The organism is Halococcus hamelinensis 100A6, from assembly GCF_000336675.1.
In the GTDB taxonomy this organism is placed as follows: Archaea; Halobacteriota; Halobacteria; order Halobacteriales; family Halococcaceae; genus Halococcus; species Halococcus hamelinensis.
Map to the genome: position 1 here is coordinate 1 of NZ_AOMB01000003.1, position 113,474 is coordinate 113,474.

Below are 113,474 nucleotides of genomic sequence, written 5' to 3' on the forward strand. Positions count from 1 at the left end.
CTCAGAGATGTGTATAAGAGACAGAGATAGACCAGCCCGATCAGGAGCATATACGCGGCAGCGGTCGCCATCGCGAGGTTGTTCGAGGCATTGATGATCTCATACCCCGCACCTGGCGCGCCGAACAATTCGGCGGCGACCACGATCATCCAGCATCGTCCGACGCTCGTCCGAAATCCGGTGAGTATCTGGGGCGCAGCACTCGGCAGCACGATTCCCCGGATCATCCCCAGATTACTGTTCACACCGAGACTCGCCGCGACTTCCCGGAGCGCCGTCGGCGCGCTCTCGACCCCGCTGTAGGCCGCATAGAAGTTGATCCAGAACGCCCCGATGGCGACGATGAACGCGGCCCCCGTGTGGCCGATACCGAACCAAATGATCGCGAACGCGATCCACGCCAGCGGCGGGATCGGGCGCAAAACACGCACGACGGGGCGCAGCACGTCGTCGAGCCGGCTGCTCCATCCGAGCGCGAGCCCGAATCCGATCCCGAGCACCGCCCCGACCGCGAGGCCGGGGACGTAATGCAGCAGGCTCTGGAGGAGTTTGACGAGCATCCGCGAGAACTCCACATCGGTGCCGACGACCGGGAGCGTGAACGACATCGTGGTGGTGAGCTGATCCACGAACGCACCGAGAACCGCGGGTGGGCTCGGGAGCAGATACGACGTGTCGAGGCTTAACGAACCCGCCCACCACACGGCGACGAACCCGACGAGACCGGCTATCCCACGGCCCACACGGCGGGGATCCCAGCCGGCGGCGTGGTCACGCTCGGTGGTTACCTGCTCGGTTTCGTTGTCGAGACCGATACTCATCGTGTGGTTGTCGACCCCTCCGCCACCGATTCGTAGATGCTCGTATCGAACAGCCGTGACGGCGAGACGACCGAATCGGTGTTTCCGACCTCGGAGACGAATTCGGCCATCGTCGCCGCTTGGTCGGTCACCTCGTTCGGATCCGAGAGGAAGTCCGAAGCCTGCGAATCGATAGCACGACGAGCGAGGTCGCTACTCACGCCCGACCCGATGACCGCCGCCGCGTCGTCGGCCGCCGCCTGCGGCTGGTTCCGAGCGAACTCCGTGGCTCTGATATGCTGGGTTACGAGTGACCGAGCGGTCCCGCTGGAAACGCGGTCGCTGACGAACATCACGGTGACCGGATGACCGGGGAAGATGTCGCCCGACCACGCCGCCTCCTCGAACCCGGATTCGTTCGCGATCACCGTTGCGAACGGTTCCTGTATCATCGTCGCGTCGATGTCCCCGGACTGGATCGCTTGGGGGGCTCTCGCCGGTGGGATCTGTACCTTCTCGACGACCGACCCGAGGTCGCCGAGACCGAGGTCCTCCTGTATCCAGTAGCGAGTGATAACGTCGGGAACGCTCCCATCGGGTGGCACGCCGAAGCGTACCTGCCGACCGTTTTGCTCCCGAAAGGCGGCGAACGCGTCCGCACCGTCGTTCGCGTACGACGAAGCGAACGCTTCGGTCGCCATCACTCGAAACCCGTTCCGACTGTTCGGAACGAGGACGTTCGCGTTCACCCCTCGGTCGGTGAGGACCATCGTGGGCGAGATACCGAACATCGCGACGTCGACGTCGCCGCTCGCGAAGGCCTTCACGACGCTCGGGCCGTCGGAGAACTGCCTGACGTTTACGTCGTTCGGGAGTTCGTCGTAGTAGCCCTCCTCTTGCATGACGAAGTGTTGCATGTTCGGATAGATGGGGACGAACGCGATCGTGAGCGCACCCGCGCTGCTCGCTCCGTTGCCAGCCGTCCCATTGCTGCTTCTGCTGTTGTTACTGTCACCAGTTCCGCTATCGTTACTTCCGCTCTGTCCGCCACCGATGCAGCCAGCCAGTCCCAGCCCTGCGAGAAGGCCAGTGCTACCGGTAGTGAGGAGCTGTCGACGGGTTGGGCTACTGCGCATTCGATAGCAATTCTGTACCAAGTGTTAATAAGAATTGTGACTTGACAACCTATAGTTGATAAAATGGCCGATGACGAGGTGATTCGTCGAGAAGTACACTAGGCTAAGGGAGTCAGAGTTCATCCACGGGTGTCAGAGAGTGGTTGACCGCGATCGGGGCCTTCATCGAACGTACGGCTTCAATAAAGGTCGAAAGATCTTCGAGTTCACCCTCGAGGACGAATAGCTCTATACACTGCCGATTTCTGGTGTGATTGTGTACGTTCGCTACAACGAGGTCATCGTGTTCATGACGAAGGTCTATTAGTCGCTCTTCGACGTTCGTTCCCTCGTAGCTGAAGGTAACAGTGACGATTCCAACGAGCGCACGATCTTCGAGAGAGACCTCTTCTATCTGTTCGATGAAAGAGCGGATGGCCTCTCGAATCATGATGCTCCGTCCAGGGTAGCCATGTTCAGCCGCGAACCCGTCGAGTCGATCGATGAGCTCGTCGGACATCGAGAAGCTAACAGTGACCATGTAATAACTGAGTTTGCTTCGATATTAGTAGTTATTGTTTGTTCTGCCGATTTTGATAACCCTGTATTGATGGTTTGAACATCTTGCAACGAATCGACACTTGCATTTCTCGGTAATTTATCTTGTTTAACAGAAGCAAGAATAGTGGACCAAAGCCAGTATTTCTCGTGGGCGGACGCGTGATTTCACGATAGCCAATCTCGTTGCTCTGAGAGCGCGTAACGTTCCCATTATGTGTCTCTCCTTCCCTCTGCCGTTACTCTAAAAGATGGACTTGTAAGCAGATAGGTGGTTTGTAGGAATCCACCCTCCGAACCTCTGCTGCTTCCCAGCGGCCGAACTTCTATATCACAGCATGTGGTTTATGAGTGTCACTTCAGACGCTATAGAGCCCTAGGATGCAGAGATCGGCGGAATTAGGCTCATGTCGTGTTACTCGTGCTTAATCGAATAAGGACCAGTAAACTTACCCACCACCCCGCCCTCTGCCACAGCCAACACGATGCAGCAACTCAGAACCCGGGTTACGCAGCCTGAGAACCATACTGGGGCCAGTGAACGGAGAGGTGCATAGCATGGTTCGCATTGATGCGGTCACCGAGGACTTCCTGACTGACAAAGGGAAAGGACAGGGTGGGAAGAGCGGGAACTATCGGAGCGACGCTAACAGGGAGCTCGATCGCTTCGTCGAGTTCCTCGCTCAACACGAGGATGCCGTGACCACGTTTGAAGAATTAGAGTCAGGCCATCTCCGTGAGTACGCTCGACATCTCACCCGTCAGGGCTGGGCAACAGGCACAGTCCGGACCTACTATGCCTACGTCTCCGCCTTCTGTGGCTGGGCCGTTCGTGAAGGTCATCTCGCTGAGAACGTCGCTCAGCGGCGCAACGCTACCGAACCTATCCCTGACGACGGCGGGCACAAGAGCGGTGACCAGCAAGCCTGGTCCGCTGACGATCGCCAACAGCTCACCTCTTACGTCGACGAGCAAGCACACGAAGCTATCGACAACGTCAGTGAGGACCGAGAGGCCGCGATCAAGGCGTGTCGCGACCGGGCTCTCGTCTACCTCCTCTCGTACTCTGGGGTTCGGGGCGCGGAAATCCTCCGTGACAAGAGTGATGAGCGTCGTCAGGGACTTCGATGGGAGGACGTCAATCTCGCGGATCGCTACGTAACCCTATTCGCGAAGAAGCAACGGCTTGACGACCGGGGCCTCCCCGGACCGGTGATCTATCCGTTCGAGGCCTATCAGCGCGTTCTCGACGCTCCTAGTCCGAATTGGCCAGTCTTCCCCTCTTTCCACCGACCGACGCTCTCACAGCTGATTACGGAGACACTCACCGGCCGTGGCTATAGTGAGACGGAAATCGAGGAGACCAAAGAGGATCAGTCCCTCATCGAAACCTGTGTCGAGGTCGATGTCGCGCCACCATCGATTACGACCGACGCTGGACGGCATGTTCTCAAACGACTCTGTGAGCAGGCAGGTATCGAGCTCGACGATGACGACGAATATCTGATGCCACACGGTGCCCGCCGTGGGGCTGGTGAAGTTCTCGTCCGCACTTCAGGCCACGCGGCTGCAGCCCGAGCACTCGATAACTCTGAGGAAGTCGTTCGCGAACACTACTCACACATCGAAGCTGGAGATCTTGCCGACCAGATGACCGACGCCTTCGAAGAAGCCGATCAAATTTCGGACTCAGTGCAGAACGAGTGAATCTCCACCTGCTCGTAGTCCGGGTCTTTGAAGTAGTTCTGATGCTCGTGCATCTGCGTTATCACAACGAGCGCGTCGTCGGTGACCGCGAAGGCGATGATGATTGTCTCGACTTGATGGCCCGTTCCTTTCTTCGTCCTGAGGAGGTACTCGTTTGTCCCCTTTCGGTGGAGTAAGTGCAGTCCATGAGTGCTCATGTCGCCGACGATCTCCCTGAGACGCCACGGCTGGTACATCCGATAGCCTTTATATCGGGCTGTATCGGTCACTACCACCTTACGATCCGCCTGATTCGGTTCGAGTGTCATCGAATCCTACAGAAGCTTGGTAGGCCAGTCGATATTAGCCATCGCACACCACCTCACGAAGCTCGGCAAGTAGATCGGGGTGGTGCTCTTCGAGCAGCGCTACGTCCTTCGTGAGTTCTTCGTTCACGCGTCGCCGCGCCCGTGAGACGGCCTCGTACTTCCGCTTATCAGACTGCTCGCCAGCTATTTGCTCGCGTTCTGTCTCAGTTAAGAGCGCACGGGTTCGGGCCATACTGTACCGAGTATCTACAGCCATTGTAGGATTTGCTAAGACTGCCAGCGCCTAATGAATTGGTGTATTGCACAATGTTGTCGCAATTGCCAACCTGTAAGTGGTTGTAGCATATACTAACCACTACAGCCCGAGACCGTCTGAGAAACGACGGCCCCGCGCGCCAACGCGGGACCACGGGTTGCCTATCAACCCCATGCAACACCACGACCTCGTGGCTCTTGAAGACCGCGAACTGACGGACGCATCGTCTGTGACTTTATCAAGGGAGAGCGTCGCCTTGAAGGCAATATCGAGGCGGCTCGTGGCTGAACACCTGCGCACCTGCTCTCCGAAGGGTACATCACCCCGCGCCCGGAGTGACAACTAATGACTGCGGTCGACGTGCTTAGAGAGCACATTCCGGACTCCTGTCGCGACCTCCTCGAGCTCACGGACAACGAACTCAAATCGGAGATCCCCGCGCTCGCTCGTGACCAAGGACGAATGGGCGAGGTCGAGCAGGCCGTCCGATCGCTCCCCTCCCATCACGACCTCTATCAGGGAGACTCGCGCGACCTCTCGATGATCGACGACGAAAGCGTCCAGCTCATCGCGACCAGTCCACCGTACTTCAACCTCAAGGACTACGAAAACGGCGTCGCCGATGGCCAACTCGGCGATATCAATGACTACGAGCGTTTCAATCAGATGCTCGACGGCATCTGGGAACAGTGCTATGAGAAGCTCGTTCCTGGTGGTCGGTTGTGCGTCGTCGTCGGTGACGTCCTCCGCTCTCGGAGCGAGCACGGTCGTCACCGGGTCATCCCACTCCACGCCTCGATACAGGAGCACTGCACTGCCATCGGCTACGATAACCTCGCGCCGGTCATTTGGTATAAGATCGGCAACGCCTCGCTCGAGTCGGGCGGGAACGCCCGCTTCCTCGGGAAGCCCTACGAGCCCGGTGCCGTCATCAAGAACGATATCGAGTACATTCTCCTCTTTCGCAAACCCGGCGGCTATCGCTCGCCGTCGATCGAGGAGCGCATCCTGAGCACGATCGAGGCCGACGAGCATCAGAAGATGTTCCGCCAGCTCTGGGATGACATCACGGGCAAACGTCAGGGAGAGCACCCCGCGCCGTATCCTGCGGCGCTCGCTGAGCGTCTCATTCGAATGTTCTCTTTCGCCGGCGATACCGTGCTCGACCCGTTCGCCGGGACCGGCTCGACGGCTGTGGCGGCCTCGCGAGTCGGTCGGAATTCGGTCAGCGTCGAAATCGAACCGAAGTACATCGAGATCGCCGAGGAACGGATCCAGGGCGAGCGTGGCACACTCACGAACTACCAGAACCTTACTGTCGACGTCACCCGATAGGTCGACTATCGGTAGATGATGAGACGGAACACTCTGGTGCAGATCGGTTTACTGGCGGCTGGTGTTGTGTTGGTCGGGATAATTGTCGTGACCATCTGGTTAGGATGGACAGGTCGTATTGACAGTAGAACTGCTTCACTTGTTATCGGCGGTGTCAGCGCGTTCGCGAGCGCATCATTGGCGATTGCAACTTACACGACTGTTCTACAGAACCGCCGCACTGTAGAGGAGCTACAAAAGGATCGAGAGAAGCCCTTAGCTCAAGATGTTCTTCGACAATTGGTTGCGCCGTTTAAGCAGCAAATAGAAGACCACATAGACAGGATGGAGTCGGACTACCCTCCCTGGGTTCAGATCTGGAACACATATGGCGAGCAGCACGCAACCCGATTCTATCAAGAGTTGTCAACGGACAGGGCGAGCGACACAGCAGTCAGAAAGTTAAGACGGGACAATCCAGATCTCATGAAGCAAATTGACAAACACAACCAGTCGGTCCGCGATGTCGAAGAAACTATAGAAGCTCTTCTGAGCAGACTCGACGAGCGAGTGGAGGTTCTTCTAGGTGAACGAGTTGCCGACCACATGGATATAAACGACGAAGAAATTAGAGTTCTTTCGAAATGTGTTTTGCAAGGATACAGCCAAGACGCGTCGTCATTGTACGCTACTGAACTCTGGGAAGCATATAGCGGCGAACTACAGGAACTAAAGGATGAAGAAATCGTTGCGGAGTTATCAAATACCCGTTCAGATTACTATAGCGAGTGTCAGTCGATAAGAGACGCTCTTTTAGAGTACAAGATGGAGATACAACAGCAATACGGGATCTCAGAAAGCGATCTGTAGAGTATAGATTACCGTACACGGCTGACCTGTATCCACTCACTGGAGACACATCGTTTCGCACCTAGTTTTATACCGCAGACCTTGTGACACCGAAGGGATGGCGCACACGTACGGCGATGAGCGAATCGCCGAGTGGTTGCGAGAAAACGAGTACCACCCTCGATCCTCGAAACACGGCAGCGTCAGCTGTCTCGCACTCCTTGATGACCTCCTCTATGAGAGCGATCTGTTCCGGGAAGCCGCCGAGGCCGGCGAGATCGTTTACGAAGAGGATTACACAGTCGGCGAGGGAGAGCTCCGTTGGAACGTCGATTTAGTGCTCGGACCTCCAACTAACGAGGTCGAGACCCCTATCGAGGGCGACCGCCAGATCGCTGAGGCCAACCCCGAAGAGATCTGGCTCGCGATCGACGCGAAGTCGGTGATGACCGAACACCAGAAAGCTCGCCGGAATCGCCAGCGCGATATCAACGGCTTCGCGGATATCATGTACCACCACTATCCTGGAGCCGTCGCTGGTGGCGTCCTCCTCATCAATATCGCAGACCAGTTCAGAAGCCCACTTCGCGATGAGGGTGATATCACCGAGCACGACAATATCGAGCGCCTGGTCGAGGAGACCATCGAGATCTTCCGAACCATCGACCGCTCGGAGGGCGAGATCGACCCGAACGTCGACGCCGCCGCCACAGTCGTGGTCGACCATACGAACCTCGACGATGACCATGAGACTCAGCTCGTCGAGGATCCTCCGGCACCCGGCGAGAACTCTATCGTCAACTACCGAACGTTCCTCAGCATCATCGTCGAGACCTTCGAGGAGCGATTCCTGATCGGCGACCCACCTAATATGGCCACCCTTCGCGAGGCCGATACCCTTCGCAACGAGCTGAACGAGCAGGTCGTTGAGCTCCTCCACTACGTCCATGAGGTCGGCGTCACAATGGAACAAGGCGAGGTAAGTGAGGACTCAATTGAAGACCTCCGTGAGACATTAGGACAGCTCGAGGACCTCGTCGACGGAGTAGAACAGCGACACGCCGAATAGAGATGAGTTGCTTGGTTCTGATCTACTTGAAGTAGAGAGTTCCAAGTTATGAAATAGCTCGTATGAATGCAAGTAGTAATGTTCGCGAAGACGCATACAAGCAAGGTGTGTTCGTTAGATGAGTCGATCGTTATCACCTATTGCGGGATTCTTGTACCTGATGAAAGGAGCTATCCGGTGGCTCTTCTATGCCAACAAAGAAGAAGTAGACTCGAAATTCAGGGAACAGATCAACTGGGAAAAAGCGAAAGTGAGATCAATGTGGCTCCTACTTTCACTCATACCCATATCTTTTGCTTATGAAATAGTCTTTTGCGGATTGTTTGAATCATTTCCAGTATTCTTTGGAGCAATACATGAATCACTACTCCGCGACGGAGAATGCGCGCGGTTTCTGAACAAGGACTACTTAAGCGCAGCAACGACCTTTTCCTATTCTCTAAGTGCGTTTTTACTCGTTGCTGTCGCCGTAGTCTTTTCTGGCCAGCAGCGAGTGAAATCGAGTAATAAAGATGGGTCAGAAAGCGGCGGTGGTGGCGGGTCTAGTGATGATTCTGGTGGAGAAGACTATTCATTCTTTTTTGACCTTCCAAATCCGTTTTATGAGAGAGAAGCAGAAGATTCTGGGACTGAAAATGAAATAGAACAGATTCAGATCTTCAGAGTGTTCGGTCAGCTACAGGGCACTTCAGGAGGGTCAGACTCACCGAATGGTAACGGAGACGACGACGGTGGAGAAGATAACGGCGATGACGAGCGGCGAAACTTCAATAGGCGACTCCAGCGAGCACTGGCATATTCTATATCCGCCTCATTGCTTGGAGTTCTCATCACAACACTCCTTCCGCTTCCAGTGTTGTTTGTTCATGACCTCCCGCGGGTGGTATCGGGCCCAGTATCTCTCATAAGTAATGTCGGGTATGCGTTCCTAACGCACGTGTTCACATTCATCTTTCTTGGGATGGTGTGGACTTCGGTAGAGCTGATCGAACTCTTAGACACCAGCTCAGATACAGACAAATAGAGTATGTCGATGAATCTCAGTACGTCAGGTAGTAGGCCTCGACGATCTCGTCCTGGGCGGTCCGCACGTACCTCGACACGCGGTGGTCGCTCCAGGTTTCCTCGCCAACGATCTCCTCACTCTTTTCGAGGCCCCAGTACTCCTCCTGGAGACACTAGCAGTACTCCAATTTGATCTGCCTCATCGTCTTCGGCTGTAGGTTGCCGTGCATATTCCGAATTTGGTACCAGTTCACGACCTCGTCTTGGAACTCTTTCAGGATGGGGCGCATCTCGATGTAGCGCTTGAGTGAGAGCTCGCGCTCGCGGCAGAGCTCGGCGAGATACCCCGAAGCATACACCCACCACCACTGGTCATCCTTCGCCCGATGCAACTCACCGAACCCCACTAAGACACTGGCAGCCGCCCAGGTATCGGGACCGCTCAAGCCGAGTTCGTCCTGGAGGTTGCTGTGAGAGATCATCGGCTGCTCGCCGTCGTAGACGCGGGCGTACGCGGCGGAGATGTCTTCGAGGGTGGTGGCGTACTCCTCGGCGAAGTCACGAAGCTCGTCGAGTTCCTCGATGAACAGCGCCCGGCCCTCTTTCTGCTTGTGAACCCACATATGAAATTATCGACGTTACTAATACGCTCTCTTAGGAGAGAAAGACGATTTTATCAAGTACCAACTATCTATTTAAGGGGAATACTTTTTGGGGTCCCCCGATGTTGATGTATCAAATGGTTACTGATAATCCATCTACCGAAAAATTCTATGCACTCGATTTCTTGCCGTCTCCACTTGCTGACCAATTCGCTGCCGCTTACAAGGAACTTCTCGAGGACCACAATTCCCGTGAAATTCTTGTCCTGAAACGTATTCCATGCAATCTGGACGCACTTGCTGATCATATTCAGAATACTCTCGGACTTATGATTCGTCCCGACGTCCAATCACTACCGCAGCATGCTTCCCATGTCGTCGAACTCAATGATCCAGATATTGATCGGCTGGCTTACGAACAACGTATCGAACTGCTCGGCGACGTCATCGAATCTACGGATTGGGAAACGCTCATTGATGAGGCAACAACCCGGTTCGACAATGTACGGTGGCCCGACAACTACCAGCGAGCAGACGTCATCGAGTTCTTGCAGATCGCCAGCGAACAGGATAGTTTTGGTCGGGACGTTGGACAAGTTCTTCTCGAGGCCACCCGGCAAGGGGGGTTCAGCCCCCCGAACGACGATGCGGAACGACACATCCTGACCGCGGCACTTGCCTGTCTCAACGATCTGTTTCATGACCGGCTGGATAGCCACGGCTTAGTCGAACGGGCAAACATTGTCCCCCGCGCCACGGACGCCCTGCAGGACGACACCACCTACAGTCACGCGGCCTCTGAGTTCAAAGCAATCCTCGCCCTCGAATTCGAAGAATACACGGTAAACGATCGCCAGTACCTCGCCCAACTCGCCAACGATGCGGACCTGATCGCGATCGGTGAACGCAATGCCAGTATTCAACGGGTCAAGACCGAGCCAGGTGAACTGGACGACCTCCGTGATGGCTGTGTCATTGATTTTGATCTCGGTGACCCCGCAATACTCGACGAAGCTGGGGGAGCCTATCGCTCCGATACGGATCCGGGACAAATCGCCTCATATCTGGCAACCGGTACCGAACCCATGGACAGCGTCTCCGCCGTTCACCTCCACGAATCCACCTTTCGAGACCAGATCAGTGCTGTCGCCAACGAAGTCGAATATCTCCGACACGGCACCGACGCAGAATACGGCGACTTCGCCGTCGTCGTGAATGATCTTGGTGACCGGCTGTCAGAAGCCCGCCGCCATCTCCGGGCTGCCGGCCTACCAACCAAGACCGTGGGCGCACCCGCGCTCGCTGAAGACCCGGCTGTCACCGAGCTCTACGCCTTCGTACAGTTCCTTCTGAATCGCGATACGGAGGCTGAGTCCTGGCTGACCGCCCGGCTTGAGGGGTTCTCACCTGACTTCGCCGAAGCCTGTAACACAGGACCGATCGAGCACCGGCTCAACCGGTGGATCGTCAACACCGATCTGAAAGAGCGCATCGCTGCCGGTAAGAGCCATATCGAGATGCAGGAACAGTTCCAGAACATCGAGCGGGTGACCGATCTTGCTCGGTTCATCGACCAGACCACTCTGCTGGACAGCGACTTACCCACCTTCAAACATGTGCTGGAGCGGGCGATACGTTTTGACGCGGCATACACACATACGATCGAAACCTCCCCCCAAATGTATGGCGTGACGGTGACCGACATCCAGGGCATCAAACATGAGGCTTATAATACGGTATTCCTGTTAGGCGTGGTGGACGATGAGTATCCCGGCGGGGAGCGGTTGACACCGTTGTTCCCAAAACCATGGCTTATGGACATGCCGGACTACCCGGCGCTCACCGAGGTCGATGACGACACGGTCGACGCCACGTACGGAACCTTCACCGGGGAGCGGTCCACCAGTGCCTTCGACGCGTATTACCACCATCGGGAACGCCGCAAACTGGCGCTTGGTGCCCGGGCCGCGACGGACCACCTGTACTTCTGTACATATGATTCGCAGGATAATGGACTGGGCCGGGCGTACAATCCGTCGCGTTACCTCTACCGTTTGAAGGATCAGGATTGGAGTGTATTCAACGACCTGTCGATGGAAAGTGATGACCGGCCAATCCAGACACGGGAGAAAGTGGCCGAATACATCCTTGATCAGCCGTGGGGCGAGCTCGAGGGCATCGTGAACGCCGCGCATACCGGTCAAACAGCGGAGATCGAGGACACTGAGGAAGTGTTCGGAGTCATCCAGGGGCTACTGTCGGAAGACGACGTGGACCCCGTCTTCGCCGACGCAGTCGCCAGTCAATTTGCCATAGCCCGCGGAGAGGTGATGCACAGTGACTGACCCGTACATGGCGCAAGAGCTGACGACATTCCTCGTGTGTCCACGGAAGTACGAGTTCGAGCACGTTACCGAGTTGGCCGGAGAGACGCGGCGGAACCAAGATCTATTCCAGAAGCTGCTCCGGAAGTCGATTTGCACCGGGTATAGTGAAGCCCAGAGTAACGGTGGGGATCCTCGTGACGCGGCGATGGCGGCGCTTTACTCGACGTGGGGACTGTATGCCGGTGCGACAGACCATCATTCGTCGCAGCAGGAATCCACGGAGAAGACTCGGGCCGAGGCCGGGATAGAGGCCTACTTTGATGCGGTCGGGACCACGCATCTTGACCAAATTGAACAGGCGGCCACCGTCTGTGGTGCGCCGGTGGTCGGCCCCGATATCACGTTGACTGCGGAGATCCAGGGGCAGCAGGTCGGGGTGGATGTGGATTATATCATGGCCGATGATAGCCGGATCGTGGGTGTGCGGCTGACGGATCGGATGTGGATAAACAACGTCCCTAATGAATCCGATGATGAAATTGTCGAGGAGCATCTCGATCAGGGTGATTATGAGCCTGAAAAAGTGGGGTCGGTGATCGCTGCCCGGATTGCTGAAGAAGCACTTAGCCAGTACGGTAGTAACGGGAACGGAACAGGGCTAATGTATCTGAGTGTGATGGAGGACACGTTTGAGACAGACGGTAGGTGCGAGGCAGTAACCGACCGACGGCAGATGGGCCTGTTTCTTGCGGACAGACGTCAGACGGTGGATGATGCAATCGCGTGGATGGTCGGAAACATTGCCAACGAGAGGTACAGTCCTGAGGAAGTGTTTGACGAGCAAAATTTCTGGGACGGCGACTTTCAGCAAGTAGTTGAAAATACGTGCCGGTACTGTTCACATGCTGCGGGCTGTCAGGAAGCGATCCGTCGGGAGGTGAAGTTCGATGTCTAAATTGGGGTCATCAGACGGTCCGACACCGAAAGGTGGACAGAAAGATGTTCTTGACGCCGAGAACGGATGTGTCAGAGTCGACGCTGGTGCGGGTACCGGGAAAACCACAACGATGCGGTGGCGGATCGAACAGATGCTTACTGCGGCTGATGCCCCGTCGTCGGACCGGGTGCTAGTCCTAACATTCGCGAATGAAGCGGCGGGCTCAATCCAGGAAAGTATCACGGAAGCGGAGCAGCTGTCCATCGACCAAGCGTACAACGTCGATGTCTACACCTACCACTCGTTCTGCAACCGTCTTGTTTCCGAGTATGCCTACATTCTCGGGGCAGATCCTGACTTTGATGTGATCACTAAAGACCAGCGGTACCGCATCATCGAGTCACTGATCACTGAACACAACTATCAGTATGTCTCACAGCGGCAGAATGATTCCGAGGCCGTGGTCAAGCAAGCGCGGAACTACATCCGAGATATGCGGCAAGAAGCCATAACCCCGGGAATGATCAATAATTTTCTACCACCGAGATCTACAGTAGGTGAGCTCAAACAGCTTGTCGTAAATTTGGAACAATCAGCGGCCCAGGTGTTTGATCCGGATAGTCTCATTCCCGATGACTTTGAGGCTGGCGAGACACAGATTGCATCTAGTCTGGCGGAGTACCGGGAAGCACTCGCTCATTGGCAGCAAGCCGCGGAGCACCAATCGGGGGAAATATGGAGTACAGTTGAGTCATACCTTGATTTCCTGGAGCTGTGGACGGAAATGGTGGAAGCACTCGTCCATGAAGACTCGCCTATGGCGTACAATTTCCTTCCCCATGCGTTGTTCCAGAGCGGTATCAACAGCTACTGGTGGACAGATTTGAAACAGACGCCGTTCGGGCATCTCAAATCCTATATCACGGTGCTCGAAGAGATGCACCAGCTTCAGGAGATCTATCAGGATTATGTGGATGAACTCGAGTTCCGTGGAGCATTGGATTTTGATGGGCTCATCAACAGAGCAGACATGCTAATAAATGATTCGCAGGTAAGTGCTGAAATCCGCAGTCGTTGGGACTACGTCTACTGTGACGAATTTCAGGATACGGACGACGTCCAGATGGATGTCGTGACAGGTTTGTATCAGAATGATGGCACGCAGCTGCTTGCTATTGGTGATGTCGATCAGGCAATCTATGGCTGGCGTGGTGCAAATCCTGATGGATTAAACGAGTTGGGAGACCACTTTGAAGACGATAACCGGATTGATATGCAGCTGAACTTCCGGTCAGAACAAGAGATCCTGGAAGTGGCAAACCAGTGCGGCGGCTACGATTCGAAAGACTTGGTCTCTGACAACTGCGAGACCGAGACAGATGACGGTGAGGCCTATGTTACACGGGATGAAGACGACGAGGCCCGAGTAGCTCTTGTCAACGGGAATAAGACACAGCAGACGACCGCGCAAGAAGTTGCGACAACCATTTCGCAGCTACTAGAAAACGGATTCAACGATATTGAAGGTCGATCATTAGGTGATATTGCGGTAGTCGTGCGGAGAAACAGGCAGGCCCGAGACGTGGCAGCGAGCCTCCGGAACCGGCAGATCCCGTACCGGGTTGATGGGTCCAGTGAATCGGTGCTAAAATCGGGTGTTCAGACTATTCTCTCGTATTTCCGGACTCTTGTCGATCCGGATGCGGATATCCATCTTCGTCGGGTACTGATGCTGGTATACCGCGTAACTGACACGGACCTGAAAGCACTCGAGACCGCTCCGGCTGACTCGCTATACGACGCGGTAATGAACCATGACGATATCGGCAGCCTCTTCCTCGATGAGCCGGAGCGGGTGGACCGGGCACAAAACGATATCGACGAACTGCATGAGCTCAAGGACAGCCATTCACTGCCGTATTTCTACAGTGCGTTTCTCGACACAACGGCTGTTGAATGGTATTTGAAGGAAGACGATCGTGCGCAGATGGACCGGATCAAGAAGTTCATCGAAGCGTATGAGAGCGATAACGTGCTCCGCCGGTTCTCCGAGGGCTTCGTTGACAGCTTGGAACGATCGCTGAAAGGAAGCGATGACGTCGGAGTCGGAATCGGATCCCAGTCAGAGGACAAGGTCAATATTATGACGGTTCACCAGGCCAAGGGCCTCCAGTTTGACACGGTGCTGTTCCCCTATCTGGAGGATACTGAGTGGCTATCAATGAACTGTCCCTCGTGGGCATCGCCAGAGGATGCGGCGTGGAATGCCCACCGGTACAGCTCGATTATTCGGTCGCTGAAGGATGAGGAGTTCACTCATCCCTTGGCGGAGTCACTATACCAAGAGGAACAGGAGGAACACTGGCGTACGTTCCACGTTGGTGTAACGCGTGCCGAATCACTGCTTGTCCTCTTTAGCCAGCCACCAGAGGAATACGATGACTGGAAAAAATCGGTATCATACTTGCGGCGACAGTGTATCCGAGCGTCAGGCCCAACAAATTCACCGGAGCAACTCCTCATAGATGTGTTTCCGGATGTCGATACCCCATGGTCGCCCGAACAGCCAAAGATGCGACTGTGGAATACTGTGCAAGCTACCTTCGAGAAGGTACAGGAGCAGTATCCACACACGGTTATAGATCTGTCTGATGCGGTGTCGGAGGCTGCCGATGCAACGCCGGGTACGATCACTTACTACAACAAGTATGAGGATAAACTGAACATCGAGCAGGCGACCGATGAGATCCATGAGTTGGGGCGGGATATCTTCGAGGAGAACCTGACACCTCAAGACTCCGCTGAGACCGATATCTATCCCACGTCGCTGTCGTTCGAGGACGGCGCGAAGCTCCCGGTGCAGCACAGCCACACATCGCTGGAGACGTACTCAGACTGTCCGCGACGCCACCTACTAGACCACGTGCTCTACGGCTTCGATGATCCAATGCCGGCAGACGCGGCGATCGGCCGGTCAGATGAACCGAGCTGGCGGAAAGTCGGGGACGTGTTCCATGCTGTAGCGGAGGAAGCCTTCTACCAGAACCACACCGCTGAGAACGAATGGCTGGCTATCTGTGACCGGGTCGTACGAGCCCGGGATCTGGAATCGGTACGTTCCGAGGTCGAAGAGTGTATTCACCGACTGTTCGGGACAGATCTGTTGGCATGGGACCCTATTGCCGCCGAACTTCCGTTCGAAGTGACGGGTGTTCCAGGTGTTGACGGTCCGGTCGTCGGCTATATCGATTCAGTGCGACGGGTACCGGACAAAGGTCTCGCGGTTCTAGATTACAAGACGACGTTCGACAAGCGGGATATCGCGTCCTCATCACAGCTCTTACTGTATCTCCGGGCCTGTGAGGAGTTGTTTGATGAACCGGTGAACTGGGCCGGATACGTATATGTCGGTGAAGCTGGCGGTACCTCTGGCGAAATCGACTTGATCTCCCGCGATGAATTCGAGGGTGGCTGGGATGACGTTATAGATATGTTACAGAGTGCGGATTCACCGTCATGGAAAGCGAAGCCTGGGTCGCATTGTCAGCATTGTACACACCGGTCACTGGGCTGTGCGCCGGACGAATATGCATATGACAACGAGTTTGTGATCGACAGCGGAGGCTCAAAATCTCATTAAACGAGTTAGGTGAAAGGGCTGCTTGGTCGATTGATGCGCTTGGGTCAAGGAGTCAGCGAGTTCAACACCAGCACGTTGCTTGGGTCCTCCGCGAGGTCGGGACGCTGACTTCGTGGGAGGTCGTGAGCCAAGTCTAGCAACACGTCTTCTTGGATCCTGGTCAGTGTGCACTCATTCCCGTATCGGTCGAATACCTCCGTTCAGAAGGCATCGCTCACTGCGATTTCGGACGCCTCGTAGGGCCTGAGTCGACCGCTCTGGTCGAGTGATTCACCCGGTTGGCCACTGAGCGACGGTCCCCGTTCGGACCAAGCTTGCCAAACGTCCGGTGCTCCACTATCGTCGTTCTGTTGGGCTCGCTCGTGAAGCCACGCAACCGGGACAACGCTGGTGTTGAGGATCGACAGGTGAAACTAGTAGTTCGGGACCTGTGTCCCGCTCGCTGTATAGTATGACCGAACTTCGAGGTGGTTGGGAACGCAGAGGCCACAGAACTCAACCACGCCCGATTCGGGCTTGCGGAACACGAGGATGGGCGGAACCTCCTCACGCTGGCCGGCCGTAGCGCTCTCGAAGGCGGATTTGATTTTCCGATTCTGTATGAACTCGTCGTACGGGTTCGAAGCTTTTGCGTCTCCCCAGTAGCTAATATGGCCAGTGTTGATGGCAAGCGTATCCTCCAAGGGGTCGTCCTGTTGGGAGATCCCGCTGTCGTTCGAGACGAGGACGAGAGCCGCAGGCACGTCCGAACGGTCCGCAGTGAGGTAGCGAATCCCACGTGTTCTTGATACCACTGTCGAGTGGACCGCGAATCCACCGCAAGAACTGGTCTTCGGACCTGCGGTAGCTTCCAGTGTCGTGGTATCGATCACCAACCCGAAATTCGCGTCGCATGGTATCACGATAATGGCCCCTATCAGGGGATAGCTCTCTGGGTGACGCAGGTTGCTCTATGGATAAGACGGGCCTCAGTACATCAGATGAACTATCGCTGGCACACGACACATACGGGACAGAAATGAGAGTCACTGTCTTCTCCACCGGAGAACCGATCGCGAATACTGTAACTTCTCAACGCCACCGAACGACTATACCGCAACTACTGCACTAATAAAACGATGGCCGCCTCGCTCCCCGAACCAGTCGTGCTTGCAGCGGCGAAGGATGCGCTCTATCCTGAAATTGAGAACCGACCGCGTCGGTATGCCGTCGTCGACACACAGTTCACAGTAGATTTGTGGGGTAATTGGCCAGTCCCAGCATCGGTACGAGACCGCCTCATGCCGTTCAACGCTATCAGACTTTCCTCAGGCGAACCCGACCTGCTTGGCGTGGGGTTACCCCCTGATGGCGTACTCAATGCTCGTTCAGCGAGCGATCCAGTCGTGGCTGTCGAAGCGAAAGGCCACAATACCGCACCCGAAAAAGCGGATATCTCTCGAGGGATCGAACAGGCCCACTCCCATCTCCCGGAGGCTAACCTCGGCTATGTTGCTGCGCCGATGGAAAGCGTCACCCAAACAGCACGCTCACTAGCCCGCGAACTCAACATTGGCGTCCTCGGTGTTCGCACTGACGAGAGCGTGGGGATCGTCGAACCAGCCCGTGTAGCTGGAGCCGGTGAGTTCTCCACCGGTATCGAGGCGCTCCGATTCCAAGCGAGTACCCACCAGCTAACTGCAGGGAGTTTTCCGGTGAATCATCCGAAGAACTTCCTTGGGTATGCCCTCGCTCTCGCTGCCGGAGGCGACACCGCTGATATCTACGCCGAAAACGTCATTCGAGACGTGGCTAGCGGCCGACGCGGCGCGATTTTGTTGAATCTTGTCGACCCTCGAAGTGACGGCGAATACTTGACCCACCTCGGTGCGGAGGTAGTTCGGTTCGCTCATCAACAGTCTGGCAGTGTCTCAGCGGCGCTCACACGGTTCAGTGAATGGACTGGCAAGCGAACCCGCTTCACTGAACTGGCACCGCGCTGGGCGCAGCTTGCACGATCTATTGCAATGCAGTACGAACCAACTCAGCTCATCGTAGACGTACTCGAACAGACCCATGCAGGAAACTCACGAGCCGTAACGCTCTCAGAGCTCGTCACTCGCGCCTGTGAGCTGAACAAGCCGCTTGCTATCGAGGTGTTCATCACAACTGGCGAGCGCGAGAACGCACTCACCCCGGACGGTGACCTCGACGAAACGCAACTCGATAATCCAGCGATCTACAAGTCAGGTGCCTACTTCCAGTTCAAGGCCCAATTGTATCACGTCGGTCTTCTCACCAGTGGTGGAACGGACAACGGAGAGCAGGCACTGAGCAATGAGTGGCAATTGGAGCACGCTGTAAGCCTATGAGTGGGGGAATTGCAACAAAGTAAAATAGCCATTGTTGACGAGAGCCACACCATTGATTCCACGTCGTTTACTCGCCCACTGCCGAGACATTAGTGGTGCAGTCAGCCGCTATCTACGCCCGTGTCAGTACCCCCGAGCAGCACCCTCAACGTCAACTCAACGAGTGCCGTGAGCACATCGTTTCGAAGTTCCCAGAGATCACGAGTATCGAGACGTACACGGACATCATCTCAGGCGTCGCCAAACACGGTGGTGAACAGTACCGCGAACTCAACGAGGCTATCAAAAACGATGACTACGACCTCGTCGTGGTTCACGAGATCTCACGACTCTCGAGGCTCGGTGCTGGCGAAATTCATCGATTTATCCAACGTTGCATGGAACGAGGGACAGTCGTTGAGTCGCTCGACCTCGGCCTCTCGATTCACGTCGAGGACTCACCCATCCAGCGAACCATCTACACCATGATCGCCAGCATCATGGGCGACCTCGCGAAGATCGAGCACGAACAGGACCTTCTCCGTATCCAATCAGGGATCCGAGCCGCCCAGCAGGCTGGGAGGTGGACCGGCCGGCCACCGCGAGGCTTCGTGACCGACGAGAATGGTGTTCTCCACGTTGATATCGAGGAATTTCTCAAAACTCGCGAGGCGCTTCTCCGTCTCAAGCACGGTGAACGGAAATTGGTCGTCGCTGAAAGGTCGGGGATCCCACGGAGTACGCTCGTTGGACTGTTCAGAGACGAACAACGTCGCGCTATCTATCTCGATGGTGTAGCTACTGACGAGCGTCTCAATCGTGCTCTCGCCGAATTTCGGGCCTTCTCGGACTTGGCACCAAACGAATCAAAAAGGAGGTTCAACTGATGGTTCCCTCAATCACTTGCTCAAGAGCTCTGTTGGAGCAAATGCGACCGTGAGAAACGATTATACAAGTTTGGAGAGGTGATGTGAGTGTGAGCAACGAGTTTGTGTACCCCTCCGTCGATCTGATTCTCAGTCATGTTGGAAACCAGTCTACCAGGTTGCATATATGTAGGTCAATCAAACCCAATGCCGTTCCGACCAGTATCGCTGCCACCAGTAGGTAATATATGAACAGGTCATATGCAAGGGTGTACTCAAATGCAAATTCACCACGAGTCCATCCTAAAAAGTCAAAAAACCTCTGGAGTGGCGAACCCTCCACACCTCTTTCTAGTTGTAGGTCTTCCCGCTCCGATTCGTCAAAGAATTTGCTATAAAAATCCACCGAAGACATCCTATCATTAACGAGTCGATCTAATTGCTCATGAATTCCTCTGACCCGGCGCAAGACCACTAAACCATAGACAGAGACCAGCGACAGAAGGAATGTGAAAGCTGTAGTTGAATCAACGCTAGCTGGAAGTCTGTAGTATATTGTGGCTCCAAGCGCAATCACAAAGGCAATAGTTCTAAACATATCGCGTGACAACCCGTCAATTAGCTGCGATCGAAGATCAGAGAATCTGCTGTTGGTTTCGAATACACTGTCGATCAATTCCTGGCGAAACTCAAAGAAGTCATCTGTCGTTTGTTCGACATAGTATTGGTAGTTCGATTTGGTCGATCCATGAATCTCGCTTATATTTGCGACGACATCTGACAGATTTTGAGCGAACAGCGTAGCGACGTTTCTCACAATTGGCATGCGAGTCTCTGGCTCACTGCCTTCTATGTACGTCCATTCAAACAAGGAGCGGAAATTCTCAATATCAAGCTGCTCAATCCGGAACGTTTCATCTGAACCATCGGCATTACGAACAGCGACCTCCTCAGAAAAAACTTGGATACCACCTTCAATAAGCTGCTTTCCACTAATCTGTAATCCCCACATGGTCCCGTCCTGTTGTGCACTACTGGTAATCGATAGCATCGAAAATAGAACAGCATGACGCTTGAATAGGGTCTCAATCTGTTCGGCCTCTTCACCTGTGGATTGTGGGTCGAATTTGAAGAAAGATGGTGGAAGGTATACGTCTGAGATGTTTTCAATAAGTGATTGTCTCGCCACAGAATCCATGAGATTCTTCCAAGCAGCGCGGCGGCTTCTTGGCCACTCTGAGATTTGGTCTATTGAGCTCAATCCTGTAATGGCGAAATCTCCGTTATAGGCTATTGAATCGAAATCGTATATCACGAAGACAAGACGATCTTCTTCGCTAAGATACTCTCTTTTGAAATTCTCAGGTGACACGTTAGAAAGGTCTTCCTCAAAAAAGTTGAACGAGAAATAGAAATACACACTCGTATCTTCGAAACCATACTCTTCTTCTAGCTTTTCCACAATTCCTCGCTTCTCGATGCCGAAATCAACGCTGAGGTCTATGTCTTCTCGAGGAATTAGTAACTGTAACACATCAATTAGATCATCTACACTCCGAAGACGGTCATTTGAAATGCTACGAATGGCATCTTCGACCTGATCATCATCGTATAAGTCGCTGATATTATATTCACTGCCAGAGACAAGATCAGACTGTATAATATCCAGACTCACATCCCAATCTACATTGTACTGGTCTTCACCACCATCAATATCTATCCCGAAGGAGCCGGGACTGAACGACTCTGAGAGCCTTTCAACATTCTCAATCAGCTCTGGTATTTGCTCTTCGTTAATTTGCTCCGGGTTCAGTGAATACTCACGATTCCTCTCTGTTGCTGACTCTCTCCATCTTTCTAAGAAGTCTGAAAGCTCAGCGTCTAAATTGGGTGTTGAATTTCCCAAACTCATCCTCGGAAATCTTGATCAAGAGAATCCCCTCTAACAGTAATAATATATTCACCGTTTTCGTACTCAGGCTCCTGTACGGTTACTCTGTCCTCACTCACATCCGACATTTTCACCTTGACTTCTATACCATCAAGATTATACACAACATACTTTGTGGTGTTATTAGGGTCGATCTGAACTTCGCTCTCACCCTCTTCATGCAGCATAGCGTCAACTTCTTCCTCGTTATATTCTTCTCCAAGTGCTTGTTCCGCCGCATCATGGACGATTTCGCCATCTGCTATTCCGTCTGAGCCTTGGATAGTTGTCCTAGCTTCTTGTACCTCTCCAGGATTAAGTACAGAGTCTGACCGATCCTGTTTTATGCCAGATAACCCTTCTAGAATTGTCTGACTCTGCTCTCGACTTCCACTGCTCGTGACGCACCCCATGAATTCCTCAAAGTAATCCGAGTCGGCGTCCTCTTGAAGAAACTTCACGTCGCCATCCAAGTTGAATACATTGTCCTGATCGATAGGATCGAATATAGGATATGTACAACCTTTTTGAAGCTCTTCTGTAGGAGGGAATGCGTCCTCAATCTCCTCATATTCTAATCGTCTGGTATCTCGGTCTAAAATCGGCCTTTCTTCACTTTGCACGACATCAAGTTTAAGAATGCCGATGAATGGCTCGTCATTATTGATTGCTTGGATTATGAAAAGGTAGCCTCTGGAAGTTCGACCGTCCATATGGGATATGAGTCGATTCTTTAGGGAATCAGCTACTTCCTCAAACTCCCTATAATTGGAACTATCTTCATCATCTAGTTCTAATTCCCGAAGTCTATTCAGACGTTCTTGTGTTTCATCTCTCACATCCTCGTCACCACTACTATTGGAAAAATGTCCTACAGTTACTTTTCCAGTATCTTCTTTGTTGATAACCCGACTTAAATATCCTACAAATATCCCTATCACCCGATCATCAACATCGGCAGTCCGTGTACTAACAACCCAGTCATCATCATCTCCGGATTCGATGTCGTGCGCTACAGGCGAGAAACTAATTGCGTTGATATTGATAACCATGGGTTGCCCTTGTACGGCGTGGGGTGGAGGTGGTAAGTTTGTGGGTTACAACACATTTATTCTTTTGTGTTGATCGCATTGTCTTGTGACCGACTTGCTGAAGCACCGGAGATATCGGCGATGGGATAACCTTCGAAACTAAGCGGCAACAAGAGTAGGAATATCAGGTGGAAAATTTGTCAAAGAATAGTGGTGACTTCTTAGACACCACCATAGGTACCGATAGCCGCACCGGCACCCGCTGCACCTAGCCCAGCACAGGTTGCTGCATCCGCACTCGCTCCAGCGGCCATCGTGGCCCCAGTGGTCACATCGCGGCGTTTCTTGTTTGACTGTAGTTCTTCGACTCGCCCTATGCGACCGGCATGATATCGTCATCGATATCGTCTACCCAAGTATCGGGTTTCGTAGTTCGTTGACACTGAACCCAGCATCCAAGACGAACCGGTCGGCGAGGTCGCGCGTGATGGTGACCCGAAGGCACTCCTCAGCCCCGAACAGCCCGTTCCAATGAGTAATTATGATGCTTATGTCGGTTATCCTACTGTCGAAAAGGTACTCCTTTCCTGATGTGAAATTGAAGACGACATCTCACTCTCAGATTTTCCGATCCAAGACGGGATCTTCCATTACTGTCCGTATTCACCTCGTCACAGTGCTCACGAGACTCGAGCACTATCCTCCTCCTCTCCAGCTACATGGCGAATCAGGCCCCGTGACTATCACTATGGCATTCGGAAGGGGAGTGGGCACGGTCTCACGGAGGACAAGTAGCCATTATACCGTGCTCAAACGGGAGGGGCCAATCGACCAGTTCCAACTGCTTCGTCCCTCTCGTTTCAGAATGACTGTCTGCCGATACAATAGAAGCTATACTTTGATGCCAGTCCCGTCTTGACATACATTACCTCTCTGGCTCAAGACTCATCTTGGTTGTAGTCTATACCAGTAAATAGGGTTGGGGGGATCCGTTGCGTGGCATCACCTGCAATACCCTCCTGGCCCGCCCTCAGTAGTATCGTATTGTTTCGGGACCCAATCCTTCTCGATGACACACAGAGCGTCCTATTTAGCGGGGTCCTGAATATCCTGCAGACCGTACGAGAGCAGTCGTCGGGCGATCACTACTAGTCCGTTCGAGAACCCACGACCGTATATCGCTCGTTCGCTCGGCCCATTTCCTTCACTCGGCGTTCGTGAACTCACGAGGAGTTCGCTTCGGTCGGTCATCACCAGAACACCGATCGACGCCTCATCGGGGCTTTCTTCGGGACTTCTGAGCCACTCGAGACCCGTTTCGAATACTTCGGCTTCTGGAATGTGGTCTCGAATTTCGTTGCGTGTTTCACGCTCCAATGCCCCGATGAGAACGTCGGCCCCAGCGGCGACTGCCTCTTGGAGGCTCTCGTAGAGGTCGTCGGTAAGCATCATGTCCGACCCAATGATCAGAAAGATCTCCTCACTCCCCCTGCGAATCATCTTCTGAGCACGGGTTGTGATCGAGGCGGTGGTCGCGAGCGACCAGACCTCGTGTGGCTCCTGTTCAGAACTCTGTTGTTGGCTCTCGAGGCCGTGGAGCGCCTGGTCGAGTTCGTCGATACGGGACGAATAGCGATCCCCGAGGATGACGACCGCCTCGTTAACCCCGATCGCTCGGAAGTACTGTGGGTTGCCATGTTGAATTTCGACTAGTCCACTGGACTCGAGTACTCGGACGGCGTCATAAACTCGGGTCCGGGGGACCTCCGCAGTGTCGCTGATCTCCTTTGCGGTCCCAGAGGAAAGCCTCGTCAATGCCGCAAAACACTTCGCTTCGTACTCCTTCAGGCCGAGATCCTGAAGCAGGTCGATCACCTCCTCTTCAGTTGCGCTTACCATGATCCAACCACCGACTGATTCATTCGCTTTGCAAACGTATATGTCTCACCCTGTGGTACTACCCTACTTAGACAGGGAATAAGGAGCGGAACAACCCGCTCTTTCGGACCTCAGGCTCTGATTTGGGACTTCACTACCGGGAAAATGTCTGTGTCACCCAGATCCTCACAAAAGTATTTAGTCGGTGAGGGATAAAGGACGACTGGTATTCGGTCAGTACTTCCAACCACCGTACTGACCGGATGCCACTTACCTCGCCCGCAGAGTGTTCTCCTCCTCCTGCGGGGCCCACATCGTATCGAATCTCCCATTCTTGAGGAGGTTCGAGAGACCACGGCGAAGGCGTTCGGAGGCTGCCTGGTCGGAGATATCGTGCGCCGCAGCGAGTTCGACCATACTGATTCCACGCGGGATCTCGAAATAGCCGTGTTCGATGGCTGAGGCGACGAGTCTGCGTTGGGAGGAGGTGAGAAGTTGGGGGTTCAACTTGGAGTCGGAGTGAGCCTCGGTGAGGCTGCTGAGCGAGAAATCGATATCTTGGTCGAGACAGCACTTTCGATATGTACTGAGGGACTCGTGGTCCGGGAACTCCATCCGGATGGTTGCGCCTCGAGGCGTGACGGTCGCATCAAGGAGCACGCCCCCGAGCGACGTCCAATCCCAGTAGGTGGTCTTCGCGATGGGCACCCACAGTTGGTAGAGTGCTCGATCGTCCTCCCAGTCAGTATACTGGGTTGTTTCACCGCTTTCCCACTGTTCGAGGTGGGTTTCGAACGCCGCTGGGTGGGATGTTTCGACCCAGCACGTCACCGAAAGGGTCTCGGGACTACACGCGAGTACTTGCTCGACCTCGAACCGGAGGTCGGGTATTTCCTCAAAAACCGAATCATAGACTGGAGAGCCGATTTGATAGGTCGCAACCAAACTCATACGGTCACCTCCTCGGATATCGCTCTCTCCGCTCGTAAGCGGTCGAATTGTTCGGACGACCGAGTCTCCGGATTCGGTGTGGAGATCTGCGTCCACTGGGGTGCGTACTTCATTCCAACCACCTGACTCGCCTGCCTTGGTGTACCCATTATCGACTCTCCAGACATCATGTATGTGTGGAATTGTCACCCTCTTCCAGAACTGAATGAAACACGAGCTGTGTAGCGATTCTTTTTTATTTAATGAAGTTGTGGAAAATATTAATAATTGAAACAATCCAATATTCAATTATTTTTTGCTAATTGAATATTTCAGATAAGTAGATTTTCTCCCACGAGTCCGGATTGGTTTCTCGCGCACGGGCACATCTCCCTGAAGGGTTCCCAACACTGAATGACTATCTCGGCTATTAGCCTCATGTGGAGAGTGTCATAGAATTCTTCACACACCTTCTCAGCAACCCGAGGAGCGGTGTCTAAGAAGCAACCAGTATTGTCGCTATTCAGAGCCAGCCGTAGTGAGTCTCTTAACCCATATCCGAAACCCACGCCAACTATCTATGACGCCCTATCACGTGGGTTTCCCACCACGGGGAGTTTTCTAGTGGCGTTCCAACCGGTAAGAGGTCATAAAACGCACAAACACTACGAGTTCTACGAGTCGTGAATTACGCGTAGTGACTGAGCGAGTTGTACGTCGTGTAGTGTTCTTACTGCTCAAAATCAGTAGAAGGCTCGCAAATCGCAAAAGTAGGGTCGTACAGACCATAGGACCCCATCACCGTTTCCGGAGGGTCTGTTGGTTCCGTGAGAGAGATCCTCGAAGCGCTATGTGAAAATGGCACGGAGGACCACCACGAGGCTGTTGTGCTCGCCTGACCCCCAGATAGCAGTCTCTTCGGTGCCATTGCTAGTCCCCGATTCGGGAAGCAACACGCTGACGAGCGCCGTCTGCTCGTCGGTGAGGAGGACACTCCCTGCAGAGACCTTTTCCCAGTCCCAGAGCGTCTCGAACACCGTTAGACCAGGTATGCGCTCACGAATTCGCTCTTGGACCGCCTCTGAGATCCCTGCAAGATGAATGTCGACCCCTCTCTCGGCAGCGCGCTCGAGATGGTCGAGGTGGGTGTCGGTGAGCAACTCGTCGACAGTCATGTAGACGAGTTCGTCCTCGGTTTCGTCGATGAACTCCAACATACGACTCGTAATTGCCTCGGGACCAGTGGTGGTCCAGACGCCGAGTCCTTCGCGTTGTGGCTGAGCAGGTTCGAGCTCCTCTAATGCGCGTTCGAAGCGAGTGAGGAGGTTCTCATAGTCCAAACTCAGGGTTCGAAGGGCGGTCTCGTGGGAAACCGTCGTGAACGTCTGTGGTGTCGCGTGCTGAACATCGACGAGGCCGCGGTCGTGCAAGGTTTCGACGGCGTCGTAGACACGCGTTCGGGGGACGTGACCGATATCGGCGACGTCTTTGGCGGTCCCCCTTCCAAGTTGAATGAGAGCGACGAACGTGTCCGCTTCGTATTCAGAGAGACCGAGCTGTTCGAGCTTCGCGACAGCTCTCTCACGTGGATCGACTGAATCAGTCATCAAAAATCTCTGATATAAGATTCATTTGAAGGGGAGCAAGCTGTCTCATCGTCGTTCAGCAACGAGAGTAGAGAACAGTGCCTCCCAACACGAATGACAGAGACCACTCTCAATGCGACGGTTTCTCGCCACGTCACTTTCGTCCTGAAGAACGATATTGTGGCGTGCATACGGACTCTCGGTAAGTTGTCCCCGGCAAAGTGGACATGTGGTTGCAGAAGCGGTTCCCTCGCGTATTGGGTTTGTTGAACTGTCTGCCATGTGCATTCGATCCTTTTGTTGGTCGTCTCTTCGGGCCGACGACTAGAGTAGTATCTCGGTCACTATAGGTGTGTTGTGAGAATGTGAGTGAACGCAATCAAATACCGAAGGCGAACAATGAACAGCTGAAAATGATGATCGATATTCGGTATCACTTAGACCCACTAATTCTGGCTAAGACAGTGGTAACAGATGGTATCTCCAATATAAGAATCACCCATCCGTCTCTTGCATCTTTCGCAGGTTCGAACAGGCTCCGCTGATCCGGTCCGGTCATTTCGCTGCATGGCATCACCCACCAAGCGCTGCTGGCGACTTCATCAAAAAACTATCAGAAATGTTCAAATAAAAGACTCAGGTATTAAGGCTAGCTGCCTACAAAGACACTTCTGTAGCGCTAATGGCCTCTCGGCGGCTGAAATCGCTGCAGAGCTGGCAGGATAAGCGTGACCGTGCGGCGCTGTAATGTCGCCGATAGAAGCTTACTTCGAGCCCATCGAAGGCATCTCTCACGCGACTGCATCGGGTTGTACGTCGAGAGAGTCGCTTCTCGCTCGTTGCACACCGAACCGACTGACCGATGTGCAAGGAACTTCAGTCGAATCAGCTTCTGCATGTAATTCTGAATAGAGACTCGAACGTCAATATAAACAAACAGCAGTCAGTTGCTTAAATCAGTGCTTCTAAGCGAGGCGATATGCAATGAATTCACGGTTGGATATAAATGCGAATCAAAACTGATGGGAAGCACGAGTATCGAGTCGATCAATTGCGCCAGATCATGCAAGCTACTGAAGAAGGGACCAAATCAGGGGCCTTCGACTTCTCGACCGAATTCACGCTGAGAATGCTGGAGAATCTCGATCAGGCTCTCCACCACTCCGACATGACCGAAGAGCTTGCGGAGGTTCTCTCAACTCCCACAGTGGATTTGACCTATCGAATAGAGGCCAACCTCGATGTGAATCCAAGCCGGCGGGCGCGAGCGGATGAGTGATTGATCTGAGCCAAGATCGAAGTTTTGCACATCAGCTCAAGAAGGGATCTCTCAGCGAGTAAAGCAAACGAATAGCAACCTCCATCAGGAATTTGCCGTTGCCGGCCGGCACATAGCTAGAAATCTATTTCCTTCCGAAGATCATGAATTGCGATGTCTAAAAGGAACTCCTTGCTGACTCCTAGTTCAGAACCCTCGAACTTGATCTGCTGAGCAGGCATACCAGAAGACCGTCCCCTCAACTATCGTCGATCCTGTGTCAGCCGACGGCTGTAATACCGTGCCGAGAGCAGTCTCCGGGTAAATCGTGAATCACTCACCATCTGATCGAACTCTCAACGATCTCGCCGATGCCGTCGCTGGCGAGTTCGAGGCATACCGTCACTCTGACGGCTTCAACGAACTCTCGCTCGTCATCGACAACAGCGACCGCGACCGCTCGACCCTGATCGTCCACATTGATCGAGAGCAGGCCACCGACCTCGCCGACCGCGTCGAAGTATTCCTCCGCGATCACGGCGCACAGACCCAACGCGAGCACTACGCGACCTTCGAATCGGCGCTAGATATCCTTGACCGGATGTACGACGATCTTAAACCCGAGGCCGATTACCGACCAGACTCTACGGAAGTTCCTCGATGATGTCGACAAGTATTTCTTCAGTTTGCCATCGATAGAGCCGACCCTCGTTCTCAAACAAATCGAAGACCCCATCCTGCATCCAGCCAAACGGGTGCTCTTCGTCTTCGTAGACCCGTTTGAGGACGTGACTCTTCGCGAAGTACTCGACCGTCCCAACGAGCAGGCCTTGTTCGACGAGGAAGTCACTGGGGTCCTTCTCGGCGACACCGACGAGATACGTGACGAGGTCGGCGATCAGGCAGAACTTCTGAATGCTATTGTCCCACTCTCCGCGGATGTCCACCATCCGGAATGCGTAGGCATCCTGACGGCGGTTGAGGCGGTCTACCACCAGATTCAGTCGTCGGATCGGCTCCCGGTCGTAGTTCCCGAGGACGAAGTACGACCGATCGTTTTCGTAGATCGGCGTGAGTTCACTCAGCGCGTGTAGAATCTCCTCGTTGTCCGCCAGCGAGAGTTCCTCTTGGTCGATCTGCTCTTTGGCGCTCGTGAGAATTTCGTCGGGAACCGGCGACTCCTCGTCGGACATATCACACCTACTCCACGTGGAGGAATATGGTTTACTACATAAACTACTGGGTGAATCGTTTTGTAGTTTACTTTGGAGTGATTCACTCAAGAGTAAACTACTTCCCGTGCCGGGGCGTAGATGTTCGTATGAGTACCGACGTGGGGACTGCTGAAGACACGGAGGCGCGTGAGCTCGTCCACTTCGTAACTCAACAGACGCGATTTACGCTGCTCAACAACATCCTCCAGCACCCCGACCAGCTGCCGTCGATGTACGAACTCGAGCAGTTGAACCCAAGCATTAGCGACGCCACTGTCTACAAGCACATCCAGAAACTGATCGACGCTGGCATCGTCAAGGAGGCTGCGCTTTCGGACGACAAACGTCGGCAGGGCTATCCCTGGAAGTTCTACGGCGTGAGCGACGCGGGCCGAGAGTTCCTCGACGAACACAACCTACTGGAGGCCGAGGAAACCCTTCAACGCATCTACGAGACGATTTCCGACAAGTCCAAGAAGATGATCAAGTACGAGAACGCGCCGCGCCCCCACTGACGGGAGCTGCAGAGACCGACTCGCGGCGCGATGTGCAGTCGATTTTCGTCTCTTCTGTCACGTGGACACATCGGGATCTGAGGCCATCACGAGAGATGCTGCCAGATCTCGGTGGGATCGGTGTCGTTCAGTTCGGCGTTCGTCTGCATTTTCCGGAGCTCGGTGATACAGCGCTTAGCGACCAACGGATACACGTCAGCAGGTGTGAATGAAACATCGAGTTCCATCAGTTCCGGCCAGTCTTCGGCCCAAATATCCTCAACCACGCGGGGGTAGAGGTCGTCGTTCAGATGCAGGCCGAACTCACGTCCTTCCTCGACGACCATCGTCCGAACCTGTTTCCGGATCCGCGCCGGCGTGCAGTACGTCGCAACCACGTATTCGGCCCCCGACTCCGCATCCTCGGGTTGCTGTCCGAACTGTTCGCGGTTCAACTCCCTGAACTCCTCGCGGACCAGTTTCGCGCGACGCGCCGAGGCGTCGCTTCGCACCACGACACCTTCGACCTGCATCTCCTCAGCCAGCGACGATGCCGGAAACGTGTACGTCTCCGGATCGAACCCATCGTCGAGGTGCTCGAGAATCGTTGCCGGAACGAACGACGAGGCGGTCGGGGCAGTATCGACGCGGATGCGCTCGAATATCTCCCACGCAGTCTCGGTGTCGAGAAAGCCCTCGAAGGTTTCCTCGTAGGGATTCCCCGGTGACGTCATCGTCTCGACTGCCACATACGGGAGGACGTCAAAGCCAACTAGCGCAGGCAGGTCGCGATCAGTGTATCCGTAATCGAGCGTCGAATACACGAGATTCTCGGCGTACACGATCAGCGGCCCCTCGTACTCGTCGTGAAGCGTTCGGAGAGTAGCGATATCGACGCCCTCGCGGAGGCAGCGAACCGCACGATGCAGCGCACCGTCGATCTCATCCAACGAGTCGCGATGATTGCCTCGGATGGCCTTCCGCGTCCCGAAGACGAGACCTCCATCGCCATCGGCTGCACTGGCAACTTGGTCCGGATACCACTCCGCGTATCGTTCATCATACAGCGTGAACCGGAACGCGCTCCCGTCGAACTTCTCGACGAGGGTCAGATCTTCGACGTCGAACAACTCCGCTGGGACAACCGGATGGTCGTAGCGCGGGATTTTCGGATACACCTTCATAGTTCAGTTATGCCATCGTGGTTCTCGGTCGGGACGATCGACTACCCACCCTCACGCTCGATCGAGAGCATGTCCATATCGAAAGCTGGGTACGATACAGTATGAACGGTCTTATTAGTTCTTCCACACGCTGATGAAACCGAACTCTTCCCCCATGGCCACTGCATGGATCCAGATGGGAATCCTCTAGAGTCTCTGCGAGATACCTTGTATCCTCAATTAGTTCACCACCGGTTGAGGACTCCATCCAAGAGCTGACGAACCGATACTACCGTGGACTCGAAGTTCTCCAGGTACTCGCCGAACCAATAGCCGTCGACGAACTGGCCACCGATCTTGAATTAGACATCGATGTGGTCCGAGACAGGATCGCGTATCTTGACAAGTTTGACCGAATACGCCAAGATGGCGAAACAGTCAGTCCGGTGGATTAGTCCGACTTCCGTCCCTACTTAGAAGGAAGACGGTTATCGGTCGAGGAAACTCGTTCCTGGCTGATTTCGTTCTCCACCCGGCACATATGCTTGCTGCTACAACCGTTACTCGTCCTTTGCTCTCCAATCAGAAGTACACCTCTCTAGGTTCTTGCTGGCATCTTCTCATTCTGATAAACTACACGGGGTCACTGATGGGGTGTCAGTAATCATGTGGCTACTGAGGGGTATGAGATGGGTTGTGTCCTTCTTCTCCCTCCCACAGCTCCGAGAGAGCCATGAAAGTGAGCGGAGATTGTCCAGTATCATAGATGATTTGTGTCTTGTAATAGTCCCCAGGGAGCGGTTGAAGAGTTGTCCGCCAAGCGATTTAATCGGTATTGCTCATTCGATAAGTCCATTTTCCCATCGACAGTATAAGATCTGAAGGCGAATTAGAAACATCGAACTCAGCAAGCCACTTGACACCACTACCTGTTGCTCGGGAGAATCGGTATCGTTCTCCTGTGATGTCCTCAGGCTCCATTGTGAACTGGATATTGAGGTTCTCCAAATTCACTAGAATCGTGCTGGCTGGTGCTTTTTCGACCGTTGCCATCACCGCATTACGGTAGGCAGTGTAAGTACCGCTTATCTCATCGATCGCCTCGAATATCTTTAGGGTGGGCACAGCACTCATCGGATCCTCGCCACAGATAATCGACAATACACCCTTTCCGATCGGGGCTACTGGCTGTCCACCCGTATTTAACGCCAGTGCAACTCCATGACCATGCTCTCGTGAGACGCACATATATCCTCCAGAGATACCGATTCCGCCTCGGTGAGCAACAAGCGTCTCATCCAGAAAATCGTCTATTTCCCAACCGTAGCCGTACCCACGCTGAGTGCCATCGACAGTCGGCAAGGCTGGAGACTGAAGACGACACATCTTCTCAATTAGATCCTTCGAGAGGATTCGGTTTCCTCTCAATACACCATCATTGAGAATACACTGTAGTAGCGAGCCGAGTTCAGTGACAGAACTAATCAGCCCGCCGGCTGCTCCGGCTCCCGGTTCGAGTGATTTGGAGGACAAGCCGTCGGCTGTTCTGAGATAGCCAGTCATCGCGTCGCAATCCGTTTCGAGTACTTCTGGGTCGAATACCGAGCGCTCCATATCGAGCGGCGCGAATACCTCCTCTTCGATATACTCAGTGTACGAACGCTCGGTGATCGTCTCGATGACTTCTGCCAGAAGGAAGTATCCACTGTTAGAATACATATAGCGGGATCGGTCGGTCAACCGTTGGTCCAGCGCTCCCTCAATATGCTCTATTCGACCGAGCTGCTGACCATCATCAAGGCTGTCGAAATGGGTGACAAAGTCCCGGGGAAGTCCGGACGAATGTGAGAGGAGTTCATGGATGGAAATGGGTTCTCCCGGAACTTCGTTCAGGAGCGGCACGTATTCGCTGGCATCGGCATCAAGAGAAAGGTCAGTTCGATCGACGAGCTGCAAAACCGCTGCGGCTGTGAATGGTTTCGTGAGGGAAGCGACTCCGAACAGCGTGTCTGGTGTTACTGGCTCCTCCAAATCGAGGTCACGAAACCCGATACCAGACTCGTACAGCATGGTGGATTCATCCGAAATTGAGACGCTGACCCCTGGTATGTCCTCACGATCGAGCCATTCTTCTAAAAAAGAATCAATCGCCTCAACTTTGGAATCTGCAGTCCCATGGCACCGATGAGTCATTTTTCTATTGTTTGTTAGTCATTGCGTATCCTTATCAGACCACCGACTGAGTCTCCACCACTCCTCCTGTGGCCGATTGAGCGCTCGATAGACTGCACGAAGGTGAAACATATGCCACTTCGGGTCGCCAAACGAGAGGTCGTGATCTACGATGGCGGCCCCATAGGTTCGATAAGCAGGCGGATTTGGTATGCTGCTGTTACATTGGGACATGACTGTTCAAGGCACAAGCGACCGAAAGTGTGTATGCTGGGTCTTTGGCCTACCCCGATGTTTGCAAACGTGGACGATGACCTTCCTTGTTAATACTCACTTCGCGCTTTTCTGTATCACCCTCGCTGGTTTGAGCAGACCGCTCAAATTCTCTATTTGTGAAGTACGGTGGATCCGCGTATACTTCAGAAATGTCCCAATCTAACAGCTCGATGACTCCGTTTGGGATCAATGCCACTTTTTGAAAAGAACTCACATACTTCTGCAGCTATCGCAGCTCGACATATCGCTCGCAGGGTAACACCTGCTTTGATGACACGACCATTTCCAATACTTTCGAGCTACAAACATATACTATATTCCGAGAACCGGTGTAGCGAATCAGCATAGCCGATCTTGAGCTATATGGCGCTATTGTCCAGTATACTTGTTGAGATCACCTTCAAATGCTCGTTCAACTCCAGAATAAGCGTATCGCTATCGGCGGCAACCTGTACTTCGCATCGCCATGGGTCTTTGCAGGTTACGACTGTACAACGGTCATCAACGCAAAAGCCGATTTCCCAAAACGGTGCGACATCAACCGGTAATTCCCGATTCCGGAGGAATTCTCGTACTGGCTTTTCATTGAGAAGAAGCATACCAATGCTCGGATACAGTCGATTTCCACATCGGGTACACTTATAGCCTGCATCCCGGCTGGCGGTCGTATCGGAGTCGTTTCGTTCGACGAACGGCTTCATCGGACCGAAACAGGCCGGGCAAACACCCTCTCGTGCGAGCCTCATGTGTGTCCGGACATGCTGGTCGAAGGTGTGGAGGAATTCGGATGGCGATCGCCCGGCAAGCCCACCCGGTGGAAATGGATAGCGCGTCAGTCGGGTTTCACAAGCCCTGCAATCGATTTCCATCCACTCGTCCTGATACGTCGCTTCAAGAGCATCCGTTTCGCATCGCGGGCAGGTCCCTGCTATCGAGGTTGCAGCGAACTCATCACGCTGGTTGTATATCCCCGCGAGGATCGCGGTTGCGACCTTCCAACCAGCGTAGCGGAAGGCGTACCCTTCGTTAGTATGCTTGAGGAAATGGCCGGTGAGCTCGTCCAAGTGATAGCTGAACTGCGAACTGACGTCTGCACCCGCTTCCGCCTGGAGTGCTGAAAACGACGCCGGGTACTCTTTCTCAGTCCGCAGGATGTCGAGCAACGCTTGAAGAATCCTCACGCGATGTTCGTTTCCGAGAAGCGCGAATGCATCCGCCGGTAGGAGATCCGCTGGAGCTGACGCGTCGTCGCCATCGTCCATGATACAGGGTTATACTAGTCAGACATGAATTCCGGTATCAGTCGTTCATCATTTTCGTGAATGGCTCGGCAACCGAGAGGTGACAATGCATCTACTAAAACTCATGGTAGCTAACACTTTTCGACAGTACACACTCACAAAACGGTATGCGGGCACCAGAGCTCAAAGCGTGGTGGAACAACAGTGAGCAGCGATGCTGACCGGTAAGTGGCAGCGACCGCCGCTATTTGTTCTCAAGTACTATGCTTATCGAGCGACGGTCACGTTCGGGTTCTTTTGGCCGGTGTTTACGATCTTCCTTCTCGACCGTGGACTCAGCTACACGCAGATCGGTTTGCTGAACAGTCTCTCAGCTGGGATCATCGTCATTGGTGAGATTCCAAGCGGATATATCGGCGATCGGATTGGCCGACGAAACAGTATACTCGTCGGGTCAGGATTGCTTTCTGTATCGCTGATTGGGTTCACCGTCGTCAAAACGTTCCTTGCGTTCGCGGTTCTCTGGGTGTTTTGGGGGCTTGGATCGGCGTTTCAGTCCGGAAGCGATGATGCATGGTTGTACGAGGCGCTCGAAGATCGCTCGGACGAATCCCAGTACACTCGTATCCGAGGACGTGGCGGGTCGGTCAATCAGTGGATGACTGCCGGAACAACTCTCGTTGCCGGGGGATTGTATAGCCTCAATCCACGACTTCCATTCCTTGCCGGTGGACTACTCGTCGCAAGTTCGATTCCGGTTTTGCTTTCGCTGCCGAAAGCAGGTGAGAACGAGACAGAGGATGACCGATTCACCGTTCTCGATGCACTTCCAGTGCTCCGCCGTCGATTAACCCAGCCGCCACTCCGGTCGTTCGTGGTGTATATGGCGTTGTTCTTCGGAATTATCAGTGCTGCTGACGAGTTCATCCAGCCGATCGCAACGCAAGCACTCTTTCTCTCTCCGACGGGTTTGGGACCGCTCTACGCGGGATTTACTGTCACAGCCGCGATTGCGAGTTACTTTGCCGGCGACATCGAGAAGCTGCTCTCAACGCAGTGGGCTATCCTGTTGGTACCGACGCTGGTGGGTGTGTTTTTCATCGTTCCACTGCTGGCACCGCTTGCAGCGTTCCCACTGTTCTTCGTGATGAAATCCGCAAACGTAGTAGTACGTCCGATAGCTACCAATTATATTAATCGACACGCGGAATCAGTCGGACGAGCGACCATCTTAAGCGCTGCCTCAATGGCGTATGCGCTGGTACGGCTCCCGATGAAGCCATTGAGCGGAGTGGTTGCGGACGCGACGACACCGATCGCCGCGGTCGCTGCCCTCGGCGGGGTGTTTCTGCTCGGAGGGACCATCGTCGTTCTCTGGGAAACACCGGTTAGTGATATCAGGGGTAAGGTGAGCGAATCCACCGATTAGAAACCAGCGCAAGCATCGCTGCACACATAACAGGCGACCGGAATCTGCTCTCCACTGATTCGAGCGACTGTTTCCACAAACCACTGTGACTCGCCAGCGATTTCAACCAAGCACCACGGTCTGATTCCCTTTTTTCCAGTGTTCGAAGGAATTCACGACACGCGTATAATCTCGCATCTGATCTCGAATCTCCTGAGCCTCTGGAAGCGTGAAGAAGCGAGCATCGCTCACTTCAGAAGCAGCAGCAACATCGCCGTCAGTATGTGAGTAATCGACGACGTACCCGATCGAAAGGACGTATTTCTCATTTAGCGAGCTATGCCTCGTATCAAGTAAGGTGAGAGCAGCCGGATCGACCTCTAAGTTGGTTTCTTCACGCAGCTCACGAGCAGCTCCTAATGCAGGTGGCTCGTCTGGCTCGAGAGCGCCCCCAGGTGATGCCCATGCACCAACATCCGGGGGAATTGCTCGCTTGATGAGGAGCGCCTTGTTCCTGTCTCGAACGACCACACCAACGCATGGCTTGGCGTTTTGCCAGATGAATCGCTCACAATCAGGACAGTACTGTCGTTCTCTCCCTTCGAAAGACCTCTGAGCGAGTACAGTACCACAGTCCGGGCAATAGGTTGCAGGGCGCTCAGTCATATTTAGCGCTCACTCGGAGCCGTCTTTAGCATATCCTATGGATGGCTCTTCTTGAACCCCCTGTCAGCAACCACTGGGCTATCGACAGAGGTACTTGGAGCTAGAGAGAGCTTCGGGGTTTATTCTCAAGTACGAAGGCTATCGACCCGTGCGGCAGCAAACGGTACCAGCATTTCATCCGGGTGAAGCCCACTATGCATCCCAATTTTTGAGAGAGAATTATCGCTCTCCACGTATCCTCTGCGAGGGATAACGAGTAAATCCGGACACCGCTGATTAAAATACTTGCTCGGTTCTCGATCTCCAAACAACCCCATGTCAATAATTTGCTCGCGACCGAAAACGAGCGGATCAAGCATTGCTAGCTCTTTCTCAAGTTTCGTACGGAGCAGACCTTGGTGTCCCTCTCGGACGTGAAACTGAAGATTACGTGGACCCCCTTGAATTGGAATTGGTTCACTCGATCCATCTGTCTTCAGATGCGCATCGACGTCAAGTGTTCTCTTGCTGATGCGCTCCTTGGGAACTGTGTCTATCTGACCGTGATCAGCCACTAGAAGCAATAATGTTCGTTCTGCCACTGTCGGATCAAGCTTCTCAACAACCTCACGCTCAAGTGCATAGCAGATACTTCCGAGTTGAGCGTCAGTCTGGTCGTGAGAAACGCCTTCTTTATGTGAAATTGAGTCCACATTCGGAAGATAGCAGTAACAGTAGGTTGGTTCTTTAGCGTGTTCTAAGTGCTCACGAACCTGGTAAGCTGCCTGTACGGTATCCTCATAGTTTCGTATTTGAGCTCCCCCATTGACCTGTGCGTCGTACGGGTTTCCCCCGATGCCTTTGGGTAGAACGAGCAGCGACTCAGCGTCAAGACGCTCGTAGATAGTTCGTTCATCGATTAGCGCTGTAGCATCGGTATTCTCGCGAACCTCTGAAAGAGCTGTACGGTCACGGTTTGCAAATAGGAGTGCCTGGACGGTGCCACCTAATGATTCGACATGTGTATTCCACCCCAAGATACCGTGTTCAACTGGCTGCTGGCCTGTGTGAATTGTTGAGATCGCCGCCGCTGTCGCACTCGGGTATCCTGCTGTTAGCGGTGTAACCGTAGCGTGCTTTGCCAATTTTGTCAGGAATGAGTGCTCGTCTCGAGCACGCTGAAAATGGTTCCAACCGAATCCATCGACGAACGCAAGCACGACGTGCTCAATGTCGGTCGCTACGTTCTCAAAAACGGTTTCCGGAAGAGATCTGTCAGCCTCCTCGCCGAAGAGCGATAACACAGTATCTGGAATGTTAGCAAAACAGTAGTCCTCCCAAGCCGGCCTGACAAACCCGGGTGCAAGTTCGTCCTTGCGAAGGTCCTCAGCCACAGATTCGTGAAGCATAGTAGTTACTCAGAAGTCGAGTAACTAAACAATGGGGACGAACGCTGGAGCCGTGAGGGTAATGAATGTATTCCAGTGAGGTCATCTCTATTAGCCGGATATGCGGTCTCTAAACAACGATAGTAGAGCTTTATTGAAACCGAGGAGGTGAACTGCATGGAAACATCGGTGACGCACCAAGCGACATTGCGGATGCACGAATAATGCAGCCAGTTTTACTATGGCAACCAGTCAGCGAATCTCGTCCCGATATATACTGCGATGATTATCAGCGGCAGACCCAGGAGAACAGCCATTGCCGTAGCTGGGAATAATACGACGAAACTCCACCCTACACCACTGAGCGACCATCCTGCTTCAGAAGCCGGGCGAATTACCGACCATCCGTAGGTGACGAGATAAACTATAGCTACCTCAGCAAACATTGCTCCTGGGCAGAGGAAGAAAACAAATGCTAACTGATCGATAACATCGTCTATCGTGACTGGGTAGCGGTATGTCGTCCGAGAGATGAATACTGGATAGGCGATAAGGAGAAAGATAGCTGGAAGCAGTCCGAAATTTAGCCCCGAAAGCGAGGGCGAGAGGTCCAGAGTTGGCCACCATCCAGTCGGTAGTAAAAACGGGAGCGCACTGGATATGATTATCAGCAGGGCGGCGACAAATGAGGAGGTCGCGAGTAACCACCCTCTTCGGTCACTCACAGAATCCTCGGGTTCGCTCACGAGAGGAGTGTGGTTCGAGGAATATTATATGTCTGTGTGTTTGATAGACGGAGGCTATGTGTCGTTGCTATTCGACGACTGCTGCCGCAAACCAAACCGGTACGAATAGTAGAGTGACAAGACGTTAACGAAGACCGGCGGCTACGTGACAGGCGGGTCGGCTGGGGCGTATGTGGTGCTGGTGGGAGCCGCATATCTGATAGCACCTGGACTGGCTGCGAGCGCGGGGGTCGCGACGATACAGGGAATAGTGGTCGCGATCGGCGGGCTGCTGCACGTTCGACGGGGGCGCTCGCTCACGATGATAGACAGCGAGAGCGAAGCTCAGGTATCGACCGAATAGCAGTAGTCGGTAGTACGGGGCGTTATTCAGTACTACCTGTATCTCTACGACCGCTTCGACTCGTCAAAATTCTAGCGACTGATAGCAATACGTGTGAAAAAGTGCTGACGCTTATCGAAACCAACGCTCCAAGACTAAGCATCATGGGTACAAATACCCAGATAGGGACCGTTCCAATGCTGGTTGTGGGTATTTCACTCATGCCGGAGCTGAGAGCGTTCCAAACTGTACTGAGAGTGAATATGCTCACCAGTATACGCCAGACTTGGGCGGCACGATAGAGAGGCAAATGGGCTTGGCGAAAGGACATCCGCCAATCATAGACTCGAATACTGAGTACGAAGAAAACCACGACGAGAGTTAGAACCACCAGGTCAAGAACAAGCAGAACAGCAAAAGCAAATAGAGCATATGGATGGGTTCCCCCGAGTACTATGGCTTGGAATGCTATTGGTGTAACCCAGAGAAAGAAGCTCAACCCTGCGAGCGGGATGAGGACGATCCCCAAGGGAAAGTGGATTGGATCCTCGGCACCCTTTTCGAGAACCTCGGTAGCAAAGTTGGCGGTGCTGTCGATGATTCCCATATTTGTGACCAAGAATCAAATTGTCAAAAGCGTTCATGGGACAGAGTAAAAGGGGTCCACACTGAGCGAGAGAATTGCACCCACAATAACTGATAGAGCGAATGTCGTAGTTGTCCCCTGACTACGATGCCTGCTGTTTCTGTGGATTGTGTGATTCGTTGTGGTAGTAATTGCTTAGTATTGTCAAATTGGTTTGCGCAGAAAACTTATCACCAATTCGAACACACGTCTGCATGATGTGAATACATCCTATGATAACGGACAATGGAGTACGGGTTCGTGGCTAAGTCTTACTAGTAGAGCGATCGGGGTCCTTGCTGGGATCGCTGGTCTATTGGGTGCAAGCTATTTGATAGCCACATCTGTGCTTCCCTATTTCTTCTCTGATAGCGCTGCCCAGGATGCACCAATTTTCTTGATTTGGTCGATTGTCCTTATCGGACTCTCATTCGGGGCTGGGTACGTAGCATGGAATGAGAAGCTGTGGGCCGTTTGGGGGTTCGCTATAGCAATTTCTGTACTTTCGGTAGTCACTCTATTCAGTTTTGGAGCAGTGGCTATTCCGCTTGCTACTCTTCTACTGATCGCTGCGATACTGTCGACTGTCGATCAGATGTTCTGAATTGTGAGTTGTCAACAAATCATTTGCTAGAGTCGTTGTCCGTCTGACGTGAGACGATAAGCTAGATATGGCGAGATTGAGAGCGTGGATGTAACTCAAGAACGTGAACCGATGTCCGGGAGAAGACCCCGGACAGCCGCGTGCATAACACAGTGGGTGACAGATATCTCTGAGATTGGTCAAGGGTGTACAGAAGGGACGTCACGCTAAGAGGGGGTACATCCTTTTCGCGTAGACATCTCACTCTGGAGTTGCTACATTGGTCTGAGACCACCTTTCCTCACCATCGCGAGCGCATGGCGGCGACGAACCCGAGGAGCAAAAGCAGTGCATAGCCGGGAATGTAGTTGGCGAAGTAGACTAGAAAGAGTCCAAGCGACCCCAGCACCACCAGTATGCTGTCCAGTCTATTTGTTGCCTCTGAGAGAGGCTTCACGGCTGGATAGCTCACAAGAGCGGAAAACGAAAGGACACCGAGTACCTCCGGGAGCAGACTCACTGTCGAGAGTGAAGCATGGTTGCAGCCATCGTAGTAGACGATCTCATTGATGCCCACAGACATGACCCGGAAGTCCCTCCCCAACAGACTGGCTATCTGATCAAGAGTGTTGGTGTGGATACAAGCCGCTAATGTGGCAGAGCCCCTGACTGCGAATACCCCACCAATGATGAGAGCAACACTTACAGCAAGCAGGTAAGTGAAACCCCTCGACGAACGGAGCCAGGTCATTCTATTCCAGAGAACAATACCGTACATAAAAAGCCATACGAGAGCTACCGCGCTGCTGGAATGAGACGACAACCGCATTGTAGAGTACTGAGAGCAGGATAATCGATTAGAGACAGATGTGTTCATTCCCCGAATGGTAGTCGGTCATCATGCATTCGACGACCCAGAGCAATTGGTATACCACACACCTCGTACCGAGTGAGCCCCTCAATGGGCATACCAAACGCGGGGAACGGCGGCGAGGCTTTTTATTGGATAACGTGACCACCGACCCCATGCACCCTCAGGATCGGTTGCTTTTCGCCGAGGCGCTCATTGCCTTCGCTGGCGACGCTCGCGATCTCACTGTCCGACAGCAACGAGCCTGGGAGCTCGCCGACCAACTGCTCACCGATGCAGACATCCCGAAAGAAGCGCTCGTTATGCAGGTCGACGAAGAGTGGTCAGGGCCGCTGGATTAGAGCGATTCGCAGGCCTCACCGTCGTCATCAGCGTCCAGACCGGATGGGTCGCTCGGGTCGCTATCGTAGACCTGTTGAGCGGCCTCCTGGCTATCGAAGTCCCCACAATCGTAGGGGTCGCTCGCGTCGCCGCTCGGTGTTGGGGTTGTGACCCCGCCACCACTGCCACCGTTGTCGGATTCAGGTTCTGGGGTCGGAGTAGGCGTCGCGGTTTCCTCGGTGTCGAAGTCCCAGAGCCCGACATCGTTCGAGCGCGCCTCTTCTTCAGTGCTATCGAAGTCCTCACGCAGCGAGAGCGAGGAGTCGTAGACGCGGGCGTAGCCATCCTCGAGTAGCTGCTGGTTGAAGTTCGTCTCACCAAGGTAGATGTACGCGAGCAGGCGACCGTAGCTCCCGCGACGATCGCCCTCGTCGTCGGTCACCACACGAACAGTCTCGCCTTCTAGTTGATTGGTTGCGTAGTCGCTGGCCTGCTGACCCCAGTTGTAGAGGTGGTCACGTGCAGCCTGGGTGTCAGGAATCCCCTCGTATTCGTCAGGTGAGACGTCACCGAGCGATGTTTCGGGTGTATCGACACCAATGAATCGGATGGTGTCGGTCTCGCCATCCTCGAACTCGACCTCAACGGTGTCGCCATCGATCACGCGCGTGACCGTCGCCCGACGAGCGTCACCTGAAACCCCTGATGGGACCGAGACATCAGGTTCCGGGGTTTCCGTTGCGGTTGGTGTCGGTGTCGGCGTCGGGGTAGGAGTGGGCGTTGGCGTTGCAGTCGGGGTCGGAGTCGGAGTAGCGGTAGGCGTTGGTGCTGGGGTCGGAGTAGCGGTCGCAGTGGCCGTTGATGTGGGTGTTGCGGTTGCAGTGGCCGTCGCGGTCGACGTTCGTGTCTGAGTCTGTGTCGCTGTTTGGGTGCTCGTTGCTGTTGCCGTCGACGTTGCTGTCGAAGTGACGGTTGGAGTCGAGGTCGCTGTAGCGGTCGTCGCCTCCGTCGCTGTGGCGGTCGTTGATGGTGCGCTCGCCGCAGTTTCGGTATCGGGGACGTCCGTTTGCTCTCCATTGGCCTCGCCAGTGACAACGGCGGTACTTCCCGATTCCGAACCGGTGCCACCACAGCCCGCAAGAACGAGGGCAGCAATGAGAACGAGCGAAAGCAGTGTTCGATTCATCTGATTATTGTTCTTAAAACAACCACTATGAGTGTTTGGGTGTCTCAACTCTACGCGCTCGCATCAGAGAGGGAATTGTGGCCTAACCATACTCGTAGTTACCCCACTCACCGGGGTTAGTTCTACTACGTGGGGTAAATTCCAAGCCGTAGTCTCCTATCGGGTGGTACCAGCGAGAGTCGAGTCAACAGGAGACTTATACTACTTGGAAGGCTTTCTTTCGGTATGAACCTCGAAGAGACAGTTGATTATCTTGCCGAGGAGCTCGACCTTGAACGTAGCGAGCACGTTCGCGAAGTCGGACAGTCGGTCGCAGAACTTCGCGACTGAACTGGTCAGAACAGTTCTCTGAAATCCCGTTCAACGAGACCTGTCTCCAAATACTGGATGAACTCCTGCTTTGAGGGCCCTGATTTCATATTGCGCTCAGCAGCGCTCTACTCACCCGAGGAGGGACAGGTCTGAGAGCCGGTCGACGAGAACTTCTGTCGCTTCTTCGGCATCCTCAAACTGCTTGCAGCCCGTGATGACGGTCTTCCCCGAGCCAAATAGGAGTGCAACAACTTTGGGTTCCTCCAACCGATAGACGAGTCCTGGGAACTGTTCCGGCTCGTATTCGATGGCTTCGAGCCCGAGGCCGATCGCGATCGCGTTGAGATTGAGTGTTGCACCAAGATCCCCACTCACAACGATGTTCTGAACGGTAATGGTCGGATTATCGTTCACCCTGAGACCCAGGTTGCTGAGTGTTTCAAACGTTGACGCGAGCGCTTCGTGGACTCCGTCGACAGAGTCAGCCCCAGTACAAACCAACTTCCCGGAGCGGAAGATCAGCGCTGTTGCGTGTGGTTCCTCGATTCGATAGATAAGACCAGGAAACTGCTCTGGATCGAAGTCGACACCCTCAAGATCAGTTACCAATGCCTCGAGATCGATTTCTTGGCCGATCGCCGATGAGGCAACGACGTTCTGAATCTCGAGAGCCTCAATGTACGGCTCGACATCCGAGCGCTCAACCATGGGGGTCGTCTAGACTGTGCAATAACAGCCTTAAATAACCATATACCACGGGGACGCTGGGTTCGCTGCGGTCAGCTGCTTGGAGCGCTCTTCTTAATCGTCGGTTGGAGTGATGTAGACTTCCTCATCGACGTAGTAGACATGTCCACGACGATAGAGCACGTCCAACACATAGGTTGCGTCGGCTTCAGTGAACGCTTCGTCCGCAACGAGAACAGCTTTGGCCTCCTCTTTCGTGAAGTCCGCTTCCGAAAACTCGTATTCCATCCTCAGCGTTCTCATCGTTTTGGTCGTCTTGGGCTGCTTCGGATAAGATGTCGAGAGCATCCTGAGCCAGCGGTGACAGTCGGCGCTCCCAACTTATACACAATATTTGGGTCCAAGAGCATGAATCTCTGGATATTTCAGATCAACTGATCCCGACTATTTGGACACAAGGATTCAAGACCGTCGCTGAAATACAATAGGTTTGCATAATGGTTGAAATATCAGATCAGTTGGGGTGTCTCTTTAGTGACTCTATCGAACAAGACGGTGGGTCATATCGAATTGAAGTGCCGAAACGCGAGATCGATAATGGCTCAATCGTCCCCGGAGAGACCTACCGTGTCGCAATTCTCTCAGCCGAGGCAGTAGATGAGGAAAGGGATTCTCAGTCACAATCGCGATCCAATACTTCGGAATCAACGACACAATCGCCACCTGTCAAGCAGGGCGACAAGCGCACGCTATCCATCGAATCAATCGGTGACCAGGGCGATGGCATCGCAAAAGTCGAACGAGGCTATGTCGTCATCGTCCCTGGTGCCCGCCCTGGCGATGAAGTCGAGGTCGAAATCCAGAACGCTCGTGAGAACGTCGCGTTCGCCGAGGTCATCGAAGCAGTCTCGTCAAACACTGATAAGGCGGACTGAGTGAGTTTGGGAAGCCCCACTATACAATGATTCACCTGGGAGCTTATTTCTGCTCTCACTGGTACTGAGTAGCCTGAGCGCATGCTTTCGTCACTAAGCAACAAGCTAAGGGACAGCTACCCGCTTAAGAACGACTGATATGAACGGAAGTCCCATCCGACTTCTCTCGTATCTTTACCTTGTCGCCAGAATCACTTAAAGGAAATACCGGATTTTGACACCCTCATCATGCCGAGGAGCTAGCCAAAAGGTCCGGCAGACTTGGGTCTCGATAGGGATTTCGGCCGTAAGCTGCGTTGTGAAGGCCCTGTTCATCGAGTTGGTCAACGAGTGTTCGCCGTAACCGATTCAGGTTCGTTACACCGAGATCGTGTTGCTCGCAGAGTTCTGTGAACTGCTCATCATCAGTGATCGACTGGAACTGCTCATAGAGGTCGGCGAGTCGCTCGGGCGGTTGTTCTTGGAGCCACTCGTTATCGTGGAGGCCGAGATGATGTTCCCGCTCTCGGTCGACGACATGGCGGATCACGACGAGCGCGACTTTTGGGATGGCACGTTGGCTTCCGAAAACGGTAAGATCGAGATCGACCATGGTACCGATAGCGCGGTCGCGCTGCCAAGGTGTGAGCTCAAGACTGCTGCAGAGTGCGTGCGTGAGGCGGAGCTTCTCGAGACGGTGAGCCTGCTCGCTGTAGCCTTCCATCGCTGGATGGCGCTCCTCGTGAAGTCGACGAATGTTTTCACTGAGGTTGTGTTCGGGCGAATCAGCCTGACCGATGCGCGTCGCGCTCGGAGTGACCAACCCCCATCGGCGCGTGGTTTCGTCACGCTGGAGGTCGGCACGAGAGACGGTACTATCACCGGCTCGCCGACTTAGTTGAGCGAATCTTCGCGCTCGTCGTTCTTGTCCAGAGTAGAGGAGAGCGACTGTGGGACGGTTCCACCGTTGGTCATAACTGGACTTACTATCTGCTCGTGGTTGAAAGATGCGTCTGTGTAGATTTCTATCCCGCAGAGAACCCGGCGTACCTCTCTCGTATCTGTACCTTATCGCCAGAAGCACTTAAAGAGCTAAGCGGTGACCGGCGTATATGCTCTGCAGACGACACAACAAAAGGTGAGGACCCCGACGCTGAATTCAAACCCGGCTTCAATGATGGCCTTGCCGACGCAGTTGCCGGTGCTGGCGCGGACAACCCCCAAATATCAGTAGGAGTTCGTCGTGAAGGGAGATGGCAAAGCGCGTGTGAGACTTCGCCATCACAGGACGTCACCTCAGAGCAACTGATATGCTATCCTGCGAATTACTCCCCATCCATACCGGCATTAAAACCAGCGAAACCACTATCAGAGAAGGTGACGGGTATTTTGATAATCCTGGTTTCTCCACAAATTCAACAGTACTCTAGTCTGCTGAGTCGCCGCCTGCAAAATGAGGACAGGCTATGCCGATATTTTCGAGAGCAATCGCTGAGCGACATCTGGGATGTCGTCGATATCGGCATCCTGGAGTCCGTCCTCGCCAAGAAGTAATCGGAGACGTGGCCGACCAACCTCGATCGGAACTTTCTCCGTCTCGATGAGACCACTCTCTTCGAGATTGGTCTTCCCTCGTGAGAAGGTTGCTTTGCTCGCGACGCCGACCTCCTCTCCCCATTTCGAGATATCATAGAGGAGGAGTTCATGCTTGGCAGCCACGAGAAGACAGGCATCAACCACACCAAGAGTCTCTTCTTCACGAGTGCTTCCGATAGCGTCGAGCATCGCTCGAAAGTTCGCCTCGACCTCTGACCCAAATTCCTCACTCAGGGTTTCTTCGACTCGTGAGCGTGCTGGGGTTCGGAGCGAGAATTCTTCGGCCTGGTCCCATCGCTCGTCCCATTTCTCGTCTACTGCAGCAACGAATTCCTCGTGCTCGATCGGAAGTCCTGCGGTGTGCTCACTGGCGGTGACGAGCGAGATAACTGACTCTTCGGTGATGATCAACTGGTTTTCGGATACGCTTTCACCCGTCCGTATCGAGAGTGCTTCGTTTTCGACGAGGTCTGCAGCCTCGCTCGCCAGGATGAAATCATCCCGAACCCACTTCAAAACGGATTCAGTCGTCAGGAGCTGGACGTTCGGTGGATCATCCCTTTCCCCAAGTTCGGTGATAAGCGCCTCTGTAAGAGCTTCATCAAACCCAGTGCAAAGGAGGTCGCTTGACTCATTTTCGAGGATCGCATCGAAGAGGGTTGTTTTGGACGTCTCTACAATGGTTTGGCGTAAAGCCATGCTCAATGTTTGCTTTGAGACTTTATCGGCCTTTTGCCTAAGTAGCAAAGGTATTGTCCCAGGATTCCAGTGGTCCTATGAGGTTTAATTGTGATAGTAAGACGATTGAAAGCTCACGGGCGACATTTAGCAGACATTCTTCTAAAAAGACCCATCTCAACTAACTGTTCTATTGTAGGATATGACTCCACCATAGCTACAAAGCGGAGTTCAGGTTAGCTGAGTATATCGTGGTGAGCGGTTTATCAGTTGCTGACAGTAAGATTCTTTTTCCCAGCGCAGGAAACCTGGGGTGCGGTCTACGCCTCACTGCGGAGTTGAACAACATCACCGTACCACAAACTACCCCCATTCGATGTCTAGATCCTCATGCCATCAATGACTCATTGAACCTTTGGCTCACGGATTCAATGATTCATTGATTCGCGTCCTCTTTTGCCAACTCGCGAATTTTCTCTTTTGTCTCTTCCTGATGCTCCCCGAACGCTATTTCGAAAACACCCCGATAGAAATGCTTGTTTTTCTCGAGCGTAGCGTTCTCTCGTTTCAGCTGCTTTTTTAGCCGAGTAAATGTGATCTCGATGTCCTCACTTTGGTCTGGCTCAACATATATCGTAGCTGAATCCCAGTCCTCCCGAATGTTCAATGGTTCGTCGTCTGTTTTCTCTGTCTCTTCAGCTGGCGGTTCAGTGGCCGCCGCGTCAGCAACCCTCTGTGGGCCTGGTTGCTCTTTGGTAGGAGTCTGAGATTCTTGCTGCTCTGTATCCGGTGTAGTCGTCATTGCCCCATCACCGGTTGTGTCGCTGTCTTCCTCTACCTCCTCTGATGGGTCCTCAAATCGTTCGTCCATTCCTCGGGGCATACTTATGCCTCCACCTGGGTTTTGTCGAACGCCCGTTCCATTGTCTCAGCAATCTCTATGAAGAGATCGCGTTCTACTTGCTGTTCGTTCGCATCTTCCCACTCGAAGATATCACAGCCATTGTCCCAAGCGCGCTGGATTGCAACCCGCATTGGAAGCTTAAAAATCGGTGCTAATGATGCATATGAGTTATCAAATTCATCGAGGAATTTCTTTGATTGACCATCATCACGATACATATTCGCCAGTAGTCCTACGATCGCAATTTCTATCTGTTGGTTGTCTTCGATGGATTCCAGCTGATCCCAGAGATCGTCTAAGGCATCTCGTGATGTGGCCTGGGTTTGTGCAGCCAAAAACACGTTTTGAGCCGCGATGAACGCTGCATCCGTTAAGACCGAGAGATCTGGTGGACAGTCAATCAGGATGAAATCGTACTCGTGGCTGTCGGCAACCAACTCCTCAAGAGCTGTTTTCAGCGTAAGACGGGCGCTTGCATCGTCCATCCAGTCTCGAGCAAGTCCCATATCCTTGTGACTCGGCACTAAGTCGAAGTTCAGGTGGTCGTACTCATCAGCGTGAAGCACTATCTCTGAGAGCGTTGTGTCATGTGTGCGCGGGTTATCCACGAGAACATCAAGGAGATTTGCGTCATCCGTGGCGAGAGTATTTGGAAGGTCGTTCTTTGGGCTTGACGGATTGTTCTCGTCGCCTGGACCCAGCCCTAGCCCTTTCGTCATATCAGCCTGCGGGTCCATGTCGATTGCAAGGACATCGTGACCGCGAGAAGCCAGCGCTGCTGCACTGTTTATTGTCGCCGTGGTCTTCCCGGTACCGCCCTTCTGATTGCCGAAGGCAATAGTAGGAATGTTGGTCGACGGCCTGACGCCCCACCCCTGAGGTAACTCGGTCATGATTCGATCATTGAATCAATGACTCATAAATCTACGTCAGACATTCCATGATGTCCCAGAATCCTCAGGCGCTGAATTCGGCGTTGTACCATCTGAAGAGCCAACTTGTGTACGTTTAGCTGAAATCATTGAATCATTGAGTCAAAGAATCAAATACTCAGGGAGTTAACGATCTGGGGACGATCAGCGAGTCAGTGAATCAATGATTCATTGATTCACTGCATCCGATAATCATTGGTTCTGTGACTTCGATAAGTCCGATGAGCCAAGAACGATACTATGACCAACTCAGTGAGTTCATGATTCAGCATATTATGGATTCCAACAATCAATGAATCACTGATCCTGTGATCACAGAAGCCTCGTTAGAGTTACTCTGTTCTGGAGCTGCAACCGACTCATCTGGTTTGAGCAGCTGCGTTCAGCGAGCCGGTCAGATAGCTTGGTCGCTCATGGAGAGAAGAATAGCAGGCGCAATCTAGTGAGCGAAGGAATCTCTCCTTATATAACAGCTTGATGGAAGGGTAGTTACATAAGGGAGATATACAACCTATCGAGTCGCTCATACCTGCTTGTTATCAATATATTCGGAGGTGAGCGTACCATCGTCTGTGCGGTAGTAGAGATACTTGTATGGGCCGTGCTTTTCGCCCTTCTTCATACACTTACAGGTTTCATCGCCACAAGTTACTTTCTCCATGACCACTGTTCCCTGTCGTCCTCCGTTTGCGTCCTCGATGGGTTCGGCATCCTTCGGAAGATCTGCGTCCTCGATCGGTCGTTGCTTCCACTCGATTAGTTCGTCGATGAAGGCTTGTGCTTCAAGTAGCTTTTCGACGTTCTGTTTTGGGATACCCTCCCGAAGGTACTTCGGTAGCGATGATGGTGCTGTTGGAGGCGTTCGGTTGGGCATGAGCTTCCTTATGTAACATATCCGTGTTCATAAGACCTCCGACTGTTACATAAGGCTCGGCGATAATAGGTCCGGCCACGATGGTTGAGCTCAGTTCATATGTTTCAGACTGCACTAAGAGATTGTCTGCTGATAACGGAAAGACTGCTAAGACACACACCGTGTGCAAAGTGATCTGCTGGGCAAGGCGATGAGAGACACACACCGTGTGCGAAATGAAATTTCGAACAGAGAGATGAACGAAGTCCCGTTAGAAGCTACTGCTGGGAATACGTCAGAGCACTCCTATGAGGTTCTAGGTCGAATGAGGAATTTGTGTCATTAGCAACAAAAAAACAAAATAGGAGCTAATTGTTTCCAAAGAAGTCATCTATCTGTGCATCGACAACAGATCTGATCAACTCCTCATCGTTTTGAATTTCTTCGATACGAATATCAGCCTGAAGTGTTTCTGCAACTACCTCTGGATCGTCGATGAAAGTGTATTCCTTATGGACTCCGTTCCCGTAGCCTCGACCCCGCTTTTCGGCGGTGACGAAGTTATAGGTGCCAGCTTCATTCATATACCGTAGATACGAGTCACGTGACTTCTCATCTGCATCTAGCAAGTTTGCGAGATATTGATAGACACGATAGGCAACCGTACTGGGAACAGCGTTGAGATTTTGCCGTGAGTAGACAGGAACGATCGCTGTAGCATAGAGAGAGAGCTTTTTTTGCGTTGACAGCCCTTGCATCTGAGTCAGAGTCCGGTCGCGTTCTGATTCTTTCTGTGCATTTCGTACGTGATCCTCATTTACGGTGCTGTCTCCCTGTCGATCCGCGATTTCACCTGCTTTCCGGAAGAGGTCGATCGCTTTCCGTGCGTCTCCATGATCTTGGGCTGCAAAAGCCGAGCTCAAAGAAATAATACCGCCTTCAAGTACGTTTTCCCGGTAGGCATCACTCCGACGTTCAAGGATGGCTTGGAGTTGCTCCGCGTCATAGTCAGAGAACACAACATCTTGTGGATTGAACGAACTCTCTGCTCGTCCATCGAGATCCTCCATAAATCGAGGGTCATTCGTGAGAGCTGCGACCGATACGTGGCCCTCAATTCGGCCTAGTTGCGAGGCACGCGAAAGCTGGTAGAGGAGTTTCGAGTAGGCAGGTTCGTCGTTCGGATTTCGCTTCCTGCCAATTAAGAGATCGATTTCGTCTAGGATAATGATGACTGACGCGAAGTGATTGCTCAGAATTTCATAAAATCGATTTAGCTTCTGGTCAGTCGAGATACCACTCTGGGGAACACCTACTTCGACACCAGCTTTCTTTGCAGCGTTCTCAACCAATCGGTAGACTGCGCGGTCGTGGGAGTTGATCGTCTGGCAGTTGAGTTTGATAATCCCAAAGCGATCATCCTGAGACTGCGCAAGCTCGAGTACCTGCTGGCAGACCGCATTGATAATAAGTGATTTTCCAGTGCCAGATGGACCATAGAGAAGCATGTTAGGAGGACGGTTTCCCTGCAGTGCTGGTCGAAGGTAGGTGATGATATCGTCTAACTGGTCGTCACGGCCGACGATCCTGTCTTCATCAATGAGTGCATCCAGATCCAAGAGTCCCTTGTCGCGGAACACGGAATTTTGAGCCCCTTTCTGTAGACGGCCTTTAATGGACTGTGAGAGAGGTTGTTGATCGTTGCCGTCAGCCATGCTAGCGGGGTATTGCTCGTCCTACAAATAGATGTGGGAACCACGTGCGAGATTAAATCTCTTGAATATGACGGGTAGAAGCTCTGGTTGGTGACCCGGTCGACAGCAAGTAGAAGCCGTGGGCGAAGTCAATCCGGCGGCCCACCCACCGTGTGCGATATGAAATGCTGTAGGTCGCCCTATTGATGTTGGAATTCGTCGGTGGATTCTAGTGTTGAGAGACCACACCCACCGTGTGCGATATGAAATGTGGAGGACTGTCTCTCCTGAATAGACGAGGAATAGATTAGGAGTTCTTAACGAGCTACTCCCAGCTATTCAAAGACTAGTAGTTGGAGATCTATTGTGCATGACTTTCCCACTACGGACCATATTTATTTAGCTAGTACCTAAAGCTTTCCCTGTTTCTAGTTTTCAGTACCCGTTCTGTAGGAGAGTGCGTTGTGGATCGGGGTATCACACTGTCTTGTCTACTCGAATCCGTAGATAGTGACTCCCCTTCTTTCTTCAAATCATATCGCACACGGTGGGTGGGAGTTGCTTTTCTCTTACCCCGGAACTACAGCACCAAGTAGATCCGCTATTAGTCACTAATATGGTAAGTAACCCACGTAAGAGTGCAAGAAGGGCGCTTTCCCACCCACCCCAAACTACTGCGTTCAGTCTTCGTCTGAGTCATCGAATACGACACGTGTGTATACTGGCGACCACCGGACTGTACTCCGACCAGCCTGCTTTGAAACGAGTTGCGCTCGCTGCGGTTGCCGTTGTGGCTGCAACGAGAAGAACCCTCAACGCGGATCGTGTACCAGTAACACAAGCGAAGGACACAGGGTGATTTTCAGAGAACGGTTCAGTTCGATGGCTGTTCAGTGTCGCCTGAGAGCGACGATCCGGTTCCGCTGGTCGGCCCACCAGAGGAAGACGCCGGCCGCGAACCCAACGATCAGGACCGCGATAATTGAGCCTTCGAATCCGTATGCTCCACCGCTGAGCCAGGTTGGTCCAGAGGTTTCTCCAACCAGCAGCGACACGTCGTTGGCAACTTGGTTGCCCGAAACGGCAATGCCGAAGACCGCACCCTGCGTGAAGTTCCACGCCGCATGGAGCGCGATCGGGAACCAGAGTCGGCGAGTGTAGACGTACGCCCCACCGAGCATCAAGCCAGCGACGAAGATCGACCCGGCCGTCCAGAGCGTTGCATTGGGAGTCACAACGAAATGGAATGCGGCGAACGCGAGCGATGACCCGACAAGTGCGACCCAAGTGCCGAGGCGTTCCTCAACCACCCGGAGCAACACGCCACGGTAGATGATCTCCTCAATCACGGCGAACCAGAGCGAGCCTGCGACGGCCGGGATGACGACCATCCAGGGGTTCGTTTCGATGACGGTGTATCCACCGGCTAGCCAGACGACCCCTAGAGGGCGAACAGGGCACTACCGAGGATGGCTCCGAGATCGAATTCCCGAATGGCTCCTTCTCGACTGAGTTCATCCACAGGTCGAGCTTCAACGAATCGGACGTATCCAGCGTAAGCAACGACCATCGCAAGGACGGCCGTAAACTGGACAGTGAAGCCGGCAAGAACCGAGTCCTGTGGTGCCAATCCGAAGACTTCTTCGAACAGTGTGAGCGCGCCGTATCCACCGATGAGAGCGGCGAAGACAACGACACCCATGCCGAGCACGATGCGCGTCAAGGGAAACTGAACGATACGCTGGCGGAGTGAAATCCGAGTGATTTCAGGCTGTGATACTGCTTCCTGGGTGGAGAGTGATTGTTCCATGATTCTGCTGAGACAGCTATTTGACCGCTAATACGCTGAGGGTGTAATCACCGAAGTAGATGATGACAATTGTTACCCGCTGTACGAGCAATGATAGATATCTTAGTACTATATGGTTGTGTAGCATAGTACACATTCTGTGATATGCCATGTTCTTGCACCCAGTACTCAAAAAGGCGGTAGTATCTCGGTGGCGGAGCAGCAGCGAACGGTCGAGCCTTGTGTAACATCTCGGTAGAACAACCGTCTCTTGTGTTACATAAGGTATAGCTGACGCCGGAAGCGCGGGGTGGGAGCGGTGGTCGAGGAGCAGCGGAACCTCCGGAAACAGTGGTGTGCTAGCGGTGGCCGACAGCGAAAACCAAACCAGTCTTTCTATCCCGAGAATATATGGCATGAGAAAACACAAACTCGACTATGGCCTCAATGTACGGTCCTAGCTACGTGATTATCGGTATAATCTTCTCCGTGATCCTCGGTGGCTACGGGCTGCTAGAAGGTGCGATGGGCGCAGTCGTCCTCGGTGCCCTGGGGTTCATAGCCTGTCTCGGGCTTCTTGGCCTTGCACGATACAACGGTGACATCTAAGCCCCGCCTGGAGCGGCGGCCGAGAGCTACGACAGCAGCGCTCAGCTGTTATGCCCAACAATATCGAGGATAACGCGGTTCTCAAAGTAAGTCAATGAACAGAAAATTTAAGCAACCAACGTTAAGTTCGTATTATGGCCTCTGAACGAGCACGGAAATTCGTTGGCGGAGCGATGGTCCTGGTCGGGTTATTCCAAGCGGCTCTGTATGCTACCCGGTTGGATTGGGTCAGTATCGGAATCGGCATATTCTACACAATTCTTGGGGGTGATATATCTCTGGGTGGAAGTCTACCGTTACAAGTAGACCTTTACTCAAACTATTGCTGACGAGCCACCACTACCGCTTCTGCCTCAGCAGTTTTGTTCACCCCGGAGGGGTGAGGGGTTCGAAGCTCTGGCGGTCGCCACGTCGATCCCGATGTCGGGAGCGCCGGCAGCGCGGTCGCGGTCAGCAGGCGGCAAGCGTCACAGCGACGTGGACCGTCCGACGACCGCATTCCGCGACAGCGACCGCCTCAGCGTTTTTATTCCTCAGACAGGGGTGAAGGGTCGAAGTCAATCAGAAGGCTCATCCCAAGCAGTCGCAGTCAATCCGAGTGATACAACATGTCCGTCCAGTCCACCAGTGGTTTGATCGTTGAAGAGTTCCAGAACAACGCGGGCGTCGACATCGACGGCGAGGAAGTACGCGAGAAGATGAACACCCTCGTCGAGGACTATCAGGTTCCCGAGCAGGAAGCACGGCGAAGCGTCGTCAACGGGCTCCTCGACGAGCACGACATCGACCAGGATGCGTTCTACGCCTCGGACGACGGTGGCAACGAGCTCGTCCAGGTCGGTGACATCGACGAACCCGAACAGTGGATCGACATCGAGGTCAAGGTCGACCAGCTCTGGAAGCCGAACTCGGAGTCGATGGCCCAGGTCGGCCTCGTGGCCGACGAGAGCGGTCGAACGAAGTTCATCAGCTGAGAGAAGTCGGACCTTCCGGAATTGGAGGAGGGACAGGCCTACGCCTCTCGAACGTCGTCACCGATGAGTACGAGGGCAACTTCTCGGTAAAGCTCAATCGTACCACCCAGATCGAGGCGATCGACTCGGAAATCGATACCGACGCCGCCAACGAGGACGTGACCTCCGAGGGCGCGTTCGTGGCCATCCGGCCCAGTAGCGGCCTCGTGAAGCGCTGCCCCGAGGACGACTGCACGCGGATCATCCAGGACGGCGAGTGCTCGGCCCACGGGTCGGTCGACGGTGAGTTCGACCTCCGGATGAAGGCCGTCTTCGACGATGGCAACGAGATCGAGTCGATCATCTTCGATGCCGAAGCCACGGAGGCCGTGACCGGGATGACCGTCGACGAGGCGACTGACATGGCGATGGACGCTCTCGATCAGAGCGTCGTCGTCGACGAGCTCCGTCAGCACGTGCTGGGTCGCTATTACGAAATCGAAGGCCCGGTCGTGGGCGACTACCATCTGGCCAACGAGGTCAGCGAAATCGGCCCGAACGACGCTCTCGAGGCGGATGCGGCGCGCGTCTTCAGCGAGCATTTCGAAGCGTAAACGGACGGATCGAATCGTCGTCGGCCCTGACCGGCCGCGACAGCATTTTTTAAGCCCCGAAGGGGTGCAGGGGTCGAAGAAAAAGCACCTCGTGCAGTGATTCAAATGAGTCAGAGTGACAACGGTAACAACAGCCGACAGACAGCCAAGCGCGTGTTCGCGAGCGAGTTCGAAGACGCAACGGACGTCTTCCAGCCGGGCGACAGCGAGCGCAGTCCGAAGTACGCAATGCTTCCCTCCGGGGAAGCGGCGAACCGAGTGTTCGTCGTCGGGACGCTCACCGACTGTGAGGACATCTCGAACAGCTCGGATTTGGAGTACCTTCAGGCTCGGATCGTCGGGCCGACGGGGACGTTCTTCGCCTACGCCGGGCAGTACCAGCAGGAGGCGCTGGGCGCACTCCGAGGCATCGAGGCTCCGGAGTACGTGGCTATCGTCGGTAAGCCCCGAAGCTACGAAACGGACGAAGGCGAGACGCTTGTTTCGCTCACGCCCGAGTCGATCACGGTGGTCGAGGAAGGCACTCGCGACCAGTGGGTCGTCGAGACCGCCGAGCACACCCTCGCCCGGATCGAGGCGATGGAGGACGTCGAGATGGGCGCAGAGGCGAGTCCCGATATCCAGCGAGCACTCGACGTCTACGGCGACGACGAGGACTTCGACCTCGGTGAGTACGAGCAGGGCACGAAGGAGGCACTGGCGCAGGTCGCGGGCATCGACATCGAAGAGAACGACGACGACGAGGAGGACGGCGAGGAGTAGGCAACGAGCCCGCTGGAGTTTTCACCCTCTTTTTTTGTGTGTTGCCACCCGCGCCTTCGGCGCGTCCTCCCCAGCCGACTCACTCCCTCCGGTCGTTCGTCCCTCGCGCGTTCTCCCGGCAAGGCCGGGATTCATCGCGCGCCGCAGCTCCGTGTAGTCCAAGTGTTTACAGTAGTTTTGTCTCGATTGTCGTGTCAGCACTTGGGACGCTTATCGTCTACAGAGGTATGGGGAAGGACCTCGAGACAGAGGGCTCACGAGTGGTCCTAATCGTGTACGTGTTTTTGGCGTCATTGGCCGCTGGGCTTGTCGGTGGCCTCGCCTTGCTCTTGCTGGTGATTCCGGGTATCTACGTCACGCTCAGATTCCAATCCACGACCGCAGCTATCATGCTCGAAGAGCGAGGCCCGGTTCGTGGTCTGCAACGGAGTTGGGGTATCAGCGGGGGAAACGTCTGGACGATTTTCGGTGTGGGCCTCGTATTTTTCGTGGTGTCGATGATCTTTTGGGGTGGTGCAGTACTCGCCACAGGCGGGATACCGACCGGGACGACTGCTGAGGTGGTGCAAGGAATCGAACAACAGGCCACCTACGGGAGTGCTGTCCAATACGTCTTGACGGGACCGATACAGCTCTGCTGTACGGTGTATATGTACGAAGCCTTCAGAGCGAAGTAGGAATTCTGGCATCTCGAACCCAAAGGCTGTGATATGCCGCTCGGACGTTTCAAATACACAAGTGGCCGTCAATATAGGCATTTCATCCAAGCTAAGTGCGTGACTGAATGGGGATTGTACTCGTGTAGTCAAGTGTGAGGTAACTTTGTTCATGTCCGAGATTTCCTTTTAAACCGACGCTACTACTGGCTCTGGTACAATGAACAATTCATACACACACAGGGAGGCGTAGTAGCGGATCGATACCTGTACCGTTATCACAAACCCCTTCTATTATTCGCCTGGTCAATGCCGTATTCTGAGGAAGAACTGCTTGACGAGCTTGATTCTCTCGCAGATGACCTCGGTCGTACGCCCCACCAGCGCGATGTGAACGACCGAGAAAGCGTGCCAAGTAGTACAACGTACTACCATCGCTTTGGGAGCTGGAGTGATGTCTAGTGGCCGCCGGTCTCAAACCAGACCCACGTGGGAGCCGTGTTGCTGATGATGACCTCCTTGAAGCGCTCAAAACGCTCGCTGATGAACTTTCCGTACCACCGACAGCTGATGATATAGATGCACACGAGGGAACGCCATCGAGTGACACGTATGTCAGGCGCTTCGGCTCTCTAAGTGAGGCGCTGCAAAAGGCCGGCATTCGGCACGCACCATGGCAATCGAACCAGTGCTCAACCGAACAGCTACTCACTAAACTTCGAGCTCTTGTGACCGAATTTGGACGGCCACCCACATGGGATGAGATGAGACGACATCACGATTCTCCAGATCCGAAGACCTACGCTCGCCGATTCGGCTCTTGGTCGAGCGCAATTCGTAAAGTCGACCTCGAAACCGATTCGTCAGAAACAGATTAGAGATAGTTCTGAATCTCTATTCGTTTCTTTGAGCTACGAAGTCTGAAATGTGGGTTTAGAGAACCTCTCTGAACCGTTTCAGAGCGCTCACTGATCGTCGCCGTGGCGGGTGAGACACTCCCGAAGCCCCGCCACCTCGACCGCCTCGACGTCCGGCGCTTTCACCGCCGCCTGTCCTTTCCCGAATTTCGGGATGTCACGGGCAAACTCCGGCGGGATCGACGGCACTTTCTGGACCACCTCGGCTCGAAGCCCGAGAAAGACGTTCGTGTTCGTCTGTTTCAGTACGTCGTCGTCGATGTCCTCGGGGTTCTGCGTGATCATCATCATCCCGAGTTGGTCCTTTCGGCCCTGTCGCACCGCGTCTCGCGCCTGATTCACGATATACTGACCACGGTGGTCGTCGCTGCTCGGTGTCGACAAGTAATTATGAGCCTCGTCGACGGCCACCATCAACGGCGTATCCGCCACGTTCGTATCCACGCTATCGGATTTCAGCTTGTTCTCGATGATGTACGAGAGCACCGAGAGCACCACTAGATCCTCGCGGCTACTCGTCAGATGCCGCGTCGGGATCACCGTGACCTGTCCCGGCTCGAACATCCGGTGGGCCACCTCGTCGAGACGGTTCGCATCGGCGTCGAACACCGCTCTAAATTCGGAGCGCTTCACCCGCCGCATCACCGCACCCCACGTTCCCGACCCTATTTCGTTGCGCTCTCGGAGCGGGCTCTCCTCGTAGTCGTTCTGATTGAGGAACTGAATGAACCCGTTGTAGGTCGGGACGGTCCCATCGTCGTCGACGAGCGAGGGTTCGCCGTCCTCCACTTCGTCGGGCTCGTCGAACTTGTCGAAATAGTCGTCGAGACAGTCCCGGAGCGCCCCCCGAGTCACGGGAGTCGACTTGTACGGCATCAAGAGCTCGGGATGCTCGTCTGCCAGCGAGAACGGGATCGAGAACGGGGAGTGCTCGCCGGCGTCGTCCGGGCTCGATCCTCGAACCGTGGGCGCGTAGACCTGTAGGTCGTCGTCGAGCCCGCCGACGTTGATCGGGCTATTTCGCAACTCCTCGCCGAGTTCCGCTTCCTCACCGCCGGGCTGGAGCGCGTCGTTGTCGTCGCGCATCTGGTAATACTCGTTCGCCGGATCGAAGATCACGACGCCGAGTTCTTTGTGGGCGTCGTCGGTGGGATAGCGTTTCCCGCCGATGAACTGCCGGAGTAGGTTCTTCGTAAAGTGGGTCTTCCCTTTCCCGGTCGACCCGGCGACGAGCGTGTGTCGCCAGATAGCGGGTTCGCCGCTCTCTACATCGAAGCCACCCGATCCATCCGGTACGCTGCCGGGGTTGTCGATGTAGTAGGGGACCGTGTTGCCAGCAACGGTCTTGCGCTGGCCGGCGACCGCGAGGTGGCCACAGAACACACCCGAATGGGGGATGTTTAGTCCTGTTCGGAGGAACGCCTCGTCTTCCGTGAGCGTCACATCCGCATTGGGCTTCGGGATCTTGCTCACGATCCCGCGTTCGTACTTCTCCTCGGCTTCGACGGCCGTCTCGTCGGTCTCGATCGAGGCGATCGGGTCGAGCTCCGCGACGAGCACGTACTCGCTCTCGTCGACGCTCTCCTCGCTCACGATGTCGTGGTGGGCATCGGAGGTATCGTCGAGGTCCGTATAGGGTTCGTAGCGGAGGGCTTCCACAGCGGCGAACAGGCTCTCGCCACCGGGGTAGGGCACCTGCACGTAGTCGCCCATCTGGACGTCCTCGCGGCGGTCGGTGGTGATGTACGCCTCGACCAGATGCTCGGTGCGACCGATACGGATGTTGTTGCCACCGAGGATGTGGCCCACCTCGTCGTCGGCTCGCTCGGTGATGTCGCTATCAACCGACCGCGATCCGATGGCCTCCTCGCCCGCACTCTCGCTCGCCCCGGCTCCGACGGATTCGAGCGTCACGGTCTCGGTGTCCGTGCCGCCGTCGCTCTCTGCACTCTGCTCCTCGGTCGTGTCCCCATCGCTCTCGCGGTCTTCGGGGAGGTCGAAATCACTCATCGTCGGGCTCCATGCCATTCAGGTCGTCCTGACTCCAGCGGCCGTCCCAATTGTAGTTCTGCGTCGGTGCGCTCGACTCCAGTACCCCACGGATCGTCTTCCGATTACCCTGTGAGATACCGGCGATACGGTCGGCTCGCTTCACCGCCTGCGGGACGTCGCGGCGCTTGGCGATCTCTTTCAGGGCTTTGTTCTGTATCTCGTCGCGCACTTCCTCGTCGTCGAGCACGAACAGCAAGGGCGTCTCGACCCGGAAGACGAAGCCCTGCCTCGGCAATCTCACATAGAAAAACGCCCGCCGGTAGTCGCCCGGCTCACCAAATTCGAGGTCCTCCGCGAACGGTTCGAGGATCTCCGTATCGCCGAGTCGGCCCGCACCGAGCTCCGTCGAGACGAACCACGACGTGTAGGTGAGGTCGTTGAGCGTCCCACCCTGTAGCACCTCGGCGATATACTGGTGGTCGCGCGTCCACGACACGTCGGGCCGGAGGCCGTTTTCGTCGACGACGCCGTGCTGGCGGATCTTCTCCTCCAGCGAATCGACGAGTTGGGCGGTCGTCGACGTTTTGACGACGCCAACGACGGGGTAGCCACGGTCGTACTGTGTTTCCACGACGTCGATGTAGTTTGCGACGATCTCGCGGGGAATGTCCCACGACGCGGCGGGCGACGTGATGCCAGCGTTGTCGAGGAGCACCCAATAGAGCACGCCCAGCGGGTAGAGCGACCCGTCGAGGAACAGCGGGCCGTCGACTTCATCGAGCATCCGCCGGGCGTGTTCGCCCTCGGCGAGCGATTGGGCCACCGACGACACCGCTTTCGAGAGGTTTTGCGTCGAGTCCCCACCCGCATCGTAGGTGACGAGTTCGCCCTCTACGGGGCTATCGGGGTCGGAAAACTCCTCGCCGCGAATACTGGACTCGCCCTCGTCGAAATAGACCACGGTCTTGACCGTGCCGGCGCGTTCGGCCTCTCGATCGACGCCGATCCCACCCACTCCGAGTTTGGCGTAGGCGGTATCCATAATCAACCCGTTTGTGTACTCCGTGCCGGTGAGCGTCGAGGCGTCGATAGCGTAGGATGGGCCTTCCCACGGGTCGTCGCTCCAGTTGCCGAGGTCGGCGATCGGCGTCTTTGCGATCCACGGCTCGTCGATCGACTCGACGCCTCCCCCCGGCTTATCGAGGTGCTCGAACAGTTGGCGAGCGTAGTCGGCCTGCTCGCGGCCCTGCCGAGGGACGTGTTCGTCGATCCGGCCGCATATCGCCCGGACGAGCGACAGCGCTTGTGCGTCCATCTATCGAACGCATACAGCGACATCTGCCTTAAGTACCGGCTCTCCGGGCATCGAATCGGGGTGGAATCGGAGATTGAGAACGCGATCGGGCGGCACCGATTCTCGCGCCCGGGGCTAGTAGCACGTCCCGAGGTGGTTCACATACACACCTACACGAAACATTGCGGCGAGCCAAATCACAACCGCAGCTGCCGAGCCGCCGATAACGATTGTGTGAGCACAATACTGGCCCATGAACTTCGGTGCGACTGCCTGCGTCCAAAGCAAAGTGTAGCCGATCCACAATCCAGACAGGATCAGCGCTTTGTTTCTGTACCGGCGTCGACGCTCGTAATTCGGGTACATATCGGCTGTGTGCAGTCGTCCACCATACAGGTTGGGGGAAATCTCACTATCCGGCCGTTCGACACACACCTGTCAAAAGTTCTGGTTTTATCAGGTCGGGGCGCGTAGGTGGGGATTATGGCGTCGATATTCGAGCGCGATCAATCGACCGTGGGGACCGCCGTCGGGATCGCTGTCTGTGTCGTGGCTATCCTCGGCTCGCAGTTCCTCGGTTGGGAGTGGGGGTCGGGGCAACTCGTGCCGGCGATAATCGGTATCGCAGCGGTCGTCGCGGCCGGCGTGCTGGCCTACCAGCGTCTCCAGAACTGAGCGAGAGCTTCAGTAACGGCGGGTTTTTTCGTCCTAACGAGCGTGCCTGTGCGGTGGTAGGAATAACCGACGAGCGCGACCACCCACAGGACTGCGCCGACGAGAACGGCGTCCATAGATATTGCGTAGCCGAGGTTCCATCCGAGAACGAGGAACTGGACGGCGGCGAGCAGCAGCAGCATCGTCCCGATGGCGGTCACGACAAACACTCGTTCGTCGTCCGGCGGGTCGTAGTGGGCGGCGACTCGCAGGATAGCGAGCGACCCAAGCATGACCGCGGGGATGAGCGCCACCGCGATCGCTTTCGGGACTACTGTATTGGGGTCGCCACTCGCCGAGAAGTGAATCGCTACCTGTGAAGGAAGTTGACTCCAGAGCGTGAGACTGCCCAGCAGCGTGAGGGTGGCGATAGCGGTACCCACTAGATCAACGCGATTCGGGCGGAGGTTCATGCTCTCTTGATGATCTTCTCATGGTGGCGAATTGAATCTTTGGCCGATTCAGGTTTGTAGTTATCCGAGAAGTTTCAATACGCTACCCGGTAGACGTGTATCCAATGGACGCCCGCGAACTGATCGAGCACATCTCTCGAAGCGACCGACGACTCGACATTTTGTGTGCGCTGCGAGAGCGCTCGGCGAAACCCGGCGAGTTGGCCGACCGCGCCGACGTCGAGCGCACACCTGTCTACACCGCTCTCGAAGACCTCGAAGAATCCGGGGCTGTCGCCTCGATCGACGGCCGGCGAAAGCTCACCGCCGCTGGCGATATTCCCGTCGCCGAGACGCTCGACGCCTGCGAAGCCGTTGGCCGCGAGGCGATCTTCCACCTCGCCTCCTCGACCGATAACAATCGCCTGCGGATTCTCGGCGGGCTCGCCGACTCGCTCTCGCGTGGTGAAATGGTCCACGACGACTCCTACCCATCGCGTTCGACGATTAACCGAACGCTGGAGGATTTCGAGGCGTTCGGCTGGATCACGCCCCGCCCGAACAGCACGCTCACGAAAGCAGGCCGGGCGGTGTACGATGCCTACACCGAGCTCGATCGCGTCGTGAACATCGTGGTGGATAAGCTAGTGTATCTCCGGCACGTCGACCCCTCGAAAGTCGACATACCCATCGACCTGATCGACGACGCGCGAGTGGTTCGCTCGCGTCCGAACCGGCCACAACGGGCGGATGCTCATATGCGAGAGCGAATCAACGAGGGCTTCGGCCACGCGAAGGTTTTTGCGAGCTACTATTCCGAAGCGGAGGTCACGCCGATGTTCGATCAGGTCGAGCAGGGTTCGTCGTGGGAAGCGGTCACGCCGCTGCCCTCGCACGCTCCACTACCCGACAGCCCGCCGGAGATCAAGCATTTTCGGATGGGGCTCGGCTCCGAGCGCGTCGAGTGGACCATCTATCCCGACGACTTGCCCATAGATATGATTCTGTTCGACAGCGATCGCGTTCTGTTGGGGACCGACGTTGAGCTCGAAACCACCCGCACCGACGCGATCCTCGATTCGACGAATCCTTCACTGATCGAGTGGTCGCACGACCTCTACGATGAGCACAAAAAGCGGGCGTCGACACCGCTCGACTATCTGCTCGACCCGATCAAGGAGAAGGGTATCTACCGGGCGTTGCGATTGGATTGGGCTCGCGGTCGGACGGCCGAGAACGACTAGCTGGTTGGTTCACCATCTGGTTCGGCAACGGTTCGCTCTTGCCATAGCACGACGGCCCAGAGAATTGCCATAAGCCCACAAAACCCGCCGAACACGTAGTTGCCCAAAGAGATGACGAATACACAGAGGCCGGCGTGACCGAGCACAACTGCTACCTGCGCCCACTTTCTCCGTTCGCTCATTGCTCAATGGGCTCCGGTACTGTCTTCGGAAGCTCTCGCAGCCGCTTGGCGGCCATATACTGCCGAGAAGAGTAGTTGAAAACCGGCGACTCGGTGGGTTCGGGCACGCCGGCGGCCTCGAACAGCGTGTTGGTGGTGATCTCGGCGTCGACGTCGGTCAGCGCCCACGGTCGGTGGTCGGCGGCTCCCGCAAACATCGACGTTCCCGTATTCGTCTGCCCTGTTCGAGAGCCGCCCTCGGTCGTTCCCATGACCTCCGAAAGCCGACGAAACTCCGGGCCGGCCTCGAAATAGTAGTTGGTGCGCTCGATTAGGAACTCCTCACGGCTGCCTTCCTCGGCGAACCCGCCTTCGTGGAGATCCTCGGGTCGGTAGGTCGCGGCGAAGCGGGCGGGCGTCCCACCCCGGCGCTCGCGGTAGCTCTCGACCGACCGCGTTCGCTGGCTGGTGTCGATGTCGACGTCAGCGTTGTAGTAGGGAATCCCGAAGCCGTTGCGAGCCAGCCACGAGGAGAGTTGGCCGTCCATTTCGAGAGCGATGAAGTAGATGCCCGTCTCGTCGCCGTGTGAGACGTAGGTGCGGAGGTTGATCGATGGGAGAGAGGGATGATAGGGCACGGCGCGAACCCGAGCGCCGGCGATGTCGACGACGAGCACGGTAATCCACGCGCTCCCATCGAAAGTATCGATCGAGAGCGGGTCTGGCACGACCGACCGTAGCTTCTCGGCTGCGATCGGCCAATGGGCAAAGAGCACGTCCCGAAGCATTACCTCGGCCGCTGGCTTCTCGCTCATACTCCTCTTTGACTGGAATCGAACATAAACATCCGTCTGGTGGCGAGCGAACCGACAATCCTCAAGACCCCCCACGGCAGAAAGGAATCGCATGAACGCGCGGGAGCTCATCGAACACATCTCTCGAAGCGACCAGCGTCTCGCTATTCTCCGGGCGCTGCGAGAGCGGTCGGCGAAACCCGGCGAATTGGCCGAGCGCGCCGGCGTCGATCGAACACCCGTCTACACCGCTTTAGAGGATCTCGAAGAATCCGGGGCGGTGGCCGCGATCGAGGGCCGCCGGAAGATGACGGCGGCAGGCGACGTCGCGGTGCGCGAGACGGCGACGGCGTGCGAAGCCGTTGGCCGCGAGGCGATCTCTCATCTGGCCTCCTCGACGGACAACAACCGCTTTCGCGTTCTCAGTGGGATCGACGACGGACTCTCGCGGGGTGAAATGGTCCATGACGATGCCTACCCGTCGCGTTCGACGATCAACAGGGCAATGGAGGATTTCGAGGCGTCCGAGTGGATCACGCCGCGCCCGGAGAGCATGGTCACGAAAGAGGGAAAAGAAATTCTCGACGCCTACGAGGAATTGCATCGCGTGGTCGGAATCGTCGTCGAGAAGATCGCGTATCTTCGGCTCGTCGATCCGAAGAAAATCGAGTTCCCGATCGAGCTGATCGCCGACGCCGAGGTGGTCGAGTCGCGTCCGAACCGACCCCAGCGCGCCGACGAACACCTCCGCCAGCGGATGCTGGAAGGCTTCGATCACGCCCGAATGTTCTCGCGGTACTACTCTGAGGCGGGCGTCGAAACCATGCTACGGGCGCTCGACGAAGGTTCGACGTGGGAATCGGTGTCGCCGCTGCCCTCGCACAACCCGCTGCCCGACAGTCGCACCGAGATCCGGCACTTCCGAGAATGTATCGCCGCTGATGGTGCGGACTGGCGAGTCTACCCCGACGACCTCCCGATCGACCTGATCATCTTCGACGACGACCGCGTGCTCTTTGGGTCGGACGAAGCTCTCGAAACCACCCGTCGGGATGCCATGCTCGATTCGACGAATCCCGCACTTATCGCGTGGGCGACCGAACTGTTCGAGGACTACCACCAGCAGGCTTCTACGCCGCTCGATTACCTGCTCGATCCGGTTCGAGAGAACGGGCTTTACAAAGCTCTCCGGCTGGATTGGGCGCGCGACCGTTTCAGTTAGTTACTGTTGGCTCGGCGGTAGAGGTAGAGGCGTCCGGGAATCGCACTGACGAATGTGGCGAGCATGATCAGGACGGTCCACATCGGAATGAACTGGATAGCTACCTGTATTCCGATGGCGGTGGAGAACAGAAACACGAATTTGAAGCGCTCGCTCTCCCACATTCGCCGTCTTACGGTCGTTAGCGAGACGAGCAGCATTGCAGTACCGAGCATGATGCCGAGAACTATCGAGACGGCGAGTTCGGCGGTTGTCGGAGTGATTTCAAAAAAGGGCTCCCAGAAAGCAAACGCGCCAAAGAGCGTGGTTGTGAGCAAGCACCAGCCGAGGTCATGCCGGAGTGCCCTTCTCGAACCGGGCGACCACTGCTCGGAAGACGTCGACATCGTTACCAGAGAATTGTAGCCACTCCCACAAATAACCGTGCGGTCAGCGGTAGAGTTCGTAGCCGCTCATGGCCGCGACGAGGAGAAATGCGAGAAACGCGCCGACCGACCAGATGCTATCGTAGTCCTGTAAAAGACCGACGCCGGTCGCCAGCGCGGCGAGCAACATTGCACCCGTGACCAGCCACAGTCGCCGGCGATCGATACTCCGGGAACGGTTCATAGCGCAGTAGAGAATCCGACACCTGAAATAGCTAATCGAGAGCCGGACTCCAGATCGCTCTACGAGGATTTCAACCCTGCGTCGGTATCGAGAGCTCGCGGATTCGCGCCATTCGCATGAACTGCTCGCGTGCGTAGTTGAATCGTGGCTCGCCCTCGGGCTGGGGTATCTCGGCGGCCTGAAAGAGCGTTCCTGCATCGACGGTCCCCTCGGCGTCGGTGATCTTCCACGAGTCGTGTTCGGCGGCTCCCGCGAACATTCCCGATCCGCTGCCGTCCGGTGAGCCAACACCCGTGGTCGTCCCGAGCATCTCGATGGTCTGGCGAAGCCGCGGCCCCGCTTCGAAAAAGTAGTTGGTGCGCTCAGTAAGGAACTCGTCGAGCGACCCGCTCTCGATCGCGCTCACGTCCTCGGTATTCGGGCGTACTGAGGCCGAGAATCGGGCCGGCGTCATGCCTCGCCGATTCCGCGTGCTCTCGACCGTGAACGCTCCATCGTGGTAGCCCCGCTCGATCTCGGCGTGGTAGTAGGGCATCCCGAAACCCAATCGACCGAACCACGACGAGATCAGGTCGTCGATCTCGAGATCGAGAAAGTAGACACCCGTCTCCTCCCCGTGTGAGACGTAGGTTCGGAGGTTGATCGACACGGCCGAAGGCCGGCGCGGGACGTGACGCACCTTCGCCTCGGCGAGCTTTACCGACACCGCACTGATCCACGCGCTCCCGCTGTGGGTGTCGATCGAGAGCGCATCGGGGACCAGCGCCCGGAGTTTCTCGGGCTGGATCGGCCAGTGAACGTAGAGAACGTCGCGCAACGCAACTTCGGCGAGCGGCCGCTCGGACATACTCGCTCTCGGTGGGTGTCCTCCTAACCAGTTCCGACCGCGGAATCTGAGGGGTTCTCGGGCGTACTGCCCGCCCAGCGGGTGTCGAGAGCGTCTGTCTGCCGTCCTTCGCTCTCCGGCGCGCTCAAAGAGAATGTCAAACACCTGCATGGATGTTCAGGGGGTACACAGTGTTTGGGCCATGCAAATATGACCCCGACGCGATTCGAGGTGAATAGAGACGCCGGGTGTCTCTGGCATCCGTCCCGGCCGTCTCGACCAAAAACAAATTGCAATGGCACAGCAGCGGCGGCTTGCACGCCCCACCGCAACCGATCCAACTCGCACCACGACCTCCCGCTAGGAGGATTCGTTGGTCGCGTGCAAGCCACATCGTGCAGTTTCGTTCCCGACGGCCCTTCCGGGTCGTCACCGTTCCTCTCCCCCACCGAGCAGTGGTCAGAGCTGACCTACTCGTCGAGGTCGACTGAACGAACCCGTCCAACGAGATCGCCGTTTCTGAGTGTGAGGTCATCGCGTGCTTCTTCGCTCGAACGCACGACGACGGGCGTTCGGTACTCGAACTGGCCTTTGACCCGCTGGGCGGCCGTGACTTGGACGTCGCTCGGGAGCTCGCCGAAGCCGTCGTAGAACACCAGCGTCTCCTCGGGCACGCGGGAGGCGGGAATCTCCTCGCTGGTGGTGTCGGGCGCGCACTCGACGGTGAGCACGTCCCGGTCGCCCGCTGCTTTCTCAACGATCGCCTCGACCTCGGCGTCGGTCCCGTCGATCAGGTGGATCACGCTCCCTGCCCGAAGTGCGTACTCGATTTCCTCGCGCAGTTCTCCGGGGCGATTGGATATGCCGATCGCCTCATCCATGAGAAGGCGCTTCTCCTCGGATGTGAGCGGTCGCTCCTTCTTTCGCAACTTCGCTACCTGTTCTTCGATGGGGTTCTCTTGGGTGGTCTCCTCGGCGTCCATCTCGTTGTCGTCGATCATGGTGATGTCACCTCGGCTTTCGCGCTCTCTCGAAGCGTGACCGCAACCTCCTCACCGTGTTTGAGGTCTGGTACGTCGCCGTCCTCGGTATCGAGCAGCCGGAGCATGGTCACGCCGTCGCCGGCGTCGACGACACGCGCTTCGACTGTTTGCTCCTCCGGTTCGAGGTGGCTCTCGATCGCGTCGAGTCGGTCGTGTATCGACGTGAGCGCGTCCGCATTGGGGTCTGCTTCGTCCGCTGTCGTCGCTTCCGGCGTCGATGCCGAGACAGCGGGCTCGGTGGGTGTTGGCTCGCTCTCGGCGCTCTCGTTGGTCTCGTAGTCGGGACTCGTTACGTCGCCACTCGGCCCGCTGAGTCGGCTCTCCAGTGCGTCCACGTCAAGACCCTCCGCCGCGAGGTCGGGCTCGGCACGTTCGCACGTCGGCAGCAAGAGGCCGGCGTCCGCACTCTCCAGTGCGGTCCCGAACCAGTTGCGTTGGGTGGGGTCGCCACCATTTCGGACGAGGGCGATGCCCTCGCTGGTCATCCACGGCGGCGGCGACCACTCGCCGGCCTCGAAGATGGGGTACGCCTGTCGGTCGTCAGTCGCCCACACGAAGGCGTGGTAGTTTTTGTTCTTGTATCGGTCTCGGCTCCGGCCGTGTTGATGGGTCACGACGACCTGTTCGGGCGAGAGCTCCTCGACGAGTTCGTCCACCGCGTACTCGGTCGGGTGGGCGACGACCTCGAAATCGTACATCGTACACCGGGCCGAGGCGATCGGCGGGTCGCCACCACCGAGTATCTGGACGAGCGTGGCGCTCTCGTCGTTCTGAATGGTCTCGAATAGGCGGCCCGAACTTCCCTCCGTCGGGACTTCCGGGCCGGCGATCGTCACCGTCTCGGGACCGAGCAGCGCATCGGGGTCTTCGTACTCCGGTATCGACTCGACACCCCGGAGGTTGTACCCGAGGTCATCGTAGAGCTTCGCGGCCTGTCCGACGAGGTTGATCGAGAGCCGCCGGTCGAGGCGCTCGCCGAGGTGGGAAAGCAGGTAGGCGTACCGAACGCCCATCAACCCCGAGGCACTCACGAGCACCGACGACCCGGCGTAGGCACGCTTGGCGATCGTGCCGATGGATTCGGTGAGCGCGTCGGTGTAGCAGTCGTTGGTCGCGCCCGTGAGAAAGAGGGCATCGACGTCGACCCCGAGGTCGCCGTCGAGGCCGGGATTGCCAGCGGCACGCTCGGGCGTCCAATCCCCGGTGGCGAGCACGGTTCGCTGCTCACCGCCGTCGTCCTCGTACTGCATCACGAAGCCCGCCGCACCGGGTACGTGGCCCACAGGAACGGGCGCGACTCGAACGCCACTTAGAGGGGACGCCCACTCCGTGATCGGTTCGAGCGCACCGAGGACTGCCTCGGGGTCGCCGAGGTCCGTCGCGGCGGAGCGCTGGGCTTCGGTGAGGACGGTTTCGAGCATCGAGGCGGTCGCCTCCGTTGCGTAGATGGGTGCGCCGTCGCGATGGTTCTCGGCAAGCGAGAGGTAGTGGTCGGCGTGGGCGTGGGTCAGGAGGATTGCCGTGAGGTACTCGTCGCTGTCGAGCATGGCATCAAGGTCGACCTCCGGGCCGGCGTCGACGAGAATACAGGCGGTTTGGTCGTGTTCGCTCTCGCGCTCACACCGGATGAGGAACGACTCGCTCCCGGCGTCCGGGTTGGCGTGCTGGAAGGAGAGTTTCACTGTACGACCTCCCGATTCGGGTCAGGATTTTCTCGTGGCTCTACGTTGACCTCACAGTTCTCAGTTGTGTTGAGTCTCATCACGTCTACCGAGAATTACCGCGGAATCCGGGATAAGCCTCGGCCTACTCACGCCATAAGACCGTTCCGTCGAGGAGGTACGACCCCACCTCGCAGGTTTCGTCCATACACGCGACTTCGGTGACGCTCTCGGCGTCCGGTAGTGGCTCGCCGGCGACCTCGCACTCCGGGCACTCCGGGACTTCCTCAACTGGTTCGCCCGTGAGATGCACCTCGAAGTCGCCGTCCGAGGATGGGTAGATAGCGACGTTCTCGCCCTCCGCCGGATCGCGCTCCGAGTCGGATTCGTCACTCACGACTGGCCACCATCCGAGAGCGCGAGCTCGCCGCCACTCCCGTCGCCGCCCTCGTAGTCCTGTCCGGCCAGCCGCATCTCCACCTGACTCGCCGAGCCCTCGTCCTTCGTGACGAGACACTCGTGGTCCGCGCCGTGAATCAAGCTCTCGTCGTGGCTCACGACGAACACCTGTGCGACGTCCCACTCTTTGATGGTGTCGAGCATCTGTTCGAGTTGCCCGACGTGACCTTCATCGAGGAACGTCGTCGGCTCGTCGAGGATGAACGGCGGAAGCGTCCCGCCAGCACCCCGGATCTGGGCGATGAGACGATAGATGCCCGCCCGGAGGGCGAGGTTCACGACCGCGCGTTCGCCACCGCTGGCGTTGGCGGGATCTTCCATCGTCCCATCATCCCGGAGCAGCTTGATGTCGTAGTCGTAGGTATCGTAGGTCTCGTCGTGTTCTTCGGTGATTCTGACCTGCTGATAGCTGCTGTTCTTGTAGATGTCTTTGAAGATGTCGTTGGCGTACTCGTTGAGATAGCCGAGGTAGGTTTCCCGAAGATCGGATTGCACCTCGTTGTAGATCGAGAGCGTGTGCTCGATGTCCTCCCGAACGCTGTCGGCCCAGCGTTCGCGGTGCTCTAACTCGGCGATGTTCTCGTGGAGGTCACGCAGGTTGTCGAGCGTCGTCTCCACGCTGGCGATCTCGCCCCGGAGGTCTTCGACCTCGCTTTGAGCCTCGTCACGCCACTGGCGATGATTTTCGATGTCGTTCTCGTACTCATCGATCCACTCCCGAAGCTCCTCGGGATCATACTCGCCGAGTTCGTGCTCTAGATCCTCCTTTTCGGCTTTGTAGGTCTCTTTCTGGTCGTCGAGGCGCTCGATTCGGTCGTCGGCGTGACTGATGGCCTGCTGGTGCTGGTCTATCTTGGTCTGGCGGTCGTCGATGGCGTCGTACTTCTCGTCGGCTTGTTTCACAACCTGTCGGCTCTCGTTGATCGCCTCCATCTCCGCCTCGGCTTCCTCGAAGGCTTCCTCGCGCTCCTCGACGGTGGCTTCGAGGTCGTCGATCTGCTCGTGGAGGTCGGATTCGTCGCCTTCCAGTTCCTCGATCTCCTCTCGGAGTTCGTCGCGGGCCTCGCGGAGTTGCTCGGCGTCCTCGCGGGCCTCCACCAGCGTATCGGTGTAGAAGTCGATGGCGTCGTTGACCGTGTTTCGGATGCCGCTCAACTGGCCGCTGCGGACTTGCAGTTGCTTCTGATCGTCCTGTAGGGACTGGATCTCGGCTTCGACGTTCTCGCGTTCGCTCTCTAGCTCGCTGATTTCCTCGTCGACGTGGGCCTCCTCGACGGGCTGGCCACACTTGGGACACTCGCCCGCCTCGCCGAGTCCCTCGAACTCCTCGATCTGGTCGTCGATGGTCTCGACTTTCGATTCGAGTCGGCCGATTTCGCCGGTGAGCTCGTTGATCTCGTCGCCGAGTTCCTCCCGGCGCTCGGGGATTCGTTCTCGTGCAAGCGGGGCGAGCGCGTCCGTCGCCACGCTGAGGTCTATCTCGCCCTCGTCCATCCCGAAGTTCGCTTCCACCTCGTATTCGTCGAGTGTCTCGGCGAGGTCACTGAGTTGCTCGCGGAGTTCGGTCTCGTGGTCCTCGACGTCGCTCTCGGCCTCGTCGATCGCTCGTTCCTGTTCTTCGGCCTGCTCACGGGCCTGCTCTAACTCGTCGGTGACGTCACCGAGGTCGGATTTGGCATCCAGCAGGTTGTCGCGGGCGTTGTTGTATTCATTTTCGAGCGTGTTCTTCTCTTTCTGGGCGGCGAGTACGTCGTCGTGGGCCTCGCTATGGGCGTCGGCCGTGCTCTCGGCGCTCGATAGGTCGTACTCCGTCTCCTCGTCGAGCGTATCGATCTCGTCTCGGAGGTCGTTGATCGCCGAGTTGTGCTCGCCAATGGTATCCTTCGCCTCTTGGCGTTCCTTCCGGGCCTCGATCTTCGAGTCCTTCGCGTCGTCGATTTGGCTCTGTTTGTTTTCCCGGCGTTCGGAGAGTGTGTCGTACCGTTCGAGTTGGTCGGTGTATTTGTTGAGTTTCGGGACAAGTTCCTCGTCGATGTGGTCCTGATGGCGCTGTACGAGGTCTTTTTGCTCGTCAATGTCGCTTTTGAGGCTCTGAACCTCCTCGATATAGCCGTCTTCATCTTTCTCGTATTCTTCGAGGTTCGCCTCTTGGCCTTTCCGGCGTTCCTGACACCGCTCGTAGGTGCGCCGAGCGCCGCGTCGGGTGAGTTTGGCGCGTTCGATGTAGCCCTCGATCTGATCGAGGCCGAGTAGGCTATCGATCATCTCGCCGCGGTCGTTCGCCTCTATGAGACGATCGATCTCGCCCTGCTGGACGTAGGCCGAGCTAGAGAAGTCGTCTTCGTCCATCCCGAGGAGATTCGTGACTTCTTGCTGCACATCCCGAATCCCCGAGACGGGATCGGAGAGCACCGGCGAGGAGAGCGTGGCCTTCGACGCCGCGCCGCTGTCGGGACTGGGCATCTCCCACTCGACAGTGTATTCGGTGTCGTCGACGACGAAATCCAGTTCGACTTTGCCTTTGTCCGCGCCGCGGCGCACGAGGTCGCCGACGTTGAACGAGTTGCCCTCGACGTTGGTGATGTTCGAGAGAAAGAGCCCGCCGAACATCCCGATCAGCAGGGAGGTCTTCCCCGCGCCGTTCTCGCCGTGGATGAGGATGGTTCCCTCGGGAAACTCGACAGTCTGGTCCTCGTAGCTGCGGATGTTCTGGAGTCGGATTCTGGTGATCTTCATTAGCTATCATCTCCTTCGCTGGCGAGGTCAGCGAACGACGTCTGACTGCTCGCGCCGTCGCTCTCGGCTTTCGTGCTCTCGCTGTCGTCGTCGGTGTCTTCATCCTCTGTATCGCTCCCGCCGTCGGTGGCCTCGGCTTCGACGGCCTCGCCTTCGCCTTCGTCGGGCGTGGGCGCGGTCTCGGCGCGTACCTCCGGTGGCTCGCCCTCGACTGGTTCGTCGTCGGCGTCCGCTTCCGTCTCGGCCTCGACGGGTTCGGGTTCGTCTCCGGTGTCGGCTGGCTCTGCGTCCGCTGGGGCCGGCTGGTCGCCGCTCTCATCGCTCTCGGCCTGTGCGGCGTCACTATCCCCACCTCCGCCCTCGACCGCCTCGACGGCGGCCTCGGCCTGCTCTCGGAGACGCTGTGCCGTCTCGATAGGGTCGGCGTCGTCGGGCTCGTTCGGCCCACCCGGCCCGGCGTTGGCGACTCGTTCGGCGAGCGGTGCGACGTCCTCCTCCTCGTCGTCTTCGGACTCGGGCTCGGCTTCCTCGTCGGCTTCCTGTTCGCCCTGTTCGGCGGCCTCATCGCTCTCGACAGGTTCCTCGGGGCTCTCGTCCGGCTCCTCGGCGGGACCATCGCCCAGCACGGCGTCGGGATTCTCGCTCTCGAAGGCGTCGTCCTGCGCTTCGGAGATCATCTGGTCGGCGTTATCATCGAGGGCCGCTGTCGAGGTGGCCTCGTCGCGGACCATGCTCTCCACATCGAGAGCGGGCTCGCTGAGGCCGGCTTTGGCGAGTCGCCGGTCGATCAGGGTATCGGGGTCTTCGACGTCCGCTGTCGGGTCCGCCCCTATATCGAGATGTTCGCGGCCTCGGTTGTCGTCGACGCGCGCCACTGCCGCACCCCTATCGAGCGCGATCTCGTGAACGTCGCTCGCCGTCAGTGACGTTCGCTTGCCGGTGAGGCTCACGACCGCTACGGCGTCCGTGAGGTCGACCTCCTCGAACTTCGAGCGGGCGTGTTCGTACCCATCGTTCTCCTCGAAGGTGATCGGTATCTGCTCGAAATCCCGCGTGTCGAGGGTGACGTGGCTCCGCGACATCGTATGCCCAGAAAAGTCCGAAAGCATCGTGATGGTGCGTGGGCCTTCCTCACCGGCGCTCCCGCGTTCGGTGGACCCAGCATACCATACATCGACGCCTTTGACGTCCTCGCTGACGGCCTCGTGATAATCCCCGAGCGCGAGCCCGTCGATCTCGAGATCCAGTCGGTCGATGACCGACTCGGCGGGGTACTCCGCCATGATCTCCGGTACGGGTGGGTGGAGCAACTGGTGCATACACAAGAGGCGATAGGCGTCGTCGTTCTCGGGAGGTTCGAGCTCGAAATCAGTGGTCTCCCACGCCGGGCTCGGCACGGCGTCGATGCCATAAATCGCCACTGCTTCCTCGCCCTCACCGACCATCGTCGGGGAGGAATCGAGGCGGCTGGCCGTGCCGGTGTAGGCCATGAGATCGAGCCACTGATCGTCCATCTTTCGGTCGTGGTTCCCGACGATCCCGAGGAATGGGATACCAGCGTCGTCGGCACGCCGGAGGACGTTGATACACTGGTTGACCTGCGGGAGCGGCGGCGTCCGCCGGTGAAAGAGGTCGCCGGTGTGAATGATGGCGTCGACGTCGCGCTCGATTGCGCGCTCGACTGATTGGGCGAAGGCGTCGGTGAAATCCTGCCTCCGAATGTCGCTGCCGTACTGGCGATTCCCGAGGTGGGTGTCGCTGATGTGGGCGATGTGGACCATGTAGCGGGTTTCTATTCCGGGGTTAGTCCGGTATCCGGTATAAGGATCGGGAGAAAGGAGAGTGAAAGTCGTCGTGGTCGCGTTGGCTTCCTACGGCTCCGAAACACCGGCATCAGCATCGGAATCGGCATCGGGATCTGGACCGGGAAGTGGGTGGAGAATCCCGTACCACAGTCGGTAGACGACGAGCCCCGCCGTTTCACCGATAGCGAGGCTCTCTCTGAACGCATCTGGATTCGACGCGAATCGAGCAAGCACCCGATCCTTCCCGCTCCAGAGAAAAGTGAACAGGAACCGTCGGCGTCGGCTCGTCCGAATCCCACAGACGTCGTGGTCGGAGAGCAACCCCGCGAGAACGGACGTTCCTGTCCCGAGCGCCAGAACGCCCGGCGAGAGGGGTTGATTCGCCTCGATTTCCTCGTCTTCGGGGAGGTCGGCTGTCGCCTTCCGAAGAAATAGCACGGCCCAGAGGCCGAACACGCAGAATCCAAACTCGAAAATGGCCTTGATTCGTCGGCGCACCATTCTCCCCGATAGAAGGCGCGGCCTCATGTAACCCGGTGGCTGTACCTACGTCGCGGTAGTTTCGACGAGTCCGTCGATCGTCGTGTTGGCGCTCTCGGTCGCTGCACCCATCGAGGACTCACTCGTTCCGAGGTGTGTGGTACGAGCGGTCGGCATCGACGAGGCAGGCGTCCCGGTCTGCTGTCGCGCCTCGGAGAGCCACGCCGGCGTTTCGAGCTCGGTCGAGTCGGCGTTCTCCAGCGTGATATGAACACGGACGGAGTTGCCGCCGGTCGGATTCGGCCGCACAGCGACCAGATCGCGGGTGACACCCTGCTCGTCGATCGAGAGCCGGTAATCAGCGGAAATGTTCGACTCCGAGAGCGCCCCGGAAACGACGTGCCGCGGCGAGCCGTTCACCTGCTGGGTCTCGACCGAGGTATTGTTTCGTTCGGCATCCGGGAGATACGTCGAGAGCGTCGTCGCGCCGAGCGTTCCATCGGTCAGAACTGAGTCGCCCGCGGGTTGTGCGTAGGCGGTCGTCCCATTTTGGTAGGTCTGGCGGACGTACGTCTCACCGTCCGTCGTCCACCCATCGAGGCGCGTGACGTTCGTACTGCCGGGGATCGAGCCCGTGTAGTTCGCACTGAATCCGATACGCTCGCCGGATTGGGATTTGTGGATGGTCTGGTTGAGCGAGAAGACGATGGTGCCGTTCGGCGCGACGACGCTACTGTTCGCCCGCGTGATCGTCGAGTGATTCTCCAGATACGCGGTGTGTGCTCGGAGAAGCGCCCCGGAGTTGGTGACGCCCGCGCTCGTCAGGCCGGGCGCGAGTTGCTGGGCCGAACTCGTTGTTGACTGGTCCGTGGGGGCGTCGAGGGGCGTCACGGTCGAACTGTTTGTAACCGTCTGCTGGTCGCCGCTAGAGGCGACGGTCGAATTAGTAGTGTTCTGCTGGCCGCCGCCGAGGATGCCATTGCAGCCAGCGAGCGTGAGCATCGCGGCGAGCGCGAGAACGCCAGCGATTCGTTTCGTCTGTCGAGAGCGAGATCCAGTCATGGAGGTATCCACAGAAGAATGCCCCGGCTTCCCGGATAAATGCCGGTCGGATCGGGTTCGGAGAATAACTTATCTGAGTGGTCGTCCTATAGCGAATTATGGCCAACTGGACACGCGGAGCTCGCGGCGAAGGACTTTATATGCTCGTGTGGGGGCTACTCACGCTCGCGTTCGTTCCGTTCGCCGGCTCGACCATTGGTATGGTGTTGGTTGGTATCTTCGGCCTCGCCTTTTGTTGGTACGGCGTTGGGATGGTTCGGTCGGACTCGCGGGCGCTTGCGTAGCGTCTCCGACCCGGCGAAAATTGTATAGGATATGCCAGAACAGTGAGCGTATGGATCGAGACGCGCTCGCCGAGCGGATTCGGGACTCGCTCCCTGATTTCGAGTCGGTGCTGATCGGCGTTCTCTGTCTCGGTGGGCTGTTGATCTTCCTCGATATACTCGGCATCGACGTTATCGAGAACATCCGCAACTCACAGGGCGGTGTCGTCTACTTCGTCTATCCAGTAACGATAGCATTGCTCTCGTATCTCATCGAGCGCTTCCGGGATGCCTTCGACGAACCCCACACGGCCGACGTTCCCGACCCGCTCGGCGACCGCGAGAGTGAAAGTGAGACCGAGGGCGACGAAAGTGAGGCCGAACCGGCGGCCGAGGAACGAACCGTCGAGTTCGCCCGCTCACGGAACGACTCCTCGGAGTAAGGATTCCTGCCGTCGCTACGACCTATCGGGGAACGATGATTGGTGCCGCTGCCGGAATCGGGTTAATTCTCTTTGGCATTGGCATCGTCTTCGTGAAATCGGCGGCGGATTCGTAGCAACTTCGTCGAGAAATCGTGTCTGAGTCGTATAGCATCCATCCACCGGAGCTTACTCACTCGGTATGGCCGCCCTCGAAAGAGAAGATTGTCCGCCGCGCCCACGCCGCGAGCTCAGCCCGACACCCCTTATCGAGCATTTCGCCCCTCCACGTCCATAGTTCGGGCTCGGCACCCAGCCCGCCCTGATTGTAGACGTCGTGCATGAGAGCGTACTCCGCCTGCGGGTGGGCGAGAATATCCACTCCAAGAACGGACGTGTGATCGCTGATATTCAGCCGATTCTTCCGGGCTTGGTGGTCCACCGTGTCGGATTCTGTGGCGTTGGACTGCATGGTGTGTAGTGCTCTCGGAGCTACGGCCGAGCGGTCAGATACCCCGCCGCGGTGAGCACTGCGAGCGCGGTCATGACGGCGAGCCCGATCGAGAGCGAGCTCGCCCCGCCGACGCCGGCGAGCGCGAATACAGGCAAGAGGACGACCAGCCCGGCGGCCCCGAGAACGCTCGTCTCGGGGATCGAGAGCCCGCGCTGCTCGACGGGTTCGGGATTCATACTTCGGCCTCCGCTTCTATGTCCTCCGGGTTGGCCTCCTCCTCATCGTCGTCGAAGGTCGTGACGTTCGCCTCCGCCGAGAGATGAGTCCCGTTGACGAGGATCGGGTTCACGGCAATGTTCTCGGTCGCTAGCACGGGCTTGATCGTATTCCTATCGGGATGCTCGCGCTCGATCACCCCGACCTCGTAGAGAATATCGAGGTCGTCCGAGACATCCGAGTAGTTGCGATCGAGGTGACGAGCGAGCGCCCGCTGGGATTCGATCTCCACATCGGAGCCGAGGGCGTCGAGAATTTCCAGTCGCTTCTCGGTCATCACATCCCGAGCGTCCTCCCACGACAGTACCATCGGCCTCTCGTATCCGGCGGCGTTGAGCGCCGTCGAGAACAGGTGCGTGCGGAGGATGGCGTGGCTCTCCTCGTCCATCTCCGCCTCGGCGTACTGCTGGTCTATCGCCGACGCCCCCTTCTCTAGGAGCGTCGATTTCCCGGTGCTCTCGCTCGCTGGCTGGTCGTCCGCCGAGTCACTTGATTCGTCCATATGATAGGGCGATAGCCTATCGGTAAAAGAGTTGGGGAGATTGAGTGTTCATTGCCGGGTTTGCTCGTAGCGAGTTTCGCCGACAAAGCCGGCAATGAGCACGATGAGTCCGGCAAGAAACATGAGGGGGCCAAGCGTTCCGAGGATCGGCGCGGTGGCGGCGAACATACTGCCGGTGGTCATGAGTGTCGCACCCAATATCATCCATTTGATCTCGCGTACCGCTTCGCTGTGCATGGGTTCGGTATCCAATGCCTACGAGAAACAGCCCTCGGATAGCCTCTCGATTCACACACCGTGGGTGGAGTTCCTGATTCCGAGGTGGGCGAACACGAATAGAGTAGCGAGAAACCACACCCCGACCACGCCGTTCACAAGGGCGCTTGGAAACCCGGCAACGAGTATCGAGAACGCGGCCATGATGACCGCGACCACGGTCAGCGATTTGTAGACACGGACGAAATTTGCCTTCGTTAGTACCCGGTCGGACGAAACAGCGCGGTTAGTCGTCATATATAGCGCTCTAGAACGCACAACCATGAGTCTTCAGGCGGCGCTGTGGCGACTCTCGGTGGTTTAATCGACAAAACACCTCGTGGGTTGCTCTGAAACCGAGTCTGGTAGTTGAAGGCCAGATGGCCGTAGTAATTGCAAAACCTCGGGGGTTGCTCTGGAACAGGTGTCGAGTAGGACGATGTGGCCGCGTCGGTGGTTGCAAAACCTCAGTGGGTTGCTCTGGAATTGTATTCCAATCAGCAGTGGTATGAAACTGCCTCTCGCAATTGCAAAACCTCAGTGGGTTTCTCTGGAAGTGGGACTACGGCGCACCTCATAGGGATTTAGCTTCTTTCAAGACCTCGTGGGTTGCTCTGGAACAAGTCCCTCGGAGGTCAGCACCATCCCATCGTTGCTGTTTCAAGACCCTCCGGTTGCTCTGGAACACTCGCTCGTTCGGCCGCCGTTTTGGTATATCTTCGGGTCGCTCTCGGAGTGGGATATTTCACGTCCCACGTACAATTATCTCGTATGGAGATCCGGGGACGCTCGCTCCGAAATCGTGTGTTCAATGCCGTGTTCGCCACTGTGCTCATGTTTATCGGCGCGAGTCTCGCCGAGGGCTCGCTTAACTGGACGCTCCTACTGATCGGCGTGCCGTTGCTACTCGTCCTCGAACTGCTCGGTGACGTCCTCGGTCGACGCATCCGGGAGTGGCGAGCATCATGAGCACTCGGATCGCCGGTATCCCGACGCTGTATCTCTACAACGGGTCGATTATCGCCTACGGCGGCGCGTTCTTCCTCGACAATCTGACCGCGATTCTCGACGGAACCGCTGGGCTCGCGGAGCAAGTCGCTGTGTTTGCTGCGGCGCTGTTGGTCGTCATTGGGGGCTACGAACTACTCACGAACGACCCCGCCGAGTACGATGCTGATACCCCCATCGTCGCGTTGCTGGTCGTCGGGGCGACACTAGTGCTGGCCAGCTACGCGATCGAGTTTCTCGCGTTGGGCTGAGGCTCATACTGTGGATTTAAGCCTCGACACGCAAAGGCGAGAGTATGGAACAGAACGCGGGGCGCTTCTCTCCCTCGATCGAATACGGGTTGGTGATCGTCTTCGCCCTCATGGGTGTCGCCGTCGTGGGCTCGGGTGCTCTCGGTTTCTATCTCGGTATCACGGCCCTCTCGAATTACGTGCTCGTGACGGCCGGACTCGTGATGGTCGGGACGACGGCCTTCGAGATCGTCACTGGCGACCCCGGCAGATACACGGGGACGAACGGCTGGATCATCGCTCTCGTCGTAATGGCGATGGTGTCGTTGGCTGCGATCGCGCTACAATTCCTCTAAATCCACGACGTCCGGCGCGACTTTTTGTGCGATGCCGGGGCAACTCTCGATATGCTCGGTATTCTCGATCGACTCTCGCTCGAACCACTGTATCTGTGGGTCGGGCTCGTTCTCGGCGTCGGTGGGGCTGGCATTTTGTACGGCGTGCTCTTTCTCCGTGGGGCCGGCTCGCTGGCCGTCGGGGCCTGCCTGCTGGTCGGCGGCGCGCTCAACATCCTGCTCGCCGTCCGCGAAGGACTGTCCCGCGTTCCCGACGAGCTCGGCCTTCGGGAGTGGGCGACGATCGCCGTTTCCGCTGTAGTCTCGATCGGTGTCGCCGTCGGGCTCGTCTTCGGGGCCTAAACTGTCGCCGGTATTTTTGTGGGATGCCGCTTGATGGGTCGGTATGAGCGAGACGATCGACCGCCTGCCGATTCCCCGACTCTACCTCGGACTCGCTCCAATATTGCTCGTTGGTGTGGTCTATACCCTCGCCGGCGTCGTGGCGTTCCTGACGAATACGGAACCGGCGTATGGGTGGATGATCCCCGTGTTCGGAGTGCTGTTCCTCGGGATTTCCGGCCACAAGCTCTACACGACCTCGCCCGACGACGACTCGGTAGCGGACTACTGGATCGTGCTCCAGTATTTCTTCGCGGTCGTTCTGCTGGTGTCGTATGCGAGCGGTGCCGGCCTGATCAGTCTGTAGTCGACGAGAGCGTTCGTCGCCGGAATTTTTGTGGGATGGCAAGCAAACCCGAGCTATGAGCAATCTGGTCGACCGACTCCCGATGCCCCAACTCTACCTCCAGTCGGGAATGATGGCCCTCGGCGGTCTTCTGCTTGGCCTGCTTGGCGTTCTCTTTTTACTGGATGGGGAGGATTACTGGTGGGCGATAGCCCTCATGGGTGGAAGCAACGTTTTCGGTGGAGCGGCGATGCACTACGAATACGATCCCACCGAGTATTCGATCGGAAACAGATGGCTTGCGTTCGCGTTCGGTGCTCTCGTCGTCGAGCTCGCACTGTTCGTTTTCGTAGCGCTCGCATTGGTGTGAGAAATCGGCGCGTTCGTCGCTGGGATTCTTGTGGGATGGAAGACAACGTTTGGATATGTCGACGACTACTGAGCGGTTCCCGGTCGACCGACTCTACGTCTGGTCGGGCCTCATGGCCGTCATTGGACTCTCGACTCTGTTGAGTAGCGCGGCGAGCATTCTCGCGGGCTCGGGGAGTATCGGCAACTGGATGATGGTCGTCGGTGGCGGAGCACTGGTGTTCGTCGTGGGCTGGGAAGTTCGCCACCGTAACCCGGCGGAGTTCTCGAAAAGCGCCTACTGGTTCGTCGTTCTCGCGTTTGCTGCTCTGCTCTCGCTCCTCGGCTCCCTCATGACGGTTCTTTCCTTTCTCTAAAGCGCGCGTTCGCCGGGTGGATTCTTGTGGGATGGTCGATAAACCCGAGGTATGGCGACTGTTGTCGAACGGTTGCCGGTTGAACCGCTCCACCTCTGGGCGGGGCTAACAGGAATAACCGGGCTCGCGGTCTTGGTGAGCAGCACGGTGAGCCTTCTCGCCGGGGTAGGCTACTTCTTCAACTGGCTCATGATCGTCGCCGGCCTGTCGATGGTACTCGGCATGGCATGGGTCATTCGTCACCCCGACTCAGCGGAGGTCTCGACGAGCAGCTACCAGCTCGCCTTTCTCGTTGTCTGTGCGGTAGTGGCGGTCGGGGCTACTCTCCTCCAGATCCTCACGTTGGCGTGAGCTCTCGCAAGCGTCCGCACGTCCGTTCTCGTCGCCACGTTCGCCGGGGGCGAAGAAATCCACGTGCCTAATTGGATGTCGAGCGCCGAGTAGAGCGCCTCTCGGAGTAGATGACCACCGCCGCGAACGTGAGCGCGCCGACGACCGTCGAGACGTCGACCGCTTCGGCGAGAGTATCGCCGAAGACCACACCAAAGAGCGCTGCCGTGAGTATCCACGTCACAAACGCTAGTGCTCCAAGCAGCCACGGGCTCTCGAACTCGGTCCACTCGTTGAGCGTGGTCATTTCTCTGTCTCGCTTAGAGGTGCGAGCCGATAGGGTTGTAATCTTTGTTCTCGGGTTCGAACTCCGCGAACGTCTCCGTGCTCGTCCCGGCGTCGAGTTCCGTGACGGTCGTATCCCGAAGCCGGAGGTAGTGATAGTTGATTCTGGCTTTCACGCGCCCGGACATCGAGGCCCGCCGGGACTCGCGCGGGTCGTGAAAGGCCACGCTATACCCCACGCAGATGCCGTCCCGGAGGTCCTCTCCCACCTCGTACTCCAGTTCGTCGAGTGAGCACTCGTAGTGCTCACCGTGAGCGGTGTCGATCTCGTGGTCGCCGAGTACGTCCGCGGGCTCGGTGGTGATCCGACTGTAGCTCCCGGCGTCCGTCCCGCTCACGCGGATATACTGTTCGTCGCTCCCCTCGAAGGCGATCCGGTGAGAGGTCGATGAGCGGCCCTCGTAACTCGTCGCCCGGAGATCGAGGTAGGTCTCGGCGTCGGCGAGCAGGGTTGTCATGCCCTCGATCACGTGCTCGGTCTCCTCCTCGATACTGATGGGGCCGACGTCCGCTCTCGGGGGCTCGTAGTCGTCGTGGTCGGGCTCGTGTACGGTCTTGGTGGTGAACAGAAAGTCGCCGTCGGGCGCGCGGAGGACGAACCCCTCGACGCCACAGGCGATCAGGGTGAGGTCGTCGGCGCTGTAGCGTCCGCCGCCGGTGGCGAAGCGGACGGCCATCTCGACGAGCCAACTGTTGATACCCAGCCCGTAGCCCGAACTGAGGGTGGTGATCATGCCGACGTAGGTGGGGAAGTCGTCCATCGCGGTGTAGGTCGCGGGGATCTCTAGCTCTCGGTCGGCGTGCTCGTCGAGGTAGTCCTCAACGCCTTCGACGATGAGGCCGCCCTGTTGATGGGCGAGGTAGCGCCCGTCGAGGCTAATATCGCCGTCGGGGAAGACGAGTGTGAGCGACCCCGTTCCGGTCGTGGGCTCGCCTTCCCACGCGAAGTCGCGCTCCGGGAGCGAGAGCTCGGCGAGCGGGTTAGTTTGTCGATAAAACCTACCTGGACTCGCTTTTCAACGAGTGCAGCGATGTATCCTACAGACGCTCTACCGAATCAGAAATCGCTCGGTAAGTTTAGTCCAATTTCCTCAGGATCGACCTGCCTTTGCTCCCACTTCTTATGATGGTCGCAGCAGATAGTTAGGAGATTGGCAAGCTGATTCCCATGCTCGTCGATCGTCATGCTATCCTGGTAATAGAACCATTCCCGAGGAACGAGATGATGAACGTGCAAGTCTACCCCGTGATGCATTCTCCGATGCTCATCTCGCGAACGGCCACAATCAACGCAAACGCCTCCATCTCGTTCAATAGCCTTCTCCCGTTGTTTGTACCACCCTCCTCCGATCGGTATGTAGTCTATACCTTCCTTTCGAGCGGTTTTCTTAGGCCCCTGTCCCTGGGAATGTGGAGAAAAACCGGCTTTCAACACTCCTTCTCTCCACGACCCGAACACGTTCCGCACTGTCGATTGACACGGAAAACTATTATCTGTTCGTGACCAGCGGTCCATCTCCCTTGCTGTTGGAGCCCCGTCTCGATCTATCTCTTTGTGAAGCCGCTGGATCTTAGCAAGGAGCTGTTCCTTCCGATGCTCATCTACTGTAATCCCTGGCTTATTCGGGTCTAAGCCACATTCTTTGATTGCGTTGTTCCATGACCCGAAGTGCGATTTGTATGTTGCCGGACTCGCTGTGTAGGGATATTGTTTCATCTGGTGACAGGTGGGTGTTTCATCTAGGTCTTCGGCTACTTCCTGCAACCGATTTAACAAGCCCTCATCAGTATAGTTTATAACTGTTTTATCAGCTTTTTGCCGTCGCTTGGCAGCTTCAAGTCTATCCCAGTCTATGTCTCCCATACCATACGGCAACTGACGCATGGTACTTGGTTCTTACCATTCTGCAACTGCCGAATGGTCAAAAATCCGGTAGTTATACCACTTCACGCCGGCCAGCGAGTTGCAGAGACGATGGTTGGTAAAGACCGGGATGAATCGAGCGGCGAATACGAGGACACATACTCAGAGCAAGCATTTCTCGATGCGATTTCTGAACTCAATGGTGGTGGAACCCGAGAAATCGCTGACCGGATTGGTTGCCACCGAGATACAGCACGCAGACGACTCAATACGCTTGCTGAAGAAGGAGTAGTTGAACGCCGAGATGTTGGTGATGCCGCTTTTTGGACCATTAGAAGTTCCAACAGTAGCTGAAATTCCGGATTATGTTATGAGAGCTACTACTAAGCGAAGGTAATTGTATGGAATATCGTGTTACGCTAGCTGAGGCTGACGGCAGCCACTGAACTGCGTGAGAGAGCACGAGGGCTCATCACACATCTGTGGGTTCCTAAAGCGGTATCTGGCACGCTGAACAATGATGGCGGACTAGGGGCCGACCTCTCTTTATTTATTTTGCAAGTCTGCATTAATATTGAGGAACGACGGGTTACTAAGTGCGACGCGAATATATGACCTGTAGATAGTTTTATTGATGTCTAGTTCGAAAGGGCAGCATGGCAGAAGATGCACCGGGTGCTAAGGCGTGGAAAGAGCATACCAGCGCATTCGACCGAGTACGGTCAGTCGTCGAAACCGCCTCTCAACCCCGCTCCGCTTCGGAGATCGCCAACGAAGCTCTGGTTGCGGAGAACACGGCGCGTACCCACCTCAATCGACTCACCGACATGCACGTCTTGGTAGAACTCGATCGCGACGGGACAACCCTCTATACTCCTGATCCACTGTATCAGCGAGCGCAGACCATACGGGAACTCCTCGACGAGTACGACCACGAGGGTCTCATCGAGCTCAAAGAGGATCTGCTGGAGCAAATCGAGGCCTGGGAAAGGAGCTTCCACGTGACGTCACCCGAAGGTCTTCGCGAACGGGCAGCACAAGCTGACCAAGTCGACCAGACCAAGGAGATCCGGACTGCTGCAAGCGACTGGGAACTCGTTGTCCATCGTCTATCGATCGTCGAGGATGCGATCAAGAATTATGCCACGTACAGTCGAGACACGAGGGCCCTAGCGTAGGCGATGGATGGGGTTGATTCATATGATTCGGCAGCAGCCTCTCATCGCGCCCTCCGAGGTATCAGACGCGAGCTTGAACGTCACCCGATGATTTTGACGGCGCAAGGATTTCCCTCTGACACTCATACTCGCGTCGTCGCAGAGTTGAATCCCCACCAACTCACCGAGAGTATTTCAGAAGCGACGCTCACGGTGCGATGGTTCGCTGGCGAAACGTCCGAGGCACCTCCCGAGTTCTCGTTCCACTATGCTGACGAAACAGGACAGGATTTCGGATGGCATCATGAACCGAACCCTCATGTCGAAGAGTGGGGACATTACCAAGAGCGCGAGATGGCGGGCTCTGAGTACTCCTACGAGTCACGGACGTTCTCATCGATGAACCCGAGTCGTGTCGTCTGGGAGGTGCTGGCGCTTCTCGATTCCAAGACGTGAATTCCACTGCATGGTGGACATTCCTACGGATTCTACGACCAATCCATTATGACTGAACAGCACCGAATCATATTGACTGAGGGCGACACCGGGTACTGGACTGCACGAGAGGAGCCAAGTGGTTTCACCACGTATGGTACGACTCTTGAAGCGGCGCTTAGTGCATTGGATCATGACAATGAACCAGAAGTTTATCCTGATGCTTCCTCGGTCGCGGTTGGCGGGAGATCGACACGGAGCGTGTAGACGCCACCGGGCTCGAAGGTCCTGATGTTGGCGTCGATGAACGTCTGGTTGGCCTCGCTCGTCGGGGACCACACCGGACCGGGCTTCTCGTAGCTCGCGAGAGTGAGCGTCACCGGGTCTGCACCCTCGGCGATCCGGAAGCTCACACGCGCAGTCCCGTTGCTCATTACGACTATATCGGAGCTCTCGACCGCGCTCGCGAGCGTATCGTTCGTGGTAAATTCACCATCCGAAGACCGTTTGAGGGTGTTCTCGGTGCTCCCGTGGGCGTAGCGGATCAGTTTGTCCGGGGTGTAGTAATTCGACGGCGGGTGACGAAGGTTCTCGATCGCTTCACCCTGCACGAAGTCGATCTGATAGTGGGTTGCGTTTGCTTCCGAGCTCTCCGATTCGGTAGCGGTAGAAGTCTCGGAGGTGGCCGTCTGGGCCGACGTGTTCAACTGTAGCGAGCGGAGCATCCGATTGCCGAGCGTAGTAGGATTCTCGTCCCCATCAGTCGCGACCTGGACGGTTGCGACGTGCTGCTCGACGTTCGTCACCTGGATACTACTCGCCTGCACCCGTTTGGCGTCGACCGTCCGCACGAGCGCGTTCTCTAATTCACCCTTCTGATAGGCTCCGTTGTACGAAATCTCGTACGTGAGCAATCCCTCGGTCTGATTGATCAGGTCGATGCTGCTCACGCTCATGGGGCCGGCGTCCCCACCGGCTCCTGTTCCAATACTCTGACTTGTGTCTCCCTGGGGATTAATCTGAAACCCAATGAGAGCCGCCGAAACGATGAGTACGGCCACTACGGCCCAAACTGCAACTCTCTTACGCATTAACAGATAGCCCTCTTACATTCGGCTTAAGCTTAATCAACACACGTCAGCGGAATATCAGTTATTCGCGAAGATACTCGAGAATCACATCGCCATGACACGGCTTCGGTTTGCACCAACAGGCGAGCGTCCGTCCGCGTAGGTCCTCGACGGCCTCGCGGAACGCTTCGTCCTGGTCGACCCGAGCGAGAAAGTCCTCGCGGTAGTTGGCGATCGACTCCTCGCGAGAATAGTCCGATACCGGATAGGGATTCCCGAGCCACCCCGGCTCGCCGATCTCGGTGTTCATCATGTGGCTCGTCCCGCCGTCTGCTCGCCCAATATCGACGTCGTAAGCGTCCGTGTTCCGCTGGTTCACGAGTCGGGTCTGAATCTCGCCGGTGAGCGTGGTCTGTTTCTCGGTCATATGTTATCTGTATTGTTAGTAGCGACTCAGATATTCGTGGGTCAGATTCTTGTCGGATGGAATACAAACGTCTCGTATGTCGACCGCGACAGAACGATTCCCGATTGATCGGTTCTACATCTGGATGGGCTTAATGGCCATTATTGGGCTCTCGATCATAGTAAGTAGCGTGGCGAGCATCCTCGCAGGTTCGGGAGGTTTCTGGAACTGGATGATGATCGTCGGCGGCGGAGCATTGCTGGTTATGGCGGGCTGGGAAGCCCGACAGCGCAACCCGACGGAGTTCTCAAAAAGTGATTACTGGTTTGTCTTCCTCGCGCTCGCCGCCCTGCTCTCGGTCGTCGGCTCCGCCCTAACGCTTCTCTCGTTCCTGTAGAACTCACGTTCGCACGCATCTTCTCGCCCTCAACTACGAAGGTATACTGCTGAAAGGCGCACTAACGTCCCAACAGTTCTCTCTAACAGTTGTTCAACGCTCGATCTTCCTGACGACTGTTGCTACAAACAGGGCTACGAAGAACGCGCCAAGAAAACTCTCTATTGCCGTCACCACCTGCACAAAGATATCCAACTCGCGCGTTGCTATTCCTGGGATGAACGACGTGAAGGACTGAACGCTCAAGAGCACGTTGTCCAAATCAAGATACAAGCTAGCGCCAGTGAGCGGTACCTCACCCCTAACCCAGAATTCAGAGGTTCTTCCTATGATCCAATTAAGTAGCAAAAAGAAGATACCGATCGTTGCGACAGACCAGCCGAACACCCGTAGAGAGCTCTCTCCATAAACAACCACGGTGACTGTAGTCTCGATTTTCTGAATCGACTTATCAGTAATTAGGAGGTTTGTAGAAATCATCACGGGTTGCTGACAACTCGATGAACGAGAGCGGCCTCTGCTTTGCGGAGGTGTTCGGCCGCTGTCCCAGGAGCACAGTTGAGACGGTCGGCGACGTCAGCGACCCCAGATTCACGGGGTGATTCGTAATACCCAATCTCGATCGCGACAGTTACCGCTTCAGATTGGCGGTCGCTGAGAGCATTTGCGGCATCCATTCGGCTGGCATCGTACTGACCGACACGCTGGACGTCGACATCAACGCTAGCTGGAGCTTCGTCGAGTGCCTGCTGGAGGGAAGAGGCTGTCCCGACGACAGTGAGTCCTATCCTGCGGTCGCTACGAAATTCGATCGGAGGCATCACGACGAGGCTTCCATGGGTGAATGCGTTGGTCAGACGTTGTGCTCCCGCGTCGAGGCGTTCGCGCACGTAGAGATAGAACGCATTCTCCTCAGCCGGTACTATCTCGTGGTCTAAAATCGTGCTCACGTCTTCGAGAGCGGACTCATACGGACCGGGTGGCCCCTCAGCGTAGAATATCATCGTGTTCGTCTCACCGACAGCAGGATTCCATTGCAGAAGTCGATATGAGCTGTATTCGTCGTGTTCGGCGACGAACTCGTGCATCGGATGGATGATCTCCTCACTCTGGTCGAGACACAACTGGAGATACTTCACACCAAGCCATCAGTCTCCTCATTTAAACAACCCTCACCAGAGAGGCAGAACGCGCTCGCCGGCAGCCTTCCAATGCCCAGCTATCGTTCGGCTATCAGAATCAACGATTCCACAATGAGCTCACAGACATCCAGTGAAACCCAAAACGGAGCTGTCGAAGAGTCGCTCGCTGCTCTCCTCTCATCCCATACAATCGCCCGCGATGACCATCGCAATGCGCCGGGATTCGTCGTCCGACCTGATGAAATCGAGGACGCGCTGCGCGTCTTGCGGGATGAGGCGGGCTTCGACCACTGCTCGAACGTCACAGCACAGGAATACGAAGACCGCTTCGAGAGCATCTATCACCTGAAAAAGTACAGCGACCCTACTGACGAAGTGAGCATTATCGTCCCGACCTCACGGGACGACCCGGTGAGCGAGAGTGCGGCATCGGTCTATCGGACGGCCGAGTGGCACGAACGCGAAGCCTACGACTTGGTGGGTATTCACTACGAGAACCATCCCGACCTTCGCCGTATTCTCCTCCCCGAGACGTGGCAGGGCCACCCGCTAGGACTCGATTACGACCAGGACGAGCCACAGGTGGTCACACTCGAATCCCACGCCAATCCATTAGAGGACGACCATCGCGAGGACGGCGCGGATACGATGTATCTGAACATCGGGCCGCATCATCCCGCAACCCACGGTGTGCTCCATATCGAGACCATCCTAAGCGGTGAGCAGGTAGTCGGTCTGGACCCCGACCCGGGCTATCTTCACCGCTGTGAGGAGCAGATGTGCCAAAATAGCACGTACCGCCACCAGATCATGCCATACCCTGACCGCTGGGACTACCTCGGCGGGCAGATACTCAACGAGTGGGCATACGCTCGCACTGCCGAGGACCTCGCCGGTCTCGAGGTCTCCGACTACGCACAGCTCATTCGGACGATGAGCGGTGAACTCTCGCGGATTCTCTCCCATCTGCTCGCGATCGGCACTTTTGCGCTCGACGTCTACGGCGAGTTCACTGCCACGTTCATGTACGCCCTGCGGGATAGGGAAGTCGTCCAGAGTATCTTCGAGGATCTGACGGGCCAGCGCCTGATGTTCAACTATCTCCGGTTGGGAGGGGTCGCATGGGACCTCCCTGAACCGCGCGCAGAGTTCTTCGAAAAGGTTCGAGAATTCCTCGATGACCTGCCGCATAAACTCGATGAGTATCACGACCTGCTCACCACGAACGAACTGTTTCAACTCCGGTGCGTCGATACGGGTGTTTTGGAAGTCGACGAGGCAAAGGAGTACGGCTGTACCGGGCCGGTAGCGCGCGCTTCGGGCGTGGATTACGACCTTCGGCGAGACGACCCCTACGGGTACTATCCCGAACTCGACTGGGAGGTGGTGACTGCTGCAGAGGGTGACAACTACGCGCGCGTGCTGTGCCGATTACAGGAGATCGAGCAATCAGCGCGTATCATCGACCAGTGTGTCGACCTACTCGAAGACTGGCCCGAGAACAACCGCGAAATCCAATCAAGTGTTCCACGAACGTTGCGACCGAACGAGGACGCCGAGATCTATCGTGCAGTGGAGGCCGCGAAAGGCGAACTCGGGATCTACATCCGAAGCGACGGGACCGACAAGCCAGCCCGGTTTCACATTCGGAGTCCGTGCTTTTCGAACCTTCATGCACTGGAGGAGATGGCTACAGGTGGGTACGTCCCGGACCTAATTGCGTCGTTAGCGAGCCTCGATATTGTTCTCGGTGAAGTCGATCGGTAGGAGAAGATTGAAGAGGGGTAGCTGTCACTCAATTTCAGGAATAAAGATATTCTCGATAGTACAGTCGAAGTGGCAAGCAAGTTCGAACGCGAGCTCCAACGATGGATTGTATCGCCCTCGTTCGATTGCGTTGATGGTCTGCCGACTCACTCCGACAGCCCCCGCCAGCTCGCCTTGGCTGAGGTTCATTGCGTCACGCCGCTGCGGAAGGTCACTGCTGCAAGACCCGATAAGAACGCACCCGCTACTGGACGAGCGATTTCTTGGAGTGCTTCTTCCATCTCCCGCTCGAGAATGTTCTGATACGAAAGAGATGCGCTGGATGGTTCATCACTCCCTGTTTCGGTACTCATTCAAACCAGCACATTTTCCCAACGATATTCCTCCCAACGGTAAGTCCGCTGGGCTTTCCAAGTGGAAATAGAAAAGAGCAGTATCGATTGCGAATTAGACTTTTACCAGTGGCACCTTAGAGATGACAGTCTCTATACTACCACACCTGGTGTAAATGCTGAGGCCGACCTTACGATTCTGGCTCAAGCAGAGTTGAGAATATCTTTCGTTGAACGGTACGGTTAAGTTGGGAAAATGCAGAGGGAGACACCCCCAATGTTTCTGCAACCTCCGAGCCGGTGCTCTCACGTGGCGTTTCGAAATACCCACTCAGATAGGCTGTCCTCACAACCTCTAACTGTCGGTCAGTAAGTTGATCAAAGATTTGTGGACGAGCCAAATCACGAATATCGTTCGAACGCTGCCGTCCGTACTGTGTAATAAGAGACAGGTCTTTGAACTCATTTGAGAGAATGTTGTTGATAGGTCGAGTGGCCGTTGGATGTGGGACTTCTATTTTGAGGCGCATTGCTTCTGGATTCACGGATATTTCACGGAGGATAGCTCCATGATCAATGAGCTTAGTCGCGATAAAGGGATTCGAGAATCGGAGTTGAACGCTTGAAGCACCTCCATCAGTCGATTCAGAAATCACACGGAAATCTTCAACACCGACGATCGATATGGCCGCTTCGCGAAGGTGGTCGAGAGAATCTTGCTCAACTTTAGCGATTGCTGATATCCCTTGGGAAGTCTGTTGGAGACCTTCATCAAAACAGATGGCACAGTCAGCTGTACGCGCAAGCTGGAGCAAAACAGATTCTTTATCAGTTGTTTTGTACTCCAACTCGGTGGCAGTATCACTAAGAAGTGCATCCCGTTGCTTTGCTGCAGTAATAGCCGCAGCGATCGTTTCGCTCAACTCGTTAAGTACTGATAGCGTGGTTTCATCAAATGCCTCCTGTTGGCTTGCATAGACGGTTACAACGCCGTAGAACGCTTCTTCATGGACCAAGGGAAGGCTAAGAGCAGAACGGAATCCATGAGCAAGTGCTTCCGATCTCCAGGTCTCTGAATGAATCTTACTCGCGATATTTGAGACTACTGTCGCCTGTCGTGTTTCAGCTGCCTGAGCAGTGGGTTCCTCATGTGGCACATCTTCGGAAAATGTAGAATTGAGATACTCCATTCCTCGGCCGGCCCACGCTTGAGGAATGACCTGACCGGTACTTTCGCCTGGGAAGCCGATCCACGCGAAATTAAACCGATCGGATGCTGTGAGACGCTCGCAAACAGCGTACTCAATTCCCTCCTGTGTTCTGGCTGTGACGAGTTCTTGGTCGATTTCTCTAATAATATCGTTTATCCGGTTGAGCTTTGAGAGTCGACGATTCCGCTGTTGCAACTCGCGGTCTCGTTTATGGAGTTTCTCATCTCGTTGTACGCGATCAAATGCTGCCTCAGCAGTTGCACCAAGAAGATCTGTTATTTCTCGAACAACATCGTTTAGCGAATCCGGTGTGGTTGAACTTGCAAATAGCACACCTTCATCTCCTATTGGCACTGCGAGCGAGCTCCTGAGATCACTAGGTTGAATGACTGGGCTCTCTATTCCTTCATCGGTAATCATCAATCTGCCCTCAAGGAAAGCTTGGCTGACAACGTTTTCTTCAGAGAGTTCTATCCTGGTGTCGGATTTCTGGGGTGTCTTCAGTGAGTCAGAACTGGCTGACGAGTGGAGAACATTTGTTCGCTCATCTAATGAATAGTACTCGATGTACTCTAGAGGGAGTGCTCGTCTTGCATGCTGAACAAGACTCTGAGCAATCTCTTCGCGAGATTCCGTATAAAGAAGCTCTCGAGCTAGATCATGAAGGGTTGAGAGTGCTTCTTCGCGCTGCTTTCGCGTAGTAATATCACGGCAACTGATGAGTGTTGTCCCACCGTTGATTGAAACCCGTTTTATGTTTATGAGTAGTGTGTGCTCGTCGGCGTACTTGTCTGTCACTTCTCGCTCTTTGTTAGTTATAATCCCTTTTTTATCGAGGTCATCAGTGTCAAATAGACCGTCTCCCAGTAATTCGGAGATAGTTCCAATTTCTTCGATCTCTTCAGCAGTGTAACCAAAAATAAACCGTACGTTAGGGCAGATGTACGTGAACTCACCATCATCGTCAGCAATAAGAATAGTTTCATTCATATTGTTGAGTATAACTCGGTGTAACTGCTCGGAATGCCGAAGATCACGCTCTAACTCAACACGCTCGGAAATGTTCTTCATTGTCACCAGAACCGATCTAGCTTCTTTCTCTCCTTCAGGAGCTGCTCGTATCGAGAGATCTACGACTGAATCGCCATTAGGAGTATCGTATGTAGTTTCCAATGTTTGTGGCATTCCTAAGACAGCAGCCTCAAACGAATTTCGAATATTACGAATATCTCGCTGTTGTGTCCAAAGTGGGAGATCCCAGAGGCGCTTGTTCTTTGGCGACTTAGAGGTAGCGTCCGTCAATTCGAGAGCAGTATCGTTCATTCGATGAATAAACCCATCCGAATCAAGCAATATCGTCGCAGTAAGAGGGTCACTAAACTGTATTTCGAACTGTTCGGCTTGTTGGATTTTGTCTTCCTCTCTCTTCGCGTTGGTCAGTACTTGCTCTACACGCTCTTGTAATTGCAAGTCTGGAATATCACCAGAGGGAACGATGTAGTCAGTTGTTCCAGCAGCGATTGCATTGCTAGCAAGGCTTTCACTACCATTTCTCGGATAAAGAATTACTGGAAGCTGAGCATGCGTCGAACGGACGGCACGAAGCAACGATATTCCGTCCCCGTCCGGGATCGTGTAGGCGCTGACGATACAACTAATGTCACATGATTCATTTCTCAGACGACCGAGGCCTTCCTCGACCGTTTGAGCGCAGTGTAAGGTCTCAGCAGTTCCTTCAAGTGATGTTGCAACACTACTCAACCAACTTTCAGTACCAACCAAAAGTACCGAGGGAGGGGTATAGGAATTGATGAGCACGAGTGTAAGTTGGCTTACTACCTAATAAGGCCTTACAGGCTGAAGTGTGTGTCGCGGACTCAATATGTATCTTTGAAGCACCACAGCCTTCGTGGTTTGGCAAGTATTGCGTTTATGGTCACTGTGCCAAAAGACCAGAGCTCCGAAGAAGAGCAAGAGACCCGTTCAGAAGTAACGCGTGTGTGGAACGTAGGTTACGACCCGGAGGGAACGTCCGAATATGAATGCCTCCGGTGTGGAGAGCTTGTCCTCGGAGAATCTCATCCAGGCGATTGCCCACAGTGTCACTCAATGCTTCGAAATCGCTCCATGTCCTTCGAATAAGAGGAGGAGACCCCATGTCATCAGAAACTCCCCAATCGGCAATAAAATCGACCGTCTCGCCACCCGAACAGAGTAATGAATCGGCCATTGAAACCGCTCGTCAGCAGTTAGAGCAGGCGGCTGCACATATCGACCTTAACCAAGGGATCGCTGAGCGACTAAAGCACCCTCGCCACGTCCACCGGGTGTCTCTTCCACTCGAACGTGATAATGGAGAACTCGAAGTACTGACCGGATATCGTGTCCAGCATGACAGTGTGCGCGGTCCGTACAAAGGGGGCCTCCGCTATCATCCTGAAGTTAGTGAGGCAGAATGTACTGGCCTAGCGATGTGGATGACGTGGAAGACTGCGGTTATGGATCTTCCATTCGGCGGCGCGAAGGGCGGTGTCGTTGTCAATCCAAAGTCCCTGAGCGAAGGAGAAAAAGAGCGGCTCACTCGTCGATTAGCGCAGGAGCTCCGGGAGAGCATCGGTCCCTTGCAAGACATTCCAGCACCAGATATGGGAACTGATGCTCAGACGATGGGCTGGCTCATGGATGCGTATAGTATGCAACAGGGGGAAACCTCACCTGGTGTCGTCACCGGCAAGCCACCAGTTATCGGCGGAAGCTATGGACGCGAGGAAGCACCTGGTCGGAGTGTTGCAATTATCACGCGAGAGGTTTGTGATTACTACAATCATCCTTTAGAAGGAGCGACAGTCGCTGTGCAGGGGTTTGGAAGTGTGGGTGCAAACGCTGCTCGATTACTCGATAGTTGGGGAGCGACCGTCATCGCGGTAAGCGACGTCAATGGTGTTGCATATGACGGTGATGGGATCGACGTTCAAAGAATCCCTTCGCATGATGAAGAGCCGGAATCAGTCACAAAATATGCGAACGAGGTTCTATCTGCAGCGAAATTATTCGAAATCGATGTAGATGTTCTCATTCCCGCTGCAGTTGGGAACGTCATCACTCAAGATAACGCGGATACGCTCCAAGCAGACATTATCGTAGAAGGGGCAAACGGCCCCACAACCTCCATAGGAGACGAAATTCTTAGAGAGCGCAATATCCCTGTCATCCCAGACATTCTCGCAAATGCTGGGGGTGTGACTGTCAGCTACTTCGAATGGCTACAGGATATCAATCGTCGACCATGGTCGCTTGAGGAGGTCAATAACGAACTAGAAAAGGAGATGTTGACCGCATGGAACGAAGTCAGAACGGAAGTTGAAAAGAGGAATGTATCGTGGCGTGATGCTGCATACATCGTTGCTCTTTCTCGTCTGGCAGAAGCCCACGAAGCCCGTGGTCTCTGGCCGTAATATGCGATCGGTGCTCGCGAGATTCGCTTCTTCGGCTTTTGGCTAAGCAACTTCTGTCTCAGAAGCCGAGATCAAGCATCCGATTGCCGGCAAGTAACAGGCAAATCACCAGGAGAAACACGAGAAATGTCCCAAAAGCGACTCCCCAACCAGCAGCATCCGCGATCGTTCCTATGACGACGCTCCCAGTTGCACTCATCATCATATAGGTCGTCCGCACGAGACCGAATCCAGCACCTCGCTCGGCACTCGAAAGGTTATCTACAAAACGCGGGAGGAGTGCTGCACCCCATCCCATCGAGACGCCAACGAGAATGATTCCAACGAGCAGAACTAGTAACTTCGATCCAATAAGGAGCAGTCCGAATCCCCCGATCCCGAGAACTGCACACAGCCCCCCAATCTCTTCACGACCGTATCGATCCGATAGCGATCCAATTCCGGGTTGTGTGAGTCCCTGTATTACGAAGTATGTCGAAAACAGCGTACTAGCGAACGTTACCGAGTACCCATGATACGCGATCAGAAACGTCGGAAGAAACGATGCTGTCGCCTGCCAAATAAACTCGAATAAAAACGCCAGCAGAGCAGTGAACGCAATTTTTCGCCGGGAGAGCAACTCGATGACCGGTTTGAGCGCGAACCGATCACCCATTGGCTGTGTGGGCCGTGCGGGTTCTGTTGGGCGTACTTTCCACTGAAAGAGAATGAATACTGGTAAGGCGGCCACAGCTCCGAGGGCGATTGCAGCCCGCCAGCCAAGCCACTGACTCACAGCTGCCGCTGCGATTGGAGCTATCAACCCAGCGAGTGGTGCACCGGAATTGTGGAGACCGATCGCAGTGCCGATGTTGTTCAGTTTCCGGGTAAGGAGTGTCGTTGCAACGCTATAGTGCAGCCCTGCAACACCGCCTAAAAGGAGTGTAAGGGCGATGAAAATAGGCATCGATGGCGAGAGTGCAAGCAGGCCACTGACGACTGTTGTGAGTCCAACTGCGGCGAGGATGATACGTCGCTCGCCGTATCGGTCAGCGAGAACACCGCTCGGAAACTGCACAAACGCGTACGCCATCCAGAGACCAGTCAGAGCCAGTCCAAGGATACCGCTTGAGGAATCGAATGTATCGACGATTTCCGGCACTACTGGACTGATGACCAATCGAGCGACCATTGTCGCGAAAAACGCCAGCGTACAGAGTACAACGAGAGTAACTCGATAGTCCCATACTCGCTTCACTATCTGCGTTATCCCCTTGAGATGGGAAAACGTGCTGACTTACCGCAGCATTTATCAAAATTTTTATGCTCATATGCTTTAGTCGAGTGCATTAGATTTCTTGATTGATGTGATTGGTATTGTATTAGTTATTACTTCGGTATCCAAACGTCAATTCATCCTGAGTGCAGTGTCTCTGAACACTTGTTCCGCAAATTCAGAAATCCCATATTTCCTGCCAGCAGCCATTAGGCCACTAACAGGGTGGTACTACACCTCTTCCTAATCACTGATTGGGTCCGTGCAACTACTGGTGAGTCACCGATATGGGCTTGAACAGTTCTATCGCGAAATCATATCCTCCTAAACGCTGTGTGTGCCTTCGTTTACTGTGAGATTATCACAAGACCCGAGATAAGTCTGCAACTCCCAGAACACATTCTGATGTATCCCCCAGTCTTAGAAGTGGAGACTAATGCTCTCAATGCACAGAATAGCTGGTGACTTCTCTCCGAATACAGATTCTGTCGATTCTCAAATTCTGTCACCCCTGTCAGTAATCACTAGTTTACTAATGGAGGGAATGAGAAATGGGCAAACGAGTGATCGCGTGTGAGACTTAGTTAGTAAACGTACTGATTTGGCTTTGTCGCTGCCGCTGCATACCGAATAATGTCTGAATCCTTATTGGACTGTGAGTCCTCCATCAATAGTCAGCGGATGTCCCATCACGAACGAGGAGTCATCCGAACAGAGCCAAACGACCGCTTGGGCAATTTCCTCAGGGGTACCTAACCGACCAGCAGGTACACCCGCTGTTATTTGTTCCATCATTTCGGGGTCAGCCTCGCCAGCCCGCTGTACCATCGGGGTATCAATAACGCCCGGACAGACAGCATTGATTCGGATATTTTCATCCGCGTAGTCTAATGTAGCCTTTCGCGTTAATCCAATAACGCCGTGCTTGCTGGCGACGTAGGGTGATCCGCCGCTACCGGTCAGCCCGGAAATGGAAGCGGTGTTGACAATGCTTCCCTTCCCTTGCTTGAGCATCTCCGGTATCTCGCGCTTCATACATCGCCAGACGCCTTTCAGGTTGACACCAATTACCTGATCCCAGTTCTCCTCAGAGTGTTCAGCCAGCAGAACGCTATCGCCTTCGACCCCAGCATTGTTGTGAGCAAAATCGAGTCGCCCATATTGGTCAATGGCTTCTTGCACCATCTGGTCGACATCTTCCTGCTCAGTAACATCTGTTCGAATGAATGTTGCCTTTCCCTCTTTTTCTTGAATCATCTCAACGGTTTCATTTCCACCGTCTTCGAAGATGTCGGCGACGACCACGCTAGCCCCCTCTTCAGCAAAGCGCAGTGCTGATTGCCGTCCGATTCCCGACCCCGCTCCGGTCACGACCGCTACTCCCTCCTTTACTCCTTTCATGGATTTTGGTTCCTATCCCATATGTATGAGACAACATAACAATTGGCGTGAACCGTATAGAAGGTTTCGTCTATCATAGACGTCCTGAGTAGCCGTTCTCAACAATGTGGTAGAGCGTTCTTAGGGAATCGAAAAGTAAGGTATCAGAGCACCCTCTGGACATCGATATAAGGGGTTAGCGACCGTGTACTTCGCGTTCCCTGTGAGGGGGCTATGTTAGCAATTCTTCCTCGTTGCCTTGATATCGAACACTTTGTAGCAAGTGACGTGTAATCCACTAATATCGTTCTCACTATGGAATGATAGCACTCCATTAGGACAAAACTGTCCTACTTAATCGGAGATAGCACTCGCCGATAGAGTTCTACAACTCTTTGAGTAGCACACGGAGGGCAATGGCGACCGTTTCAAAACTGGCGAGATCAAGTCCATCAGTCGTAAGAATGATGCCCTGGTCGCCAACGATGACGCGGCTGATGAATCCCTCGGAGAACACGCGAATAGTGAATTCGTACGTGCCGATATCAGGTTCGCTGTCCGGGTCCGTTTCAAGCCCTCTATACGTCTCCTTGGAATCAAACCCGAGACGTTCGTTATCGACAAATGATCGTTTCGCCTTGCGTGCCTGCTCTCTATCGTTCTCGTAGAGGTCGCTCCGGAGATAGAGCATCTCGAAGTCAGTAGGCGTGAAATGGATTACACTTCGGAGTGAATCACCGATACCAGTTCGACAAATGCTAACAACACCCTCCACAAATTCATTTGACAACTCCTCTTTCATGTCAATGAAATGGTTGGCTCTGATAATAACTCTATCGCCAGGACGCGAAATACGTATCCAGAACTTACCCAACCGAACAAGGTAGAGATATTCAAATTTATCTGTTAGATCAATCGTCGAATGAAAGATGTGATCCCCTCAAAACAGGAAATCGACAACCCAATTTACAGCATTCAAAACGACGAGAATGCCGCCCTCTACTCGGGAGAGTTCGTTCCGAGTTCTGAACAAGAAACTCACAATGAGGACGATCCCAAGTAACCACCACATACTTTCAATCGCAGTAGATGCAACGGAAAGTGGTCGAATAACAGAAGCCAACCCTAGCACACCTAAGAAATTGAAGACACAACTACCAACAAGATTTCCTGCCGACATCCCGGCTCTCCCGTGTCGAATTGCAACGACTGAGGTAGCGAACTCCGGCATTGACGTGCCAGCAGCAACGATCGTTACACCGATTACCCATTCGGAAACCCCGACATCCCGCGCAAGGTTTACTGCCGCGAGAACGAGCAAGTGGGCTCCAAGAACTACGACTGCGATCCCGACGATCAGTCGAATAACATCGAACCAATTGAATGAAGTCGTAGGTGTTTCCTCGACTGCGATATATTCGCTGTCGCTTCGAACTAATACGACAATATATCCGCCCAAAAATGCGAGCAACACGCTCCCTTCGAGACGAGAGACCTGTAGGTCCCACAATAGTACAAAAACCAACACAGTTGCTCCGAAGAGCACGGTATTATCACGTCGCAGAAGATCCCTCGAAATCGGAAGTGCGCGCATGAGGGCTGCTCCACCAAGAACGAAACCGAGATTGAGAATGTTGGAGCCGACGACGTTGCCGACGGAAATATCTGCCTTCCCGACGAGCGCGGCGTCGAGCGTCACGGCAAATTCGGGGGCGGACGTTCCGAAAGCGACGATCGTGAGCCCCACGATGAGTTCTGAGACACGGAATCGCCGAGCGATCCGACTTGCTCCGTTGACGAACTGTGATGCACCGACCCATAGTCCGAAGGCACCGATGGCGAGAAGTATGAGATCGACAATCGTTTCCGGGACGGTCATGAGCGTCGACAAGACGAGCCACATCCCCAGGAGAGTCGGACGTGCTTCCGGACTACGGGCAGTGACAGCGCTGTGCTAGTCCGTCGCGAAAGGGGCGAAGGTAGTACGTGTTTTGGCTTCCGGACCGGATACTCGAATCGATGGGTTCGGCTCATTATTCACCACGGAGATTCTGCGAGACGAACTCGGAGAACAGTTGGGTTACGTCGCTGCGGACCAACTCTTCACTGACGACAGCGAGACCGATAGCACCGATTTCTACGGCGATGCGCGTGAGGTCATCACTGTCGTTGGCGAAAATGGTAACGACCACGTTTCGCTCGCCGGTTGCGAGCTCGCGCACACCGATGACGCCGGAAACATCCAGCGCTTGATCGCTCAACATAGCGCGGTCGGTGATCGGTGCGGTACAGACGATTCGGACGTGTAGCTGGTAGCCCACCTGTTCGTAATCGACTGCGGCGCGGTACGCCATGATGATGTCTTGGCGTTCTAGCCGTTGGATACACTTTCGAACCGTACTCGGCGATGGCGACGACGACACCCGTTCGGCGATGTCACTTGAGGAGGTTCCTCGTGCATCGTGTTGTAGCTCGTGGAGGATTTGACGGTCCAATTCATCTATTCCCTGCAGAGTCATGTGATCTCCTCAGCGATGGTTCGTGGACCGATGACGGTATAAGTATCCGACCGGCATCGTTCACTCATTCCGAGCCCCGATCCCCCGTCGGTCACGGTCCTTCTTCCTCGGGAAACAACGCGTTGAGACAGTCGTCGGTGAACGTCGGCAACGTGATCATGTTTCCAGCCTTGATCTTGATGATCACGCCCGTAATGTCGGAGAGATACAGGTGAACGGCGGTCGCCCGCTCGTGTTCGATGACGAGCGTCCGCGCCGGCCCGAGGTGTGCGTACACTTCCTCGACGTACGGTCGGCGGAACAGGGCGATCGAGCGGTGGACGACGACGTCGAACTCGTGGCCCGACAGTTCGGTCTTGAGGTCCGGGCGGATGTACCGCATCGCGTAGTCGTAGCTCGTCGCATTGAACGAGGCCACCCACCGGAGGTCGTCGTCGAATCGGCCTTCGAGGTAGTTGGTGAGGCTGTCGTAGTCCGGGTTCGTGTTGCTGTTGTTCGTGGTTGTCATGGTGTTGTTACCTTGGTTGATCGATCACGCGAGCGCGGCGACGAGGAGCGCAACGGCCGTCGTCGTGATCAGCGCGAGCAGCGCCGTGTGAAGCGTCGTTTCGGCGATCTCCGGATCGCGTCCGGCGAGCGACCCGAGACGGCCGGTCAGTTCTTCGCCCGCAACCGTCGCTGCCGAACCAACACGGACGGCGAGCGCCGCAGTCGACGTCGTGGCTGCCGCAGCGACCGGATGTAACACCCGGTCGACGTCGACCGGCTGGATGCGAGCGAGCCGGGTGCGGAACAGTGCGAATGCGCCGACGCCGGCCGCCGCCACAACGAGCGCTTTTGCGAGTTCGCTCGCAGCGTAGGGCTCGAACCCGTCCGCGTCGCCGGCAAACAGGCCGAGAAACACCTCGGGGAGTATACCGAACAGTATCGAGGGGAGCGCAATGACGACGAGCACGGTCGAGAGCGTTATTCGACTCGGCGCAACCGACAGCGGTTCGGGAGCACGGCGCACGAATGCGTAGTAGCCGAACTTGGCAAACGAGAGTGCCGTCCCGACACTCCCGAGAACGAGTACCCACCAGAGGAGATCCGCACCGGCGTTCTCGACGGCCTTCATCACGAGACCCTTGCTGACGAATCCTGAGAACCCGGGTACCCCTGTGATGGCGAGCGCGGCGATCAAGAACGTCCCGAAAACGACGGGCATCTCCCAGGCCAGCCCTCCGAGTCGTTTGAGCGACGTCTCGCCGGTTCGGACGATGATCGCCCCGGCCACCATGAACAGCAGTCCCTTGTAGAGGACGTTTGCCGTCAGGTGGGCGAACGCGCCGGCGAGTCCGGCGGCCGTTCCGATATCGAGGGCGACGATCATGTACCCGAGCTGTGAGATGATGTGATACGAGAGCAGGCGGCGCATATCCGTCTGGAGTATCGCCTGTGTGACGCCGTAGAATACCATCACAGCGCCCAGCCACGCGACGACCGCGTTGCCGTCGAGAGCGAGTCGGGCGAGGGCATAGACGGCGACCTTCGTAGTGAAGCCAGCCAACACGACGGTCGTGGTGACGTGTGGTCTGGAGTATGTCTCGGGCAGCCACGCATGGAGACCGATGAATCCGAGATTGACGCCGACGCCCGCGAGCGCCAGCACCGTCGGGAGTCCCTCCGTGAAGCCGCCGTCATCGACGAACGTCCCCGCCGTAGCGTAGTGAAGTGCAATGGCCCCAACGAGAAACGCGCCGCCGACAAGGTGGTAGATCGCGTAGCGGAACGCCGGTCGGACGGCGTCGCCGCCGTGGTGCCAGAGGAGTATCGTCGCCGACACAGCGAGTAGTTCCCACGCAACGAGCAGCGTCAGCCAGTCTCCCGCGAGCACCACGGCGACGCCTGCACTCATGTACACCAATGAGTAGGCGCTCTGACGGACGTCAGCTTCGGTCGCGTACCCGTAGAGAACGTTCAGCGCAGCGACGAACCCGAAGAGTGCGGCGACCGGACGCGAGAGGCCGTCGATGCGGACTGGGACTTGCTCGAAACCTAGGGGAGCGATCGTCGGTCCCGCTCCGGTCGGCGCGGCTAGTATCCACGGCACCGTCAGTGCGGCGAGTGCGACTGCGACCACCGTGCCGACACGGCGCGACGCCAGCAGGACGACTACGGCTCCGAGGAGGTACGCCACCCATGGCGGGACGAGCACCAGCACGTCGTTCATCCGAACACCTCCACAACGACGGTCTCCGCGAGCTCCCAAAACGGGAAGAGCGTCGGTGCGATGCCGAGCGCAACGGCAACGCCTACGGTACTCAGAACGGGCACGAGCAGGAGTGGGGACGCTTCCCTACCGGGGGGAGGATGCTTCCACGCTGTGCGGTTGACGTAGCCAACGTCCGTTGTATGTGGTGGCGCGAACGCATGGCGGCTTTCGGGCGTGTCCGCTCCGGGTCGGCCGAAAAAGGCGAGATAGATGATCGGCCAGAAGTAGAGCAGTTTCAATAGCCCGGCGAGGAGGTACGCCCCAACGAACACCGGGGACGGACCCCCTGCCGCCCCGAGGATGAGGTGGAACTTGCTGACGAAGCCGGCAACCAACGGGAAGCCGATGAGTCCGGCCGCGGCGACGGCGAACGCCGTCATCGTCGCTGGAAGGCGACGGCCGACGCCCGCGAGGTTGGAGACATATTTCTCGCCGGTTTCGACGGCGATGACGCCCGCGGCGAGAAAGAGAGTGATCTTCATGAAGGCGTGGGCGACGATATGCAGAAAGGCTCCGAACACCGAAAGAGGCGTTGCAAGCGCGAACCCGAGGGCGATGTACGAAAGCTGGCTCACCGTCGAGTAGGCCAGTCCGCGTTTCAGGTTGTCCTGTCGGAGGCCGATGACGCCCGCGATCACCATCGTGATCGCGGCGGCGACCGCGAGGGGAAGACCGACGCCGAGGTCCCACGTCATGTCCGGGCCAAAGATATAGAGAGTAGTTCGACCGATCGCGAAGACGCCACTTTTCACGACGGCGACGGCGTGGAGCAATCCCGAGACAGGCGTCGGCGCGACCATCGCCGTCGGTAGCCAGCCGTGGAGTGGCATGACAGCAGCCTTGACGCCGAACCCGACGACGAGAAGGGCGAACGCGGCGCGCGTGAGCGTCGGGTCGGCGGTCGTGAGTGCGTCGATGCCGCCCGGAGCGAACCCGACCGAACCGGCAAGAACGCTCACGAGCACGGTTCCGCCGAGCGCGACGACACCACCGCCGAGCGTGTACGCCACGTACGTACGTCCTGCGTCGCGTGCTTCGGGCGACCCGGTGTGGACGACCAGCGGATAGGTGGCAAGCGTCAGCAGTTCGTAGAACACGAACAGTGTGAGGAGATTCGCGGCGAAGGCGACGCCCATTGTCGCCGCGATGCTCGCCGCGAACGCCGCGAAGTACGTGGTCTGAGATCGCTCGTCTAATGCACGAACGTAGCCGATGCTATAGACACTTGTCACGAGCCACAGCGTCGCCGCGAGCAGCGCAAACAGAAGTCCGGCGGCGTCGGCCCGAAGCACGAACGCGACCCCCGCTATCGATCCCAGCGGCATAACGTGGGTCACGGAGGACTGGATCAGCAGCCAGACGGTCACGAGTGTCGCCACCGCCGCCAGCAGCGTCCACGCCTCCCGCAGATTCGGCCGAGCCCGCGATACGGAGACGAATACGATCGCCAGCGCGGGTAGCGCGACCGGCGTAGCCGGCAGTACCGATACGACGTCGGTCACAGCCACCCCTCCACGACGGGGGTAAACCAGTTGGCCAGTTCGGTTGATCCGAGACCGAGTACGACTGTCGTGACGGCCGCGATGATCACGACCACGACGGCGCGGGTGTCGGACAGAGCGCTCGCATTCGCAGCGTTCGTACTGCGGCCGCCGTCAGTCACCCTCCTATTAGCCGACGAACTCTCTGGGGCGAAATACAGTTGTTCGACCACGCGACCAGCGTAGACGAGCGACAGCAGAGTGCTGCCGACGACGACGGCGGTGGTTCCCCATGCGCTGGTCTCGATCGCGGCGAGGGCGAGGTACCACTTGCCGGCGAACCCGACCGTCGGGGGAAGGCCGACGAGTGATGCGAACCCAACGGCGATGGCGGCCGAAAGCACCGGGGCTTCGCGCGCAAGCCCGGCGTAGTCGGCGACAGTTGTCGCCACCAGGTCGCGCTCAAACAGCCCCGCCGCGACGAACAGCCCGCCCTTGGCGACCGCGTTGCCGACAAGGAGGAGGAGTGCTCCGACGACGGCGGCGGTGGTCCCCAGCGCGATTCCGATGGTAACGAGACCGAACTGGAGGACCGAGGAGGTCGCGAGGAGCCGCTGGACGTTCGACTGTCGAAAGGTGAGATACCCACCCACAAGGACGCTGACGACGCCGACCGCGAGCAGACCGGTTCGAGCGAGCGGGGCGGCGGTGAGGAAAGCCACCGTGAACACGTCAAAAACGATACGAACCAGTGCGTAGCCGGCGACGGTCGAGCCGAGCGTCGCGAGCAGCGCCGTCACGTCGAGTGGCGCGGCAGCGTACGCATCGGGTTTCCACGTGTGCAGCGGGAACAACGCGATCTTCACGCTGAGCCCGATCGCAATGAGTACGAACGCCGCGACGACGAGCGGCGAACCGTATCCCGCACTCGCCAGTCCACTCCGAAGACTAGCCATCGCGAGCGTTCCGGTGGCGACGTATGCGTAGCCGACGCCGAGCAGATAGAAGGTTGCGCCGACGGTGCCGACGAGCAGGTAGTGCAACGCGGCGAACGCCGCCGTCGCGCCCCGACGACCTGCGACCAGGGCGTATGCGGCCACCCCGGAGATCTCGAGGAATACGTAGAGATTGAACACATCGGCAGTGACGGTCACACCCGTTAGACCGGCCACGAGGAGCAACCAGAGACTATCGGTCATCCCCGAAACCTCGGAGCGGACGGCGAGGTACAGCGTCGCCGCGGCGACCGCGACGAGCACGACAAAGACGCTTGATACCCCGTCAGCGAGCAACCCGATGCCATAGACGGCGGGCAGCCCGCCGACTACGTACGTGACTGGGCCGTTCGCGGCGACCATGGCGGTGACGGCGATGGCGAGCGCGACCTGCATGAGGAGAACGACGATGGTCGCCCGTCTCGCAGCTATTGGCCACTTTGAGCCAGCGGCGAACGGCACGAGCGAACCTACCAGCGGAACCGCAACCAACAGCGGGAGGACGTGAGTCAGGACCTGCGCACCTCCCTGATCTCGGCTTCGCTATACGTGTCGTACTCGTCGTGGATTCGGGCGACGAGCGCGAGCGCAACGGCGGTAACGCTCACGCCGACGACGATGGCCGTCAGCACGAGGACGTGTGGGAGCGGGTTGACGAATGGGCCGTCCGCCGAGACCAGCGGTGCTCGGCCGCCGGCACGAAAGGCACTCGTGACGAGAAACAGGAACACACCGGTCTGAAAGAGGTTCAGTCCAAGTACCTTTCTCACGAGGTTATCGTCATCGACGAGAACCAACAGCCCAATACCGACGAGGAGGGCGTAAACGACGTACGCGCCGTGGGACGTAAGAAGTGACTCGCTTACGACGACTCCTGCTATCATTGACGCTTTCTCTCCTCAACGGTCGTCGAGAGGGCCACGAACAGCACGATGACGACGGTCCCGACCGTCGCGCCAATGCCGAGCTCGATCGCTTCGGTTGCGTACACCGACGCTTTCGGGATTGGGAGGGTGTCGAACTGGAGGAAGGCTCCGCCGGCGGCGATCCCCGCGAGCGCGACGACGCCGAAAACGACGGGACCGATGACGACGAGTACAAGCAGGCGATTCTCCAACAGCCACGCTGCGGTGGTCGGAACGCCGAACCCAAACGCGAGCATTATGACAGTCGTTGCCGCGACGACACCACCTTGGAATCCCCCTCCAACCGAACTAGTGCCGTGAAACAGCGTGAATAGGGCGAACGTCAGCACGAAAGGCGCGAGGACCCGCACCGTCGCCGTTACAACCGGGCTGTCAGTCCGTGCAGGGGAACTCATACCACCGTCTCCCGACCGAGGACCGCGAGGACCGCGACAGCGGCGGCGAACACGACGCCGATCTCGCCGAACGTATCGAAGCCACGGTAGACAACGAGCACCGCCGTCACGGCGTTGTTGATCCCGCGAGCGGCCGTATCTTCAAGGTAGAACTGGGTGACCGGACCGAACGCAGGCGTCGCTGTCGCCCCGACAGCTGGCAGCGACGGCACGGTAGCGAGAACACCAAGGGTCACGAGGACAGCGGTGGCGATCGATCGTGGTCGAATGCGTTGTGTGTGGGGGGACACTGTGTCCCTGTGGCGCGTCGTTCGCGCTACGAGAAGCAAGAACAGTGCCGTCGTCACGCCCACCCCCACCGCGGCCTCGGTGAAGGCGACGTCGGGCGCACGAAAGACAACCCACACCATTGCGAGGCCGAGGCTGTAGGCGGCGAACGCGATCACGGCGGTCAAGAGCGTTCTCGCAATTGCCGTCACAACCGCAGCCAAGAGGACATATCCGAATATTCCAACTAAAAGGACTGCTGTTGGAGTCACCGCTCTCCTCCTGTAAGCTCCCTCTCGTTGCCAGTACGCGTCCAGGGAGTAGTCCCGCCGAGCATGGCCGCCCTGACGATGGCATGAGTCGCTGTCGGTCCCGTCACCAGAATGAACATCATAAGGAGTGCGATCTTCACCGTTTCGGTCCCGGGGTTGAGAACGACGGCGGCGGCTGCCAGTCCACAGAGCGCGCCGAGCGTCTCGCTCTTTGAGGCCGCGTGAGCGCGAGCGAACACGTCCGGGAGTCGGACGAATCCGACGACCGCGACAAACGAGAAAAATACGCTTACCGCGACGAGAGCGAGCGCCACTATCTCGACGAGGTTCACAACACTTCTCCTCGGCCGATTGAAAAACGCGCGAAGCCGAGCGAGAGCAGGAAATTCAACAGCGCGTACACCAACGCCACGTCGAGGAATCCCGGTTCGTCGAGCGCTGCGCTCAAAAGCGCGATGACGACGACCGTAGCGGTTCCGATGACGTTTGCCGCCACAATCCGGTCGGCGGTCGTCGGTCCGATGGTAATTCGGCGAAACAAACTCATCGCGAGACCGACGAGGACGGACGCTCCTATCAAAAGACCAGTCGAAACGAGCTCGGACGTCATGAGTGTTCTCCGTCCCGCTGTATGGAAGCTACCTCATCGCCGGTGACAAACGCAACCGACTGGGCAAGCGCCCCCTCCAGCAACTCGTCCCGTGTCGCCTCAGTCAGCGCGTGAACGAGAAGGTCATCGTCAAGCACGTCGAGCGTCACAGTTCCGGGCGTCAACGTGATACTATTCGCCAGCAGTGCGCGAGCGAACCGACCCTCAGGTGCAGGAACGCGAACGACGAACGGATCAATCGGGAGACTTGGATGGAGCACGACTGCCGCCAGCGACAGGTTCGCCCGGATTACTGCGACTAGGAGCACCGGAACGAAAACGAGGGCACGCATACTCGCTGTGACAGTCTCGACTGTTGGTGCTCGCTCGAAGACAATATCCCCGAGAACAGCTGCGACAACCGCTGCGCTCACCAGTCCGGTCACAATGTCGAAAATATCTGATGGATCTCCGAGCGTGAGATAGAATATGAACGCGATAATTCCCGTCCCGCCAAAGCGCGTGACTAGTCCTGATGTACTTTCCGATGGTTTGTTCACCAAATGGGTTGTCCCGTTCTCTCATCGTGTCCGTTGTTATATCTCATCCCGTACTGTCCGTTTTCCGCGTACTAATAGAGTCTACAATCCTATTAGACCATATCGGTAGTATAGTACTGGATTTTATATTGGAACGGGACGTGTGACATTCATGCACATAGAATTCAAGCAACTGGTAGAGATGCATGAGAGGTGACTTTCGTTTTCCTAGACGACTCTGGTTGGTCATTACGGGACTTTTGGTTATTTTCATGCTAGTTTTCACTCTCGTCGCCGCTATCAGCATTCTAAGCATAACACAGAGCGCTATCTTTGAACAGCTAACGTTTTTCGAGGCTGTAGAATTGTACCTTATAGAATCAGCTACATTAGTTATATTCAGCTACTTGTTGTACCGAGTTACGATTCACCTCGTACGGAGCCAGAACAAGGAACTCCAATGAAGCGGCCGTGAATCGTCCCATCGACGACCGAGAACAAACCGTGCATTGGCTGCTGATAAAGCGGTCGGATATCGACCCTAAATAAACGAGATATTCTAACGCGTCGTCGGAACACCCGACGAAGAGACCGAGGCCAGCATGTGGAGCCGTACTTTAGTGAGCTTATAGCAAGGATCATACTTACATCCACGTTCTTCGCTCAGGCGACGCCAAAATCTGTGTTTTCGAATGATACGGTGGTTCAGTTGGGTCCACTACTTCACTTGCACAGATTTAGCATACTTCTTCGTTCGCTGTAATCGCCCTAGCAAACGATAAATCGGATGGGAAGCGTATTGAGAGCTAAGAGCATGTACGACCGTATCACAATCGCTATCGATGGGAGCGACGAAGCCAAATACGCGGCCAAACGTGGGCTTGAACTTGCACTGACTCTCAATGCAACTGTCGATGCACTTTATGTGGTCCCACAGAAATCGCTCCAGCTTACACAGACAACCGAAGAGCAAACACGACTTCGAGACCGCGGCGAGGCGTTTCTCTCTGAAATCGAGGAGCTTGCGTCAGAGATCGACTATCCCATTGTAACAGCACTATCTGAAGGCAAACCGGCTGTGCAGATCAGTAAACATGCATCCGACCAGAATACTAACCTTATCATCATCGGGCGCCAGGGAATAACTGGATTGGGTAAGCGTTTTCTTGGCGGTGTCAGCGAGCAAGTTCTTTATCAGAGCGATGTGCCGGTATTCGTCATCCCTGATACTGATCAGATAACCGAATACTGTCGGATTCTCATTCCGACGGACGGGAGTGGAAATGCCGAGGTAGCGGCGCCGTTTGGTGCAACCATAGCTCAGTTCTACGATTCAGAGATTCACGTTCTAAATGTTGTAGACATACAGGCAGCGGGGGGTGTGTTTAACGCAGGTGGACTCGAGAAAGAGTTTATCGAACGACTCGAAGCGAGAGGACAGAAGGCTGTCAAGCGGACCGTAACCGGGATTGATGACACAACACCTAATGCTAATGTGCAAACTAATATCAAACGGATGACTTCATTTGAGGGGGTTGCTGCTGGCATCCGTGAATACGCCGAAGGCAACGATATTGACCTTATTGTTATGGGATCTCACGGGCGATCGAACCTTCGGCGTCAACTTCTTGGGAACGTAGCCTCAACTATACTCAGAACTGTTGATGTTCCAGTATTGATTGTAAAAAGGACCTGATAATATAAGGGGTTTCTCTGCAGACTATTGCATATGTAGATGCTGAGTCGCGAGATATAGAGAGATCCAGCCTTTGTTGAAACCTTTGCTGAGAAACATGCTCTGTGAGTAGCGCGATGGATGATGGATTGCCCCCCGAAATTTCAATTTCTCCACTTCGTCGAACGTGCGATAGCGCTGGCTCGCCGTGTAGTAGCTTGCTTCTCAACACGCTATTCGTGGAAGCGATTCACGCTGCGTCAGTAAGTCATCTTGCTCTGTCTGAAAGCGAAGAAAACGATCACTTACTGCGGCCTCGTAGACGAAATCATCAAGATGCCCTCCATCCGTGACACCCTCGCTCTTGATTCAATCCACGTATCCTCGACGTTCTGTAAGGCGTTCGACTACCTGCAGGCCAACTCTTTGACCTGCTCACTATTAACTAAACAGTACCCCTTCTCTCTACTTCACTTCCCAAATCGTTGGCATTGCCCTATCATACTCATCAAATCCAAGATATTGTACACCATGGATATCCAACAAACTAATAGAGGGTCAAAATTTCCAGCTCTAAGGGTTCCTCCTAGCGATAATAGCGCACCGAAATATAATCCAGGAAGATCAGGGCTACTCTATCTCTAATGCAGGTCCTAGCCGTCATATGAGTAACCCAGTGATGCCCGCCTACTTCGAAGTATATCGAGACACAGATGTCGGTTGGCGATGGCAGTTCATCACGAAAACTGGGCCGTCATTGCTGACTCCTATCAATACTACAAGCACAAAGAAGAGGCACTCGTGGAAATTGAGACTGACGCTCTCAATGCATGATCAGTATGATCTCAAAGTTGACACGCTCTCTGGTGATGAATAGATAGCGAATATAGGTCAGGCGGGCGTAGCGATGACGCGGACAGCCGTTATCGATGTAGCTTTGATAGCGCCTCCGTTCTAAGGGAGGAATATGTACGACAACATCTTGGTTCCGACAGACGGGAGTCATGGGGCGAACGCCGCGCTCGAGCACGGCATAGAAATCGCTGGGTTGAGTCGTTTAGTGTGGAAGTGACGAACCAAGCAAGAAGGAAATATTATACACGCTGAATCTTCTCATTCGTGGTCGTAAGATTGCCGAGGAGATGGTCGCCGAAGACGAGAACGAGGAGTGCACCGACGAGGTCGAAACCGAGGTCGAAAGCCACATCGGCCCGCCCATAGGAAACGAGGATTGGCTCGACCCCGATGTACTTTGCTATCGCGTGAATGGCGTACTCGAACGCTTCCCAGAGGACCCCGAGACAGACCACGACCGCGATAACTCGTGGATAAGGGTCACGCCCCCGGCGGCGAGCCGCCGCGAAGACAACCCCACCGAGAAGCGTCGCGGAGGACGTGTGCGTGACGTTGTCCCACCACCAGACGTCATCGTACGGTCCGAGCATCCCGACGGCGTGGGCGAGCATACCGGTGTTCACGTAGAGGCGTTGCCATTCCTTGAACTCGATATCGTAGCGACGTTCGATGCAGGGAGAGAGATGGGTGACGAGAAGCGCACAAGCGGCGTTGACGACCGCACCCGGGTTCCGTTGACGAAGCCCGACGACGAACACGACGAAGATACCGGCCTGAAGCCCGCGTTCGGCCGCTTGTCCTACGAATCGCAGCATGGTCTTCGTCGAGTAAGATGTCCTGGGGGGATGAAAACATCGGCAGGAAGCCGAGAACACGTCATTACGAAAACCCGTGCCCGCTCAAATAGCGGGCGGGCACGCGTGCCAGCACCTGGTCCGGAAGCGATTGGATGAGTGAGTGGCCGACGAGCCACGTGGCAACACTCGGGAGGAGCCGTCTAACGGCAGTGTAAATGGTCGCAACGACCACCGCCGAAACGATCAGCCAGCGAACTGCGCCGTCGAGCACAATCAGGAGCGAGACGGCAACCACAACCGATAGGAGGAGGTCCTCGGGAGCGCCGTCGTACCGCACCCAGCGGCGGGGCGCGAGCCATTCGCCGCGGTGATGGTCGTAAACGGCGCGGTCGGAGGTTGCCTCCCATGGACGCAGCTCCAGCCCCCCGCCGAAAATGTCCATGACGCTGTGGACGGCCGCGCCGAGCAGGAGACAAGCCGTGGCAACCGTAGGTGCCGTCGGGACAAGTACCACGAACGGAACCGCCGCGACGGCAGCAAGCGAGAAGTACGTCGGGTAGTGGAGGGTCCTTCGGTGATCGACGTACAGATCGAGGTCCGGAACGATACCGCCGAGGAATCCCGCCAGCAGTGCGATGGCAGCGAACTCGGGGACCATGAGAGAAACGGGTATCGCAAGCGCCAGGCCGACCAGCGCGTGCGTCGGGAGCATCATTAGAGAATAGACAGGGGCTACACCCGTTTGAGGCCATCGGTGGTTCATTGGGCTGAACTCGTGAATCGTCTTGCGACGGGAAGTCCGCCCGGACACACGCCGCGATATGCTCCCCGCTAACCAGATAGATCGGGACGCCAACGCCCGGATCTGTCGCCGATTGCTGCCGAGTAAGACCCCTCAGCTTTTGTATATCCGAAAGCATTCTTCCTCTATGAGCGGACTCCGCTGGTTACAAATGTCGGAGGAGGAACTGGATGAGTTCCTTGGCGACGGCGGCACGGGTATCCTCTCGTTTTCGACCGGGAGCGACGAGCCGCCGCTTTCGCTCCCTGTCTCGTATGGCTACCTCGCGGATACCGGCCGCTTTCACTACCGACTCGCGATCCCGGAGGATAGCTCCAAGGAGCGATACCTCGATCGACCCGTCTCGTTCGTCGTCCACGACCACACGGACGAAGGATGGCGCAGCGTCATCGCGAGCGGCAAACTCGAAGATCTCACGGAGCTTCCCTACGAAGCCGATGCCCTCCAGGAGCGTTGGGGGGTCGATATCCCGCTGGTCGACATCTTCGAGAAGCCCCCGGACGACGTGACATTCCGGCAGTTCCGTCTCGACCCTGAGCGACTAAGTGGTCGAAAAGAAGTCAAGACATAGTTAGATCGTGGGTCGTTGGTACCGGGGAGTATTGTCGGCAGTCATCCGCGCCACTCGGAGGCCAGTTCGTCGCGCGTTCGAGCGTCGAATGTTCCGTCCCGAAAGACGGTCACGCGTCCGTTCTCGGCACTGAGTGTGACCGTCGCGACCACTTCGTCCCGGGCGGAGGTTTCGAGCGCGCTCATGTGGCGCGAGCCCATCCACTCTGCGTATTTCAGATCTGGAGCCTCGGCCCGATCAGCCATCCCGGTCGAGGAGGGGTCCCTGAACCGAACCATCTGGCGCTGGATAATGCCGTCGACACCGATGACGACCGCGCCGTCACGCGAGCGAGCGATCTCTCGCGTCGTCTCGTAGAAGGTGGTAATGCCCCCACGGACCCGCCAGCAGTTGTCGGTGGGCCAGATGTTCTCGCCGATCGGATCGGCGTATCCACGGAGCGAGTGGCCCGATACGATGGCGAAGTAGACGCCCGGTCCACGAACGTACGGCTCGTCCCAGCGCTCGTACCCGAGGCT

120 protein-coding genes and 4 pseudogenes (1 of these 124 running past the window's edge) are annotated in these 113,474 nt (G+C 56.0%); 42 read left to right on the forward strand and 82 right to left on the reverse strand.

The window, feature by feature from the left end; translation table 11 throughout:
• The 3 genes from C447_RS00080 to C447_RS00090 all read right to left on the reverse strand — a co-directional run.
• The coding region (locus tag C447_RS00080) for an ABC transporter permease (protein ID WP_007689597.1) at positions 1-821 on the reverse strand (821 nt) is incomplete at its 3' end.
• On the reverse strand, positions 818-1,936 hold the full coding sequence (locus C447_RS00085) for an ABC transporter substrate-binding protein (RefSeq protein ID WP_044956364.1): 1,119 nt from the start codon (positions 1,934-1,936) through the stop codon (positions 818-820). The genes C447_RS00085 and C447_RS00080, both read right to left, overlap by 4 nt.
• A 112-nt stretch (positions 1,937-2,048) precedes the next feature.
• A complete protein-coding gene (locus C447_RS00090) occupies positions 2,049-2,456 on the reverse strand; it encodes a CopG family ribbon-helix-helix protein (protein ID WP_007689599.1) in 408 nt (135 codons plus the stop codon).
• Positions 2,457-3,031: 575 nt separating this feature from the next.
• On the opposite strand from C447_RS00090, the gene C447_RS00095 reads away from it, so the two are divergent.
• Positions 3,032-4,180 (forward strand): tyrosine-type recombinase/integrase, encoded by a 1,149-nt coding sequence (locus C447_RS00095; protein ID WP_007689600.1) that lies wholly within the window; start codon positions 3,032-3,034, stop codon positions 4,178-4,180.
• Here C447_RS00095 and C447_RS00100 read toward each other — a convergent pair.
• Both C447_RS00100 and C447_RS00105 read right to left on the reverse strand, forming a co-directional pair.
• Positions 4,150-4,488 carry a hypothetical protein gene (locus C447_RS00100; RefSeq protein WP_237713493.1) on the reverse strand — a complete coding sequence of 113 codons (339 nt, stop codon included), beginning with the start codon at positions 4,486-4,488 and terminating at the stop codon, positions 4,150-4,152. The genes C447_RS00095 and C447_RS00100 overlap by 31 nt on opposite strands.
• A gap of 34 nt (positions 4,489-4,522) precedes the next feature.
• Positions 4,523-4,720, reverse strand: a complete 198-nt coding sequence (locus C447_RS00105) for a hypothetical protein (protein WP_007689602.1) — start codon at positions 4,718-4,720, stop codon at positions 4,523-4,525.
• A gap of 369 nt (positions 4,721-5,089) precedes the next feature.
• Between C447_RS00105 and C447_RS00110 the strand changes: the two genes are divergently transcribed.
• Positions 5,090-6,079, forward strand: coding sequence for a DNA-methyltransferase (locus C447_RS00110; RefSeq protein WP_007689605.1), 990 nt, complete (start codon positions 5,090-5,092; stop codon positions 6,077-6,079).
• A gap of 15 nt (positions 6,080-6,094) precedes the next feature.
• The gene (locus C447_RS00115) at positions 6,095-6,928 is read left to right on the forward strand and encodes a hypothetical protein (RefSeq protein WP_007689607.1); all 834 of its coding nucleotides are present in this window, start codon (positions 6,095-6,097) and stop codon (positions 6,926-6,928) included.
• 313 nt (positions 6,929-7,241) lie between these two features.
• Here C447_RS00115 and C447_RS18295 read toward each other — a convergent pair whose 3' ends face one another.
• Positions 7,242-7,847, reverse strand: coding sequence for a hypothetical protein (locus tag C447_RS18295; protein ID WP_193361397.1), 606 nt, complete (start codon positions 7,845-7,847; stop codon positions 7,242-7,244).
• A gap of 289 nt (positions 7,848-8,136) precedes the next feature.
• Here C447_RS18295 and C447_RS17500 point away from each other — a divergent pair, with 289 nt between their 5' ends.
• Positions 8,137-9,000 (forward strand): hypothetical protein, encoded by an 864-nt coding sequence (locus tag C447_RS17500; RefSeq protein ID WP_152416107.1) that lies wholly within the window; start codon positions 8,137-8,139, stop codon positions 8,998-9,000.
• Positions 9,001-9,154: 154 nt separating this feature from the next.
• On the opposite strand, the gene C447_RS00125 is transcribed toward C447_RS17500, so the two are convergent.
• Positions 9,155-9,604, reverse strand: coding sequence for a hypothetical protein (locus tag C447_RS00125; protein ID WP_007689611.1), 450 nt, complete (start codon positions 9,602-9,604; stop codon positions 9,155-9,157).
• Between the two features lie 116 nt (positions 9,605-9,720).
• Here C447_RS00125 and C447_RS17505 point away from each other — a divergent pair, with 116 nt between their 5' ends.
• Genes C447_RS17505 through C447_RS00150 form a run of 3 tightly spaced genes read left to right on the forward strand, consistent with a single transcriptional unit; the run spans position 9,721 to position 16,487 of the window.
• Entirely contained in the window at positions 9,721-11,928 is a 2,208-nt protein-coding gene (locus C447_RS17505; protein ID WP_152416108.1) for a PD-(D/E)XK nuclease family protein, read from the forward strand.
• The gene (locus tag C447_RS00145; RefSeq protein WP_007689615.1) at positions 11,921-12,865 is read left to right on the forward strand and encodes a hypothetical protein; all 945 of its coding nucleotides are present in this window, start codon (positions 11,921-11,923) and stop codon (positions 12,863-12,865) included. Before C447_RS17505 ends, C447_RS00145 begins: the two co-directional genes overlap by 8 nt.
• Positions 12,858-16,487, forward strand: a complete 3,630-nt coding sequence (locus C447_RS00150) for an ATP-dependent helicase (protein ID WP_079255087.1) — start codon at positions 12,858-12,860, stop codon at positions 16,485-16,487. The genes C447_RS00145 and C447_RS00150 overlap by 8 nt, the downstream gene beginning before the upstream one ends.
• A 413-nt stretch (positions 16,488-16,900) precedes the next feature.
• On the opposite strand, the gene C447_RS18455 is transcribed toward C447_RS00150, so the two are convergent.
• Complete coding sequence (locus C447_RS18455; RefSeq protein ID WP_394295094.1) at positions 16,901-17,359, reverse strand: hypothetical protein; 459 nt, start codon at positions 17,357-17,359, stop codon at positions 16,901-16,903.
• A gap of 246 nt (positions 17,360-17,605) precedes the next feature.
• Between C447_RS18455 and C447_RS00160 the strand changes: the two genes are divergently transcribed.
• Entirely contained in the window at positions 17,606-18,838 is a 1,233-nt protein-coding gene (locus C447_RS00160; RefSeq protein ID WP_044956331.1) for a hypothetical protein, read from the forward strand.
• A gap of 92 nt (positions 18,839-18,930) precedes the next feature.
• A complete protein-coding gene (locus C447_RS00165; RefSeq protein ID WP_237713481.1) occupies positions 18,931-19,704 on the forward strand; it encodes a recombinase family protein in 774 nt (257 codons plus the stop codon).
• Between the two features lie 133 nt (positions 19,705-19,837).
• On the opposite strand, the gene C447_RS00170 is transcribed toward C447_RS00165, so the two are convergent.
• From C447_RS00170 to C447_RS00190, 5 genes are all read right to left on the reverse strand, one after another.
• The gene (locus C447_RS00170) at positions 19,838-21,589 is read right to left on the reverse strand and encodes a hypothetical protein (RefSeq protein WP_152416109.1); all 1,752 of its coding nucleotides are present in this window, start codon (positions 21,587-21,589) and stop codon (positions 19,838-19,840) included.
• Positions 21,590-21,591: 2 nt separating this feature from the next.
• Positions 21,592-22,665 (reverse strand): nucleoid-associated protein, encoded by a 1,074-nt coding sequence (locus tag C447_RS16950; protein WP_080505363.1) that lies wholly within the window; start codon positions 22,663-22,665, stop codon positions 21,592-21,594.
• A gap of 1,065 nt (positions 22,666-23,730) precedes the next feature.
• Positions 23,731-24,543, reverse strand: a complete 813-nt coding sequence (locus C447_RS00180; RefSeq protein WP_007689628.1) for a TrmB family transcriptional regulator — start codon at positions 24,541-24,543, stop codon at positions 23,731-23,733.
• Positions 24,544-24,792: 249 nt separating this feature from the next.
• The gene (locus tag C447_RS00185) at positions 24,793-25,473 is read right to left on the reverse strand and encodes a helix-turn-helix domain-containing protein (protein ID WP_007689630.1); all 681 of its coding nucleotides are present in this window, start codon (positions 25,471-25,473) and stop codon (positions 24,793-24,795) included.
• Positions 25,474-26,300: 827 nt separating this feature from the next.
• On the reverse strand, positions 26,301-27,059 hold the full coding sequence (locus tag C447_RS00190) for a TrmB family transcriptional regulator (protein WP_049904263.1): 759 nt from the start codon (positions 27,057-27,059) through the stop codon (positions 26,301-26,303).
• 985 nt (positions 27,060-28,044) lie between these two features.
• On the opposite strand from C447_RS00190, the gene C447_RS00195 reads away from it, so the two are divergent.
• Positions 28,045-28,317, forward strand: a complete 273-nt coding sequence (locus C447_RS00195; RefSeq protein WP_007689639.1) for a DUF7692 domain-containing protein — start codon at positions 28,045-28,047, stop codon at positions 28,315-28,317.
• 316 nt (positions 28,318-28,633) lie between these two features.
• Here the strand turns inward: C447_RS00195 and C447_RS18385 are convergent, their stop codons facing one another.
• Both C447_RS18385 and C447_RS00205 read right to left on the reverse strand, forming a co-directional pair.
• Positions 28,634-28,834, reverse strand: coding sequence for a hypothetical protein (locus C447_RS18385; protein WP_193361371.1), 201 nt, complete (start codon positions 28,832-28,834; stop codon positions 28,634-28,636).
• 106 nt (positions 28,835-28,940) lie between these two features.
• Positions 28,941-29,489 carry a hypothetical protein gene (locus C447_RS00205; RefSeq protein ID WP_007689644.1) on the reverse strand — a complete coding sequence of 183 codons (549 nt, stop codon included), beginning with the start codon at positions 29,487-29,489 and terminating at the stop codon, positions 28,941-28,943.
• A gap of 128 nt (positions 29,490-29,617) precedes the next feature.
• Between C447_RS00205 and C447_RS00210 the strand changes: the two genes are divergently transcribed.
• Positions 29,618-30,025, forward strand: coding sequence for a MarR family transcriptional regulator (locus tag C447_RS00210; RefSeq protein ID WP_007689646.1), 408 nt, complete (start codon positions 29,618-29,620; stop codon positions 30,023-30,025).
• An 86-nt stretch (positions 30,026-30,111) separates the two neighbouring features.
• Here the strand turns inward: C447_RS00210 and C447_RS00215 are convergent, their stop codons facing one another.
• Positions 30,112-31,188, reverse strand: a complete 1,077-nt coding sequence (locus tag C447_RS00215; RefSeq protein ID WP_007689648.1) for an RNA ligase family protein — start codon at positions 31,186-31,188, stop codon at positions 30,112-30,114.
• 230 nt (positions 31,189-31,418) lie between these two features.
• On the opposite strand from C447_RS00215, the pseudogene C447_RS18905 reads away from it, so the two are divergent.
• Positions 31,419-31,622: pseudogene (locus C447_RS18905) on the forward strand (hypothetical protein); the annotation flags it as partial.
• Positions 31,623-31,992: 370 nt separating this feature from the next.
• Here the strand turns inward: C447_RS18905 and C447_RS00220 are convergent.
• On the reverse strand, positions 31,993-33,360 hold the full coding sequence (locus tag C447_RS00220) for a serine hydrolase (protein ID WP_079255035.1): 1,368 nt from the start codon (positions 33,358-33,360) through the stop codon (positions 31,993-31,995).
• Between the two features lie 614 nt (positions 33,361-33,974).
• Entirely contained in the window at positions 33,975-34,877 is a 903-nt protein-coding gene (locus C447_RS00225; RefSeq protein ID WP_237713383.1) for a winged helix-turn-helix domain-containing protein, read from the reverse strand.
• A gap of 193 nt (positions 34,878-35,070) precedes the next feature.
• On the opposite strand from C447_RS00225, the gene C447_RS00230 reads away from it, so the two are divergent.
• Positions 35,071-36,285, forward strand: coding sequence for an MFS transporter (locus C447_RS00230; RefSeq protein WP_007689653.1), 1,215 nt, complete (start codon positions 35,071-35,073; stop codon positions 36,283-36,285).
• Between the two features lie 102 nt (positions 36,286-36,387).
• Here the strand turns inward: C447_RS00230 and C447_RS16960 are convergent, their stop codons facing one another.
• The 5 genes from C447_RS16960 to C447_RS00235 form a co-directional block, all read right to left on the reverse strand.
• Entirely contained in the window at positions 36,388-36,795 is a 408-nt protein-coding gene (locus C447_RS16960; RefSeq protein ID WP_160162917.1) for an NUDIX hydrolase, read from the reverse strand.
• Between the two features lie 260 nt (positions 36,796-37,055).
• Entirely contained in the window at positions 37,056-38,318 is a 1,263-nt protein-coding gene (locus C447_RS16965; protein ID WP_007689658.1) for an alkaline phosphatase family protein, read from the reverse strand.
• Between the two features lie 218 nt (positions 38,319-38,536).
• Positions 38,537-39,043, reverse strand: coding sequence for a hypothetical protein (locus C447_RS17510; RefSeq protein ID WP_152416110.1), 507 nt, complete (start codon positions 39,041-39,043; stop codon positions 38,537-38,539).
• A 365-nt stretch (positions 39,044-39,408) separates the two neighbouring features.
• Entirely contained in the window at positions 39,409-39,972 is a 564-nt protein-coding gene (locus C447_RS17515; RefSeq protein WP_152416111.1) for a hypothetical protein, read from the reverse strand.
• A 902-nt stretch (positions 39,973-40,874) separates the two neighbouring features.
• A complete protein-coding gene (locus C447_RS00235; RefSeq protein ID WP_007689660.1) occupies positions 40,875-41,324 on the reverse strand; it encodes a hypothetical protein in 450 nt (149 codons plus the stop codon).
• Between the two features lie 275 nt (positions 41,325-41,599).
• Between C447_RS00235 and C447_RS00240 the strand changes: the two genes are divergently transcribed.
• A complete protein-coding gene (locus C447_RS00240; protein WP_007689663.1) occupies positions 41,600-41,785 on the forward strand; it encodes a hypothetical protein in 186 nt (61 codons plus the stop codon).
• Here the strand turns inward: C447_RS00240 and C447_RS00245 are convergent.
• From C447_RS00245 to C447_RS00255, 3 genes are all read right to left on the reverse strand, one after another.
• On the reverse strand, positions 41,782-42,429 hold the full coding sequence (locus C447_RS00245) for a thermonuclease family protein (protein ID WP_007689666.1): 648 nt from the start codon (positions 42,427-42,429) through the stop codon (positions 41,782-41,784). The two genes, C447_RS00240 and C447_RS00245, sit on opposite strands and share 4 nt — an antisense overlap.
• A gap of 963 nt (positions 42,430-43,392) precedes the next feature.
• Positions 43,393-43,971 (reverse strand): TATA-box-binding protein, encoded by a 579-nt coding sequence (locus C447_RS00250; protein WP_007689668.1) that lies wholly within the window; start codon positions 43,969-43,971, stop codon positions 43,393-43,395.
• Between the two features lie 93 nt (positions 43,972-44,064).
• A complete protein-coding gene (locus tag C447_RS00255) occupies positions 44,065-44,253 on the reverse strand; it encodes a hypothetical protein (RefSeq protein WP_010612367.1) in 189 nt (62 codons plus the stop codon).
• A 194-nt stretch (positions 44,254-44,447) separates the two neighbouring features.
• On the opposite strand from C447_RS00255, the gene C447_RS00260 reads away from it, so the two are divergent.
• Positions 44,448-44,885 (forward strand): TRAM domain-containing protein, encoded by a 438-nt coding sequence (locus C447_RS00260; protein ID WP_193361376.1) that lies wholly within the window; start codon positions 44,448-44,450, stop codon positions 44,883-44,885.
• 226 nt (positions 44,886-45,111) lie between these two features.
• Here the strand turns inward: C447_RS00260 and C447_RS18460 are convergent.
• The 8 genes and pseudogenes from C447_RS18460 to C447_RS00295 all read right to left on the reverse strand — a co-directional run.
• Positions 45,112-45,765, reverse strand: a pseudogene (locus C447_RS18460) (DNA-directed RNA polymerase subunit epsilon); the annotation flags it as partial.
• Positions 45,766-46,328: 563 nt separating this feature from the next.
• Entirely contained in the window at positions 46,329-47,159 is an 831-nt protein-coding gene (gene tbsP, locus C447_RS00270; protein ID WP_007689674.1) for a transcriptional regulator TbsP, read from the reverse strand.
• Positions 47,160-47,574: 415 nt separating this feature from the next.
• On the reverse strand, positions 47,575-48,009 hold the full coding sequence (locus C447_RS00275; protein WP_007689676.1) for a hypothetical protein: 435 nt from the start codon (positions 48,007-48,009) through the stop codon (positions 47,575-47,577).
• 14 nt (positions 48,010-48,023) lie between these two features.
• Positions 48,024-48,935: a ParA family protein gene (locus C447_RS00280; protein ID WP_007689679.1), complete on the reverse strand. Its 912-nt coding sequence runs from the start codon at positions 48,933-48,935 to the stop codon at positions 48,024-48,026.
• Between the two features lie 562 nt (positions 48,936-49,497).
• Positions 49,498-49,848, reverse strand: a complete 351-nt coding sequence (locus C447_RS16985; RefSeq protein WP_079255056.1) for a DUF6788 family protein — start codon at positions 49,846-49,848, stop codon at positions 49,498-49,500.
• A gap of 347 nt (positions 49,849-50,195) precedes the next feature.
• Positions 50,196-51,542 (reverse strand): orc1/cdc6 family replication initiation protein, encoded by a 1,347-nt coding sequence (locus C447_RS00285; RefSeq protein WP_007689681.1) that lies wholly within the window; start codon positions 51,540-51,542, stop codon positions 50,196-50,198.
• 869 nt (positions 51,543-52,411) lie between these two features.
• A complete protein-coding gene (locus C447_RS00290; RefSeq protein WP_007689683.1) occupies positions 52,412-52,912 on the reverse strand; it encodes a CPBP family intramembrane glutamic endopeptidase in 501 nt (166 codons plus the stop codon).
• A 50-nt stretch (positions 52,913-52,962) separates the two neighbouring features.
• A complete protein-coding gene (locus C447_RS00295) occupies positions 52,963-53,331 on the reverse strand; it encodes a hypothetical protein (RefSeq protein WP_007689685.1) in 369 nt (122 codons plus the stop codon).
• A gap of 417 nt (positions 53,332-53,748) precedes the next feature.
• On the opposite strand from C447_RS00295, the gene C447_RS17820 reads away from it, so the two are divergent.
• The 6 genes and pseudogenes from C447_RS17820 (at position 53,749) to C447_RS18920 (ending at position 57,782) form a co-directional block, all read left to right on the forward strand.
• Positions 53,749-53,919, forward strand: a complete 171-nt coding sequence (locus C447_RS17820; protein ID WP_153300720.1) for a hypothetical protein — start codon at positions 53,749-53,751, stop codon at positions 53,917-53,919.
• 608 nt (positions 53,920-54,527) lie between these two features.
• Positions 54,528-55,486, forward strand: a pseudogene (locus C447_RS18910) (replication factor A).
• Between the two features lie 105 nt (positions 55,487-55,591).
• Positions 55,592-56,248 (forward strand): nucleic acid-binding protein, encoded by a 657-nt coding sequence (locus tag C447_RS00310; protein WP_044956289.1) that lies wholly within the window; start codon positions 55,592-55,594, stop codon positions 56,246-56,248.
• A 227-nt stretch (positions 56,249-56,475) separates the two neighbouring features.
• Positions 56,476-56,925 (forward strand): DUF7847 domain-containing protein, encoded by a 450-nt coding sequence (locus C447_RS00315; protein ID WP_007689691.1) that lies wholly within the window; start codon positions 56,476-56,478, stop codon positions 56,923-56,925.
• 288 nt (positions 56,926-57,213) lie between these two features.
• Complete coding sequence (locus C447_RS18915) at positions 57,214-57,366, forward strand: homing endonuclease associated repeat-containing protein (protein ID WP_394295090.1); 153 nt, start codon at positions 57,214-57,216, stop codon at positions 57,364-57,366.
• The gene (locus C447_RS18920; RefSeq protein WP_394295089.1) at positions 57,366-57,782 is read left to right on the forward strand and encodes a homing endonuclease associated repeat-containing protein; all 417 of its coding nucleotides are present in this window, start codon (positions 57,366-57,368) and stop codon (positions 57,780-57,782) included. Before C447_RS18915 ends, C447_RS18920 begins: the two co-directional genes overlap by 1 nt.
• Before the next feature lie 87 nt (positions 57,783-57,869).
• Here the strand turns inward: C447_RS18920 and C447_RS00320 are convergent, their stop codons facing one another.
• Positions 57,870-59,831 carry an ATP-binding protein gene (locus tag C447_RS00320; RefSeq protein WP_007689693.1) on the reverse strand — a complete coding sequence of 654 codons (1,962 nt, stop codon included), beginning with the start codon at positions 59,829-59,831 and terminating at the stop codon, positions 57,870-57,872.
• Complete coding sequence (locus tag C447_RS00325; protein WP_007689695.1) at positions 59,824-61,128, reverse strand: DNA double-strand break repair nuclease NurA; 1,305 nt, start codon at positions 61,126-61,128, stop codon at positions 59,824-59,826. The genes C447_RS00320 and C447_RS00325 overlap by 8 nt, the downstream gene beginning before the upstream one ends.
• Before the next feature lie 462 nt (positions 61,129-61,590).
• Here C447_RS00325 and C447_RS00335 point away from each other — a divergent pair, with 462 nt between their 5' ends.
• On the forward strand, positions 61,591-61,782 hold the full coding sequence (locus tag C447_RS00335) for a hypothetical protein (RefSeq protein ID WP_007689707.1): 192 nt from the start codon (positions 61,591-61,593) through the stop codon (positions 61,780-61,782).
• Here the strand turns inward: C447_RS00335 and C447_RS00340 are convergent.
• Positions 61,761-62,234: a DUF1648 domain-containing protein gene (locus C447_RS00340; RefSeq protein ID WP_007689709.1), complete on the reverse strand. Its 474-nt coding sequence runs from the start codon at positions 62,232-62,234 to the stop codon at positions 61,761-61,763. The two genes, C447_RS00335 and C447_RS00340, sit on opposite strands and share 22 nt — an antisense overlap.
• Positions 62,235-62,338: 104 nt before the next feature.
• On the opposite strand from C447_RS00340, the gene C447_RS00345 reads away from it, so the two are divergent.
• Entirely contained in the window at positions 62,339-63,457 is a 1,119-nt protein-coding gene (locus C447_RS00345) for a transcriptional regulator FilR1 domain-containing protein (RefSeq protein ID WP_007689711.1), read from the forward strand.
• A gap of 178 nt (positions 63,458-63,635) precedes the next feature.
• Here the strand turns inward: C447_RS00345 and C447_RS00350 are convergent, their stop codons facing one another.
• A complete protein-coding gene (locus C447_RS00350; protein WP_237713454.1) occupies positions 63,636-64,544 on the reverse strand; it encodes a YqjF family protein in 909 nt (302 codons plus the stop codon).
• Here C447_RS00350 and C447_RS00355 point away from each other — a divergent pair.
• Positions 64,525-65,634, forward strand: a complete 1,110-nt coding sequence (locus tag C447_RS00355) for a transcriptional regulator FilR1 domain-containing protein (protein WP_007689714.1) — start codon at positions 64,525-64,527, stop codon at positions 65,632-65,634. The two genes, C447_RS00350 and C447_RS00355, sit on opposite strands and share 20 nt — an antisense overlap.
• Here the strand turns inward: C447_RS00355 and C447_RS00360 are convergent.
• The 10 genes from C447_RS00360 to C447_RS00400 form a co-directional block, all read right to left on the reverse strand.
• Entirely contained in the window at positions 65,631-66,020 is a 390-nt protein-coding gene (locus C447_RS00360; protein ID WP_007689715.1) for a hypothetical protein, read from the reverse strand. The two genes, C447_RS00355 and C447_RS00360, sit on opposite strands and share 4 nt — an antisense overlap.
• A gap of 43 nt (positions 66,021-66,063) precedes the next feature.
• Positions 66,064-66,243 (reverse strand): hypothetical protein, encoded by a 180-nt coding sequence (locus tag C447_RS17520; RefSeq protein WP_152416112.1) that lies wholly within the window; start codon positions 66,241-66,243, stop codon positions 66,064-66,066.
• Positions 66,244-66,313: 70 nt separating this feature from the next.
• Positions 66,314-67,090, reverse strand: a complete 777-nt coding sequence (locus tag C447_RS00365; RefSeq protein WP_007689716.1) for a YqjF family protein — start codon at positions 67,088-67,090, stop codon at positions 66,314-66,316.
• A 449-nt stretch (positions 67,091-67,539) separates the two neighbouring features.
• Complete coding sequence (locus C447_RS00370; RefSeq protein WP_007689717.1) at positions 67,540-68,070, reverse strand: hypothetical protein; 531 nt, start codon at positions 68,068-68,070, stop codon at positions 67,540-67,542.
• Positions 68,067-69,794, reverse strand: a complete 1,728-nt coding sequence (locus C447_RS00375) for an MBL fold metallo-hydrolase (RefSeq protein ID WP_007689718.1) — start codon at positions 69,792-69,794, stop codon at positions 68,067-68,069. The genes C447_RS00370 and C447_RS00375 overlap by 4 nt, the downstream gene beginning before the upstream one ends.
• Positions 69,795-69,918: 124 nt before the next feature.
• Positions 69,919-70,170, reverse strand: coding sequence for a hypothetical protein (locus C447_RS00380; RefSeq protein ID WP_007689719.1), 252 nt, complete (start codon positions 70,168-70,170; stop codon positions 69,919-69,921).
• A complete protein-coding gene (locus C447_RS00385) occupies positions 70,167-72,968 on the reverse strand; it encodes an AAA family ATPase (protein WP_007689720.1) in 2,802 nt (933 codons plus the stop codon). Before C447_RS00385 ends, C447_RS00380 begins: the two co-directional genes overlap by 4 nt.
• On the reverse strand, positions 72,968-74,749 hold the full coding sequence (locus tag C447_RS00390; protein WP_007689721.1) for a metallophosphoesterase: 1,782 nt from the start codon (positions 74,747-74,749) through the stop codon (positions 72,968-72,970). Before C447_RS00390 ends, C447_RS00385 begins: the two co-directional genes overlap by 1 nt.
• A 90-nt stretch (positions 74,750-74,839) precedes the next feature.
• On the reverse strand, positions 74,840-75,274 hold the full coding sequence (locus C447_RS00395) for a hypothetical protein (RefSeq protein ID WP_007689722.1): 435 nt from the start codon (positions 75,272-75,274) through the stop codon (positions 74,840-74,842).
• Between the two features lie 45 nt (positions 75,275-75,319).
• Complete coding sequence (locus tag C447_RS00400) at positions 75,320-76,315, reverse strand: hypothetical protein (RefSeq protein ID WP_237713453.1); 996 nt, start codon at positions 76,313-76,315, stop codon at positions 75,320-75,322.
• Between the two features lie 334 nt (positions 76,316-76,649).
• Here C447_RS00400 and C447_RS00405 point away from each other — a divergent pair, with 334 nt between their 5' ends.
• On the forward strand, positions 76,650-77,021 hold the full coding sequence (locus tag C447_RS00405; RefSeq protein WP_007689724.1) for a hypothetical protein: 372 nt from the start codon (positions 76,650-76,652) through the stop codon (positions 77,019-77,021).
• A 172-nt stretch (positions 77,022-77,193) separates the two neighbouring features.
• On the opposite strand, the gene C447_RS00410 is transcribed toward C447_RS00405, so the two are convergent.
• The 5 genes from C447_RS00410 to C447_RS00430 are packed head-to-tail and all read right to left on the reverse strand — an operon-like array spanning position 77,194 to position 78,745.
• A complete protein-coding gene (locus C447_RS00410; RefSeq protein ID WP_007689725.1) occupies positions 77,194-77,472 on the reverse strand; it encodes a hypothetical protein in 279 nt (92 codons plus the stop codon).
• Positions 77,473-77,492: 20 nt separating this feature from the next.
• Positions 77,493-77,690: a hypothetical protein gene (locus C447_RS00415; RefSeq protein ID WP_007689726.1), complete on the reverse strand. Its 198-nt coding sequence runs from the start codon at positions 77,688-77,690 to the stop codon at positions 77,493-77,495.
• A complete protein-coding gene (locus C447_RS00420) occupies positions 77,687-78,232 on the reverse strand; it encodes an HVO_A0114 family putative DNA-binding protein (RefSeq protein WP_007689727.1) in 546 nt (181 codons plus the stop codon). The genes C447_RS00415 and C447_RS00420 overlap by 4 nt, the downstream gene beginning before the upstream one ends.
• A 48-nt stretch (positions 78,233-78,280) precedes the next feature.
• The gene (locus C447_RS00425; RefSeq protein WP_007689728.1) at positions 78,281-78,469 is read right to left on the reverse strand and encodes a hypothetical protein; all 189 of its coding nucleotides are present in this window, start codon (positions 78,467-78,469) and stop codon (positions 78,281-78,283) included.
• A 51-nt stretch (positions 78,470-78,520) separates the two neighbouring features.
• Positions 78,521-78,745, reverse strand: a complete 225-nt coding sequence (locus C447_RS00430; RefSeq protein WP_007689730.1) for a hypothetical protein — start codon at positions 78,743-78,745, stop codon at positions 78,521-78,523.
• Between the two features lie 513 nt (positions 78,746-79,258).
• Between C447_RS00430 and C447_RS17525 the strand changes: the two genes are divergently transcribed.
• From C447_RS17525 to C447_RS00465, 8 genes are read left to right on the forward strand one after another with little or no spacing between them, the layout of a single operon-like run.
• Entirely contained in the window at positions 79,259-79,456 is a 198-nt protein-coding gene (locus C447_RS17525; protein ID WP_152416113.1) for a hypothetical protein, read from the forward strand.
• Entirely contained in the window at positions 79,453-79,746 is a 294-nt protein-coding gene (locus C447_RS00435; RefSeq protein WP_010612648.1) for a hypothetical protein, read from the forward strand. The genes C447_RS17525 and C447_RS00435 overlap by 4 nt, the downstream gene beginning before the upstream one ends.
• Positions 79,747-79,790: 44 nt before the next feature.
• Positions 79,791-80,081 (forward strand): hypothetical protein, encoded by a 291-nt coding sequence (locus C447_RS00440; protein WP_007689735.1) that lies wholly within the window; start codon positions 79,791-79,793, stop codon positions 80,079-80,081.
• Between the two features lie 51 nt (positions 80,082-80,132).
• On the forward strand, positions 80,133-80,423 hold the full coding sequence (locus tag C447_RS00445) for a hypothetical protein (protein WP_007689736.1): 291 nt from the start codon (positions 80,133-80,135) through the stop codon (positions 80,421-80,423).
• 43 nt (positions 80,424-80,466) lie between these two features.
• Positions 80,467-80,769: a hypothetical protein gene (locus tag C447_RS00450; protein WP_007689738.1), complete on the forward strand. Its 303-nt coding sequence runs from the start codon at positions 80,467-80,469 to the stop codon at positions 80,767-80,769.
• A gap of 55 nt (positions 80,770-80,824) precedes the next feature.
• Positions 80,825-81,118 (forward strand): hypothetical protein, encoded by a 294-nt coding sequence (locus tag C447_RS00455; protein WP_237713452.1) that lies wholly within the window; start codon positions 80,825-80,827, stop codon positions 81,116-81,118.
• Positions 81,119-81,173: 55 nt separating this feature from the next.
• Complete coding sequence (locus C447_RS00460) at positions 81,174-81,473, forward strand: hypothetical protein (protein ID WP_007689740.1); 300 nt, start codon at positions 81,174-81,176, stop codon at positions 81,471-81,473.
• 51 nt (positions 81,474-81,524) lie between these two features.
• Positions 81,525-81,824: a hypothetical protein gene (locus C447_RS00465; RefSeq protein ID WP_007689741.1), complete on the forward strand. Its 300-nt coding sequence runs from the start codon at positions 81,525-81,527 to the stop codon at positions 81,822-81,824.
• Positions 81,825-81,891: 67 nt separating this feature from the next.
• Here C447_RS00465 and C447_RS00470 read toward each other — a convergent pair whose 3' ends face one another.
• From C447_RS00470 to C447_RS18470, 3 genes are all read right to left on the reverse strand, one after another.
• Positions 81,892-82,110 carry a hypothetical protein gene (locus C447_RS00470; RefSeq protein WP_007689742.1) on the reverse strand — a complete coding sequence of 73 codons (219 nt, stop codon included), beginning with the start codon at positions 82,108-82,110 and terminating at the stop codon, positions 81,892-81,894.
• Positions 82,111-82,123: 13 nt separating this feature from the next.
• On the reverse strand, positions 82,124-82,909 hold the full coding sequence (locus C447_RS00475) for a hypothetical protein (protein ID WP_007689743.1): 786 nt from the start codon (positions 82,907-82,909) through the stop codon (positions 82,124-82,126).
• A gap of 296 nt (positions 82,910-83,205) precedes the next feature.
• The gene (locus C447_RS18470) at positions 83,206-84,012 is read right to left on the reverse strand and encodes an HNH endonuclease (RefSeq protein WP_237713451.1); all 807 of its coding nucleotides are present in this window, start codon (positions 84,010-84,012) and stop codon (positions 83,206-83,208) included.
• A 111-nt stretch (positions 84,013-84,123) separates the two neighbouring features.
• Between C447_RS18470 and C447_RS16990 the strand changes: the two genes are divergently transcribed.
• Together C447_RS16990 and C447_RS00485 are read left to right on the forward strand one after the other, a co-directional pair.
• A complete protein-coding gene (locus tag C447_RS16990) occupies positions 84,124-84,366 on the forward strand; it encodes a helix-turn-helix domain-containing protein (RefSeq protein ID WP_010612647.1) in 243 nt (80 codons plus the stop codon).
• Between the two features lie 302 nt (positions 84,367-84,668).
• Positions 84,669-85,190 (forward strand): DUF7342 family protein, encoded by a 522-nt coding sequence (locus tag C447_RS00485; protein WP_007689746.1) that lies wholly within the window; start codon positions 84,669-84,671, stop codon positions 85,188-85,190.
• A 626-nt stretch (positions 85,191-85,816) separates the two neighbouring features.
• Here the strand turns inward: C447_RS00485 and C447_RS00495 are convergent.
• Both C447_RS00495 and C447_RS00500 read right to left on the reverse strand, forming a co-directional pair.
• Positions 85,817-86,695, reverse strand: a complete 879-nt coding sequence (locus C447_RS00495) for a hypothetical protein (RefSeq protein ID WP_239639154.1) — start codon at positions 86,693-86,695, stop codon at positions 85,817-85,819.
• 61 nt (positions 86,696-86,756) lie between these two features.
• A complete protein-coding gene (locus tag C447_RS00500; RefSeq protein WP_007689753.1) occupies positions 86,757-87,101 on the reverse strand; it encodes a DUF4326 domain-containing protein in 345 nt (114 codons plus the stop codon).
• A gap of 76 nt (positions 87,102-87,177) precedes the next feature.
• Here C447_RS00500 and C447_RS00505 point away from each other — a divergent pair, with 76 nt between their 5' ends.
• Entirely contained in the window at positions 87,178-87,477 is a 300-nt protein-coding gene (locus tag C447_RS00505; RefSeq protein ID WP_007689754.1) for a hypothetical protein, read from the forward strand.
• Positions 87,478-87,570: 93 nt separating this feature from the next.
• Here the strand turns inward: C447_RS00505 and C447_RS00510 are convergent, their stop codons facing one another.
• Positions 87,571-87,957 carry a hypothetical protein gene (locus C447_RS00510; RefSeq protein ID WP_007689755.1) on the reverse strand — a complete coding sequence of 129 codons (387 nt, stop codon included), beginning with the start codon at positions 87,955-87,957 and terminating at the stop codon, positions 87,571-87,573.
• A complete protein-coding gene (locus C447_RS16995; protein ID WP_007689756.1) occupies positions 87,957-88,616 on the reverse strand; it encodes a helix-turn-helix domain-containing protein in 660 nt (219 codons plus the stop codon). Before C447_RS16995 ends, C447_RS00510 begins: the two co-directional genes overlap by 1 nt.
• 114 nt (positions 88,617-88,730) lie before the next feature.
• On the opposite strand from C447_RS16995, the gene C447_RS00520 reads away from it, so the two are divergent.
• On the forward strand, positions 88,731-90,386 hold the full coding sequence (locus tag C447_RS00520) for an NADH-quinone oxidoreductase subunit D (RefSeq protein ID WP_007689757.1): 1,656 nt from the start codon (positions 88,731-88,733) through the stop codon (positions 90,384-90,386).
• Between the two features lie 24 nt (positions 90,387-90,410).
• Here C447_RS00520 and C447_RS00525 read toward each other — a convergent pair whose 3' ends face one another.
• The 3 genes from C447_RS00525 to C447_RS17000 all read right to left on the reverse strand — a co-directional run bounded on the left by C447_RS00525 (position 90,411) and on the right by C447_RS17000 (position 93,747).
• Positions 90,411-90,575 carry a helix-turn-helix transcriptional regulator gene (locus C447_RS00525; protein ID WP_007689759.1) on the reverse strand — a complete coding sequence of 55 codons (165 nt, stop codon included), beginning with the start codon at positions 90,573-90,575 and terminating at the stop codon, positions 90,411-90,413.
• Positions 90,572-90,739, reverse strand: coding sequence for a hypothetical protein (locus tag C447_RS17530; RefSeq protein WP_239639155.1), 168 nt, complete (start codon positions 90,737-90,739; stop codon positions 90,572-90,574). Before C447_RS17530 ends, C447_RS00525 begins: the two co-directional genes overlap by 4 nt.
• A 170-nt stretch (positions 90,740-90,909) precedes the next feature.
• Entirely contained in the window at positions 90,910-93,747 is a 2,838-nt protein-coding gene (locus C447_RS17000) for a GAF domain-containing protein (protein WP_007689761.1), read from the reverse strand.
• Between the two features lie 114 nt (positions 93,748-93,861).
• Here C447_RS17000 and C447_RS17535 point away from each other — a divergent pair, with 114 nt between their 5' ends.
• Positions 93,862-94,071: a rubrerythrin-like domain-containing protein gene (locus tag C447_RS17535; RefSeq protein WP_152416117.1), complete on the forward strand. Its 210-nt coding sequence runs from the start codon at positions 93,862-93,864 to the stop codon at positions 94,069-94,071.
• A 14-nt stretch (positions 94,072-94,085) separates the two neighbouring features.
• A complete protein-coding gene (gene gdhB / locus C447_RS00530; RefSeq protein WP_007689763.1) occupies positions 94,086-95,384 on the forward strand; it encodes a glutamate dehydrogenase GdhB in 1,299 nt (432 codons plus the stop codon).
• A gap of 58 nt (positions 95,385-95,442) precedes the next feature.
• On the opposite strand, the gene C447_RS00535 is transcribed toward gdhB, so the two are convergent.
• The 16 genes and pseudogenes from C447_RS00535 to C447_RS00605 all read right to left on the reverse strand — a co-directional run bounded on the left by C447_RS00535 (position 95,443) and on the right by C447_RS00605 (position 108,277).
• Positions 95,443-96,621: an MFS transporter gene (locus tag C447_RS00535; protein ID WP_239639156.1), complete on the reverse strand. Its 1,179-nt coding sequence runs from the start codon at positions 96,619-96,621 to the stop codon at positions 95,443-95,445.
• Positions 96,622-97,284: 663 nt separating this feature from the next.
• Positions 97,285-98,040, reverse strand: coding sequence for an SDR family oxidoreductase (locus C447_RS17005; protein WP_007689767.1), 756 nt, complete (start codon positions 98,038-98,040; stop codon positions 97,285-97,287).
• Between the two features lie 364 nt (positions 98,041-98,404).
• Positions 98,405-98,821, reverse strand: coding sequence for a DUF7522 family protein (locus C447_RS00545; protein ID WP_049904279.1), 417 nt, complete (start codon positions 98,819-98,821; stop codon positions 98,405-98,407).
• Between the two features lie 138 nt (positions 98,822-98,959).
• Complete coding sequence (locus tag C447_RS00550; RefSeq protein WP_152416114.1) at positions 98,960-99,898, reverse strand: calcium/sodium antiporter; 939 nt, start codon at positions 99,896-99,898, stop codon at positions 98,960-98,962.
• 154 nt (positions 99,899-100,052) lie between these two features.
• Positions 100,053-100,373 carry a hypothetical protein gene (locus C447_RS00555; protein ID WP_007689773.1) on the reverse strand — a complete coding sequence of 107 codons (321 nt, stop codon included), beginning with the start codon at positions 100,371-100,373 and terminating at the stop codon, positions 100,053-100,055.
• 12 nt (positions 100,374-100,385) lie between these two features.
• A pseudogene (locus C447_RS18860) lies at positions 100,386-100,538 on the reverse strand (AsnC family transcriptional regulator); the annotation flags it as partial.
• 91 nt (positions 100,539-100,629) lie between these two features.
• The gene (locus C447_RS00560; RefSeq protein ID WP_007689787.1) at positions 100,630-101,046 is read right to left on the reverse strand and encodes a hypothetical protein; all 417 of its coding nucleotides are present in this window, start codon (positions 101,044-101,046) and stop codon (positions 100,630-100,632) included.
• Positions 101,047-101,070: 24 nt separating this feature from the next.
• Positions 101,071-102,750, reverse strand: a complete 1,680-nt coding sequence (locus C447_RS00565) for a proton-conducting transporter transmembrane domain-containing protein (RefSeq protein ID WP_007689790.1) — start codon at positions 102,748-102,750, stop codon at positions 101,071-101,073.
• Entirely contained in the window at positions 102,747-104,294 is a 1,548-nt protein-coding gene (locus C447_RS00570) for a proton-conducting transporter transmembrane domain-containing protein (RefSeq protein ID WP_044955835.1), read from the reverse strand. The genes C447_RS00565 and C447_RS00570 overlap by 4 nt, the downstream gene beginning before the upstream one ends.
• Positions 104,291-105,664: a proton-conducting transporter transmembrane domain-containing protein gene (locus tag C447_RS00575; protein WP_007689792.1), complete on the reverse strand. Its 1,374-nt coding sequence runs from the start codon at positions 105,662-105,664 to the stop codon at positions 104,291-104,293. Before C447_RS00575 ends, C447_RS00570 begins: the two co-directional genes overlap by 4 nt.
• A 113-nt stretch (positions 105,665-105,777) precedes the next feature.
• Positions 105,778-106,152 (reverse strand): cation:proton antiporter subunit C, encoded by a 375-nt coding sequence (locus tag C447_RS00580; protein WP_007689793.1) that lies wholly within the window; start codon positions 106,150-106,152, stop codon positions 105,778-105,780.
• Complete coding sequence (locus C447_RS17010) at positions 106,149-106,589, reverse strand: MnhB domain-containing protein (RefSeq protein WP_079255010.1); 441 nt, start codon at positions 106,587-106,589, stop codon at positions 106,149-106,151. The genes C447_RS00580 and C447_RS17010 overlap by 4 nt, the downstream gene beginning before the upstream one ends.
• Complete coding sequence (locus C447_RS00590) at positions 106,586-107,128, reverse strand: DUF4040 domain-containing protein (RefSeq protein ID WP_044955833.1); 543 nt, start codon at positions 107,126-107,128, stop codon at positions 106,586-106,588. Before C447_RS00590 ends, C447_RS17010 begins: the two co-directional genes overlap by 4 nt.
• Positions 107,125-107,460: a monovalent cation/H(+) antiporter subunit G gene (gene mnhG, locus C447_RS00595; protein WP_007689796.1), complete on the reverse strand. Its 336-nt coding sequence runs from the start codon at positions 107,458-107,460 to the stop codon at positions 107,125-107,127. The genes C447_RS00590 and mnhG overlap by 4 nt, the downstream gene beginning before the upstream one ends.
• A complete protein-coding gene (locus C447_RS00600) occupies positions 107,457-107,738 on the reverse strand; it encodes a monovalent cation/H+ antiporter complex subunit F (protein ID WP_007689797.1) in 282 nt (93 codons plus the stop codon). Before C447_RS00600 ends, mnhG begins: the two co-directional genes overlap by 4 nt.
• The gene (locus C447_RS00605; protein WP_237713351.1) at positions 107,735-108,277 is read right to left on the reverse strand and encodes a Na+/H+ antiporter subunit E; all 543 of its coding nucleotides are present in this window, start codon (positions 108,275-108,277) and stop codon (positions 107,735-107,737) included. Before C447_RS00605 ends, C447_RS00600 begins: the two co-directional genes overlap by 4 nt.
• 793 nt (positions 108,278-109,070) lie before the next feature.
• Here C447_RS00605 and C447_RS00615 point away from each other — a divergent pair.
• A complete protein-coding gene (locus C447_RS00615) occupies positions 109,071-109,952 on the forward strand; it encodes a universal stress protein (protein WP_049904289.1) in 882 nt (293 codons plus the stop codon).
• A gap of 946 nt (positions 109,953-110,898) precedes the next feature.
• Entirely contained in the window at positions 110,899-111,003 is a 105-nt protein-coding gene (locus C447_RS17015) for a universal stress protein (protein ID WP_079254991.1), read from the forward strand.
• 22 nt (positions 111,004-111,025) lie between these two features.
• Here the strand turns inward: C447_RS17015 and C447_RS00620 are convergent, their stop codons facing one another.
• Both C447_RS00620 and C447_RS00625 read right to left on the reverse strand, forming a co-directional pair.
• The gene (locus C447_RS00620; protein ID WP_007689802.1) at positions 111,026-111,601 is read right to left on the reverse strand and encodes a hypothetical protein; all 576 of its coding nucleotides are present in this window, start codon (positions 111,599-111,601) and stop codon (positions 111,026-111,028) included.
• Between the two features lie 64 nt (positions 111,602-111,665).
• Positions 111,666-112,298 (reverse strand): hypothetical protein, encoded by a 633-nt coding sequence (locus C447_RS00625; RefSeq protein ID WP_007689803.1) that lies wholly within the window; start codon positions 112,296-112,298, stop codon positions 111,666-111,668.
• A 214-nt stretch (positions 112,299-112,512) separates the two neighbouring features.
• On the opposite strand from C447_RS00625, the gene C447_RS00630 reads away from it, so the two are divergent.
• Positions 112,513-112,956 (forward strand): pyridoxamine 5'-phosphate oxidase family protein, encoded by a 444-nt coding sequence (locus C447_RS00630; protein WP_029601662.1) that lies wholly within the window; start codon positions 112,513-112,515, stop codon positions 112,954-112,956.
• Positions 112,957-112,997: 41 nt separating this feature from the next.
• On the opposite strand, the gene C447_RS00635 is transcribed toward C447_RS00630, so the two are convergent.
• A protein-coding gene (locus C447_RS00635) for a diadenylate cyclase (protein WP_007689807.1) crosses the window boundary here: on the reverse strand, positions 112,998-113,474 show its 3' portion. Its footprint extends 93 nt past the window's final position; only the last 477 of its 570 coding nucleotides appear in the window; its start codon lies beyond the right edge, outside the window — the gene reads right to left on this strand; its stop codon occupies positions 112,998-113,000.

Excerpts from the sequence above, each read along its gene's own strand:
- C447_RS00085 (WP_044956364.1), bottom strand. The coding sequence starts at position 1,936 with ATGCGCAGTAGCCCAACCCGTCGACAGCTCCTCACTACCGGTAGCACT.
- C447_RS00090 (WP_007689599.1), bottom strand. The coding sequence starts at position 2,456 with ATGGTCACTGTTAGCTTCTCGATGTCCGACGAGCTCATCGATCGACTC.
- C447_RS00095 (WP_007689600.1), top strand. The coding sequence starts at position 3,032 with ATGGTTCGCATTGATGCGGTCACCGAGGACTTCCTGACTGACAAAGGG.
- C447_RS00100 (WP_237713493.1), bottom strand. The coding sequence starts at position 4,488 with ATGACACTCGAACCGAATCAGGCGGATCGTAAGGTGGTAGTGACCGAT.
- C447_RS00105 (WP_007689602.1), bottom strand. The coding sequence starts at position 4,720 with ATGGCCCGAACCCGTGCGCTCTTAACTGAGACAGAACGCGAGCAAATA.
- C447_RS00110 (WP_007689605.1), top strand. The coding sequence starts at position 5,090 with ATGACTGCGGTCGACGTGCTTAGAGAGCACATTCCGGACTCCTGTCGC.
- C447_RS00115 (WP_007689607.1), top strand. The coding sequence starts at position 6,095 with ATGATGAGACGGAACACTCTGGTGCAGATCGGTTTACTGGCGGCTGGT.
- C447_RS17500 (WP_152416107.1), top strand. The coding sequence starts at position 8,137 with ATGAAAGGAGCTATCCGGTGGCTCTTCTATGCCAACAAAGAAGAAGTA.
- C447_RS00125 (WP_007689611.1), bottom strand. The coding sequence starts at position 9,604 with ATGTGGGTTCACAAGCAGAAAGAGGGCCGGGCGCTGTTCATCGAGGAA.
- C447_RS17505 (WP_152416108.1), top strand. The coding sequence starts at position 9,721 with ATGGTTACTGATAATCCATCTACCGAAAAATTCTATGCACTCGATTTC.
- C447_RS00150 (WP_079255087.1), top strand. The coding sequence starts at position 12,858 with ATGTCTAAATTGGGGTCATCAGACGGTCCGACACCGAAAGGTGGACAG.
- C447_RS00160 (WP_044956331.1), top strand. The coding sequence starts at position 17,606 with ATGGCCGCCTCGCTCCCCGAACCAGTCGTGCTTGCAGCGGCGAAGGAT.
- C447_RS16950 (WP_080505363.1), bottom strand. The coding sequence starts at position 22,665 with ATGGTTATCAATATCAACGCAATTAGTTTCTCGCCTGTAGCGCACGAC.
- C447_RS00180 (WP_007689628.1), bottom strand. The coding sequence starts at position 24,543 with ATGGTAAGCGCAACTGAAGAGGAGGTGATCGACCTGCTTCAGGATCTC.
- C447_RS00185 (WP_007689630.1), bottom strand. The coding sequence starts at position 25,473 with ATGAGTTTGGTTGCGACCTATCAAATCGGCTCTCCAGTCTATGATTCG.
- C447_RS00190 (WP_049904263.1), bottom strand. The coding sequence starts at position 27,059 with ATGACTGATTCAGTCGATCCACGTGAGAGAGCTGTCGCGAAGCTCGAA.
- C447_RS00195 (WP_007689639.1), top strand. The coding sequence starts at position 28,045 with ATGCGAATCAAAACTGATGGGAAGCACGAGTATCGAGTCGATCAATTG.
- C447_RS00205 (WP_007689644.1), bottom strand. The coding sequence starts at position 29,489 with ATGTCCGACGAGGAGTCGCCGGTTCCCGACGAAATTCTCACGAGCGCC.
- C447_RS00210 (WP_007689646.1), top strand. The coding sequence starts at position 29,618 with ATGAGTACCGACGTGGGGACTGCTGAAGACACGGAGGCGCGTGAGCTC.
- C447_RS00215 (WP_007689648.1), bottom strand. The coding sequence starts at position 31,188 with ATGAAGGTGTATCCGAAAATCCCGCGCTACGACCATCCGGTTGTCCCA.
- C447_RS00220 (WP_079255035.1), bottom strand. The coding sequence starts at position 33,360 with ATGACTCATCGGTGCCATGGGACTGCAGATTCCAAAGTTGAGGCGATT.
- C447_RS00225 (WP_237713383.1), bottom strand. The coding sequence starts at position 34,877 with ATGGACGATGGCGACGACGCGTCAGCTCCAGCGGATCTCCTACCGGCG.
- C447_RS00230 (WP_007689653.1), top strand. The coding sequence starts at position 35,071 with ATGCTGACCGGTAAGTGGCAGCGACCGCCGCTATTTGTTCTCAAGTAC.
- C447_RS16965 (WP_007689658.1), bottom strand. The coding sequence starts at position 38,318 with ATGCTTCACGAATCTGTGGCTGAGGACCTTCGCAAGGACGAACTTGCA.
- C447_RS17515 (WP_152416111.1), bottom strand. The coding sequence starts at position 39,972 with ATGGGAATCATCGACAGCACCGCCAACTTTGCTACCGAGGTTCTCGAA.
- C447_RS00235 (WP_007689660.1), bottom strand. The coding sequence starts at position 41,324 with ATGACCTGGCTCCGTTCGTCGAGGGGTTTCACTTACCTGCTTGCTGTA.
- C447_RS00240 (WP_007689663.1), top strand. The coding sequence starts at position 41,600 with ATGCACCCTCAGGATCGGTTGCTTTTCGCCGAGGCGCTCATTGCCTTC.
- C447_RS00250 (WP_007689668.1), bottom strand. The coding sequence starts at position 43,971 with ATGGTTGAGCGCTCGGATGTCGAGCCGTACATTGAGGCTCTCGAGATT.
- C447_RS00255 (WP_010612367.1), bottom strand. The coding sequence starts at position 44,253 with ATGAGAACGCTGAGGATGGAATACGAGTTTTCGGAAGCGGACTTCACG.
- C447_RS00260 (WP_193361376.1), top strand. The coding sequence starts at position 44,448 with ATGGTTGAAATATCAGATCAGTTGGGGTGTCTCTTTAGTGACTCTATC.
- tbsP (WP_007689674.1), bottom strand. The coding sequence starts at position 47,159 with ATGGCTTTACGCCAAACCATTGTAGAGACGTCCAAAACAACCCTCTTC.
- C447_RS00275 (WP_007689676.1), bottom strand. The coding sequence starts at position 48,009 with ATGGACGAACGATTTGAGGACCCATCAGAGGAGGTAGAGGAAGACAGC.
- C447_RS00280 (WP_007689679.1), bottom strand. The coding sequence starts at position 48,935 with ATGACCGAGTTACCTCAGGGGTGGGGCGTCAGGCCGTCGACCAACATT.
- C447_RS16985 (WP_079255056.1), bottom strand. The coding sequence starts at position 49,848 with ATGCCCAACCGAACGCCTCCAACAGCACCATCATCGCTACCGAAGTAC.
- C447_RS00285 (WP_007689681.1), bottom strand. The coding sequence starts at position 51,542 with ATGGCTGACGGCAACGATCAACAACCTCTCTCACAGTCCATTAAAGGC.
- C447_RS00290 (WP_007689683.1), bottom strand. The coding sequence starts at position 52,912 with ATGGTCGTCATCCCGGCCGTCGCAGGCTCGCTCTGGTTCGCCGTGATT.
- C447_RS00295 (WP_007689685.1), bottom strand. The coding sequence starts at position 53,331 with ATGGAACAATCACTCTCCACCCAGGAAGCAGTATCACAGCCTGAAATC.
- C447_RS17820 (WP_153300720.1), top strand. The coding sequence starts at position 53,749 with ATGGCCTCAATGTACGGTCCTAGCTACGTGATTATCGGTATAATCTTC.
- C447_RS00310 (WP_044956289.1), top strand. The coding sequence starts at position 55,592 with ATGAGTCAGAGTGACAACGGTAACAACAGCCGACAGACAGCCAAGCGC.
- C447_RS00315 (WP_007689691.1), top strand. The coding sequence starts at position 56,476 with ATGGGGAAGGACCTCGAGACAGAGGGCTCACGAGTGGTCCTAATCGTG.
- C447_RS18915 (WP_394295090.1), top strand. The coding sequence starts at position 57,214 with ATGCCGTATTCTGAGGAAGAACTGCTTGACGAGCTTGATTCTCTCGCA.
- C447_RS00320 (WP_007689693.1), bottom strand. The coding sequence starts at position 59,831 with ATGAGTGATTTCGACCTCCCCGAAGACCGCGAGAGCGATGGGGACACG.
- C447_RS00325 (WP_007689695.1), bottom strand. The coding sequence starts at position 61,128 with ATGGACGCACAAGCGCTGTCGCTCGTCCGGGCGATATGCGGCCGGATC.
- C447_RS00335 (WP_007689707.1), top strand. The coding sequence starts at position 61,591 with ATGGCGTCGATATTCGAGCGCGATCAATCGACCGTGGGGACCGCCGTC.
- C447_RS00340 (WP_007689709.1), bottom strand. The coding sequence starts at position 62,234 with ATGAACCTCCGCCCGAATCGCGTTGATCTAGTGGGTACCGCTATCGCC.
- C447_RS00345 (WP_007689711.1), top strand. The coding sequence starts at position 62,339 with ATGGACGCCCGCGAACTGATCGAGCACATCTCTCGAAGCGACCGACGA.
- C447_RS00355 (WP_007689714.1), top strand. The coding sequence starts at position 64,525 with ATGAACGCGCGGGAGCTCATCGAACACATCTCTCGAAGCGACCAGCGT.
- C447_RS00350 (WP_237713454.1), bottom strand. The coding sequence starts at position 64,544 with ATGAGCTCCCGCGCGTTCATGCGATTCCTTTCTGCCGTGGGGGGTCTT.
- C447_RS00360 (WP_007689715.1), bottom strand. The coding sequence starts at position 66,020 with ATGTCGACGTCTTCCGAGCAGTGGTCGCCCGGTTCGAGAAGGGCACTC.
- C447_RS17520 (WP_152416112.1), bottom strand. The coding sequence starts at position 66,243 with ATGAACCGTTCCCGGAGTATCGATCGCCGGCGACTGTGGCTGGTCACG.
- C447_RS00365 (WP_007689716.1), bottom strand. The coding sequence starts at position 67,090 with ATGTCCGAGCGGCCGCTCGCCGAAGTTGCGTTGCGCGACGTTCTCTAC.
- C447_RS00370 (WP_007689717.1), bottom strand. The coding sequence starts at position 68,070 with ATGATCGACGACAACGAGATGGACGCCGAGGAGACCACCCAAGAGAAC.
- C447_RS00385 (WP_007689720.1), bottom strand. The coding sequence starts at position 72,968 with ATGAAGATCACCAGAATCCGACTCCAGAACATCCGCAGCTACGAGGAC.
- C447_RS00390 (WP_007689721.1), bottom strand. The coding sequence starts at position 74,749 with ATGGTCCACATCGCCCACATCAGCGACACCCACCTCGGGAATCGCCAG.
- C447_RS00395 (WP_007689722.1), bottom strand. The coding sequence starts at position 75,274 with ATGGTGCGCCGACGAATCAAGGCCATTTTCGAGTTTGGATTCTGCGTG.
- C447_RS00400 (WP_237713453.1), bottom strand. The coding sequence starts at position 76,315 with ATGACTGGATCTCGCTCTCGACAGACGAAACGAATCGCTGGCGTTCTC.
- C447_RS00405 (WP_007689724.1), top strand. The coding sequence starts at position 76,650 with ATGGATCGAGACGCGCTCGCCGAGCGGATTCGGGACTCGCTCCCTGAT.
- C447_RS00410 (WP_007689725.1), bottom strand. The coding sequence starts at position 77,472 with ATGCAGTCCAACGCCACAGAATCCGACACGGTGGACCACCAAGCCCGG.
- C447_RS00415 (WP_007689726.1), bottom strand. The coding sequence starts at position 77,690 with ATGAATCCCGAACCCGTCGAGCAGCGCGGGCTCTCGATCCCCGAGACG.
- C447_RS00420 (WP_007689727.1), bottom strand. The coding sequence starts at position 78,232 with ATGGACGAATCAAGTGACTCGGCGGACGACCAGCCAGCGAGCGAGAGC.
- C447_RS00425 (WP_007689728.1), bottom strand. The coding sequence starts at position 78,469 with ATGCACAGCGAAGCGGTACGCGAGATCAAATGGATGATATTGGGTGCG.
- C447_RS00430 (WP_007689730.1), bottom strand. The coding sequence starts at position 78,745 with ATGACGACTAACCGCGCTGTTTCGTCCGACCGGGTACTAACGAAGGCA.
- C447_RS17525 (WP_152416113.1), top strand. The coding sequence starts at position 79,259 with ATGGAGATCCGGGGACGCTCGCTCCGAAATCGTGTGTTCAATGCCGTG.
- C447_RS00435 (WP_010612648.1), top strand. The coding sequence starts at position 79,453 with ATGAGCACTCGGATCGCCGGTATCCCGACGCTGTATCTCTACAACGGG.
- C447_RS00440 (WP_007689735.1), top strand. The coding sequence starts at position 79,791 with ATGGAACAGAACGCGGGGCGCTTCTCTCCCTCGATCGAATACGGGTTG.
- C447_RS00445 (WP_007689736.1), top strand. The coding sequence starts at position 80,133 with ATGCTCGGTATTCTCGATCGACTCTCGCTCGAACCACTGTATCTGTGG.
- C447_RS00450 (WP_007689738.1), top strand. The coding sequence starts at position 80,467 with ATGAGCGAGACGATCGACCGCCTGCCGATTCCCCGACTCTACCTCGGA.
- C447_RS00455 (WP_237713452.1), top strand. The coding sequence starts at position 80,825 with ATGAGCAATCTGGTCGACCGACTCCCGATGCCCCAACTCTACCTCCAG.
- C447_RS00460 (WP_007689740.1), top strand. The coding sequence starts at position 81,174 with ATGTCGACGACTACTGAGCGGTTCCCGGTCGACCGACTCTACGTCTGG.
- C447_RS00465 (WP_007689741.1), top strand. The coding sequence starts at position 81,525 with ATGGCGACTGTTGTCGAACGGTTGCCGGTTGAACCGCTCCACCTCTGG.
- C447_RS00470 (WP_007689742.1), bottom strand. The coding sequence starts at position 82,110 with ATGACCACGCTCAACGAGTGGACCGAGTTCGAGAGCCCGTGGCTGCTT.
- C447_RS00475 (WP_007689743.1), bottom strand. The coding sequence starts at position 82,909 with ATGGACGACTTCCCCACCTACGTCGGCATGATCACCACCCTCAGTTCG.
- C447_RS18470 (WP_237713451.1), bottom strand. The coding sequence starts at position 84,012 with ATGGGAGACATAGACTGGGATAGACTTGAAGCTGCCAAGCGACGGCAA.
- C447_RS16990 (WP_010612647.1), top strand. The coding sequence starts at position 84,124 with ATGGTTGGTAAAGACCGGGATGAATCGAGCGGCGAATACGAGGACACA.
- C447_RS00485 (WP_007689746.1), top strand. The coding sequence starts at position 84,669 with ATGGCAGAAGATGCACCGGGTGCTAAGGCGTGGAAAGAGCATACCAGC.
- C447_RS00495 (WP_239639154.1), bottom strand. The coding sequence starts at position 86,695 with ATGCGTAAGAGAGTTGCAGTTTGGGCCGTAGTGGCCGTACTCATCGTT.
- C447_RS00500 (WP_007689753.1), bottom strand. The coding sequence starts at position 87,101 with ATGACCGAGAAACAGACCACGCTCACCGGCGAGATTCAGACCCGACTC.
- C447_RS00505 (WP_007689754.1), top strand. The coding sequence starts at position 87,178 with ATGTCGACCGCGACAGAACGATTCCCGATTGATCGGTTCTACATCTGG.
- C447_RS00510 (WP_007689755.1), bottom strand. The coding sequence starts at position 87,957 with ATGATTTCTACAAACCTCCTAATTACTGATAAGTCGATTCAGAAAATC.
- C447_RS00520 (WP_007689757.1), top strand. The coding sequence starts at position 88,731 with ATGAGCTCACAGACATCCAGTGAAACCCAAAACGGAGCTGTCGAAGAG.
- C447_RS00525 (WP_007689759.1), bottom strand. The coding sequence starts at position 90,575 with ATGAACCTCAGCCAAGGCGAGCTGGCGGGGGCTGTCGGAGTGAGTCGG.
- C447_RS17530 (WP_239639155.1), bottom strand. The coding sequence starts at position 90,739 with ATGAGTACCGAAACAGGGAGTGATGAACCATCCAGCGCATCTCTTTCG.
- C447_RS17535 (WP_152416117.1), top strand. The coding sequence starts at position 93,862 with ATGGTCACTGTGCCAAAAGACCAGAGCTCCGAAGAAGAGCAAGAGACC.
- gdhB (WP_007689763.1), top strand. The coding sequence starts at position 94,086 with ATGTCATCAGAAACTCCCCAATCGGCAATAAAATCGACCGTCTCGCCA.
- C447_RS17005 (WP_007689767.1), bottom strand. The coding sequence starts at position 98,040 with ATGAAAGGAGTAAAGGAGGGAGTAGCGGTCGTGACCGGAGCGGGGTCG.
- C447_RS00545 (WP_049904279.1), bottom strand. The coding sequence starts at position 98,821 with ATGAAAGAGGAGTTGTCAAATGAATTTGTGGAGGGTGTTGTTAGCATT.
- C447_RS00550 (WP_152416114.1), bottom strand. The coding sequence starts at position 99,898 with ATGACCGTCCCGGAAACGATTGTCGATCTCATACTTCTCGCCATCGGT.
- C447_RS00555 (WP_007689773.1), bottom strand. The coding sequence starts at position 100,373 with ATGGCGTACCGCGCCGCAGTCGATTACGAACAGGTGGGCTACCAGCTA.
- C447_RS00560 (WP_007689787.1), bottom strand. The coding sequence starts at position 101,046 with ATGACAACCACGAACAACAGCAACACGAACCCGGACTACGACAGCCTC.
- C447_RS00565 (WP_007689790.1), bottom strand. The coding sequence starts at position 102,750 with ATGAACGACGTGCTGGTGCTCGTCCCGCCATGGGTGGCGTACCTCCTC.
- C447_RS00575 (WP_007689792.1), bottom strand. The coding sequence starts at position 105,664 with ATGCAGGTCGCGCTCGCCATCGCCGTCACCGCCATGGTCGCCGCGAAC.
- C447_RS00580 (WP_007689793.1), bottom strand. The coding sequence starts at position 106,152 with ATGATAGCAGGAGTCGTCGTAAGCGAGTCACTTCTTACGTCCCACGGC.
- C447_RS17010 (WP_079255010.1), bottom strand. The coding sequence starts at position 106,589 with ATGAGTTCCCCTGCACGGACTGACAGCCCGGTTGTAACGGCGACGGTG.
- C447_RS00600 (WP_007689797.1), bottom strand. The coding sequence starts at position 107,738 with ATGACGTCCGAGCTCGTTTCGACTGGTCTTTTGATAGGAGCGTCCGTC.
- C447_RS00615 (WP_049904289.1), top strand. The coding sequence starts at position 109,071 with ATGTACGACCGTATCACAATCGCTATCGATGGGAGCGACGAAGCCAAA.
- C447_RS17015 (WP_079254991.1), top strand. The coding sequence starts at position 110,899 with ATGTACGACAACATCTTGGTTCCGACAGACGGGAGTCATGGGGCGAAC.
- C447_RS00620 (WP_007689802.1), bottom strand. The coding sequence starts at position 111,601 with ATGCTGCGATTCGTAGGACAAGCGGCCGAACGCGGGCTTCAGGCCGGT.
- C447_RS00625 (WP_007689803.1), bottom strand. The coding sequence starts at position 112,298 with ATGATGCTCCCGACGCACGCGCTGGTCGGCCTGGCGCTTGCGATACCC.
- C447_RS00630 (WP_029601662.1), top strand. The coding sequence starts at position 112,513 with ATGAGCGGACTCCGCTGGTTACAAATGTCGGAGGAGGAACTGGATGAG.